We start from the raw sequence: 113,888 nt of genomic DNA, 5'->3' as shown, positions 1-113,888 counted from the left end.
CCCGATGTCGGGCGCGACACGGGACCCGCCGGCGAGGCCGGCGCTGGTGGCATCCCGCCACAGCGCGATCTGGGAGGCGCGTGCGGCGCGGGCGTGGAGCCACAGGGCAGGACGGGACGTGCCGCGGATGCCTCGCGGCGGGCGTACGACGACCCCGCCCTTGAGGCGCACGATGATCGTCTCGGCGAGGAAGACGAGCTCACGCAGACCGTTCCCCGGCCCGAGCGGAACCTCACCGGCCTCGAACACGAGCACCGGGCGGCGGGGGGAGCTCGCGATCAGCCACAGCCACTTCGTGACGCTGCGCTTTCCGCGCAGCACGCGGGTGCCGGTGGGGATGCCGAGCTGACGCAGCCAGACATCCGGTGCGTCGCCGGTGTAGGCGATGAGTTCGTCGGAGGTGCCCCGCGCCCACCGCAGCGTCTCGCGGCGGATGAGCGCATCGCCGATGTTGCCCGCCGGGCCGGTGAGGGAGACGAACGTGCGGGTGGGGCGGCGGCCCACAGGTGCTGTTGCCGGGCGCCGCATCCCCTTAACTTACCGGCAGGAAGTCGCTTCTCGAGGTGAACGGACACAGACGGAGATCGGAAGCGCGGTGGGGGCGATCAGGCGTGCAAGAGCTGTGCAATAGCATGGGCTTGTCTTCCTCCCCATGGTCCCCCGGCGGCCGCCGAACTCGTGCGAGCGTGAGTGTCGATCCGCCTGGCCATGTCGGAGCCGAACATGCGGTCCCCCTGCGCATTCTTCGATGCGCGCGGCGCGCCCTTGAAGAGAGTGGGCAGTATGAAAGCTCGACGACGGTTGACCTTGGGGTTGGCGGCAGCGGCGGCGGGGCTCGGCCTGGGAGTGATCACTCTCCTCTGGCCGATCGGGGCCCTCGTATCGATCGGACTGCTTCAGGTGCTGATCGTGGTCCTCGTCATCGACACCCGCCAGACGCTCAGCGCGCGACTGAACGCCACCGTTCGGAACTTCGAGAATCGATTGAACGGGCGCCTGGCGCGGTACCGCGGCGGTGGGTCTGCCCACGCCGCAGGCGCCCAGCGGCGTCGCGCAGCGCCCTCAGCGGTGCGAGACACGCCGACGCTTGACCTCGCGGGGGGGATCCCGCAAAAGCCCGCGCGGGGAGTCCCGGCGGAGGGAGCCCCGACTGACCCATCGCTGATCACTCACACCAGCACGCCGTGGGCGGGCGGGATCGCCGACCCGCAGAACAAGGCGATCGAGGGGTGGGTGCGCAGGGACGGCTCGACCGATCCGATCGCCGCCGACCTCTACCTGGACGATCAGCTCGTCACCGCCGGCGTCGTCTGCGACAGCCCGCTGCCGACGTGGGTCGACGGGGAGTCCGCCGCGGGTGGGTTCGGATTCAGGGTTCCGGTCGAGGCGATAAGCCGAACGCTCGACGTCGTGACGGTTTCGCTGCGTGATCCTGCGAGCGGAGCGACGATCATCTCGCGGGAGGTTGCGGCCGCCCCCCTCAAGGACTCCTACCGGGGTCGTGTCGAAGTCACCGACGCCGTCGCGATGCGCGGGTGGGCAGTGAACGAGAACGCGCCCGCGGAGACCTTCGAGGTCGAGGTCCTCCTCGACGGTCACCCCTACACCACGGCGAAGACCGACGTCCCGCGTCGCGATCTGGTCAAGGCCGGCTTGTCGACGGGGCGCGGAGGTCTCACGTTCACGAATCCGCTGCTCGAATGGCTTCTCGACGGTGACACGCACACGCTGGCGCTTCGGTTCCCCGACAAGACGATGAGCGATGAGGTCAAGGTCGTTGCTTCCCCCCTCCGCACGCGCGGAGGCTCGTCGATCGTGCACACGGTGCCCACACGGCCGGTTGCGATCATCGTCCCGATCTACAACGCTGCGGACGATGTCGAGGTGTGCATCGAACGTCTGCTGGCGTACACGCCTTCGCACGCGACGATCATCCTCATCGATGATTGCTCCTCCGACCCGAGGGTGCGCGAGATCCTGGGGCGGTACGAGGGCTCTCCTCAGCTGCGAATCCTCCGGAACGACGAGAATCTGGGGTTCACCCGCACCGTGAACCGCGGTATAGCCGCGGCCGATCGCGACGATGTCATCCTCCTCAACTCGGACGCCAGAGTGACTCCGGGATGGCTCCAGGGCATCCTCACCGCGTCGACGAGCTCAGCACGGATCGCAACGGTGACGGCGATGTCTGATCGTGCTGGTGCATTCTCGGCGCCGAACATCGGGAACGACAATCCTCTTCCCGCCGGGGTCGATGAGATCACCTATGCCCGCGCCTTCCGTCGACGATCGCTCGGACTCTATCCACGGGTGCCTACTGGAAACGGCTTCTGCATGTGGATCAGCCGGCTGTGCATCGACGAGCTCGGCGCGCTCGACGAGGTCGCCTTCCCGCGCGGGTACGGCGAAGAGAACGACTTCTGCATGCGAGCGGGACGCGCGGGCTGGATCCATGTGATCGATGACCGTACCTACGTGTTCCACGACCGTTCGAAGAGCTTCGGCGAGAGCAAGGGCGATCTTCTGGCCTCCGGCCGCGCGGTGATCGATGCTCGTTACCCGGAGTACTCGCACGTCATTCGCACGTTCCGGGAGAGTCCTCGGATCGCGCTTGCGCGCAATCGCGCCCGATTGGCGCTCTCGGATGCGCAGAGCGGGACCGCGGACTCGCCCCGGGTGCTGTTCGTGATCTCGACGAATACCGGGGGCACTCCGCAGACGAATGCTGATCTGATGAACGCGCTCGAAGACGCGATCGACCCGTGGATCCTGCGATGCGACTCGAGAGAGGTCACGTTGAGCAGGGTCGTCGATGGCGACATCGAGGAGGTGCGCTCCCACGTTCTGCGAGACGCGGTCGAACCGATCAGGCACATATCGCCGGAGTACGACGCGGTCGTCGCTTCATGGCTCGATCACTTCGGATTCGACGTCGTCCACATTCGTCACCTGCTCTGGCATTCGCTGTCGTTGCCGCGCATCGCCAAAGAGCTGGGCATGGAGGTCGTGCTGTCGTTCCACGACTTCTACGCGCTGTCACCCAACCTCAAACTCATCGACGATGAGGGCGTCTATCTGGGCGATGCCTACACTCCGTCGGCGTCGGAGTACCGCGACACCGGGTGGCGTGGGAGCCAGTTCCCCACACCCTCCGGCTCATGGCTCCACTGGTGGCAACGCCGTTTCTGGTCGGCGATCGAGGTGTGCGATGCGTACGTCACGACGTCGGATAGCGCACGAGATCTGATCGCGTCCCGCTTCCCGGAGTTGGACGTATCGCGGTTCCACGTCATCGAGCACGGCCGAGATTTCGATCGGTTCCGTTCGGTGGCGGCTACGCCAGCCCACGGTGAGCCCTTGAGGATCCTCGTCCCCGGAGGAATCTCCGCTGCGAAAGGTCGAGAGGTTCTTCGCGCCATCGCCGCTGCAGATACTTCGCGTGACATCGAGTGGCATGTCCTGGGAACGATGAAAGCCTCGTTCGGGCCGGACGGATCGCGGATCGTTCAGCACGGTTCCTACGATCGCAGCGAATTCGGTCGCCTGGTGGAGAAGATCGCGCCCCACGCAGGTGTCGTTCTCTCGATATGGGACGAGACGTACTGCCACACGCTCACCGAGATGTGGAGCGTCGGCCTTCCCGTCTTCGTTCTCGACTTCCCGAACGTCGCTCAGCGGGTACGGCGCTTCGGCGCGGGCTGGGTCCTCGCGGGGATGGAGGGGCCTTCGTTGCTGAACCAGATCACGTCCGCGCTCTTCGACCGCAAGAACCGGGTGGCGGCCCTGGACGGGGTGCGAGAGTGGCAGCATGGCTGGGGTATGGCATGGACGACGACCCAGATGAGCCTGCGTTATCTCGACATCTACCGGCAGCTTCTGAGTGACGATCGGGCAAGCAGCGTGGTTCGGGTCGGCGTATTGGCGCCCTCCTCTCGCGACTTCGCGCAGGCCCCGGAGTCCACGCACATCCGGGTGTGGGAGCGAACCCGCAATAGCGCAGCTCGCCGTGTGGATTACGTGCGAGTGAATACCGAGAGCGCTGTCGCGTCCATACAGCAGGATCTCCTGGATGGTCTTCTCGTGCAGCCCACCGCGGTTCCCGGGACGGCAGGCGCTGGACTCTCGAACGCGCTCGACGCCTCGCGTGTGCCGTTGATCGCAGAGCTGGATGACGATCTCAACTCGACCCAGCCAGCACGGGAGCGCCATTCGGAGCCCGCCGGCAACGCGTCGACCTCCCGTGCCTTGCTGGACCGTGCTGCTTCGCTCTCAGTCTCGAATGAGCTTCTGAGGGACCGGCTCTCGCGCGGGGGCGTGGGCACTTCGGTGTTTCCTGCAGCCCTCAGCGATCGGCTGTGGCGCGTACCGCCGCGGGCCCGGTCTGCGGACGGAAAAATGCGCGCGCTCTGCCTCGGCAACAGGGCACTCGAGGGAGATCTGGAATCGATTCTTCCCGCGCTCGACGTGTTCGCCGCCGCGAACCCAGACTTTCGGCTGCTCGTCGTAGGTCCCCTGTCGGGGGTGCAGATGGATGAGTTGCGGCGGGACCGAGACTGGATGTCGAGCGTGGAGGTGCCCGAATCTGCCCGCCAGTATCCGAAGCTCGTGGAGTGGTTGCGAGATCTGTCCGCTCGCGTCGACTTCGCCATCGCCCCGCTCGAAGACGCTGAGCGGAACACCCACAGGTCCGATCTGGAGCTGCTCGAGTACCTCGGGCTCGGCCTGCGGACGGTCGCAAGCGCAGTAGGACCGTACCGAGACGCATCAGTGCCCGGCGTGGAGGTCGTCCCGAATACGATCACCGATTGGATCGACGCTCTCAGCAGCGTCGTGGCGGAGGTCCGCTCCGATGGGGCGAGGATCGACGGCCTCCCCTGGTTGGTGGAGCATCGGATGCTGTCGGGACAGCAGAAGCGCTTCGACGAGTTCATCGAATCCACCGTGCGGCAGAGTGCCGCGGTGGATCATGCCCTGCGGACGGCTTGACCCCGGATGGAGTCGGCCAGGGTGGCATCGGGGCGCTCTCGCATCGTGGGTGTGGGTGCGTTCGAACGCGATAATTTCGGCGACCTGCTGTATGCAGAGCTCGCGAGAGCGGTCGCCCGAGAACGCTTCGATCTCGTTCTGGCGACCCCTGTTGCCGCAGATATGCGGCACGACCTCGGCGTCGAGCTCCTCGCGGCAGGGGCGACGCTACGCGACACGGGCGCCACAGGGATCTGGGTGGTGGGCGGCGAGGTCGGCGCCACGTCGCAGGAGTATGTGTACAAGACGCGCTTCGGCGAGGCGGCGCTAGCCGCCCTGCTGCGGATGCCTCCCGAACGCGCACACGAGCGGATGGCCGAGGCGATGGGCGGCGTTCTGTACGCGGCTCCCTACATTCCCCGCCCCAGCGCCCTGACGAGCACGGAGAACGCGTCGCTTGCACTCACCTCGGTGGGCCTGGCCGGAGTTCGCACGATCTCGGACGAGCGCATGCGGGAGGTGGCGGACACTCTCCGCGAAGCGAGCTACATCGGCGTGCGAGATCCTCGATCGAGCGGCGTGCTGGACGCACTGGACATCGAGCATGAGCTTGCGCCCGACTTCGCGCACACGATCAGCCAGCGGTATACGCCGGCACCTGCGAGCGATGAGTACATCCTCGTCCATCTCCCTCAGGCCGCCATCGAGGCTCATGGAGCGGAGGCCTGGCGTCGTGCGATCGTCGACCTCGCCGGTGCCGCTCGCACCGAGGTCCGCCTGTTCCTGGCGGGCACCGCGCCGGGACATGACAGCGTCGACGGCGTCACGGCGTTGGCTGCGGACTGTCGGCAGCGGGGTGCGCACGTGACGGTCTCGTCTGCACGGGGTGTCTACCCGCGGATCGACGAGATCGCGGGAGCTCGGCTGTGGGTCGGAGGTTCTCTCCATGGCCGGATCGTCGCCGAGTCCTACGGTGTGCCGCGGGTCAGCCTGCGCAAATCGAAGGTGGACGCGTATGCGGAGTACTGGGATCCGATGATGCCTTACGGATTGGATCCTGCGGGTGTCGCCGACGCGGCGAGAGAAGCGCTACGTTCATCCTCGGGCCGAGACCGGCCCGGGGTGCACGGGGTCGCAGCGTCGGAGAGTATCGAGAGGGCCGTGGAGGCGCTCCAGGCCCCCGTAGTGCGGAGACTCGGTGGCCGCCGGAATCCGGAGAAGACCCGAAGGAAAGGGCGCGTAGGCGTGAGCGAAGAGATCCCCGGAGTACCCGCGGAGCGGTCCGCCGCCCTCCGGCGGTACGGGCTGGACGCGCACCCGGGGTCCATGGGGTCGCTCGGGGTCGCGCACGAGTTCCGCTGGGAGGGGCCGACGCGGACCAACCGTGCCGCTTTCGCGGGTGCGTGCAGGTTCGGCGCGTTCTCGTATGCGGCGGACGGAGGGTTCTGGGCGACCGACGTCGGCCGCTATTGTTCGATCGAAGCGAGTGCGCACGTCGGTCATTTCAATCATCCGATGTCGTGGTTGTCGACCAACCCCTTCCAGTACCAGCGGAGCTTCCGGATTGCGACATCACCGGAGTTCGCCTTCCACGAGGAATACACCCAGTATTCGCCGACGGCTCGCAACAACCAGCTCGCCAGCGACGTGACGCGCGCGCGCACCGCTATCGGCAACGATGTCTGGATGGGATTCGGTGTCCAGGTGATGCCGGGCGTGACCATCGGCGACGGCGCCGTGCTGGCGGCGGGTGCTGTTGTCACCAAGGATGTGGAGCCCTACACCATTGTGGGAGGCGTGCCCGCGAAGGTCATCGGGCGACGATTCGCGGACGACATCGTGGCCGAGCTGCTGGATCTCGCCTGGTGGAAGTTCGCGCCCTGGCAACTCGAGGGCGTCGAGTTCTCGGACATTCGCGCAGCGATCTCGGGCGTTCGAGCGTTGCGCGACAGGGGAGAGCAAGAATACGCGCCGCAGGAGTTCTCGTTGAAGGGCTCTACGGTCACACCGGTGTAGCGCGCGCCGATCGGACGGCGGCGATGAGGTGCCCTGCGCGCGCATCGAACGAGTGCTCGGTGCGTATTCTCGAGGCGATGTGCGCCATGTTCTCGCTCGAAGGAATCCAGCTGCGGTCGTTGACGAGCTCCCGCATGCGCTCGACGGAGTCCGCGGTCTCCACAGCTCCTTCGAAGAGCTCGAGCCCCTCGATGGCGTCACTGATCACCGGCGTGCCGCACGCGACGGCATCGAACATGCGGTTGTTGATGAACGCCCACCCGGCCATGTCCGGGTAGTGGTCATTGAGGACGATGTTCGCCGCCCGATACGCGCGGGGTAGGTCATCGAAGTCGAGGTATCCGTCGCGCACCGCGTGCGGGGGAGCGAGCTTGCCCCAGCCCGGGCCCCAGAGGCCCACGGGGGCGTCGGCTTCCAACGCGAGACCGACGATTGCGCGACCGAACTCGTGGCCGTGGCTTCCGCCGACGAAGATGATGTCGTCTGGGCGGTCTACGGGTACGACATCCGCGTGGAATCGCTCGGGTGCCGTCGCCTGGAGGAGGGGCTCCACTGTCCGCCCCGACCGCTCAGTCATCCACCTCGACCACTTCTGAGATGCCGCGAAGACGAGATCGTACGACCTGACCTCCTCCACCGTCACGAGATCAGGCCTGCTGATCACCCACAGGATGTTCAGTGCGCCCGGCTGCGGGGGGATGGGGTGTCTTCCGCGCAGAGTGAGAACGACGTCGTCCAGGTAGGACGTTGCGCGGTCCCAGGCTTCGTACCTGTCGACGACGGCATCGTGCCCCCGTCCGCGGAGCGCCCGGGCGAGATCGTCGGCGAACGCCACGTCGCCCCAGTGATCCCCCCCTCGCGTGCAGGGCGCTCCCGTCTTGATCGCCCAGCGCAGGGAAGCAGCAGTGAGGTCCCGGTGGGCATCGACCGCACGGGCGAGGACGGGAATCGCCGTCGGGTGTCGGCCGTCGAGAACGGATGCGAACCCCGTGACGGTCATCGAGATCGAAAGGTATCGGCGGCGGTCGTCTCGATGGCTCTGATCCCCCCAGCGCTCCGCGAATCTGCGACTGGCGACGCGGCGTGGCTTCTGAGAGCCGGCCGCTGACGGCTCACGAACGACGAGCGCGCGAGGAACGCAGGCGAATCGTACGTGGGGGATGTCGCGCCTCCCGCGCAGGCACAGATCGACGTCCTCCATCCCGTCCGCGTAGAGCGGATCGAATCCGGAGAGCTTCGCGAAGAAGTCGGCGTCGAAGAGACCTCCCACCGCGCTCACTGCTGTCAGATCGTCGGTATCGGCGGCCAACGCATCGTCGATCGTGAGGCCGGTGAGCAACGCGCTCGGAAGGGGCACCCCCTCGTAGAAGGCATATCCGGCGTGTCGGACCGTGTAGTCCGCGTTCACGATCAGGGCTTGCGCCGCACGCGCGCCCGTGTTGCGAAGTTCCTGACACAGTTCGTCCAACCAGCCATCCCTGGGGTCCGAATCGCTGTCGAGAAACGCGACGCGCGCGCCGGTCGCGTGCCAGAATCCGTAGTTCGCTGCGCTGGCGAAACCCGTGGATGTCGGCAGGCGGAGGTACTGCACGCGGCTTTCGCCGATGTACCGGAGAAGCAACCGCCGGCCGACGGCGGCGGAGGAGTCGGTATCGACCAGGACGATGTCGAGGTCACCGGTGAACGTGTGGAGGGCTCGATCGACCGAGCGCGCTGCATGTCCGATCGAACCGTCGACGACGACGACGAGGCTGGTGCGGTCTGGAACACGAGGACGGGGCGCGTCGCGCTCAGGCGATGCCTCGCTCAGATGCGGCCTCTCCATGATGCTCCGCCAGCGCGCCGACTCATCCGGCGAGACGTGCGGGCCGGCGGCGCTGACGTCCTCGTCAGCGCCGATGAAGGGCAGGTATTCCAGTTCCCCGGCTTTCGCCAGGTGGGACACCAGCTCCCTGTCGGACCAGGACTCGCGGTCGGCATGGCCCGCGATCTGCCTCAGCGGCGCCGACCGAGCGAGGAGGACGGTCAGGTCGACGGGGTTTGCGAACTCGAGTTCGGCCAGCTGGACCTTCCCGCCCTGATACTCGATCTCGCCTTCGTCGTTGCGGCGACGGACGGCGGCATGGGAGGCGACAGCCTCAGGCGCCCGCTCGAGTGCTCCGAGGGAGAGTTCGAGAAAGCGCCGTGACCAGGTGTGGTCACCGTCGAGGAACGTCACGAAATCGCCTGCTGATTCTCGGAGGCCGACCCGTCGTGCCTCGCCGCGGTCCCCGCGACTTCCGTCCACCCGCCGCACGCGCGCGTCGCGTCGTGCATGGTCATCGATGATCTCGCGGGTGTGATCGGCGGACGTCACGTCGACCACGATCAACTCGAAGCGTGCATAGGTTTGCGCGAGGAACGATTCGATCGCTTCCCCCACGGACTCTTCGCTCGTGCTCACGACCATGATCGCGGAGACGAGTGAATCCCCTCTGGTGGCGGGCGAGGGCATGCGCGACACCCATTGCTGAGTCGCTTCGCGGTCCCATCTGCGACGACGCCACGCCAACCGGGCGGCGCGCTGATCGCGGAACGTCGCCTCGAATCGGAGGAGCGCGTCGCGTGCCTGGGAAAGGGTAGGAGCGGCTCCCGAGAAATCGACCGGCACCGGCAGTTTCTCATGCGGGTGAAGTCCCGCGAGGGCGTCCACCGGGTCTTCTGCGAGTACGCGCGGGTCGAACAGGGGCCCCCACGCGTGCGCGCGCGCCTCGTCTGTGCGCAAGTACTCGAGCACGTCCGTGACCGCGTCCGGTTGACGCCGAGCATCGCGAACAGCCGGAGGAAGGAAGCTGATCTCGATGAGCGGATGGGGGGCGTACCCCGCCTCGAGCCCATGAGCGACATAGTGTGCGGCGAGTTCGCGAGGTGTCCGGTCCTCCTGGCTCATGACCTCGCCATAGAACGAGTGGTCGAAGATGCCACTGTCGAGCAGCGCCGCCGCGGCACCCGCATCATCCGATCGGGAACCCGCCGGGGAAGGGACAGGCGCGGGGGGCGCCGGCGTCGACTTCTTGAAGCGCGAAAGCACTCCGCGCCCCTTATCTCCCGGCCGACCTCGCATCAGCTGATGCTATTCCATGGCTTCGCAGCGGCGACCTGCGCCGGACGCGAGCCTTCGCGACGGTGCGGGGCATTCTCACTCGTCATCAGGTGGCCGTGGGTCACCGCCGCAGCAACGCGTGCTTGACGCGCGCAGCGGTCGGTCGCAGCCACGGCGCAACGTCCAGGATGCTGTGCGCGAAGGGAGTGACCCGCGCCACGAGATCTGCAGCCCCGCCGCGCTTCTCCTGAGGGGGCTTCGACGTGGTGTCGGCGCGGGCAGCCACGAGTGCGCGCTGGCGACGCGCGTTGTCCTCTGCGAAGTGGATCACCAGGTCGAGAAGCGACTCCGCGTCGCCGACGGATGGCTCTGGCGAGAACATCCGCGGAAGACGGTCCTCGAAGAGCTGAGCATAGAGAGCGGCATAATCACGTCCGCGTTCTCGATCGGCCGCCGCCAGAGAACCGCGAGACAACGACGCATAGCGCTCCGGGGTCGTGGCGATCGCGGCGATCTCCGCCGCGAGCGCCGCCGCGTCACCCTGCTCGACCGAGACGATGCCCTCGTTGTCGTCCAGGACCGCGAGCCAAGGCAGGTCGTACATCGCGACGGGAAGTCCGCGCGACTGCGCCTCGGGGATCGTCAGCGGATAGCCCTCGATGATGCTCGTGCAGACGAGAACATCGGAGGAGTCGATCACGCGCACCAGTTCGGCACCCTTCAGCGGGCCCGTCGCCTGAACCCGATCCGCGAGACCCATCTCGGCAGCCTGCGCGTTGACGGTCTGGGGTGCGAGATCCCGCCAGCCCGGCCCGACGATGCGCATCCGGAAGTCGACACCGCGCGCGTCGAGGTCTGCGGCGACGCGGAGAAGCTCGCTGACCCGCTTCGTGCGTTCGTCGAGCCGGCCGAACCAGACCAGCTCGAGGCGACGATCGGTTGGCGCCTCCTTGGCGCGCATTCTCGCAGGGGTGTCGAGGAGCAGCGGCGATGGCGGGTTGGGGAGGTAGCTGACCCGCTGCATCCCCTGCAGCTTCCAGAATGCGACGTCCAGGGGCGAGAGGACCACGAGATGTGCCAGGGAGTGAACGTGGCGAAGGTGGAATCGCAGATTGTCGATGCCCAGCAGCACCGCCCGACCTGCGAAGTTGTGCGCCCACGCGATCGTCGGGACCCCGTTCGCATGGGCGGCGAGTGCGAACGCCGGCCATGTCTTCGAATAGAGGAAGTGGTGATCGACGGCCACATCGATGCGGTGGGAGCGGCAGAGGTCGCTCCACTGCTCCAGATGGTCGGCGAGCTTTGCGCCGCTGAACTCGACGAATCGCGCGCCAGTAGGCAGCAGTGATGTGTCGCTGCCGGGCTCGCGCGCCACGATCGTGACGCCGACGCCCGCCTCGAGCAGGGTCCGGGCTTGCGAGAGGATCACGCCGGAGACCCCGCCCGTCCTCAACGCGTTGGTCGACAGTGCGACGCGTTGGATCTCGCGCGTGCCCAGCTCGGTGCGCCCGGAGTGGGCGGCAAGCGTCTCGAGCGCGTCCGGCCAATGCCGCGCCGTCGCGTGAACCACCTCTGCGGGGTCCACGAGCGTGTACAGGTGTGCGAAGACCTCGTCGCGGAGCGCGTCGAGGGTGTGGTCGGCGAGGTAATGCGTCGTGTACCCGATGAGCGATGACCTGACCGACTCGTACGTGTCGCGGATGAGCTGAGCATGTGCGCTCCCCGATGCCACCGTCTCGACCGCCGCTGCGATCGAATCGATGGACGAGATGGCGCCTGCGTAGAACCGCGCGGAATCGAGGTCCTTGACGCGTTGCCCGCTGCCGCCACGACCGAAGTAATAGCGATAGAGGTGGTTCGGCAGGGAAGAGTGGGACTGCGCGAGGGCTGCTGCGAGAAAGGCGATCGGAAGATCGTTCACCCGCGGCAGAACGAGGTCGGCCGGCGCGGCCGCGTAGGCATCGACGAGCAGGCGGGTGGAGTACAGGAAGCGCCACAGCTGACCCTGGGCGAGTTCGCCGATGGGGAAGAGTCCGCGCAGGACGTCCGCGCCACGGGCGTCGCGCAGTCGAGGCTGCAGCCTGTTCTCGAACCTTCCCCCGGTGGTTCCGTCCGGGCGGACGACGTCGATTCCGAACTGCACGAGCTCCGCTCCGGTCTCCCGTGCGTGCCCAAGCGCGACCGCGGCGGCGTCGTCGACGAGTTCATCGTCGCCGTCGAGGAACATGAGGTGCGCAGCAGTCGCCGCACGGACACCGTCACGCCGGCTCTGGAACGCGGACCGGTTGGCTTCGTGCGTGATCAGTCGGATCCGGCCGTCTGCGGCGGCGCGCTCCCGCACGATGGCGACGGTGTCATCGGTGGACGCATCGTCGACGACGATGATCTCGATCTCCGACAGCGTCTGCCGGGTACAGCTGTCCAGAGCGTTCGCGATCACCGCCGCGTCGTTGAAGACGGGGATGACGATGGAGACGAGTGGCGACCGGTCCGTACCCGTCGAGGTGCGAATCGGGGTGGCGGGGGGTTCAGTCATGATTCACCGTTTCGCACTGGAGGCCGCAGGTCATCGGCGGAGGAGGGCGTTCTTGACCCTCCGCGCGGCGGGACGCGCCCACGGAAAGACCGTCACGAGATCATGCCCCAGGGGAGTGAGTCGACTCTCGAGGCGTGCGGCCCAGGACGTACCGCGTCCGTTCGCTCTTCCGGTGGCTCGCCGGCCACCTCGACGGGAGGGCACACGCGCCGGGACGAATGTCGCGTTCTCTGCGAAGAACAGGAGGAGTCGGAGGAGGCGCTCGGCATCCTCCCTGGTGGGAGCGGGGGAGAAGGATTCCGGGAGCGCACCACGGACGAGCTGAGCGTACAGGGTGGCGAAATCGTGGCTGACGGCTCTCTGCGCCGCAGCGATCGAAGCGCGCGATGCCGCCTCGTACGCGTTCGGGTCGGAAGCGAGATCGGCGATCGCTGCGGCCAGCGCGTCGGCGTCTCCCTGGGGGACGGTCAGCACCCCGTCGTTGGCCTCCAGCAGCGCGAGCCACGGGAGGTCGTACATCGCCACGGGCAGCCCGCGGGCCTGCGCTTCCGACAGGGTCAGCGGATACCCCTCGATGATGCTCGTATTGACGAAGAGGTCGGATGAGTCGACGGCATCGAGAAGCTCCTGCCCGTGCAGGGGGCCTGTGATCTCGACCATCCCGTCCAGTGACCTCTTCGAAACGAGATCCCGAAGCGTGGACGCCGACATGTCCGTCCAGTCCGGTCCCACGATGCGAAGTCGGAAATCCACGCCCGAGCGCTTCAGGGATGAGGCGACATCGACCAGTGCCGTCACCTTCTTCGTGTGTTCCTCCAGCCGTCCCCACCACACCAGCTCCAGGCGCCTGCCCGCCGGAGCGAGTCTCGGCCGTCCGGATCCGGCGGAGGAGAGCAGGAGAGGCGAGGGGGGATTCGGCAGGTAGGACGTGCGGTCGATGCCCCGCAGCTTCCAGAATGCGACATCCAAGGGGGAGAGGACGATCAGCCGCGCCAGTACGGGAAGGTACGCCGCGAGCAGCGTATGGAGGTCGTTGCCGTTGTATGTGGGTCGTGCGGCGAAATTGTGGATCCAGCCGATGGTGGGGATCCCAGCGCCCGTCGAGACGAGGGCGTATTCGTGCCAGTCCCGGGAGTAGAGCACCCGATGGTCGATGACGAGATCGATCTCATGGCGACGGCAGACCTCCATCCACTTCCGCATCCGCTCCGCTTTGGTGGCACCGGTGATCTGCTCGAAGGCTGCTCCCGGCGGGAGCGCCGACTCGTCGCTGCCTGCGCGATGCGCGACGACGGTGACCCGATGGCCGGCATCGATGAGGAATCGAGCCTGCGTCAGGAGAACCCCCGACACCCCTCCTGTCGTGACGATGTTCGTGGTGAGGAGGACGCTGCGCACCGGTCTGCTCCCGAGCGGGACAGGCGCGGTACGTGAGGCGACGAATGCGAGGACGCGAGCTGACCGTGCTGCGGCGGCCACGATGTCCGCCTCGCTCACGATCATCCGCAGGTCGTCCAGTGCCTTCGCGCCCTGCGGTTCGGGAAGACCGGCGGCACCTTCGAGGGCATCCCCGATCGCCCGCTCGCGGATGCCCTCGTAACCGAGGAGCAGAGGTTCGGGATTGGGTGAGTGACGCGCGCTCTCGCTGACGACCGGCTCGATCGCGACGGCGGCGGAGACAGCGCGGGTGGCATTCCGAACGGCGTCGGGGTGCGCCGCCCCCGCCGCGGATTCCCCCCGGCGTTCGAACGCCGCCGCAGCCGAGGGCGCCAGGACGAACGATGCGCCGGCTGCTGCGGCCAGGAGCATCACGACGGTGTCCTCGAAAGCGTCGATGTCGCCCAGCCGGCGGTCGATGTCGCGCAGGATGCTGCTGCGGAGAAGGAGGCGGCTGCGGACGTGCGGCCCATCGACATCCGATGCGAACGTGCCGAGGATGGCATCGGGCGACCGGCGGACCGCGCGCGGCGAGCGGCGCGCCGAGGCAGAGGTCTTCTCGTTTCGTGCGGGTCGGTCGAACACGACGACATCCGCGGCAGGGCCGTCGGGTGACGGAGTGACGCTTGCGCGGGCGCGAGCGAGCGCCGTCGGGTCGCTGAGAAGGTCGCCGGCCACGAGGAAGGCGATATACGCGCCGGATGTCGCCCGCAGTCCCCGTCGTCGGGAGTGAGATCTGGTGGCGTCGGCGTCTGTCGTGACGACACGCACGTGCACATCGTCGGGCATCCGTGACGCGATCGCCGCGTGGGGATCGGATGCGGCCACGACGCAGATGATCTCTGTGCTCGGCAGCCGCGCCGCAGCGACCGATTCGAGCGTTGCCAGAAGAGACTCGGCGGCGGCGCCGTCGGCGGTGATGACGATCGAAAGGGTTCCGACCGGCGTGGTCATGCGCGCTCCGATTTCGCGGGGCGTCGACGACGCGTGTGGCCGAGAGCAGCCGCCTCGACGAAAGCCGCCTGGTAGCTCGCCGCCACCTGGTTGGGGTCCATCGCCGTGAGGACGGGCGATCCGGACGGCGGGTCGGCCCGCAGATCTGCGATGGCGTTCTCCAGCTTCACGGCCGTGAGCAGTCCTTCGTGCGTGCGCACCCACCCGGGCCCCACCGCGGTCGCAAGGGATCTCGACATCGCCGTCTGCTGAACCAGCACGGGGCGATCGAGCGAGAGCGCGAGCATCATCGTTTCGATCGAGTCAGCGGCGCCCGGCGCCGAGATGATGACGAGCTCAGCCTGCGTGATCTCCTCGATCCGTGCGGCATCGGACAGCATTCCTGCGCGCAGGACGATGCGGCCCGGATGCGCCGCTGCGCTGCGATCGAACGAGGCGACCAGGCGCCCGGGGACCTGTCCCACAACGTGAAGAGTCCACTCTTCCAGTCGTGCGATCCCGAAGACTTTCAGAGTGGCTTCGTAAGCGGCGTCGAGATACTCGCTTGCGGCGATCACCAGGCGTCCGGCCACCATCTCGCGCCGAGGGTAGCCGGCGAAGCGGTTTCGCAGGTGGCTGAGGGGGATGCGCACGACGCGAGCATCATCCCCGTCGTCGCCCGGGAAGTCGACGCGGACGTAGGTGGTGGTGGCATGGTCGAGTGTCTGCATCGCCCGTGACACGTCCCGCGGATGATGGGGGCGGTGGCTGTCCCGGAGTGAGACGAGAGCGATCCCGCGGCGCCGCAACGTGCGGACGAATCGACGAGCGTGACGCTCCTGTTCGCGGGCGGGAGTCCGTCCGCCGCCGAGCACAGCGTCGGGATGCGGCAAGAAGACGACATCGGCAGCGTCCGAACGACGGAGAGTCGGGGTGAAGCTGTACTCCACCTCCCGCGGCGCGGCACCCGCGGAGTCGTCTCCGACGAGCTGATCGACGTAGCGGACCTTGTGCTGCGGGGGACGGCTCAGGACCGTCACTCGTGGGGCGCCATCCGACGAGGAGAAGGACGCGGCGCTCATTCGACCAAGAATAGGGTGGGGGGTGGTGACCACAAAAATGACACAGCACGTCTTCGCGCAGCTGGCGGGGCAGGACGACAACCTCGGTGACTCCGCGTTGAGGATCGCCTACCTCCGCGCCCTCCGGGGCCCCGGAAGGCACGTGCACGTGTTCCTCGGCGCGCCGACGACGGATTACGTCTCGGCATTCGATGAGGGACCCGACGTCACGATCTACGCGGAGCGCGGGGCGTGGGCGGCAGCGGAGCGTGATGCATCACGGCCCGTCCATGCGTTCAACGCCGGCGAGACGAACCCGCGGGCGGGAGTCTTCCCCGGCCCGCGGAGAGCGGCGGAGCTGGCTCGGGTCGTCTCCGCAGGAGGCGCAGCCATCGTCGCCGGGATCGGATTGAAGAGCGTGAACACCCTTGCAGGTGTGACGTTCGACCCCGCCTTCCGCGAAGCAGCGGTGATGTCGTGGCGCGATCAGGGGTCTCGGGATGCCGCAGGGTTCGGAGATTTCGCCCCCGATTGGGCGTACGCGCTCGGTCGAAGCACCGATTCATGGGTGCCCGCCGCGTCGCGCGACGTCCTCGCGGTCACCATGCGGTTCGACCGGGCCTGGCCGGGAGAGGAGTGGATTGCCGCCGTCCGCGCGTTCGCGGCGGGTCTCGGAGTCCGCGTGGTCACGCTCGCGCAGGTTGCACGCGATGCGCCTCGTGCCGTCAAGCTCGCCGAAGCGCTCGGTGGGGAGTACGCCATGCCGCGGTCGATGAGGCACGCGGATCTCGACGAGCAGACGCGTGCGATCTATGGCCGTTCGGTCGCCGTCATCAGCGACCGCGCGCACGGTCTGATCATCGGAGCGACCGAGGGCGGATATCCGATCGGCTCCGGCAGCGACCCGCAGAAGATCGCTCGGCTTCTGAGCGCGGCGGGCCTCGGCGCTCTCGTGGGGCGTTACGACGAGTTCGGCGAGTTCGCCGCGCGCTTCGAGGCGCACCTTCCGGGGCTTGCTCCGGCCGTGGACGCCGCGCGGGCAGACATCGCCGACCTGACCTCGCGAATCCACGCGGTGATGGCGCGCGTCGCCTGAACAGAGCGTCGCGATATGCTCGATCGGAGTGTGCCCATGCCCGGGTGATGAGATCTGAGGTCGAAGGAGAGGGGGAACCGGATGGAGTTGCGTCTGGAGCCCTCGCTCGACGGCCTGTACGAGGTGGGTCGTCGTCCTCCGCTCGGCGACTATCTCGCGGAGGCCTGGCGTCGCCGTACCTTCGCCTTCACGCTTGCGAGCTATCGACTGGTCGGCAGTCTCCTGCGCAACAGGCTCGGCATGCTGTGGATCGTCCTCAAGCCCACGATGACGGCCATCATATACGGCACCATCTTCGGCGCGGTCCTCTCCAGCGACGCCCGCCCCAATGATTGGGTTCCGTATCTGATCACCGGGGTGTTCGTCTTCGAATTCTTCACAGGATGCTTCGGCGCAGGCTCGCGCGCGATCACCGGCAACGCCAAGCTCGTTCAAAGCCTCGGCTTCCCGCGCATCCTGCTCCCCGTCTCGGTCGTGCTCGAGCAGGCGATGCGGACCATCCCGATCATGGTTCTGCTCGGCGTCCTGCTTCTCATCTTCGGGGTCCCCGTGTCGTGGACGTGGGTGCTGGTGATTCCGATCATGGCGATGATGGCGGTGTTCAACCTCGGCGTTGCGCTGATCGTTGCGCGCATGTCCGTGTGGGCTCGAGACGTCCAGCAGGTCATCCCGATCATCAACCGCGTCCTCTTCTACGCGAGCTCGATCTTCTTCCAGGTCGACAAGGTGTTCGCCGACAACCCGGTGGTCCTCACGATCGCCCACCTGATCCCCACCTACGACTTCATCGCCCTCGTGCGTGGTGCGATGCTGCCGTCGCATCCCGCCCCCGAGCTGGCTGTGTGGGCGGCGCCGATCTGGGCGGCCGTCGCGGTCGTGGTCGGCGTCGTCTACTTCTGGCGTGCGGAAGCGAGGTACGGGCTCAGTGACTGACCTCCTCCTTCCGCACACCGACACCGCAGCGGATGCATCTGCACCCCGCCCGATGATGGTGGTGGACGACGCACACGTGGACTACCGCGTCTACGCGTCGGGCAAGCCGATGAGTGCGCGCGAGAGCCTGTTCAACCGCAACGCCGCTCGCGGCGGGCGGGGGCTGAAGACCGTGCACGCGCTCAGGGGCGTGACCTTCACGGCGCGCGAGGGTGAGACGGTCGGCGTCATCGGTCACAACGGATCGGGCAAGTCCACCCTGTTCCGCGCGATGAGTGGTCTCATCCCGACGGTCCACGGGACGATTCGCGCGGCCGACCGGCCGGTCCTCCTCGGAGTGAACGCGGCTCTCATGCCGGACATGTCGGGCGAGAACAACATCAAGCTCGGGCTCCTCGCCATGGGGTTCACCCCCGAGGAGGCTGCGGCGCAGGTCGACGAGATCGCCGACTTCGCCGAGCTGAACGAATTCCTCTACCACCCCATGCGGACGTACTCGTCGGGGATGGGCGCCCGGCTCCGCTTCGCCATCGCGTCGGCGCGGGCGCACTCGATCCTCCTGATCGATGAGGCGCTCTCCGTGGGAGACCGCCGGTTCAAGGTCAAGAGCGAGCAGCGCATCCGCGAACTTCAGCAGAGCGCTGGGCTGGTGATGATCGTCAGTCATTCCGCGAGTTCTCTGCGCGATACGTGTGAGCGCGTGCTGTGGATCCACAAGGGGGAGCTGCGGGCCGACGGGCCCTCGAAAGAAGTCATCAACGACTACGTCCGCTGGACGAAGCAGCCGGGCGGCGGCGCCGTCGGCGCAGCGGCCACGGGCAAGGTCCCGACGGCGTCGGCCCCCGAAGCCGCCGCCACGCAGTTCGCCCGTGACAAGACGCGCGTTCCCGAGCCTGCGGTCTCTCCGTTGGAGAAGCTCCTCGCCGATGCGGCCCTGGACGCGAAGGAGATCATCGCCCCGACCGAAGGTCTGCGGACGGTCGCGCGGCGCGAACGGTATCGGCAGGAGGCATCGGAGCGCGTGCGCCGGCGCGTGATGATCGGGCTCATCACCGGCGCGGCGATCCTCGTGGCCGCGGCCGCGGGGGCCGCGGTCGCGGCTGTCGGCAGCATGTCGCGTGCGGGCGACGACGCCACGACGCCGCGAGCGCTCGCCGCCGCGCCGACCATCGGCGGGTTCTCGGCATCCGCCCCGACGGCGGCGTGCGCGGCTCCGACCGGAACGGCTGACATCTCGCTCAGCTGGGCGTCGGACGATGCCGTATGGGTCGCGCTCGCGCAGGGCGCCGCCACGGTGGACGCGATCGACCAGCCGCTCGTGAGCGGACTCACCGAAACGGCGGAGGCGTACACCGTCGCATTCCCCTGCACCGAGGAGAGCCGCGTGTACACCCTCACCGTCGCGGGCGGTGAGGGCAGTCGGGTCAGTTCGACCGTCACCGTCGCCCGTGTGCTCCCCCCCGAGCCGACGGCCACCCCGGTGCCTGATGATGAGGTGGAGACGGACACGTACACGGATGATTCCGAGGTTGACAACTCGACCGGCGACTCCGGAACCTCGAACGGGTCCGAGGTAATTACCGAGGAGACATCGCCGACACAGGATCCGGAACCGTCACCCACGGCTCAGCCGACAGATCCGGCTCCTTCCCCGCAGCCCGAAGAGACGCAGCCGGTCGTCCCGAGCCCGCCCGCAGAAGAGGTTCCGGCGGGCTGAGGCGAGCGGGGTCAGCGCGCGCCCAGCCATCCCTTCGCGCGGTGCGCGAGCGGACGAAGCCCCGGGATGCGTCGCAGTGTCGCGCGACCGACCGGCGCCGCCGCCGCCCACACCCGCGCCCCCGGCGAGAGCGAGGAGTCGGCCGCGCTGCGTCCCCGCCGGTGCGACCGCTCTGCGAAGAAGACGAAGAGCCCGAGGAGTTGCCGTGCGTCATCCGGGGTCGGCGCCGGAGAGTACTCCTCGCTCACCGTGCCCGTGACGATCTCGCGGTACAGACGGGGGATGTCGTGATCGGTCGCATGAGCTGCCGCCGCTCGGGAAGCGGTCGACAGCCGCGCGTACTCGTTGGGGTCACCGGTCGCGTCGGCGATGCGCGCGGCGAGTGCGTGGGCGTCCCCCTGCGGAACGGCGACGACCCCCGCGTTGTGCTGCACGAGGGTCAGCCAGGGCAGTTCGTACATGAAGACCGGGAGTCCGCGCGCCTGCGCCTCGGCGATCGTGAGCTGGTATCCCTCGATGATGCTCGTCGACACGAACGCGTCCGCCCGGTCGATCGCGCGGACGAGCTCGCGCCCGTGCCGGGGGCCGACGGCCCGCACGTGAGCACCCACTCCCCGCCGGCGCGCCGCGGCGTTGAACGCTCGGGCGGTCAGGTCGGTCCAGTCGGGGCCGATGACGGTGAGTCGGAAGTCGACTGCCATCCGACTCAGGTGGACGCCGACCTCGATGAGCTGACGCACCTGCTTCGTCCGCTCCTCCAGCCGCCCCCACCACACGAGCTCCACTCGCCCGGTCGGAGGCCGCTTCGCCGGCGGATGCGCGACACTCTCGCTCAGGAGGGGCGATGGCGGGTTCGGCGCCCACGAGACATGCGAGATGCCGCGCAGACGGAAGTAGGCGACATCCAGAGGGGAGAGCGTCACGATGTGCGTGAGTGTGCCCGCGCACTCCTCGATGAGGGTCAGTCGATCGGTGCCGTCGTAGATGGGGCGTCCGACGAAGTTGTGCAGCCAGCCGATGGTCGCAGCGCCCTCGGCGCGTGCCATGAGTGCGAACTCGGGCCAGTGCGGCGTGTAGAGGATCTGATGGTCGAGGACGACGTCGACCTCGTGATCACGGCAGATCCGGCCCCACTCCTCGAGCTGTGCAGGCAGGGCGCGCGCCGTCATCTCGACGAATGCCACGCCGGCGGGCACCGCGTGCGCCTCGCTGCCGCCGCTGCGCGCGACGATCGTCACGCGGTATCCCTCTTCCTGCAGATAGCGCGCCTGCGTGCGGATGACGGCGGAGACACCGCCGGTGCGCAGCGTCGAGGTCGCGAGCAGGATGCTGCGCACCGGCCGATCGGTCTGCGGCTGCCAGGGGGTGTGGCGGCGCAGGGTGCTCAGCGTGCGCGGGTAGAACGTCGCGGCAGCGTGCACGATGTCGTGGGCGGAAGCCATCGTGTGCAGGTGCGCGAGCGCCGCATCCAGGACCGGTCCGTCGGCCTTCTCCGTCAGCTGGAACGCGACGTAGCCGATGATGGACGAGCGCATCGAGGCGTAGGAGCGGCGCAGGGCCTGCGCGTCGGGCCTCGCGGCGGCGATGGTCTCGACGGCCGCGGCGATCGCGTCGACGGAGGAGATCGCGGACGCGTAGAACTCGGCGCGCTCGATCGAATCGACCCGGTGACCGCTCCCTCCGCGACCGAAGTGGTAGCGGTAGAGGCGTTCGGGGGTGGAGACGTAGCAGCGCGCGAGTGCGGCCGCGAGGAACAGCAGCGGAAGATCGTTGACACGTGGCAGGGCGAGGTCGTCCGGAAGGAGGGCGTACGCCTCGCGGAGGAGGTCGGTGCGGAACAGGTGCCGCCACAGCTGGCCCTGCGCGGGGCGGCCGGCCGGGAAGAGCTCCGAGAGGACGGCCTCCCCCTCGAGCCGCCGGTGCACCGGTTGCAGGCGCCGCTCGTACGTCCCGCCCGACCAACCGTCGGCCTCGATGACCGTCACCCCGAATCCGACGAGGTCCGCTCCGGACGCGTGCGCCTGCGCGAGGGCGACCTCCGCTGCCCGCGGGGCGAGTTCGTCGTCCCCGTCGAGGAACATCACGTGCTCCGCGCGCGCCGCGAGGATGCCGGTGCGGCGGGCCTGGAAGGCCGTGCGATTGCGGTCGTGACGGATGAGGCGCACGCGGCTGTCGCGCTGCGCGAACCCGTCCACGATGGCCGCCGTAGCGTCCGTCGAGGCGTCGTCGACACAGATGATCTCCACGTCCATCAGCGTCTGCGCCACGGCGCTGTCGAGGGCGGCTCGGAGCGTCGACGCGTCGTCGAAGACCGGCAGGACGATGGAGACAAGAGGGACCGACGGCATCGCGGTCGACTTTATCCGGTCGGGGGGGTCCTGCCCGGCCCGATACGCTGGGACGGTGAAGATCGCGATCGCCGGGACTGGATATGTCGGACTTTCCAACGCCGTGATCCTCGCTCAGCACCACGATGTGGTCGCCGTGGACATCGACGAGGAGAAGGTCGCGATGCTCGCCCGTCGCGAGTCGCCGATCGCGGATGCCGAGCTCGAGGACTATCTCGCGACCCGGGAGCTGCGCCTGACCGCCACCCTCGACGCGGCATCCGCCTACCGCGATGCCGAGTACGTCGTCATCGCGACGCCGACGAACTACGACGAGACGAGCAACTTCTTCGACACCTCGTCGGTGGAGTCGGTGATCGACGCCGTGGCGACCCTCAACCCGGCCGCCGTGATCGTCGTCAAGTCCACCGTGCCGGTCGGATTCACGGATCGCATGCGTGCCGAGCGTCCGGGCGTCACGGTCATCTTCTCGCCGGAGTTCCTCCGTGAGGGCCGCGCGCTCTACGACAACCTGCACCCCTCCCGCATCGTCGTCGGCGATCGCGGCCCTGCCGGAGCGCGCTTCGCGGACCTCATGCTCGAGGGGGCGATCGACTCCGACGTGCCGGTTCTGCTCACCGACTCCACCGAGGCCGAGGCGATCAAGCTCTTCGCCAACACCTACCTGGCCCTGAGGGTCGCCTACTTCAACGAGCTGGACACCTATGCGGCCGTCCACGGTCTCGACACGAAGCAGATCATCGAGGGGGTGGGCCTCGACCCCCGCATCGGCTCGCACTACAACAACCCCTCCTTCGGGTACGGCGGGTACTGCCTGCCGAAGGACACCAAGCAGCTCCTCGCCAACTACTCGCAGGTGCCGCAGAACCTCATCGCCGCGATCGTCGATGCCAATCGCACGCGGAAGGACTTCGTCGCCGCCGACATCCTCGGCCGGAACCCCCGCACCGTGGGCGTCTACCGCCTCATCATGAAGTCCGGCTCCGACAACTTCCGCGCCTCATCGATCCAGGGGATCATGAAGCGCATCAAGGCGAAGGGCGTCGAGGTGCTCGTGTACGAACCCACCCTCGACGGGGACGAGTTCTTCCACTCCGAGGTCGTCCGCGATCTCGACGACTTCCTGACACGGAGCGATGTCATCATCGCGAACCGGACCGCCGACGCCCTCGCGCACGTCGCGGACAAGGTCTACACCCGCGACATCTACGGCAGCGACTGAGCCGCCCACCTCCTCGGACGTCCGCTCCTGCGGGCGCCGCACCACGAAGGGAACCCCTCCGCGCATGCGACGTCGCACCCTCATCCTCACCGGCCTCGGCGCCCTCCTCGTCCTCGGGGGGATCGGCGTGACGGCCGCCATCGTGCTCGGATCATCGACGTCGCCGACCGCCTCGCCGGCGGTCAGCGCCTCACCGTCGCCCACGCCGACGATCGTGCCGCTGCCCCACGTCGCAGCGGTCGAGGGGACGATCGCCGACTGGCAGCTCGCTCCGCGGACCGCCGTCGCGGAGGTCGGGCCGGAGGTCGGCGGAGCCGCCGACGGGAAGGTCGCGCTCGCCATCGAGGCCCCGACCGTCGACGCCCCGCTCCGGGTCGCTCAGATCACCGTCCCGGTCGTCGACGGCGCCGAGTATCGGTTCTCCGCACGCGCCCGGCTCCTGTCGCCCGAGCGCACGCGTGTGCCGGCCGCGTTCGAGGTCGGATCCACCGAGATCGCGGTGCCGGCGCTGGATGCCTCGTGGACCGAGATCACCGGGACGGTGACGGCGGCGGGTGCCTCCGAGCTCGCCATCGCGCTCCGCGTCGATGCCCCCGTGACCGGTCTGGCGATCGATGACATCGTCCTCACCGAGACGCCGGCGACATCCGGCACGCCCGCCGCGTCAGGGAAGGCCACGGACAAGGCCACGGACAAGGGCGAGAAGACCGCCAACGTCGTCCCGAACCCGTCTTTCGAGGACGTCGCCTTCGCGCACCGCCTCGTCAATACCTCGCTGATGCTCCGGACGGAGACGGCCGCGCTCGCCGTCGTGCTCACGCCCGGTGCGGCGACGTGGACGGTCACGCGCGGCGACGGCACCTCGCCCGACGATCCGGTCGTCGACGACGGCTCGCTCTCCTCCGACGGCTCGGTCGCGAGCATCCCCGTCTCCTCCCTCGGCCAGGGCTACTACATCCTGCATCTCACGGATGCCGCGGGGACGGTCACCACCGCGCCCTTCGCGATCGTGGACGGGGAGGTCTCCACCGCCGATGACCGCTTCGGTGTCAGCGTCCACGTCGAGAACGCCCTGTACGACAAGGCGGCGCGCTACACCCGCTCGGTGGGCGGTGCCGAGATCCGCAACGACGTGCTGTGGCGGCGCAACGAGACCGTGGCCGGCCAGTACGACTGGGACCCGGTCTACGCCGACGGATTCGACAAGATGCACCAGAACGGCATCAAGGTCCTCGGCATCGTCAACTACGGCAACAAGCTGTACAGCCGCAACGACAAGGTCCCCGACAACCCGGAGGCGCTCGCCGCCTACGGCCGTTACGCGGCGGCGATCGTCCAGCGGTTCGACCTCGTCGGTGTCGAGGTCTACAACGAGTTCAACCACGCGCGGTTCAACACCTCCGCCTGCGGGACGGAGCCGGCCTGCTACGTGCCCCTCCTGGAAGCGGTCCACACGAGCGTGAAGGCCGTCGACCCGGCCATGCCCGTCGTCGCCGGTGCGACCGCGCTCTATGACGCGCCCTGGTTCGACGGGCTCTGGCAGGCCGGGGGGATGGCCTACACCGACGTCATCAGCTACCACCCCTACCTTCTGAACGAGCAGCAGCTCGGCGAGGCGGTCGATCAGTCCGTCGAGAGCATGCGGACGAACGCGGGCGACGTCCGCCCGGTGTGGATCTCCGAACTGGGCAACCCGTCGGTCCCCGGATGGAACACGATCGCCGTCCAGGCATCCTCCGTCCTGAAGATGTACGCCGTGACGCTCGGCCACGGCGTCCAGAAGATGTTCTGGTACGACCTCGTCAACGACAGCGACGATCCGGCGAAGGCGATGGAGAGCAACGCCGGACTCTTCTACTTCCCGACCGAGGGGGTCGCGGCGCTGACCCCGAAGCCGTCCGGATTCGTCTACGCGATGATGACGCACGCCCTGGCGGGCCGCGCCGCCCAGCCCCTCGCCGATCCGATCGCCGAGGGGACGATGTCCTACGCCTTCGGCACCGGTGCACAGAAGACGACCGTCGCGTTCTCCACCACCGGTGGTCCCGTCCAGGCGACGATCGCTTCGAAGGGTCCACTCGACGTGCTCACGCTCGACGGCAAGGTCACGACGGCACCGTCCGTGAAGGGCGAGGTCTCGGTGACGATCCCGGGCGACGGCGTGATCATCTCCGAGCACGTGTCGACGGACGCGGGCTGACCGGGTTCGCTCAGGTGGCCGTCGGTAGAATCGAATGATGCAACACGAGACCCGACGCGCGGCGCGCGAGTCAGCCGCACGCGATCTTGGAGCAGCAGAGGCGGGCGGCGGCCAGCGGCCCGCAGCCGCAGGCCGACGCAGCCGGAAGCGGACGGCGTGGATCGTCGTGGCGTGCGCGATGGTGGTGATCCTCGGCGCAGCCGCATGGATCGGATTCCGCGCCCTCACGGTCAAGGCCGAGCTCGAATCCGCCCAGCGGCTGCTGTCCTCGTCGGACTCGGAGCTGACGACGCAGGAGCGCATGACCCGCATGGGCGGTCATGCGCAGGCCGCGGCATCGGCATCCAACGACCCGATCTGGCGCGTCGCCGAGTTCATCCCGGTGGCCGGCGACAACCTCCGGGCCGTGCGGGTCGCCAGTGAGGCGCTCGACCTCGTCGCGAACGAGCTCGGCGTCCCGGCGCTCGCCGCGATCGACGGCGGTGGCGAGGGCTCGCCCTTCACTCGCGTGCTCCCCGTGCTCGCCGCCGCGACCCCCGATGTCAGCGCGATGGCCGCGTCCGTCGCGGACGCGGCATCCTCGCCCTTCCTCATCGGACCGGTGCGGTCGGGGATCGATCAGGTCGACGCGGTCGTCGGTTCCGCCGCACCGGCGCTGGAGCTGGTGCCCTCCCTCCTCGGTTCGGACGGTCCCAAGCGATACCTGCTCGCCTTCCAGAACAACGCGGAGCTGCTCGCGCTCGGCGGGAGCGCGGCCTCGCAGACGCTGATCGCGGTCGACGGGGGGGACATCCGGATCGAGGGTCAGGCGAGCAGCGCCGACTTCGGCCAGGACGTCGCCGTCGACGTGCCCGTCGATCAGAGCGCGATCGATCTGTACTCGCGATACCTCGTCGACCATGTCAACACGACGATGAGCCGGCCCGACTTCCCCACCGCAGCCAGCCTGCTCAAGGCGTTCTGGGAGCGCGACATCAGTCCCGGACCGATCGACGGCGTGATCGCGATCGATCCGATCGCCCTCGGCCGCATCCTGGAGGCCACCGGGCCGATCACGGTCGGCGACGTGGAGATCACGTCGAAGAACGCCGTCTCGGTGCTCCTGAAGGACGTCTACACCTGGTGGGACCCGTACGCGAGCAAGGCGGAGGCGCGCGCGTCCGACGCGTTCTTCGCCGCCGTCGCGGCGACCGTCTTCGATCGGGTCGCGTCGGGGACCTTCGACCTCAAGGACATGCTGTGGGCCGTCAACGAGAGCATCGGCCAGGGCGACATCCTGATGTGGATGCAGGATCCGCAGGCCGCGGCGCTTCTCGACGGTCAGAAGGTCGCCGGCGTGCTCCCGACCGACAACGCCGACGCCACCACGATGGGCGTGTTCTTCCGCGACGCGTCCGCCGGAAAGATCGACTACTACATGAAGTCCGCCGTCGACCTGAGCCGCACGTGCTCCGGATCGGAGAGCACGTTCGCGGCGACGACGAGCCTGCATCTGGACATCTCGCAGGAAGACGCGGACGCGCTGCCCCGCTACGTCAAGAGCGCCGTGTGGGGATCGAAGCAGTTCCGGACGGAGGTGTTCGTCTACGGTCCTCCCGGGACGACGTTCACGGGGTTCTCCGCGGACGGTCGCGACATCGTCCCCCTGCGGACGGACATCACCGATCTCGGCCGCCCCGTCGCGGCGCTCCAGCTGACGCTGCGCCCGGGGGAGACCGGCACGGTGACGGCGACGTTCACCGGGTCCGGTGCCTTCGGACCGCTCGCACTCCGCGCGACGCCGATGATCCACGCGACCGACGTCGCGATCGCCGATACCTGCGGCTGATACCTGCGGCAGGCGCCGCCTGGTTTCGACGAGTCTGTGAACCTGCCCTAAACTGGCGCGGGCGGACGACGCCGCTCATCGGATCTTGTGGGGAGCACAGCCGACGTGATGTTGCGTAGAGCCGGTGGGGGTGCGCGCACGTCGCCTGCTTTCGTCGCCGCTCGTCGTTCATCCCGGAACTGGCCGATGCGCTACGGGCGCTGGCTCGCCTACAGCGACCTGGTCGTCCTCGTCGTCATCTTCGCGGTCTTCTGGATCCTGGCTCGCACTCTGGAGTTCGAGCGGATCTCCTGGCCCGACGGACCCGACCTCCCGTATTGGGTGGTGATCCTCGCGATCGAAGGGCTCTGGTTCGTCGCCCTCGGCGTGTTCGACACGCGTGAGCGCCACATCGTCGGCAACGGTCCGCTCGAGTACGCCCGGATCGCGAACGCCGGCGTCGCCCTGTTTGCCCTCCTCGTCTCGCTCGCCTTCTTCCTGCGGCTGGAGGTGTCCCGGGCGCTTCTGCTCGTCGTCATCCCACTCGGGACGATCGTCCTGATCCTCTCCCGATGGTTCTGGCGGCAGTGGCTCCGGGCGCAGCAGCGCGCGCGCAAGTACGTCTACCGCGCCGTCGTCCTCGGCGAGCCGCGAAAGGTCGCGCACATCATCAGCGCGATCCGTCGCACCTCCGGGACGGGCTTCGACATCGTCGGCGCCGTCACGAGCGGCACCGAGGCCGCCTCCATCGAGGGCGTGCCCGTCGTCGGAGGCTTCGCGACGGCGGCAGAGGCCCTGGATGCCGTGGATGCCGACACCCTCATCGTCGCAGGATCCGACGAAGTCGATCCGGGCATCATGCGGCGTCTGGGGTGGGCGATCGCCGATCGTGACGCGAACCTCGTGGTGGCGCCGCAGCTCACCGATGTCGCGGGCCCCCGCATCCACTCGCGCCCGGCCGCCGGTCTTCCGCTCGTCCACGTCGAGTACCCGAGCCTCGAGGGGTACCGCGGGTTCATCAAGCGCACCTTCGACGTCGTCGCCTCCAGCCTGCTCATCGTCATCACCTCGCCGGTGATGCTCGCCGCGGCGATCGCGATCCGCAGCGAAGGTGCGGGTCCGATCATGTATCGACAGACGCGGGTCGGTCGCCGCGGCACCTCGTTCGGAATGCTCAAGTTCCGCTCAATGATCCCGGGAGCCGATGACGAGCTGGCCAGCCTTCTGGACGCACAGGGCTCATCCGATCGACCCCTCCACAAGGTCATCGACGACCCGCGCATCACCCGCGTCGGCCGGTTCCTCCGGAAGCACTCCATCGACGAGCTGCCGCAGCTGTTCAACGTCCTCGTGGGGACCATGAGTCTCGTCGGGCCACGCCCGCAGCGCGCGGCCGAGGTGGCCTTCTACGACGATGCCGCGGAGCGCCGCCTGCTGGTCAAGCCCGGGATGAGCGGGCTGTGGCAGGTGAGCGGACGGTCGCGCCTCGCGTGGGAGGACGCGCTGCGGCTCGATCTCTACTACGTCGAGAACTGGTCGTTCATGCAGGACCTGCAGATCCTCTTCCGGACGGTGCGCGCGGTCGTCTCTCCCGGAGACAGCGCGCGCTGAACGGCCGCCGCCGGAGCGGTCGGCGACGCGGTCAAGATCGGTGCAGGACTTGCTCAAGTCCTCTGACCGGCAAACCTGCATGCATGAGAATCGTCTCATCTGGGGAGATGGGGGCCGCCGTCGTGGTGCGCCCTGTCCTGCTCTCCAGCGAATCCCCCCCGGATTCGTCACGCGAAAGAGAGACATATGAACAAGTTCGTGAAGGGGTCCGTCGCGGCCGGCGTCGCGACACTCCTCCTGCTCGGCGGCGGCGGTTCGCTGGCCTACTGGAACGACCAGGCCGGGCTCACCGGTGCTCAGATCGAGGCCGGCACGCTCTCGTTGACGACGAGCGCCGGCGCATGGACCCACGACATCGCGCGGTGGGTTCCCGGTGACACCGACACCTACACCGCGAACCTCGATCTCACCGCCACGGGCGATCACATGAAGGGGCAGGTGACGGTCGATAAGAGCTCGATCGCGTTCGCGCCCGCAAGCGTCGCGAACCAGTTCACGATCACGGTGTCTCCGGCCGGCGCACTCCCTGCCGGAGTGACGTTCTCGAACGGTGCTTTCGCCTTCGCCGGTCCTGTCACCGCATCGATCCCCGTCAAGGTGATGGTGGCGTTCGCCTACGACGCCGCGGCCCCGCAGAACGACTCGCAGGCAGCGACGGTCGCGCTCGCCGACATCGCGTTCGAAGCGAAGCAGCTCGCGCCGTAAGCCGCTCACGGCGGCGATGGGGTCCGACGCGGACGCCCTCGCCGCCGTTCGCGCACCCGATCGACATCCCCCCTGCCCGGAGACCCCCATGCCCTCCCGAGAGACGCCTTCACGCGCGCGCCGCTGGCGAGCGCGCCACGCGCTCGTGTGCGCGGCCGGCGCGGCCGGTCTGCTCGCCGTCGCCCTCTCCGGCGTCGGCGGCAGCTACGCGATGTGGAACGATGCGGCTTCGGTGGATGCCGGAACCATCACGGCGGGCACCGCCGGCATCGCCGCCTCGTGGAGCGGCGGGCAGCCCGACGCCGCCGGGGGCGATCTGCTTCCGGGGGAGTCGGTGCGCCGCGCCGCGACCGTGAGCAACACCGGGGCGACGTCCCTGATGATCTCGGCGGCGGCCGTCGGCTCTGCGGGCTTCGAGGTCCGCGTGGGCGCAGGCGGGTGCCCCGCAGGCCCGCTCGGAGGCCCCGCGGGGGACGGTCGGTCGCAGGCGACGGGGGTCACCCTCGCCCCGGGCGCCGCGACGGTCGTCTGCGTCGAGGTTCGCGCGACGGCGGCGGCGATCCCCGCGCAGTCCGTCGCGTTCACGGTCCGGTTCGACGGGATGCAGGTGGCCCGCTGATGCGCCGGCGTCGACGGACGCTCCAGCCGTTGGTGCGACGGGGGAGTCTGGGAGTGGCACTCGCCGCGCTCATCGTCCTGGTCGGCGCGAGCGGTGCGCTCGGCTACTGGAGCGCGCAGGCGAACGTGCAGGCAGCGGCCGCCACGGCACGCACGGGTGTGATCCAATCCGCATCCCCTGCAGGTCTCGTGAACACCTACAGCGCGACGGCGCAGCGGTTCGCCGGCTCGATCACTCTGCAGAACACCGGGAGTCGAACGGCGTCCTATGCCGTCGCGCTCGTCGCGACATCCGCGACTCAGGCGACGTTGCCCGCGGCGATCGGCGTCGCCGCGGCTCCTGTCGCATCCGCTGCCGCGTGCACCGCGACCGCGCCGCTCAGCGGTGCGCAGACCGGCGCTGCATCCTCCTTCACCGCGACGGGGGTGCTGGCCGCCGGCGCGAGCGTCATCCTGTGCCTGCAGACCTCGATGACGGCGTCCGCAACCTCGACCTACGCCGGCTCCTCCGCGTCCCTCGTCCTCCGCGGCCGCCTCGAGTACGCACCGTCGGACACCTGGCGCGTGGCAGGAGCGGACATCGCGCTCACGCAGGGCGTCGCAGCGGCGCCTCCCGCGCCGACGATGGCCTGCACGGACAACAACGGGTGGGGCATCGATCTGCGGTTCACCGAAAGCGCGACCGCCGGCGACATCCACTATCGCCTCTTCCTCGCGCGCGAGAGTTCGCCCGGCGCGCGGGTCCCGTTCACGGCGGCCTCCGCCCCGAATCCGTGGTGGCCGGTCGTCCAGATCTCGCCGGGATCGAGCAGTCTGCAGACCTACCTCGCCGCACCGAACGGCGGGAAGGGCAACACCTGGCTCTTCGTCGAGAGGTCGGCGACCGGCGCGTCCGGGCCGTGGACGCAGGTGGCGAGCGGCCGGTTCCGCACCGAAGACTCCGCGCAGGGCCTGCGGACGTGGTGCGGATGGAAGTGACCATCGCCCCGGCGCCGACGCGCGAGCCCAGGGGCGCTGCCCGACGACGCCGGCGCGTCGGCGCACGCAGCCTGCTCGACGCGATCATCCTGGGACTGAGCTCCGGGATGCTGCTGCTCGTCGTGGCGATCGGCGTCCTCGTCATCGCGCTTCCGGCCGCGGTGGGCGGGATGCCGCTCACGATCCTGACCGGCTCGATGTCGCCGTCCCTGCCGCCCGGCACCCTGGTGGTCGTCCGACCGACGCCGATCTCGGACATCGGGCCCGGCGATGTCCTCACCTTCCAGTACGCGTCGGGGCAGCCGACGCTCGTCACCCACCGGGTCGTGGCGCGCGCGGTCGACACGCACTCCGACGCGGTCACCTTCGTCACGCAAGGCGACGCCAACCCGCGGCCGGACGACGGCGAGGTGCTTCCGGTGCAGGTCCGAGGCACCGTCTGGTTCGCCGTCCCCCTGCTCGGCTGGGTCAACCAGGCGATGAGCGGCGCCCGCGGCTGGCTGGTTCCCGCGATCGCCGCCGCGCTCCTCTGCTACGCGGTGTGGATGATGGTCTCCGGGCTGCGCGACCGTCGCCGCCCGCGACGTCCCGCGAGGTCGGTCGATGCGGACGATCCCGCGGTGCGGACCGACTCTTCCGTCTGAGAGGGCCGCGCGCCATGATGGAAGCCTCAACCCACCCGCAGGAGGAGTACGCATGGGAATCGACGATCTCGTAGGCAAGGGCAAGGAATTCCTCGAGCAGAACAAGGAGAAGATCGACGAGACGCTGCATTCCGATCAGGCGGAGCAGGTCAGCGACTCCGTTCTGGACGCCGCCGCCGACTTCGTGAAGAAGATCGCGCCGGATTCGGTCGATGAGAAGGTCGACGGCATCCGCGACTCGATCGATTCCAGCGTCGGCAAAGAGTAACGAGTACCGGAGAAGGGGGCGGATGCAAGGGCATCCGCCCCCTTCCGCGTTCTCACGGGAAGCTCCCGGCGAGCGCGACACGCCCGGGTTTGCGACACGCCCGGGCGGCACGTAGACTAGACCAGTTCCACATTCCTGCGTGCGCGCCAGCGCTGCGGGATCACTGCCAGGGCAGTGCATAGGTCGGCCGGGACCCGCGAGGGTTCGGCGAGAGCCTAGGCCGCGGGTAGCAGAACATCACAATCCGATCCTCCCCAACCGGGAACCCGTGCGCGTGCGCGCGGGGATCGGGCCTGACATCAGAACAGTGGTGCGCCTCGAAAGAGTAGTGCCCGGCACAGCCAGCTGTGCCCTGTGCGTCCAATGCCCCCGAGGTACGACGCGAGAAAGAGAGTGAGCAGACAATGGCGGGACAGAAGATCCGCATTCGCCTGAAGTCGTATGACCACGAGGTCATCGACACGTCGGCGCGCAAGATCGTCGACACGGTGACCCGCGCAGGCGCCACCGTCGTGGGCCCCGTGCCCCTTCCGACCGAGAAGAACGTCGTGTGCGTCATCCGGTCGCCCCACAAGTACAAGGACAGCCGCGAGCACTTCGAGATGCGCACCCACAAGCGCCTCATCGACATCATCGACCCGACGCCCAAGGCCGTCGACTCGCTGATGCGTCTCGACCTCCCGGCCGATGTCAACATCGAGATCAAGCTCTGAGGTCGCGGTCATGGCACACATCAACGAAAAGGTTTCCAAGGGCCTGCTCGGCACCAAGCTGGGTATGACCCAGGTCTGGGATGAGAACGGCAAGCTCGTTCCCGTCACCGTCATCGAGGTCTCGCCCAACGTCGTGACCCAGGTGCGCACGCCCGAGCGCGACGGCTACAACGCCGTCCAGATCGCCTACGGCCAGATCGACCCCCGCAAGGTCAACCAGCCCCTGACGGCCCACTTCGAGGCCGCAGGCGTGACCCCTCGCCGCCACCTCACCGAGGTGCGCACCGCGGATGCCGCTGACTACTCGCTCGGTCAGGAGCTCACGGTCGACGGCACCTTCGAGGCCGGCCAGCTGGTCGACGTCGTCGGCACCAGCAAGGGCAAGGGCACCGCGGGTGTCATGAAGCGTCACAACTTCAAGGGTGTCTCCGCGTCGCACGGTTCGCACCGCAACCACCGCAAGCCCGGTTCGATCGGCGCCTCGTCGACCCCGAGCCGCGTCTTCAAGGGCATGCGCATGGCCGGCCGTATGGGTGGCGAGCGCGTGACCGTCCTCAACCTCACGGTGCACGCCGTCGACGCCGAGAAGGGTCTGCTGCTCGTCAAGGGCGCCGTCCCCGGCGCGCGCGGCCGCATCGTCTACGTCCGCAACGCAGTGAAGGGTGCCTGATCATGGCTGACTCGACTCTCGCGCTCGACGTCCTGAAGGCCGACGGCAAGAAGGCCGGCTCCGTGGAGCTGCCCGCCGCGATCTTCGACGTCAAGACGAACATCCCCCTCATCCACCAGGTCGTCGTCGCGCAGCTCGCGGCGGCTCGCCAGGGCACCCACTCGACCAAGCGTCGCGGTGAGGTCTCCGGTGCCGGCCGCAAGCCCTTCAAGCAGAAGGGCACGGGTAACGCCCGTCAGGGCTCGATCCGCGCGCCGCACATGACCGGTGGTGGCATCGTCCACGGCCCGAAGCCGCGCGACTACTCGCAGCGCACCCCCAAGAAGATGATCGCCGCGGCCCTGCTGGGCGCGCTCAGCGACCGCGCTCGGGGTGGCCGTCTGCACGTCGTCGACTCCTTCGGCATCGACGGGGCGCCTTCCACGAAGGCCGCCGCATCGGTCCTGTCCACGCTGAACGCGACCAAGAACGTCCTGGTGGTCATCGACCGCGACGACGAGCTCACGGTCAAGAGCGTGCGCAACCTCGGCTACGTCCACGTCCTGGACTTCGGCCAGCTGAACGCCTACGACGTGCTCGTCTCCGACGACATCGTCTTCACCAAGGCCGCCTACGACGCCTTCGTCTCCGCGAAGTCGGACGCCACGGCCGCCGCCACCGAGGAGGTCTCGGCATGACCGCGAACGTCTCTCTGAACAAGGACCCGCGCGACATCATCCTGAAGCCGGTCGTCTCGGAGAAGAGCTACGGGCTCATCGACGAGGGCAAGTACACGTTCCTCGTGGACCCCCGCGCCTCGAAGACCGAGATCAAGCTCGCCATCGAGAAGATCTTCGGTGTGAAGGTCGCGTCGGTTAACACGCTCAACCGCACGGGCAAGGCCCGCCGCACCCGCTTCGGCGCCGGCAAGCGCAAGGACACCAAGCGCGCCATCGTCACGCTGAAGTCGGGCACCATCGACATCTTCACGGCCGTCGGCTGACCGCTGGGATAGAGGACTAGAGAACATGGCTATTCGCAAGTACAAGCCCACGACCCCCGGTCGTCGCGGTTCGTCGGTGGCCGACTTCGCCGAGATCACCCGATCGACGCCCGAGAAGTCGCTGCTGCGCCCGCTGTCGAAGACCGGTGGCCGCAACAACCAGGGCCGCATCACGACGCGTCACATCGGTGGCGGTCACAAGCGTCAGTACCGCGTCATCGACTTCCGTCGCAATGACAAGGACGGCGTCAACGCCAAGGTCGCGCACATCGAGTACGACCCCAACCGCACTGCGCGCATCGCGCTCCTGCACTACTTCGACGGCGAGAAGCGCTACATCCTGGCGCCGAACAAGCTCAACCAGGGCGACATCGTCGAGTCGGGTGCGTCGGCGGACATCAAGCCGGGCAACAACCTGCCGCTGAAGAACATCCCCACCGGTACCGTCATCCACGCGATCGAGCTCCGCCCCGGCGGCGGCGCGAAGATGGCGCGTTCGGCGGGAGCCTCGGTGCGTCTCGTCGCCAAGGACGGCCCCTACGCGCAGCTGCGTCTGCCCTCGGGCGAGATCCGCAACGTCGACGCGCGCTGCCGCGCCACGATCGGCGAGGTCGGCAACGCCGAGCAGTCGAACATCAACTGGGGCAAGGCCGGCCGCAAGCGCTGGAAGGGCGTCCGCCCGACCGTCCGCGGTGTCGCGATGAACCCCGTCGACCACCCGCACGGTGGTGGCGAGGGCAAGACGTCCGGTGGTCGTCACCCCGTCACTCCTTGGGGCCAGGCTGAGGGTCGCACCCGCCACGCCAACAAGGAAAGCGACAAGTACATCGTCCGTCGTCGCAACGCCGGCAAGAAGCGCAAGTAGGAGTAGAGGAAGATGCCTCGCAGCCTTAAGAAGGGCCCCTTCGTCGACGAGCACCTGCTCCGCAAGGTCGTCGTCCAGAACGAAGCCGGTACCAAGAACGTCATCAAGACCTGGTCGCGCCGTTCGATGATCATCCCCGCAATGCTGGGACACACCATCGCCGTGCACGACGGACGCAAGCACATCCCCGTGTTCGTGTCCGAGACCATGGTCGGCCACAAGCTGGGCGAGTTCGCGCCCACCCGCACCTTCCGCGGCCACGTGAAGGACGACAAGAAGGGTCGCCGCCGCTGACGCGGGGGCGTACCCAGAGAGGACAGAGGAGGAGAGACATGGTGGATTCCATCGCACGCGTGAAGCACATTCGCGTGACCCCTCAGAAGGCTCGTCGTGTCGTCGCGCTCATCAAGGGCAAGCAGGCTCAGGAGGCTCTCGCCATCCTGAAGTTCGCCCCGCAGAGTGCAAGCGAGCCGATCTACAAGCTCGTCGAGTCCGCGATCGCCAACGCACGCGTGAAGGCTGACCGCGACGGCGAGTACCTGGACGAGCAGGACCTGTACGTGTCGAACGCGTACGTGGACGAGGGATCGACGCTCAAGCGTTTCCGCCCCCGTGCGCAGGGCCGCGCGTTCCAGATCAAGAAGCGCACGAGCCACATCACCGTCGTGCTCGCGACCCCCGAGGTCGCCGAGACGGCCGGTGCCACGACCAAGAAGGCGAGCAAGTAATGGGACAGAAGGTCAACCCGTACGGCTTCCGCCTCGGCATCACCACGGACCACGTGTCGCGTTGGTTCTCGGACTCCACCAAGCCCGGCCAGCGTTACGCCGACTACGTGGCCGAGGACATCAAGATCCGCAAGCTCCTGCAGACGCAGCTCGACCGTGCCGGCGTGTCCGGCATCGAGATCGAGCGCACCCGTGACCGCGTCCGCGTCGACATCCACACCGCCCGCCCGGGCATCGTGATCGGTCGCCGCGGCGCCGAGGCCGAGCGCATCCGCGCCGACCTCGAGAAGCTCACCGGCAAGCAGATCCAGCTGAACATCCTCGAGGTCAAGAACCCCGAGGCCGACGCGCAGCTGGTCGCGCAGGGCATCGCCGAGCAGCTCTCCGCACGTGTGGCGTTCCGCCGCGCGATGCGCAAGGGTCTGCAGGGCGCGCAGCGCGCGGGAGCCAAGGGCATCCGCATCCAGGTCTCCGGCCGTCTCGGCGGCGCCGAGATGAGCCGGTCGGAGTTCTACCGCGACGGTCGTGTGCCCCTGCACACCCTGCGCGCGAACATCGACTACGGCTTCTACGAGGCCAAGACCACCTTCGGCCGCATCGGTGTGAAGGTCTGGATCTACAAGGGCGACCTGACGGCCAAGGAGCTCGCTCGCGAGCAGGCCAACGCCCCCAAGGCGCCCCGTGGTCGCGATGACCGTGGCGGCGACCGTCGTCGCGGCCCCCGCAACGAGGCCCCCGTCGCAGAAGGAGCGTCTGCCTGATGCTTATCCCCCGCAAGGTCAAGTACCGCAAGCAGCACCACCCGGGTCGCTCGGGCGCTGCCACCGGTGGCACCAAGGTGTCGTTCGGTGAGTTCGGCATCCAGGCCCTCACGCCCGCGTACGTGACGAACCGTCAGATCGAGTCCGCTCGTATCGCCATGACGCGTCACATCAAGCGTGGCGGAAAGGTGTGGATCAACATCTACCCCGACCGTCCGCTCACGAAGAAGCCGGCCGAAACCCGCATGGGTTCCGGTAAGGGTTCGCCGGAGTGGTGGGTCGCCAACGTCAAGCCCGGCCGGGTCCTCTTCGAGGTCGCCGGTGTCAACGAGGAGCTCGCTCGCGAGGCCCTCACCCGGGCAATCCACAAGCTGCCGCTGAAGGCACGCATCATCAAGCGCGAGGAGGGCGACGCGTAATGGCCGTCGGAACCAAGACGCTCGCACCGAGCGAGCTCGACACGTTCGAGGACCAGCGCCTCGTCGAGGAGCTGCGTAAGGCCAAGGAGGAGCTGTTCAACCTGCGCTTCCAGTCGGCCACTGGGCAGCTCGACAGCCACGGCCGCATCCGTGCGGTCAAGCGCGACATCGCGCGGCTCTACACCGTGATCCGGGAGCGCGAGCTCGGCATCCGTGCCACGCCCGCACCTGCCGAGGTCGCGCCCAAGGCGAAGAAGAAGGCGACGAAGAAGGCGGATGCCTCCGCTGACGCCGCCGCGAAGGAAGAGGCTGAGTGATGGCCACCAAGAAGACTGAAGAAGCAGTCGTCTCCGGTCACGAGCACGCTGCGCACGATGTGCGCGACGCGGATGCCCGTGGATACCGCAAGACGCGCCGCGGCTACGTCGTCAGCGACAAGATGGACAAGACCATCGTCGTCGAGGTCGAAGACCGTGTGAAGCACCCGCTCTACGGCAAGATCATCCGCCGCACGTCGAAGGTCAAGGCTCACGACGAGCTGAACACCGCCGGCATCGGCGACCTCGTGATCATCAACGAGACCCGTCCGCTCAGCGCCACCAAGCGCTGGCGCCTGGTCGAGATCCTCGAGAAGGCGAAGTAAGAAATGATCCAGACCGAGTCTCGCCTCAAGGTCGCCGACAACACGGGCGCCAAGGAGCTGCTCACGATCCGCGTCCTCGGTGGTTCCAACCGCCGCTACGCGGGTGTGGGCGACATCATCGTGGCGACCGTCAAGGACGCGATCCCCGGCGGCAACGTCAAGAAGGGCGACGTCGTCAAGGCCGTCATCGTCCGCACCGTCAAGCAGACCCGTCGTCCCGACGGTTCCTACATCAAGTTCGACGAGAACGCCGCCGTCATCCTGAAGAGCGACGGGGAGCCCCGCGGCACCCGCATCTTCGGACCGGTCGGTCGTGAGCTTCGCGACAAGAAGTTCATGAAGATCGTCTCGCTCGCACCGGAGGTGATCTGACCCTCATGGCCAAGATCAAGAAGGGTGACCTCGTCCAGGTCATCACTGGCAAGAAGCAGGACAAGGGCGGCGACCGCGGCAAGCAGGGCAAGGTTCTCGACGTTCTCGTCGAGCAGAACCGTGTCATCGTCGAGGGCGTCAACTACGTCACCAAGCACACCCGCGTGGGCCAGTCCCAGCGCGGAACCAAGACGGGCGGCATCGAAACGATGGAAGCCCCGATCCACATCTCGAACGTCGCCGTCGTCGACCCCTCGACCAAGAAGCCGACCAAGGTCGGTCACCGTGTCGAGGAGCAGACGAAGGACGGCGTGAAGCGCACCGTCCGCGTGCGCTACGCGAAGAAGAGCGGTAAGGACCTCTGATGAGCACCACCACTGCCACGGAGACTGGCAAAATCCAGCCCCGTCTGAAGCAGAAGTACCAGAGCGAGATCAAGAAGGCGCTGCAGGACGAGTTCGGCTACGCCAACGTCATGCAGATCCCCGGTCTCGTGAAGGTCGTCGTGAACACCGGTGTCGGCGAGGCCGCCCGTGACTCCAAGGTGATCGATGGTGCGGTCGATGACCTCACCAAGATCACCGGCCAGAAGCCGATCGTCACGAAGGCCCGCAAGTCCATCGCGCAGTTCAAGCTGCGTGAGGGCCAGCCCATCGGCGCGCACGTCACCCTCCGTGGTGACCGCGCCTGGGAGTTCGTGGACCGCCTCGTGAACCTCGCGCTGCCCCGCATCCGCGACTTCCGCGGTCTGTCGCCGAAGCAGTTCGACGGCAACGGCAACTACACGTTCGGTCTCCAGGAGCAGTCCGTGTTCCACGAGATCAACCAGGACAAGATCGACCGCGTCCGCGGTTTCGACATCACGATCGTCACGACGGCGAAGACGGATGACGAGGGTCGCTCGCTGCTGAAGCAGCTCGGCTTCCCGTTCCAGTCCGAAGAGAACGCTCAGTAAGACCCCATCAAGAAGGTCGGCTGTCGTGTAACGGCATCCGAAACCGCTGAACAAAGGAAACCAAGAAATGACGATGACAGACCCGGTCGCAGACATGCTGACCCGTCTGCGCAACGCGAACTCGGCGCACCACGACTCCGTGTCGCTGCCGAGCTCCAAGCTCAAGACCAACATCGCCGAGATCCTCCAGCAGGAGGGCTACATCTCCTCCTGGGAGGTCTCGGACGCCCGCGTCGGCCAGACGCTGACGCTGACGCTGAAGTACGGCCCGAACCGCGAGCGGTCGATCGCCGGCATCAAGCGCGTCTCCAAGCCCGGCCTGCGCGTGTACGCACGCTCGACCGAGATCCCCACCGTCCTCGGTGGCCTCGGCGTCGCGATCCTGTCCACCTCCTCCGGTCTTCTCACGGACCGTCAGGCCGAGCAGAAGGGCGTGGGTGGGGAAGTCCTCGCCTACGTGTGGTGATCTGACATGTCGCGTATCGGACGTCTCCCCATCACCATCCCCGCCGGCGTGACCGTCTCGGTCGACGGCCAGGATGTCGCCGTGAAGGGCCCCAAGGGCGAGCTCGCGCTCACCGTCGCCAAGCCCATCGAGGTCAGCGTCGAAGAGGGCCAGGTCCTCGTCTCGCGTCCCGATGACGAGCGCGAGTCGCGCTCGCTGCACGGGCTCACGCGCACGCTCATCAACAACGACATCATCGGAGTCACCGAGGGCTACACCAAGGGCCTCGAGGTCGTCGGCACGGGTTACCGCGTGGCGCAGAAGGGCGCGGCCGTCGAGTTCGCGCTCGGCTTCTCGCACCCGGTGCTCATCGAGCCCCCGGCCGGCATCACGCTGACCGTCGAGGGCAACAACAAGGTCACGGTCAGCGGCATCTCGAAGCAGGCCGTCGGCGAGGCTGCGGCCAACATCCGCAAGATCCGCAAGCCCGAGCCCTACAAGGGCAAGGGTGTGCGGTACGCGGGCGAGGTCGTCCGCCGCAAGGCCGGAAAGAGTGGTAAGTAATCATGGCTGTCACGTCAAAGTCCGACGCACGTTCGCGTCGTCACCTGCGTCTTCGCAAGAAGATCGTGGGCACCGAGGCGCGTCCGCGCCTGGTCGTCACCCGCTCGGCCCGCCACGTCTTCGTCCAGCTGGTCGACGACAGCAAGGGTCACACGCTCGCCTCCGCCTCGACGCTCGAGAACGACCTGCGCGCGTTCGAGGGTGACAAGACCGCCAAGGCCCGCAAGGTCGGCGAGCTCGTCGCCGAGCGCGCGAAGGCCGCCGGCGTCACCGACGTCGTTTTCGACCGCGGTGGCAACCGCTACGCGGGACGAGTCGCAGCGATCGCCGATGGCGCCCGCGAGGGAGGTCTGAACCTGTGAGCGATGCAACTACTCAGAATGTGGAGAACGAAGTGACTGCAGAGAACGCAGCCGCCGAGGCTCCCGCTGCCGCCGGCACCACCGGTGGCGCCGGGCAGCAGGAGCGCGAGCGCGAGCCGCGCCGCGGTGGACGCGAGCGCAGCCAGACCCGCGGTGACCGTGGGTCGCGCGACGCAGACAAGAGCCAGTTCCTCGAGCGCGTGGTCACGATCAACCGCGTGTCGAAGGTCGTCAAGGGCGGTCGTCGCTTCAGCTTCACGGCGCTCGTCGTCGTGGGCGATGGCAACGGTCTGGTCGGCGTCGGCTACGGCAAGGCGCGTGAGGTCCCCCTCGCCATCTCCAAGGGTGTCGAAGAGGCCAAGCGCAACTTCTTCCGCGTTCCGCGCTCCGGCTCGACGATCCCCCACCCGGTCCAGGGTGAGGCCGCTGCCGGTGTGGTGCTCATGCGCCCCGCCGCGGCAGGTACCGGTGTCATCGCCGGTGGTCCCGTTCGCGCCGTGCTCGAGTGCGCCGGCATCCACGATGTGCTCTCCAAGTCGCTCGGCTCGTCGAACACGATCAACATCGTGCACGCGACGGTCGCGGCGCTGAAGAGCCTCGAGGAGCCGCGCGCCGTCGCCGCCCGTCGTGGTCTCGACTTCGACCAGGTGGCTCCCGCCCGTCTGATCCGTGCCGAGGCCGAGGCTGCCAAGGCGCAGAAGGTTGGTTCCTGATGGCTGCCCGTCTGAAGGTGACGCAGGTCAAGTCCAAGGTGAGCGAGAAGCAGAACCAGCGTGACACGCTGCGTTCGCTCGGTCTGAAGCGGATCAACGACTCCGTCGTTCGTCCGGATGACGCGCAGACGCGCGGTTACATCAAGACCGTCGCGCACCTCGTGAAGGTTGAGGAGATCGACTGATGGCTGAAAAGGCTGAGAAGGCGACCGACACGGTCGTCGAGAAGAAGAGCACGGCTGCGAAGGGGTCCGCGAAGGCTACGGCCGAGAAGCCCGCTGCGAAGAAGGCGCCCGCCAAGAAGGATGCCGAGACCACGCGTCCCGGCGTTCTGAAGGTGCACCACCTGCGTCCGGTCCCCGGCGCCAACACCGCGAAGACCCGTGTCGGTCGCGGTGAGGGCTCCAAGGGTAAGACGTCGGGTCGCGGTACCAAGGGCACGAAGGCGCGTTACCAGGTCAAGGTGGGCTTCGAGGGTGGGCAGATGCCCCTCCACATGCGTACGCCGAAGCTGCGCGGGTTCAAGAACCCGTTCCGCGTCGAGTACCAGGTGGTCAACCTCGACAAGCTCGCCGAGCTGTACCCGTCCGGTGGCGACGTCACCGTGAGCGACCTCGTCGCCAAGGGCGCCGTCCGCAAGAATGAGAAGGTCAAGGTGCTCGGCACCGGCGACATCTCGGTCAAGCTGACCGTGTCGGTCGACAAGGTCTCGGGTTCGGCCGAGCAGAAGATCGTCGCCGCCGGCGGCTCGATCAAGTAAGACCACGGCAGGGGCCGGAGGGTCTCTCGACTCGCTCGAGAACCGTACTCCGGCCCCTGTTGCCGTACTGTGGTAGGCGGTGTCCCCGTCCCGAGAGACCGGACGCCGTCAGACCTCTGGAGGATAATCCTTGTTCAGCGCCATCGCGCGGGTCTTCCGCACTCCGGATCTCCGGCGGAAGATCGCCTTCACTCTGGGCATCATCGCCATCTATCGCCTCGGTGCGCACGTCCCGACGCCGTTCGTGAGCTATCCGAACGTCCAGGACTGCCTCCAGCAGACCGGGTCGGCCAGCGAGGGCCTGCTCTCGCTCGTGAACCTCTTCTCCGGCGGCGCTCTGCTGCAGCTGTCGATCTTCGCGCTGGGTGTCATGCCCTACATCACCGCGACGATCATCGTGCAGCTGCTGCGCGTCGTCATCCCGCACTTCGAGGCGCTGTACAAGGAAGGGCAGTCCGGCCAGGCGCGGCTCACTCAGTACACGCGCTACCTCACGATCGCGCTGGCGCTGCTGCAGTCGACCACCCTCGTGACGGTCGCGCGTTCGGGCCAGCTGTTCGGGTCGACCTCGATCGCGTCCTGCAACAGCCTCCTCACCAATGACGCGTGGTGGGCGCAGCTGCTCATGATCATCACGCTGACCGCCGGTACGGGCCTCATCATGTGGTTCGCGGAGCTCGTCACCGAGCGCGGCGTCGGCAACGGCATGTCGATCCTCATCTTCACGTCGATCGCCGCGACCTTCCCGGCGGCCATGTGGTCGATCGCGCAGGCACGCAGCTTCGAGGTCTTCCTCCTGGTCCTCGCCGTCTCCATCGTCGTCGTGGCACTCGTCGTGTTCGTCGAGCAGTCGCAGCGGCGCATCCCGGTGCAGTACGCCAAGCGGATGGTCGGCCGTCGCACCCTCGGCGGCACCAACACGTACATCCCGATCAAGGTCAACATGGCCGGTGTCGTGCCTGTCATCTTCGCCTCGTCGCTGCTGTACATCCCGGCTCTCATCGCGCAGTTCAACCAGACGCCGGACGCGAACGGGAACATCCCCGGCTGGGTGACGTGGATCCAGTCGTACCTCACCAAGGGCGACCACCCGCTCTACATGCTGCTGTACTTCCTGCTCATCGTCGGGTTCACCTACTTCTACGTCGCGATCACCTTCAACCCGGTCGAGGTCGCCGACAACATGAAGAAGTACGGCGGGTTCATCCCCGGCATCCGTGCCGGTCGCCCGACCGCCGAGTACCTCGACTACGTCCTCACGCGCATCACGCTCCCGGGCTCGATCTACCTGGGCCTCATCGCGCTCCTGCCGCTGATCGCGCTGGCCACGGTGAGCGCGAACGCGAACTTCCCCTTCGGCGGGGCATCGATCCTGATCATCGTCGGCGTCGGTCTCGAGACGGTGAAGCAGATCGACGCGCAGCTCCAGCAGCGTCACTACGAAGGGCTCCTGCGATGACGGAACCGCGCCTTCTCATCATCGGCCCGCAGGGCTCGGGCAAGGGCACGCAGGGTCAGCGGATCGCGGATGCCTTCCGCGTTCCGGCCGTCTCGACGGGCGACGTGTTCCGCGCGAACGTGAAGAACGGCACGCCGCTCGGGCTCGAGGTCAAGGCCATCATCGACGCGGGCGATCTCGTGCCCGATGAGCTGACCGGCGCGATCGTGCGCGACCGTCTCGCACAGGATGACGCCGCGGGCGGCTTCCTGCTGGACGGCTATCCGCGCAACCTCGGACAGGTGTCCGACCTCGACGCCTTCCTCGATGAGCGCGACGAGCCGCTGAACGCGGTCATCGAGCTGAGCGTGCCCCGCGACGAGTCGATTCGCCGGATCGCGCTGCGCGCTCACGAGCAGGGCCGCGCCGATGACAACGACGAGTCCATCGCGAAGCGTCTGTCGATCTACGAGAGCGAGACCGCGCCGATCCTCGACGTCTACCGTGAGCGGGGCATCGTCGACGCCGTCGACGGGGTGGGCAGCCTCGACGAGGTGTTCGAGCGCATCGTCGTCGCCCTCACCGCGCGCGGCATCGTCGTCTGACCGTGGCCTTCCGTCGCTCCCTGTACAAGTCGCCCGCCCAGCTGCGGGCGATGGTCGAGCCCGGACGGATCACGGCCCTCGCCCTCGACGCGGTCCGTGATCTGATCGCTCCCGGCGTCACGACGGGAGAGTTGGATGCCGCGGCATCCGCCGTCATCGTCGCGCACGGCGCCGAGTCGAACTTCCAGCTCGTGCGCGGCTACCGGCACACGACCTGCGTCTCGGTGAACGACCAGGTCGTGCACGGGATCCCCGGGCTTCGCGTCCTCGAGGCCGGCGACATCGTCTCGATCGACGCCGGCGCCCAGTTCCAGGGATGGAACGGCGACTCGGCCATCACCGTCGTGGTCCCCGGCGCGGACGAGGTCCCCGCCGTCGCGCGACGCGCGCGACTGTCGGAGGTGACCCGCGGGTCGCTGTGGGCCGGTATCGCCGCGCTCGCCTCCGCGAGCCGAGTGGGCGAGATCGGCGATGCCGTACAGGGCTACATCGAGCGGGCCGCCGCTGCGGACGGAGCGGAGTACGGCATCCTGCGCGACTACGTCGGCCACGGCATCGGGCGGAAGATGCACGAGGGGCCGACGGTGTTCAACTACCGCGTCGCCGACCTCGGTGCCGAGGTGAAGCCGGGCCTCTGCCTCGCGATCGAGCCGATGGTGACATCCGGGTCGGACGAGACCTTCGTGGAGGACGACGACTGGACCGTCACGACGGTCGACGGCAGCGACGGCGCCCACTGGGAGCACTCGATCGCCGTGCACGAGAACGGCATCTGGGTCCTCACCGCGCATGACGGCGGTGCCGCCGACCTGGCGCCCTACGGCGTGACCCCCGTCCCCCTCGCCTGAGCCCTCGCGCGCCTCATCCGCACGCTCCACCCACGACGGGACGCGGCGGGGGAGGGGCTCACGGGGAATGCATAGGGGCGGGTGGGGGAAGATAGTAGGGCGCGGGATGCCGCGACGAGGAGAGGCGAGCAATGGCACAGGCAGCAGCGGGCAAGACGAACTGGTTCGCGATCTGGGTGAGCGTGGCGGTCGTCGCCGTCGTGGCGCTCGTGATCGCCCTCGTCGTGTGGATGAACAACGCGGCCACCGACCCCGGGACCCCGCCGAGCGGCTCGGGGGTCAACCAGGAGACCGGCGCCGTGGTCGTCGGCAGCGGCGAGCAGACCCTCGACACCTACATCGACTTCATGTGCCCCATCTGCCACACGTTCGAGGACACGTACGGCGGGGAGATCCTGGATCTCGTGAATGACGGCACCATCACCCTCAACATCCACCCGATCGCGATCCTGGACCGCTACTCGCAGGGCACGGAGTTCTCGACCCGCGCCGCGAACGCGATGTACTGCGTCGCCGAGGCCGACCCGGATGCCGCCGTGCCGTTCATGCAGGCGATGTTCAAGGCTCAGCCCGATGAGAACTCCACGGGTCTCACCGATGCGCAGATCCTCGACATCGCGAAGGGCGTGGGGGTCACCGGTGTCGACTCCTGCGTGACCGACGGCACGTACAAGAAGTTCGTCGCCTCGATGACCCAGAAGACCCCGGTCGCGCCCGGCGCCAGCGGTATCGGGACCCCGACGATCGCCGTGAACGGCGAGACGATCGCGAACAGCACGATCCCGGCGAAGGGCCAGTTCGCGACGCTGTTCAAGTGACCCTCCTCGCGTGAACGCGGGGCGGTGGCACGGATACTCCCGGGTCACCCCCCTGCGGCCTCACCCCTCGGTGGGCCAGAATGGGGGCGAGGTTCGCCGCCCGCCGCGGTGAGTCGACGTCATGCGGGATCACCCGCAATCGATGAGCCCGGGAGATCCACCTGTGAAGTCACGTCCGTCCCTGTTCCGACGACTGGCCGCGGTGATCGCGGCTCCCGCCCTCGTGGGATCGGGTCTCGCCGTCGTCGCCGTGGCGGCTCCCGCCGCGGCTCCGACCGCCTCCGCCGTCATCGGCCAGTGCCCGCCGGGATTCCTCCCCGGCCCCGGCAACACGAACCCGCCGTGGACCGATGACAACGTCTCGGTCTACGCGGGCGGAGACTTCACCTTGAGTGACGCCGCGGCGGAGGTGGAGGGCCTCCTCGTCGTCGAGGGGGATGCGACCTTCGACAAATCCCCGGGCGGTCTGGTGAACCTGGGATGGGTGGGCGTGGGGAGCGCGCTCGCCCCGACTCCGGGCGGCGTCATGCTCGCTGTCGGCGGGGACCTCACCGTCGGCGCGTCGACGCGGATCGAGGTGGGCGCAGGCGCGCGCGATGCCGACGGCGTCCTCCGCGGGGGACAGGTCAACGTCGGCGGGAGCGCCGACCCGGTGTATCCCTCCGTGCAGTACGAACTCAACAACGGTGGACTCGAAGTCGGGATGGGAGCTTCTGCGATCTCACCCTGGTCGGATTTCGGCACCCGCATCGCGACGAGCTCGGCGGAGTGGGTCGCCACGCCCACGACGGGCACCGCCTCGGCCACCAGCACCGATCTGAACTTCGCCGGCGACGGGTCCTCGGCGCTTCAGGTCTTCACCATCTCGGCGGCGGAGCTGACCGGTCGCAGCACCGTCAACTTCACCGGCATCCCGTTCACCGATGACGCCGCCGTCGTCATCAACGTCGTCGGCGCCCAGGACATCACCTTCAACCCGAACTACTTCTCCGATGAGGGCGTCCGCGCCGACGATCTGACGGGCACGCTCTTCGGCCGGGTGGCGCAGCGCACGATGTGGAACTTCGTCGATGCGACGTCGGTGGACTTCGGCGGAGCGAGCCAGTTCCTCGGATCGGTTCTCTCGCCGACGGCGCCGTTCGACATCACGGCCAGCATGAACGGCCGCGTGTACTCGGGCGACGACATCCTCTTCCACGGCGGCGGGAACGAGGTGCACAACTACCCCTGGAACGGACCGGGAGGGTACGACTGCATTCCCGTCCCCACGCCCGAGCCCGACACCGGGTCGCTGACCCTGACGAAGATCCTCGCGACCGAGGGCGTCGTGGCGACGGACCGGGAGTTCGCCGGCTGGCTCGAGTGCGTCGACGGGCGCGTCCAAGACGTCTTCTACAAGGAGGGCAGCGTCCGAGCGGGGACGACGGTCACCGTACGCGGCGTGCCGCTCGGCTCCACCTGCACGGTGGAGGAGGATCCCGACCTGGCGCTCCCCGGTCAGGACCCGGTGCCGCCCGGCTTCGTCTGGGCACAGCCGGTCTGGACGGTGAACGGCGAGGTCGTCGCCCAGCCGCAGTTCGAGGTGCAGGACGCCGAGACGGCCATCGCGATCACGGCGACGAACACGCTCCTCGGCTCCTTCTCCGTGACCAAGCAGGTCACCGGCCCCGCCGGTGGCTACATCGGCGACCGGGCGTTCGACGTGGACTATACGTGCACCGCAGGCGCCTACGGAGACGACGGGCTGCCCCTGGACGCGTCCTCCGCGTCCGGCACCCTCGCCGTCGCCGCGGGTCAGACGGCGGTCTCGCCGCTCTTCCCCGTGGGCACCGCCTGCGACATCTCGGAAGCCACCCCCACCACATCGCCGGACGACTTCTCGCCGTCCGACGGCTTCCAATGGCAGGAGCCGGACATCACACCGGCGCAGGTGACGATCGGTCAGGGGGATGCCTCACCCGCGGCGGTGACGGTGACCAACACCTACACGGCCGTCACGGGGTCTTTCGTCATCGAGAAGTCTCTCGAGCCGGCCGGCATCGACGTCGACGGGGCGTTCACGATCGCCTACGCCTGCGGGCCGGACGGCCCCTCGGGCGTCGTCGACGTCGTGGCGGGGCAGACGAGCGCGCCCATCTCCGCTCCCGTCGGTTCCGTCTGCACGGTCACCGAGCCGGAACTGCCCACGGCGCCCGACGGCTGGCAGTGGGGCGAACCGACCATCTCCGGCTCACCCGTGTCGATCACTGCGGCCTCGGCCGAGGACCCGCTCACGGTGTCCGTGACGAACCGTCTCACCTCGGTCGTCACGGGGACCGGGTCGTTCACGATCCGCAAGGAGGTCGTGAACAGCGGTGGCCTCGCGTACGCCGACTCGTTCTCCGGCAGCGTCGTCTGCACCTCCGGGGGCGCGACGACCACCTATCCGTGGACCGTGCGCGCCGGAGCGACGACGACGGCGACCGAGGTGCCGGTCGGGAGCGCGTGCACGGTGTCCGAGGACGCACCCGCCGCCGCCGCGGGCGGCAGCTGGGAGGCCGCGGTCATCACCCCGGCATCCTTCACCGTGGACGCCGCGGGCGCGACGATCGCGGTCACCGTCTCGAACACCCTCCGCCCCTCGCTGCCGGCGTCCGGCGGCACCGTGCCGTGGTGGGCGATCGCCGTGGGAGGAGGCCTCGTCCTCGTGGGGGCGATCGCCTTGGTGCTGACGGCCCGCCGCCGGCGCGGCGGTGACTGAGGGTTCTCCCGGGCGGTTTGCCGGGGGCCGACATATCACGTACACTGAATCTTTGGTGCGTTGCGCCTTCATTGGCGTGTCATCGACACCACAATCCCACCCACCGCAGACCGGCCGGTCTGCCGAGCGTTAGCGAGCGTATGGCGAAGAAAGACGGAGTCATCGAGATCGAGGGCGTGATCTCCGAGGCGCTGCCCAACGCGATGTTCCGTGTTGAGCTCACCAACGGGCACAAGGTCCTCGCGACGATCTCCGGAAAGATGCGGCAGAACTACATCCGCATCATCCCCGAGGACCGCGTCGTCGTGGAGCTTTCGCCCTACGACCTCACCCGCGGTCGTATCGTCTACCGCTACCGCTAGACCGGTCGAGAAGTAACACCCCTCCGCGCCTGCGCGGAGCCCGGTGAAGACAGCGAGAAGAGAAGTCATGAAGGTCAACCCGTCGGTCAAGCCCATCTGCGACCACTGCAAGGTGATCCGTCGCCACGGTCGCGTCATGGTGATCTGCAAGTCGAACCCGCGTCACAAGCAGCGCCAGGGCTGACGCCCGCGTCCCACAACTGAATACACACAGGCAGGATCAGAACCCCGCAAGGGGGGACACCCCGGGTGGAGGCCCGGGCACCGATCCTGCTCCACACCTCCACTACTCCTAGGAGAACCCGCATGGCACGTCTTGCCGGCGTCGACATCCCGCGTGACAAGCGCGTGGTGATCGCCCTCACGTACATCTACGGCATCGGCCGTACCCGCTCGGTCGAGATCCTCACGGCCACCGGGATCGACGAGTCGATCCGCGTCAAGGATCTCACCGACGACCAGCTGATCGCCCTGCGCGATCACATCGAAGGCACCTACAAGGTGGAGGGTGACCTGCGCCGCGAGGTCGCCGCAGACATCCGCCGCAAGGTGGAGATCGGCTCCTACGAGGGCATCCGTCACCGTCGTGGCCTGCCCGTCCGTGGCCAGCGCACGAAGACCAACGCGCGTACGCGCAAGGGTCCCAAGCGCACCGTCGCCGGCAAGAAGAAGGCGCGCTAAGGCGCGGCCCAGGATTTAGGAGAACCTGAACATGGCACAGGCCAAGACCGCCGCGCGCAAGCCGCGCCGCAAGGAGAAGAAGAACATCGCGCTGGGCCACGCCCACATCAAGTCGACGTTCAACAACACGATCGTCTCGATCACCGACCCGTCGGGCGCCGTCATCAGCTGGGCGTCCTCGGGTGGCGTCGGCTTCAAGGGCTCGCGCAAGTCGACCCCGTACGCCGCAGGCATGGCCGCCGAGTCGGCTGCCCGCCAGGCCGCCGAGCACGGCGTCAAGAAGGTCGACGTCTTCGTCAAGGGTCCCGGCTCCGGCCGCGAGACCGCGATCCGCTCGCTGCAGGCCGCCGGCCTCGAGGTCGGCTCCATCAACGACGTGACGCCCCAGGCCCACAACGGCTGCCGTCCGCCGAAGCGCCGCCGCGTCTGATCATCCGTCGGTCTCCGAGCCCGTCGATGGGTCACTCTCTCGACGCGCTCGGGGACCGCACCGTCTTTTCACAACTCAACACCTCTTGCAATCGCACGTGTCATATAGCGGGCACGTGATGGAAAGGAACACATAGTGCTTATTGCACAGCGTCCCACTCTGACCGAGGAGAAGATCGGCGAGTTCCGCAGCCGGTTCGTGATCGAGCCGCTCGAGCCCGGCTTCGGTTACACCATCGGCAACGCGCTGCGTCGCAGCCTGCTCTCCTCGATCCCCGGCGCCGCCGTCACCAGCATCCGGATCGACGGCGTGCTGCACGAGTTCAGCACCATCCCGGGCGTGAAGGAGGATGTCACCGAGATCATCCTCAACATCAAGCAGCTCGTCGTCTCCTCCGAGCGCGACGAGCCCATCACGGCGTACCTGCGCAAGACGGGCGCGGGCGAGGTCACCGCTGCCGACATCTCGGCTCCGGCCGGTGTCGAGGTGCACAACCCCGAGCTGGTCATCGCGACGCTCAACGACTCGGCGCGCTTCGAGCTCGAGCTCACGATCGAGCGTGGCCGCGGCTATGTCTCGGCGACGCAGAACCGCAACGAGTACGCCGAGGCCGGTCAGATCCCGATCGACTCGATCTACTCGCCCGTGCTCAAGGTCTCGTACCGCGTCGACGCGACGCGTGCCGGTGAGCGCACCGACTTCGACAAGCTCGTGCTCGACGTGGAGGCCAAGGCCTCCATCTCGCCCCGCGACGCCGTCGCATCGGCCGGTCGCACCCTCACCGAGCTGTTCGGTCTCGCTCGTGAGCTGAACGTCGAGGCCGAGGGCATCGAGATCGGCCCGGCGCCGGTCGCCGAGGTCGTCTCCGGCGAGCTCTCGATGCCGATCGAGGACCTGGACCTGTCGGTCCGCTCGTACAACTGCCTCAAGCGCGAGGGCATCAACACGGTGTCGGAGCTGGTCGCCCTCTCCGAGACGCAGCTGATGAACATCCGCAACTTCGGTCAGAAGTCGGTCGACGAGGTGCGCGACAAGCTCGTCTCGCTCGGCCTGTCGCTGAAGGACTCGGTCCCCGGGTTCGACGGCGCGCACTTCTACGGCGGCTACGACGACGAGACCATCTGATCCGGCTCGCGCTGCGATCTGTGACACTTTCCACCTGGAGAAACTGATATGCCCAAGCCCACGAAGGGTCCCCGCCTCGGAGGCGGCCCCGCCCACGAGCGTCTGCTGCTTGCCAACCTCGCGGCATCCCTCTACACCCACGGCGCCATCACGACGACGGAGACCAAGGCCAAGCGCCTGCGTCCCCTCGCCGAGCGTCTGATCACCTTCGCGAAGCGCGGCGACCTGCACGCGCGTCGTCGGGTGCTCTCGGTCATCGGTGACAAGGAAGTCGTGCACGTCCTGTTCGCCGAGATCGCGCCGCAGGTGGCCGAGCGTGAGGGTGGCTACACCCGCATCACGAAGATCGGCAACCGCAAGGGCGACAACGCTCCCATGGCGCGCATCGAGCTCGTGCTCGAGCCCGTGACGCCGAAGAAGAAGGCCGCGAAGAAGGCGGCCCCGGCCGCTGCCGCCGCGCCGGCTGCCGACGAGGCGCCGGTCGCCGACGAGGCTCCCGTCACGGACGAGGCTCCCACCGCTGAGGCGGGCGCCGAGTCGCAGGCCGAGGGCGAGGCGGCCGAGGCCGCCGCGGCCGACGCCGTCGAGACCCCCGCGGAGGAGAAGGCCGAGTAAGCCCTCTCCCCGCACGCACGAAGCCCGCACCCGGACCACCGGGGGCGGGCTTCGTGCATCGGGCCCCGCTCGGAGGGCGGGTGCACGACCGGTAGGGTGGCCGGGTGGACGGAACGGTTGCTGAGCTGACGACGAGGGTGACGACGCTGCGCGAGGATGCCGGAGCGTCCGCCCCGGAGCACCCCGACATCGCCCGGTGGCGCACCGCGACGGACGCGGACAACGATGCCATCCATGCGGTGGTCGCTGCCGCGGACGCCGTCGACCACCCGACCTGGATCACGCCCCGCGAGGACATCGCGGACACGTTCGACGTGCCGCACATCGACCACACCCGCGACACGATCCTCGCCCTGGATGCCGCCGGCACGGTCGTCGCGTTCGGGTCGGCCTTCCTGCATCCGTCCCGGGCGGGCGCCTTGACCTCCCACCTCGGTGGTGCCGTGCACCCCGATCTGCGGCGGAGGGGGATCGGCTCGGTGGTCATGGCCTGGCAGCGCGCGCGAGGGCTCGAGCAGATCGCGGAGGCGCTCGCCTCGCTGGACGCCGGAGACGATGCGGGCGTCGCCGGCGAGGCTGAGCGGTGGACTGCCGACCTGAAGGCATACGCGGAGGAGTCCCAGCCCGGCCAGCAGGCGATCGCCGTGGGCGCCGGACTCACGCCCGAGCGCTGGTTCACGACGATGGAGCGCGACATGGGGGTCGCCGTGCCCGCGGTTTCCGTGGCGGGTCAGATCGCCCTCGTCCCGTACACGCACGATCGCGACGACGACGCGCGGCTGGCCCGCAACGACGCGTTCCGCGATCACTGGGGGAGCCTGCCCTCGCAGCCGGAGACCTGGGGCAAGTTCGTCGGGGGAGCGTTCTTCCGTCCCGACCTCTCCCGTCTCGCTGTGGCACCGGACGGGGCTGTCGTCGGATTCTGTCTGGCGTCGGTGAACGAGGACGACTGGGTCGCCCTCGGCGCGTCGAGCGCCTACATCGACCTCATCGGCGTGGTCCGCTCCCACCGCCGCCGCGGCATCGCTCCGGCCGTCATCGCGGCGACCCTCGACGCGATCGCGGCCGCCGGGCTGGAGCGCGCGATGCTCGACGTCGACACGGCGAGTCCCACCGGGGCGAACGCGCTGTACGAGAACCTCGGATTCCGCGCCACCGATCGCCAGATCGCCTTCGTCCTGCACCTCTGACAGGCGGGCGCGCCCGGGGTCACTCGGGAGCCGTGGTGAACGCGCGGTCAGAGGCCCAACGCACCAGCGCGACCTGGTGGGCGACCTGCGCCCGCTGGTTCTCGACGGCATCCACCGCCGATGCGAGCGTGCCGGCGTAGATGCCGCCGCCCGTCGGCCCCGGGTGGATCTCGTCACCGGCGAGATCGTCCAGGTGCGGCCCGATCGCCTGTGCCCAGTCGGCGACGACGACGCGCGGATGCGACGCCGCGAAGGCGGCGAGGTCGGCGTTGACCCCCGCGATCCAGTCGCGCGGGGCGTATGCGTTCACGAGGACGAGGGTGCGGCGCGGACCGAGATCGTCGTAGATCGCCTGAAGCGCATCGGCGTCGACGGGTCCGTTCGTCCCGAGCCCCACTGCGACATAGTCGCGCAGCGCGCCCTGCGCGGCGAGGGTGTCGACGATCTCGCGACCGGCACCCATCGAGCGCGACACCTCGGCGTCGATCTGGATGCCGGGGAGGCGGTCGAGCAGGCCCTGCGCCGAGGCCAGCATGACCGAGTCTCCGACCGCCGTGATCCGCGCTCCCGCGACGGTCGCCGCAGGGGGCGGCAGCGGCGCACCGTCCGGGCCGGTTCGGGGCGTCGCCGAGGGCGCGGGCGATGCGGGCGCCTCCGGCGGCGCGGCATCCGAGGGAGCGGGCGTCGAGATGTGGGCGGGTGCGCGCTCCGCCGTCGTGCCGGCCGCGTCGGCGAGGGCCTTCGCGCCGGCGGCGACGGCAGCCTCGCTCGAGGACACGGGGGGTGCGGCCGCGACGGCGGCGGTCGTGCCGCCCACGACGATCGCTCCGGCGGCGAGCACCGTGAGGGCGCTGAAGCGTCGCGCGGGTGCGCCGCCGAGTCCGGCGCCGAGTGTTCGCAGGGCGCCGCGGAACCCGAGGCGACGGATCGGCTGCTCGACGAGACGGTAGGAGAGAGCCGATGCGACGACGGTGACCACGAGGGCCGCGACCCCGACGCCGGCGGGGATGGAGGCATCCGTGAACCGTCCCGTCGCCGCCTGCCCGAGCAGGACGACGACGGGCCAGTGCCACAGGTAGATGCCGTAGGAGCGTTCGCCGATCCAGCGGAATGGCGCGACGTCGAGCGCCGGACCCAGCGGCGACCCCGGACGGACGGCGACCGCGATGACGATCGCGGTGAGAACGGATGCCGCGAACGGAATGGCCGGGAAGAGCGCCGCGCCGCCCGGCCACGCCGCGACGAGGACGAGGGCGATCAGGGCGGCCGCTCCCGCGGCCGTCACGGCGCGCCCGGGGGATCCCGACGCACGTCCGGGGGAGGTCGCTCCGCTCGCGCGGCCGCGGCGATCGAGTGCGAAGGCGAGGGCGACGCCGATGAGGAGGCCGAAGGCGTGCGTGTCGGTGCCGTAGTACGCGCGGGTGAGGGAGCCGCCGCCGGCCTGGACGGCGACGGCTCCTCCCGCCGACAGTGCGGCCAGAGCGAGGGCGACCGCGATGCGGGGTGCGCGGGGGAGGAGGAGCGCGAGAGGAAGGAGCAGCGGCCAGAGCACGTAGAACTGCTCCTCGACGGCGAGCGACCAGAGGTTCCGCAGGAGCTCGGGGTGCGCGGCCGAGAAGTACGACCCGCCGCCGGACAGCGCCAGCCAGTTCGAGGAGAAGGTCACCGCCCCGAGCACCTGGCGGCCGAGGCCGAGGAGCACGTCGCCGCCGACGAGCCAGGCGGCGCTCGCGCTCGCCGTGACCACGAGGGCGAGGGCCGGCAGCAGCCGTCGCGCGCGCCGCGCCCAGAACGCGCCGAGCGCGATGCGCCCCGACGACTCCCGTTCGCGCAGGAGCAGGGACGTGATGAGGAACCCCGAGATGACGAAGAAGACGTCGACCCCGACGAACCCGGAGTGCAGGAATCCGGCCGGGAAGAGGTGGGACAGCACCACGAGCAGGACCGCGACGGCGCGCAGACCGTCGAGTCCGGCGTAGCGGGACGACAGGGATGAGGGCATGACGAACGAACGGAAATCGTGGGGGTGGAAGGCATCCCCAGTGTACGCGGCGGGAGCGATGCCGCCCGGCGGCTCGGCGATGCGGGCGGGTAGGCTGGCGGGGTGCGTCTGCGCCTCGATCTCGCCTACGACGGCACCGCCTTCCGCGGATGGGCGCGCCAGCCGGGCCTGCGCACCGTCCAGGGCACGCTGGAGGCCGCGATCGCCCGTGTGCTGGGCGGAGATCCCCAGCTCGTCGTGGCCGGGCGGACGGATGCCGGGGTCCACGCCTCCGGCCAGGTGGCCCATCTCGACCTGACAGAGGGTCAGCTGGCGCGGCTGAGGAAGGGGCGCACCCCGACCCCGGAGGCGCTCGCCGCGCGCCTGACCGGTGTCCTCGGTGCCTATCCCGACGTCGCCGTGCACCGCACCGCGGAGGCAGCCCCGGGGTTCGATGCCCGGTTCTCCGCCGTGTGGCGCCGCTACCGGTATCGCATCGCCGACCTCCGCACCGCCTACGATCCGCTCGAGCGGGGTCGGACGACGACCGTGAAGGCGCACCTCGACGTCGCGGCGATGGACACCGCGGCGCGCTCCTTCCGGGGGCTCCACGACTTCGCGGCCTACTGCAAATGGCGGGAAGGCGCGACGACGATCCGCACGCTGCTCGATTTCGGATGGCGACGCGATGAGCACGGCATCCTCGTCGCGGAGGTCAAGGCGGACGCCTTCTGCCACAGCATGGTGCGTGCGCTGGTCGGCGCCTGTGTCGCAGTCGGTGAGGGGCGGCTGGAGGTCGCGGATGTCGAGCGCATCCGCGACGAGGGCGTCCGCACCGCGGAGGTGAAGGTCCTCGCCGCCCGGGGGCTGACCCTCACGGAGGTCGGATACCCCGCCGACGATCTGCTTGCGGCGCGCGCCGATCAGACCCGCGCCCGCCGCTCCCTCGACGCGGACTGAACACGGGCGGAACGCTCGTGCAATGCTCTGCCCGGACAGGGCGATTCCCCGGGTTGCGGGCATAGGCTGGCGGCACGATGAAGGTGATCTCGTACAACCTCAACAAGCACAAGGCCATCGATGAGCTCGACGAGCTCGTCGAGTCGACCGGCGCCGACATCCTGTGTCTCCAGGAGGCCGTCACGAGTGCGCTCCCGGGGGAGATCTCCGGCCTGCAGCTGGTGGATGCCACCGCGCGCAACCGCCTCGGGCTCGCGGTCTACCTCCGGCGCAACACCTTCACCGCGCTGGAGGTGCGGTCCCTGGCGCTCAAGAAATCGCTCCATGACCGTGTCCTGAAGCCGGCCGAAGAGCGCATGCTCGCGGTGCGGGTCCACGACATCGACCACGGGCGCGAGCTGATCGTCGCGAGCTTCCACGCGGCGCCGCTCACCGCCCTGAACTCCCTGCGCCGCAAGCAGATCGCGGCCGCGCTCGAGGAGCTCGCGGGTCTCGGCGATCGGCTGCCGATCCTCATGGTCGGGGATTACAACTACCCGGTCTTCAAGGAGAACCTCGGTCAGAAAGTGCGGGAGGCGGGGTACGAGCTCACCCTCAGCGATGCCCGCACCTACACCCGCTACAAGTTCTTCCGGGGTCACTACGACTTCGCGACGAGCGTCGGGTTCGAGATCCAGGAGGTCACCACCCTGCCGCAGGGCCGCAGCGACCACCTCCCGATCCTCGTGACGGCGTCGCCGAAGACGGTGCCTTCCGCCTGAGCGCGTGACCCGGCCGCAGCCGAGCGAGCCGCGCGTCGATCAGGGCAGGAGTGCTCGGTAGCCGACGGCGCGAACGGTCTCGATGAAGCGGGGTTCCGCCGCGCTGTCGCCGAGCTTGCGGCGGAGATTCGTCATGTGCGTCTCGACCGTCCTCTCGTCGGAATCGGCGATGTGCGCCGATGTGGCCGCGGGGGGCCGGAGAAGCGCCACGAGCTCGACCTTGCTGCGCACCTCCGGGGCAGCCTGGAGGAGGATCGCGAGCAGCTCGAACTCGGTGCGGGTGAGGGCCACGACGGTGTCGTCGATCGTGACGGAATGGGTCGCTCGGTTCACGAGGAGGCCGGCGGCGCCGCGGAGCACGGTCACGGGATGTCGTCCCGGCTCTCCGGCGGGCGCGGGCCGGCTGTCGCCGGCGGGGGCGGCCCCGACGGACTCGGCCTCGTCGGATGGCCCGCCGTCATCGCCCTGCGGGCGCCGACGCTGTGCGGCGAGCACTCGTGCGCGCAGCTCCCGGGCACGGAAGGGCTTCGTGACGACGTCATCGGCACCGACGCTGAAACCGAGAACGGCATCGGCCTCGTCCGTGAGGGCCGTGATGAGCATGATGTAGGTGTTGCTGTACTCACGGATGCGGCGCGCCGTCTCGAACCCGTCGATCCCGGGCATGTTGACGTCGAGCGTCGTCAGAGCCGGGTCGTGCGCGCGCACGGCCTCGACGCCCTCGTAGCCGTTCTCCGCAGCGATGACGACGAACCCCGCGCTGGAGAGCACCTGGACCAGGAGGTCGCGGACATCCGGGTCGTCGTCGATGACGACCGCGGTGGGACCGTCGCTGGTCTCACTCATCGGCGACTCCTCATCGGCGACATGGGCAGGGGATGGTCTGATTGTGCCAGATCGACTGATGCGCTCGGGTGCGATCGGCACAGCGTCGGCTCAAGGTGCACTCCACATCGTCACAAGCTCGTCGTGCGCGCCCTAGACTGACGCGGAGCCGACCGCGCTCGGTCGAGCCATGCGCCGAGCCGCACGACGAGCCGCCTGCCGAGCCGAAGGGGCACCCATGAGCACACCGACGCCGACCCGCCGAGCGGGGTTGCGGGCAGGGACGCGGCTTTCCGCCACCGTGGCGACGATCGGCGTGGCATTCGCGCTCACGGCCTGCGGGACACCCCCGTGGGCGGGCGGGGGCGGGGCGACGGACGGCCCCACGCCGTCCTCGTCCACGTCGATCGTGCCCACGCCGGTGCCGAACGATCTGTCCACCGGATCGACCCAGCGCTCGCTGACCGCCGGAGCAGTGGCGGCGACGGTGAACTACTGGTCCGATCTGTCGATGGACAAGTGGACGGCCTCGGCGCTGAAGCCCGTCAAGCTCTCGCTCGTGACCACGGTGAGCCCCTCCGACGGGCAGAAGGTGTACCTGCAGCGGGCGACCATGACAGCCGTCCCCGGCACCTCCGCCGGGTCACTCGACCCTCTCGCACCGCAGGTCGACCAGGCGACGACCGCGCCGGGATACCTCGTCCTCGATCCGTACAGCTATTCGCAGCAGTTCACCGTCGGCGCAGTACCGGCGGAGGCGACGTTCGTCACGCTCGAGTTCACCTACGACTTCCTCGTGCAGGCGACGCCCACATCCTCCGAATACGCCAAGCAGACCGCCACCGACACGGTCGTCGTCGCCATCGCGCGGTGAGCACGCGCGCGGGCTGAGGACGCGCGCGGAGCGCGGCCGTCACGACAGCGCGCGCTCCCACCGGTCTCCGCCTGCCGCGGCGGCTCTGTCGGCCGCGGTGCGGGCTGCGGCGAGCATCGCATCGAACTCGTAGCCGTTCTCCGCGACCGTCGCCCACCCGATGGACGCGGACGCGCTCGTCTGCGCCGCCAGGACCGGGGTGGCGACGGCGCGGAGCAGCGTGCGCACGCGCTCCCTGACGACCGTGGCGGGCTGTGCCACGAGCACGGCGAAGCACGCGGCGTCGAGACGCCCGATATCGGCCTCGGTGGGGAAGATCTCGACGATGTCGGCGTGAAGACGGTCGGCGATCGCCGCGAATCCGGCGTCGCCGGCGACGGTGCGGAGGTCGTCCGCGTCGTCGAGCCGGATGACGATGAGGGACCAGGATCGCTCGCCGGAGGCCTGAGCGCGCAGGAGGCGATCGGATGCGACCGCGTGAAAGGCCGTCCGGAGGGAGGGCAGGCTGTCGCCGCGCGTAAGGAAGAGGAGGGTGACGAGCGCGCAGACCGTATAGGCGAGCAGGCCGAGTGCGTTGAGCGTGCTGAGCAGATCGGCGGGGCCGTCCGACTCGGGGAGCGCCGAGAACCCGATCGCGAGACTGACGACGGTCACCCCGCTGACGATCACGGAGAAGGCCGCGAGGGGCACGGAGGCGCCGTTCGCGTGCGTCGCACCGCCGCCGCGGAAGGTCTCGACCACGGTGAGGGCGGCGTACAGGCCCATGAGTCCGAACAACACGCGGAAGGTCCAGGGGTACGCCGGGCCGCCGAGGGTCAAGGGCAGGATGACCGCGCCGGCGATGGCCGTGGCCGAGGGGATGGCGACGAGGCTCGGGGCGCCGCGGTACGCCCGCAGACCCGACCAGACGAACGCCGTCGTCGACAGGAGCACTCCCGTGGATCCTGCGCGCAGGAGATCGATGCCGCGAGCGACGGCGACGCTCTCCGCGGACGAGCCGATGAGCACGACGACGAAGGCGATCGACCAGATCGCGCTGGCGCGACTCGGCCGGTAGAGGAACCCGAGCCCGATCATGCAGAACGTGGCGATCGTCGCGACGAGCACCTGTGCGCTTCCGAGCACCGGCACGCTAGACCTCCTCGGAGGCTGACAGGGGCAGGCGGAGGCTGATCGTCGTCCCCGCACCAGGTCTGCTGCGGATCGTCAGGGATCCGGCGTGCTCTTCGACGATCGCGCGCGAGATGCCCATGCCGAGGCCGGTTCCGGGAATGCCCGAATCCCGCGCCGTCTCGGCACGGAAGTAGTCCTCGAAGACGAGGGGGAGATCTCTCGCGCTGATCCCGATGCCGGTGTCGGTGACCGTGATCACCGCGTCCGTCCCGTCGCGGTCGGCGGTGACGGTCACCGAGCCCGCGCGCGGGGTGTACTTCACCGCGTTGCTCACGACGTTGTCGAGCACTTGGCGCAGTCGGAAGGCATCCGCCGTGATCGGCACGGGGGGTCCCGGCAGGAGCGTGAGGAGGACATCTCCGGCGCTCGCGGCGGGCAGGAAGGATTCCACCGTCGCCTCCAGAAGCGTGCGTGCGTCGACCCGGCGCCGCGGGTCGCTCGCCGCAGAGCGCCCTCCTGCGCGCAGGACCTCCGCGATCAGCCGCTCCATCCGGGAGCCGGCCGCCTCGATGAGCTCGAGCCGTTCGTGCGCAGCAGGAGGCAGGTCGCTCTCCAGCAGCAGGTCCGTGTACCCGACGATCGCCGTCAACGGGTTCGCGAGTTCGTGCGTGACGGTCGTCGCAAGGGTGCGGCGCGCGTTCTCCGCCTCGACGGCCTCGGTGACATCGCTGATCACGAGCAGGGTCGTCTCGGGCTCGGCGGGTCCGCTCACGAGGGAGCGGGTGGATGCCGAGACGATGTGCCAGCGACCGTCGGCGTCGAAGAGCCACAGCCGCTCACCGGAGAAGATCTCGCCTCGCGCCGCGCGAGCGGCTGGGCGCTCCGTCGCCGCGAGCGCAGTGCCGCCGCGTTCGTCGTACTCGACCGACGTCGGGGGGCGGGAGGCATCGCGGGGGTCGATGCCGTACAGCGCGACATAGGCGTCGTTGACACCGAGCAGCCGCCCCTCCCGATCGACCCGGGCGATGGCCGCGTCGAGACCGTTGAGCATCTGGATGACGCGCCGTTCCTGGGACCGCACGCGCTCGAGGGTCGACTCGAGGCGTGCGCTCTGACGCCGGACGAGGCGGGTGAACGCGCGGGTCCGTCCGGCGGAAGCGGTGATGGTGATGGCGAGGAACGTCATCGACAGAAGGACGACGAGGAAGCGCAGCGATGAGAAGGCGCTCGGAGGCTGGGTGAGTGCATCCGCGAGGATCATCGCGGCGACCAGGCCGAGGGACCCGACCACCCAGAGAGGGCTGTAGTGCGTCGCGATCCAGGCGAGCGGGAACACCCACAGGAATCCGAAGAACAGCTCGCCGCCGTAGGCGAGGAGGCCGATGGCGACGATGTCGGCCAGCGGGATGAGGGAGATGGCAGGGCGGGAGGCGCGTTCCCACGGGAGGATCAGGGTCGCGATCGTCAGCGTCAGGACGAGGGCGATGCCGGCGGCCATCGTCGTGCGCACGAGCATCGCGGGCGAGAGGAGCACGATCGCGAGGGTGAGGACGATCACGACCGCCCCGAGGGAGAGCTGCCACAGCCACACCGAGCGCGTCCGCGCGCTCGGCCTCGGAGTGACGCGACTCGTGGGAATCGTGTCCGTCATGGCCATGATCTGAGCCTACCGGGGGAGATCTTGCGGAAACCTTGCGGTTCGCTCGCGTCGCACCGGAGGGTTCCTTGCGGACGGGCGGGCACAGTTGCATCCATGACCGACACGCACAACGCTTCCGCCGAGCTCGTCCTCGCCTCGGAGCACCACTTCCCCGAGGACTTCGCGTCCGTGCTGGACGTGTCGTCGACGCAGCGCTCCACGATCGGATGCGTGATCCCCGCCTACAACGAGGAGGAGTCGATCGCCGCGGTCATCGAGGGCCTCCTCGGACAGACGCGGGTGCCCGATGTCATCCACGTCGTCGTGAACAACACGACGGATGCCACCGTCAAGATCGCGTCCCGCTTCGCGGGGGCGCACGAACTGGAGTCGGACCTCGGCCCGCAGTTCACCGAGGTGTTCGTCCACGACATCGGGAAGAACCCGGACAAGAAGGTCGGCGCGCTCAACTACGGGTACTCGCTCGTCGAGGGCTACGAGTACCTCCTGGGTGTGGACGGCGACACGGTCGCCGACGCCCGCGCCGTCGAGTACCTCGAGTCCGAGGCGGTCTCCGACACCCGCATCGGCGGGATCTCGGCGGTCTACACGATCGACGACAAGCCCATCCGCGGCACGGTCGCCAAATTCCTCATCGCGGGCCAGCGGTCCCAGTTCGCGGCCTTCAACATGCAGAACCTCCTGCGCGGACGCAACATGGCCGTCCTCGGCGGGCAGCTCTCCATCTTCTCCACGAAGGCCCTCCGCGAGGTCATGCGCGACAACCACCAGTCCACGCCCTGGGTCAAGGACAGCGAAGTCGAGGACTCCCTCCTGTCGCTGCAGATCAAGAGCGCCGGCTACCTCACCAAGATCAACCCGCTCGCTCGCGGCCACGTGGGTGGCATGACGACGCTGCGGGGTCTCGACGCACAGCAGGTCAAGTGGACCTACGGTGCGATCGAACTGATGTGGCCCGGCCAGCGGGGCGACACGAAGGGACAGCCGTTCCACCCGAACCTGCGGCTGCGGTGGCTCGAGAATCTGTCGATGCTCGTCAACTTCTTCGTGCGCATCGCCTTCCTGACCCTGCTGGCCGGGTCGCTGTCGATCGGCGCGTTCGTCTTCTCGCCGTGGTGGCTGCTGCCCCCGGTGGTGGCGATGGCGCTGAACCTGCGCATCGCGATGACGATGAAGGAGCGCGACGCGCGCGATGTCCTCTTCGCCGTGCTGCTGTTCCCCGCCGAGATCTACATGTGGGTGCGGATCAGCCACTTCCTGCGGTCGTGGACGCGGTTCCTCTCCCGCAAGAAGGTCGACAACTGGGCGCTGCAGGCGAAGGCCGAGCGCGGCGGTGGCCAGGGCCACTGGGTGCCGCTGATCGTCGTCGTCGCCGTGGCTGTCGCGATCGCGGCCATGTGGTGGATGCTGCCCGTCATGGTGCAGTCGACGATCCTGTGGATCGGGTGGCCTGTCGTCGGTGTGATCACCGTCCTGCAGACGCTGTCCATGTTCTTGAAGCTCGTGCGCCGCCAGCACGGCTTCAAGGTCTGACGCCCGCTGGGGGAGCGTCAGACCCGCGGATGTCTCGAGTTCGGGGGGACTCGAGACATCCGCGTATTCTCGTGGGTCCCGTTGGCTCCGGGGGAGCGGAAGACGTCAGAGCTCGGAGGTCAGGCGATAGCCCACGCCGCGGACCGTTTCGATGAACCGTGGGTTGGTGGGGTCGTCGCCGAGCTTGCGGCGCAGGTTGGTCATGTGTGCTTCGATGGCGCGCTTGTCGGCCTCTCCGACGAAGTACGTCGTGACGTAGGACTCGCCCCGCAGGACCAGGGCGAGATCCGCCTTGCTGCGCACGCGTCGCTTCGATTCGAGGAGCGCGGCGAGCAGGTCGAACTCGGTGCGGGTGAGCTCGAGTTCGCGGGTGCCGATCCGGGCGATGCGGGTCTCGGGCTCGAGTTGCAGATCCCGATGCGTCAGCCACGACTCCGGATGGGCCGACCCGCGCAGCGGCGCGTCGATCACGACGAGTTCGTCCGGATCGCCGGATGTCGCGGTCGCCGACATCATCTGCGACGCGGCGGCGGCCAGCGCGTTCACCGAAGCCACCTCGGGGGAGACGGTGCGTGTGGGGAAGGAAGGGCCCACGGCCTCCTGCCGGGGGGGCGTAGGCGTCGGTGCACCGGTGCGCGGGCGCCTCATCATCGCCTCGATGCGGGCGCGCAGCTCGCGGGGCCGGAACGGCTTGGAGAGGAAGTCGTCGGCGCCGGCGGCGAGCCCCATCACGACATCGGTCTCCTCGGTCTGACCGGTGAGCATGACGATGTAGGTGTCGCTGCGGGCGCGGATGCGGCGAGCCGCCTCGAACCCGTCGATGCCGGGGAGGTTGACGTCGAGTGTCGTGACGACGGGCTGATACGTCTCGACCGCGCGGACGCCGTCGAGACCGTTTCCGACCGAGATCACCGAGAACCCGGCCGCTTCCAGCACATCGGCGAGCATGTGGCGGACATCCGGGTCGTCCTCGACAACGACCGCCGTGTCGTTGGTCTCGCGCTGCATCATGCGTCCCCTTCTCGGTCAGTACTCGCCATGCTACCGACGCGCCACACGGGTGAGTTCCTCTGCCGCCGCAGGCCACCAGCGGCCTGCGGCGGGGCCGCCGTTGCAGGGGCCGTCGCTTTCGCCGGGAGGCTTGATCCACACGTTGGTGTCGACGACGTCGTCGCCGAGCGCGCCGGCCAGGTCGCCGACGAGCCGGCCGGGCGGATTGCACCACTGGCCGTTCGAGCCCGCTCCGTTGCGGGACGTGTCGATGAGGGCGTGGGCGTCTCCGCCGAGGTCGGCGGCGACGGCGTGGGCATAGGCGATCTCGGCATCCGTCGCATTGAAGTTCGACACGTTGAGACTGAACCCGCGCACACCGTCTCCGCCGACGGCACGGAGCAGGCGTGCCTGCTCCGCAGCGGGATGCCAGTTCGAGTGGCCGCCGTCGAGGTAGATCCACGAGCCCGGTCGTTGGAGTGCGGCGATCGCGGGGCGGAGCTCGGCGACCCGCTCGGTCAGGTTTCCGCACTCCTCCGCGAGCGCGAGGCTGTCGGGCTCGAGGACGATCACCGCCGGGACGTCGGATTCCGCGCGCAGAGCCGCTCCGATCTCCTCGATCCAGACGGGGTAGTCGGCCGCGGACAGGCCCCCCGCGGAGTGGTTGCCGCAGTCGCGCCCGGGAAGGCCGTAGATCACCAGGGCGAGCACCGCCTGCTGGGCACGCGCCTCGCCGGCGAGGAGCCGGAGGCGCCCGCCGGCTGCCCCGATCGGGTCGCGCTCGGGGGTGAACCAGTACGCGGTCGGCTCGGCGGCGAGGTAGGTCGCGGCGTCCCGCGCTGCGCCGCTGTCGGTGGTGGATGCCTCGGCGGCGGAGGACTCGGCGAGAACGGCGAAGCGCGTCCCCGGAGCGGGGGTGTGGGCGCCGGCGCCGCCGAAGAGTGCGGGCAGGCCTCCGACGAGCGCGGCGATCCCGACGGCGATCGCGGTGGCGCCGGCGAGCGCGGCGACGATCCAGCCCGCGCGGCGGGGGCGACGGCGCTCGTCGGCACGGGGGGTGCTCACGGAGCGACTCTAGCCCGGTCGACGGACCGGCACGCCCCGCCCACTCAGGGCGCCACCGCTACCGCGCGAGCCCACTCGCCCGCCCCGACAGCTCCTCGACGAGGGCGACCGCCGCCGGCCAGTACCGCGCGTAGTGGTCGGGGTCCCGGTTGATCTGCGCGCGGTGTGCGACGAGCGTCGGTGCGAGCGAGTCGCGGTCGGGGACGCGGTCGACCATGGCCCGGTAGAACAGGAGGGAGGCGGTGGCCGGGTCGAGGCGCTCATCGCGCGACCCCCAGGCATCCTGCTGCTGGAAGAGTCCGATCGAGGTGGTCGGAGTGCCGTCGGGGTTGGTCACCCCGCTGGTCTGCGCATCGCCGTAGTCGATGTTGCGGAGCGACGACTCGCCCATCGCCGTCATGACGGCGATGGCCTGGTCGCGTACGGAGAGCCCCAGATCACTCCCGGCGCTCATGATCGACACCGCGTTCTCCCGCTGCTCCGGGTCGTACGGGGAGACGGCGCGTGGGCTCGGCGGTGGGAGAAGGTCTCGAGGTGGGGAGAGCGCGACCGCGCCCGCGGCGAGGACGAGCGCGACCGCGAGGACGGGGAGGATGCCGACCACCACGGTCGACCACACGGTGCGCCGCCGCCGATCCCTGGCGCGGCGCCGGGCGTTCGGCGTGGCCGTGCGGGTGGCCTTGCGCGCCGGTCCGGGACGCCGACGCGGCGCCGTCGCGCGAGGCCGGGGGTGAGCCCGGCGACGGGGCCGGCGGCGGGGAGCGGGACGCGCCATCGATCGAGTGTGTCACACCTCGCCGGGCGGGTGGCCCTGGCGCGTCCAGACCCCTCTCTCGCGCGCGTCTCTATGGCCCGCGCCGCATATATCCGCGCACCGCGGCCCAACCCGCTGCCCGGCGCGTCGCGTTGGCGCGGCGGGCGGACGACCGGGTAGTGTTCGAGGCGTCGCGACGCCCCCCGGCGCGACGGTCGATCGGAACCCGCACCTCTGATCGTCGATGACCCCCGGTCGTGTCCCCAACGCGATCGGCCGGTGGCTGCCGACCCCCCGCGTGCAGTCACCCCGAGGGGGTCGAGTCGATCTCGGCCCCCTCGCCTCTCTCCTATCCTTCGACCCGGTCCGCTACATTGAGGATCAACTGGGAGCGGGTGATGACGTACCGAGATGCGCTGAACCCCGCAGCGGTGGCGGCCACGTACTGGAGCGCCGCGACCGGCGGAAGGTTCTTCACGAGGTGGAGCGGGGCGCTCTCCTTCGTCGTCGCCGGTTTCGTCCTCGTGCCGCTCGTCGGCGGTGGAGGCGCCTACCGCCATGCGGTGGTGGCATCCATCCTCGTGTGGTGCCTCCTCGCCGTCGTCGTGGGCTTCGCGGCCCTGGCGGAACGAAACCTGACGCGCCCGCGCAGCCGCGGCGTCCTCGTCACGGCGACGCTCGTCGTGGTCGCCGCGGTGCGTCCGGCACTGAACGAAGCGATGCTCGACGCGCTCTACGGGCAGCGCTCCGGCGAACCGGCCGTGTCGCGCGTCCTCACGAACCTCCTCGTGGCGTTCACGCTCTTCTCGGCGGTGGCGATCATCACGGCCTCCCGCCGCCGTCGTCGCGCTGCCACCGCCCGCCTCGCCGACGCACTCGGTCGGCTGGACGGTGCCTCGGCGCGGATCGGTGAGCGCACGGTCGATGTGCAGGCGCTTCTGGGCCTCGCCGTCGACGAGCTGCGCGCGTCGCGCGAGACGATGCTGGCGCGCCCGGTGGATTTCGACGCGGTCCGCGACTACTCCGAGCTGGTGCGACGCGCGAGCCACCGATTCGAAGAACTCGCGGCGGAACCGGATCGCCTGCCCGACACCTGGACGGCGCGCCACGCGCCGATCTCGGAGGACCGCCGCGGTCGGCTCGCGCCGCCCCCTCTTCTGTGGGTCGGACTGCTCTACGCGCTGTTGTGCACCCCGTTCATCCTCACGGCCGCTCCGAGCCTCGGCGTCGTGGCGCTCGCGATCGTCGCCGTCGTCGGCATCGACCTCGTCGCGGGCGCCGCGTTGCGCCTGGGGAGGCGATTCACTCGATCGGGCGGCTCCTCCGCGGCGCTGTTCCTCATCGTCTGGCTCCTGGCCGGGGTCGTCGCCTCCGGCGTCGCGCGACTCCTCCTCCCCGGAGCCGGTGCGGCGCTGCTCGTACCGCTCTTCGCCCTCCCCGCGATCGCGGTCGTGCTCGCGGTCGCGATCGACGCGGTGTCGCGCGCCCGCATGCAGGAGGAGAACTCCACCCGGGAACTCGCGCGCGACCGCCGCCTTCGCCGCGGAGTCGGATCGGCTGCGCGGCGCGCTGCGCCGGGCGGGCTCGATCCTGCACGGTCGCGTCCAGGGGCGATGCGTGATCTTCGCCGCCCTCGCCGACGAGGAGCCCCCGACGCCGGAGCAGACGGAGCGGTTCCGCGTGCAGACCGATGCGGCGCTGGACGAGGTGCGGGACGTCTTCGTGCCGACATCCGGCGCCAGGGCGGACACGTCGCGCGAGGTGCGGGGAGAGCGGATGGACGCGTTCACCCGTATGCTCGCCGGCTGGCGCCCCGTCCTGAGTATCGAGACCCGGATCGCGGACGCCGCCGTCGAGGTCATCCAGGGATCGGGAGAGTGCTCGGTGATCACCGAGGTGGTCAACGAGGCGCTTGTCAACGCCGTGAAGCACTCCGGCGCGCACGAAGCGCGGATCGACGTCTCGGAGTCAGGCGACGAGGTGTTCGTCCGGGTGGCTTCGCCGGGCCGTCTTCCCCGCCCCGTCGTCGCGACGCGCCCCTTCGCCGGGTCCACTCTGCTCTACCAGGACGGCGTCGACGTCGTCCTCGAAGCCACGATTCCCGCAGCCGTGGTCACCGCCGGCGGCTGAGAAGACGGGTTTGGCCGTGGCATCCGCATGGCGTAGACTCGATCTTTGGTGTCCGCCCCCGGGTGCACTCGCGGACCGGATGCCATCACGAACGTGAGCCCTCCACTGGCGTCTTCACCGCTCGAACCCCGACAAGCTCGGGGACCGGCAGGCGAAGCACCCCGGAGCGGGATTCACGAACCTCTCCGTTCGAATCAAGAAAGCAGCACTACTGTGACGCGCACCTACACCCCCAAGGCCGGTGAAGTGACCCGCGAGTGGGTCGTCATCGACGCGACCGACGTCGTCCTCGGACGCCTCGCCTCGCACGCCGCCCGCATCCTTCGCGGCAAGAACAAGCCCACCTTCGCGAACCACATCGACACCGGTGACTTCGTGATCGTCATCAACGCCGAGAAGGTCGCGCTGACGGGTCAGAAGCTCCAGAAGAAGATGGCGTACCGCCACTCGGGCTACCCGGGCGGCCTCACGGCGACGTCCTACGCCGAGCTCCTCGAGAAGCACCCGACGCGCGCCGTCGAGAAGGCGATCCGCGGCATGCTCCCCAAGAACAGCCTGGGTCGCCAGCAGCTGTCGAAGCTGAAGGTCTACGTCGGGTCCGAGCACCCGCACGCTGCCCAGCAGCCCACCCCGTACACCTTCGACCAGGTCGCCCAGTAAGCGCCGCCAAAACCAAGGAAACGAATATGGCGAACATCGCTGACTCCATCGAAGACGCTCCCGAGAGCTACACCACCGAGAGCGAGGCCACTCCGGCCGCCGCGGCACCGCGCCCCGTGCTCTCCGTCCCCGGCGCCGCCGTGGGCCGCCGCAAGCAGGCCATCGCCCGCGTGCGCCTCATCCCGGGCTCCGGCACCATCACGGTCAACGGTCGTGAGTTCGAGGACTACTTCCCGAACAAGCTGCACCAGCAGCTCATCACCGACCCGTTCACGCTGCTCGACCTGACCGGCGCGTACGACGTGATCGTCCGCATCTCCGGCGGTGGCCCCTCGGGCCAGGCCGGCGCGCTGCGTCTCGGCATCGCCCGTGCGCTGAACGAGATCGACACCGAGAACAACCGCCCGGCGCTGAAGAAGGCCGGCTTCCTCTCGCGCGACGCCCGCGTCATCGAGCGCAAGAAGGCCGGTCTCAAGAAGGCCCGCAAGGCTCCGCAGTACTCGAAGCGCTGATCGGCATCCCACCGATGGCACTGTTCGGAACGGACGGTGTGCGGGGCCTCGCAAACGGCTCCCTCACCGCCGATCTGGCGCTCACCCTGGCCCAGGCGACTGCTGTCGTCCTGGGCCAGGGCCGTATCGCGTCGGCGCGCAAGGCGGCCGGCAAGCGCCTCACCGCGGTCGTCGCGCGCGATCCGCGCATCTCCGGGGAGTTCCTCTCCGCGGCCGTCGAGGCGGGGCTCGCCTCCTCCGGCGTGGACGTCCTCGAGGCGGGCACTCTGCCGACGCCCGCCGCGGCATTCCTCATCGGCGACATCGACGCCGACTTCGGCGTGATGATCTCGGCGTCGCACAATCCGGCGCCCGACAACGGCATCAAGATCTTCGCGCGCGGAGGCGTCAAGCTCCCCGACGTCGTCGAGCAGCGGATCGAAGAGGCCATGACGGGTCCGAAGCTCCAGCCGACCGGAGCCGCCGTCGGTCGCGTGACCCGGTTCTCGGATGCCGAGGACCGCTACGTCATCCACCTGCTCGCCTCCCTCCCGCACCGCCTCGACGGGCTGCACGTCGTCGTCGACTGCGCCCACGGCGCGGCATCCGGCGTCTCTCCCGAGACGTTCCGCAACGCCGGCGCGAAGGTCACCGTCATCGGCGCGGACCCCGACGGGCTCAACATCAACGACGGGGTGGGCTCCACCCACCTCGACAAGCTGGCCGCCGAGGTCATCCGCGTCGGCGCCGACGTCGGCATCGCCCACGACGGCGACGCCGATCGCTGCCTCGCGGTCGACGCGGACGGCCGGGTCGTCGACGGCGACCAGATCATGGCGATCCTCGCGGTCTCGATGAAGGAGCGGCGCGTCCTGCGCGACGACACCCTCGTCACCACCGTCATGAGCAACCTCGGGCTGCACCGCGCGATGGCCGCGCACGGCATCGCCGTCGAGACGACGGGCGTCGGGGACAGATATGTCCTGGAGCGTATGAACGAGGGCAAGTTCAGCCTCGGCGGTGAGCAGAGCGGCCACGTGATCATGAGCCGGTACGCCACGACCGGCGACGGCGTGCTCACGGGGCTCCACGTCTGCGCCGAGATGGCCCGCACCGGCAAGACGCTGGCGGAACTGGCATCCGTCATGACCGTCTTCCCGCAGGTGCTCATCAACGTGCGCGGCGTCGAGCGCTCGCGCGCGACGGATGCCGACGTCGCCGCCGCGGTCGAGCTCGCCCAGGCGGCGCTCGGTGACAGCGGACGCGTGCTCCTGCGACCGTCCGGCACCGAGCCGATGGTCCGGGTCATGGTCGAGGCCGCCTCGCAGGCGGATGCGCAGCGGGTCGCCGAGGACCTCGCCGCCATCGTCCGCGCCTGACCGTCTCTCCCGTCCGCGAGGGCTGGGGGGACGCGGGTCAGGTGGGTTCGGACCAGCCGAGGGACTCGATGTAGCGCAGCAGCACGCCTTCGCGCAGGGCCCACGGGCTGACTTCGAGCTCGTCGACCCCGAGCGCCGACATCGCAGTGTGCAGGACCACCGCGCCCGCCACGATCTGGAACGTGCGATCGGCGGTGATGCCGGGGAGCTCCTGCCGGGCGCTCGCGGGCAGGCGCGACAGGCGGGGGATCCACGATCCCAGCGAAGCCAGCGGCAGACGCCAGCGCTCCTGTCCCGACCATCCGGGCGCCGGATAGCCGGCGAGCTTCGCGAGCGAGCGGATGGCCTTCGACGACCCCACGACGTGATCGGGCCGGGGCTGGTCGGCCATGAGGTCGACCACGGGCTGCAGGACCCCGCGCGCGTGGGCGCGCAGCGCGGCCACGGCATCCGCACCGGGCGGGTCCTCGGGCAGGAACTCGATCGTCATGCGCCCGGCGCCGAGCGGAACGGATGCCGCGACGTCGGGCAGCTCGTCGGACCCGGCCGCGAGCTCGAGCGAGCCGCCGCCGATGTCGAACAGGAGGATCTGCCCCGCCGACCAGCCGAACCAGCGGCGCACCGCGAGGAAGGTGAAACGCGCCTCCGACTCGCCGCCCAGGACCTGCAGCTCCTGGCCGAGCGCCTCCTCGATGCGCGCGATCACCGCGGCGCCGTTGGTCGCCTCGCGGACGGCGCTCGTCGCGGTCGCCAGCAACTCCACCACGTTCTCGCGCTCGGCGACCTGACGTGCCTCGGTCACGGCCGCGACGAGGGCGTCGACGCCGTCGTCGCTGATCGAGCCGTCCTCCTGGAGGTAGCGCATGAGGCGCAGCACGGTGCGCTTGCTCGTCGTCGCGAGCGGGCGGCCGCCGGGGCGGACGTCGGCGACGAGCAGGTGGACGGTGTTGGAACCGATGTCGAGGACTCCGAGGCGCACGAGTCGACAGTAGCGTGCACGGTCGCCCTCGCCGGCGCGGACCGCGACGCCGCCGGAGCGGGTGCGCCGGTAGAGTGGGCGCGATGTCCACCGAGGAGCTTCCCGCATACGGCGATGCGGCCGCCCAGATCGGCGACGGCCAGACTGGTCAGCCGGGCGCGCTCGACCCGCTGCTGTACCGCGAGATCGATCGCGCCGAGTGGGCTGAGCTCGCCCCCGGCATCCCGTCACCGCTGACGGAGACCGAGGTAGTCCAGCTGCGCGGCATCGGCGATCGGCTCGATGTCACCGAGGTGCGCGAGGTGTACCTGCCCCTCAGCCGGCTGCTGTCGACCTACGCCGAGAACACGAAGCGGCTCGGCGCCGAGACATCCGCGTTCCTCGGCGAGAGCGACACCACGACCCCGTTCGTCGTCGCGGTCGCCGGGTCCGTCGCGGTCGGCAAGTCGACGATCGCGCGTCTGCTGCGCGAGCTGATGAGCCGCTGGCCGGGAACCCCGCGCGTCGAGCTCGTCACGACCGACGGGTTCCTCTACTCCAACGCCGAGCTGGAGCGGCGCGGACTCATGGCGCGCAAGGGATTCCCGGAGTCGTACGACCGCCGCGCCCTCGTCCGGTTCCTCACCGACGTGAAGTCGGGAGCCCCCGAGGCGCGGGCACCCTTCTACTCCCACGTGCGCTACGACATCGTCCCCGACGCGCATGTCACGGTGCGTCGCCCCGACGTCGTCATCGTCGAGGGCCTCAACGTGCTCTCTCCTGCGCCCTCACCGCACGACGTCGCCGTGAGCGACCTGTTCGACTTCTCCATCTATGTGGATGCCGACGACACGGACATCGCGCAGTGGTACGTCGATCGCTTCCTCGCGCTCCGCCAGGGGGCGTTCAGCAACCCGAGCTCGTTCTTCAACGTGTTCGCCGGCCTCTCCGACGCCGAGGCCGTCGAGCGGGCGATGGGGTTCTGGAACGACATCAACCTGCCGAACCTCCGCGAGAACGTCGAGCCGACCAAGCATCGCGCGACCCTCGTCCTGAAGAAGGCGGCCGACCACGCCGTCGAGACGGTGCTCCTGCGCAAGCTCTGAGAGCCCGGCGTGGGCGCGCCCCCGGCGGCATCCCCGCCCGGCTCCGCGGCCCCGTCCCGGCGGCCTGTTCAGCCACGGCGGTTTGCGAGGACCCCGCGCAAAAACCCGGGATTACCCTGTAATCCATGTGTGGAATCGTCGGATACGTGGGCCCTCGCGACAGCCAGGCCATCCTGATCTCGGGTTTGGCGCGACTCGAGTACCGCGGATACGACTCCGCCGGCATCGCCGTGATCGACGCCGCCGGCGACCTCGACATGCGCAAGCGCGCGGGCAAGCTGCAGGTCCTGCGCGACGACCTCGCCGCTCACCCGATGCCGGACGGGACGACCGGCATCGGACACACGCGCTGGGCGACGCACGGGGGTCCGACGGATGCCAATGCGCACCCGCACCTCGCCGACGACGACAAGCTGGCCGTGATCCACAACGGCATCATCGAGAACTTCTCCGAGCTCAAGGCCGAGCTCCTGAGCCTCGGCTACACGTTCCGCTCGGAGACCGACACAGAGGTCGCCGCGGTCCTCCTCGGTCACGAGTACCAGGCATCCGGCGACCTCGTCGCGGCGTTCCGCGCGGTCGCGAAGCGCCTCGAGGGCGCGTTCACCCTGCTCGCGATGCACCAGGACCAGCCCGGCCTCGTCGTCGGCGCGCGCCGCAACTCCCCCCTCGTGATCGGGCTGGGGGAGGGGGAGAACTTCCTCGGCTCGGACGTCGCGGCGTTCGTCGAGCACACGCGGAGCGCCCTCGCGATCGGTCAGGACGAGATCGTCGCGATCACCCCCGAGGGCGTCACGGTCACGGACTTCGCCGGCGAAGAGGTCTCCGTCGAGCCCTTCGAGGTCGTCTGGGATGCCTCGGCCGCCGAGAAGGGCGGATGGTCCTCGTTCATGGCGAAGGAGGTCTCGGAGGAGCCCGACGCCGTCGCGAACACCATCCGCGGACGCGTCCACGACGGACAGGTCGTCATCCCGGAGCTCGAAGGCCTCGACGACCTGTTCACCGGCATCCGCCGCGTCATCATCGTCGCGTGCGGGACGGCCGCCTACGCGGCGCAGACCGGCGCCTACGCGATCGAGCAGTGGACCCGCGTCCCGGTGAGCGTCGAGCTGGCGCACGAGTTCCGCTACCGCGACCCGGTCATCGGCGACGACACGCTCGTCGTCTCGATCAGCCAGTCCGGCGAGACGATGGACACCCTCATGGCCGTCAAGTACGCGCGCGAGCGCGGCGCGCGGACGCTCTCGATCTGCAACACCCAGGGCGCGACGATCCCGCGTGAGTCCGATGCCGTGATCTACACGCACGCGGGGCCGGAGGTGGCGGTGGCATCCACGAAGGCGTTCGTCGCCCAGATCACGGCGCTCTACCTCTTCGCCCTGCACGTCGCACGCCTGCGCGGCTCGCTGCCCGCTGTGGAGGCCGCGGACCACGTGCGCGAGCTCGAAGCGGTGCCGGCGAAGATCCAGCGGGTGCTCGATGAGGAGCAGGCGCACATCGAGCAGTTCTCGCGCTGGATGGCCGACACGCAGTCCGTGCTCTTCCTCGGGCGCCACGTCGGGTACCCGATCGCTCTCGAGGGGGCGCTCAAGCTGAAGGAGATCAGCTACATCCACGCCGAGGGCTTCGCCGCAGGTGAGCTCAAGCACGGCCCCATCGCGCTGATCGAGCCGGGGCAGCCGGTGTTCGTCCTGGTCCCCTCGCCCCGCGAGTCGGCCGAGCTGCACAAGAAGGTGGTCTCCAACATCCAGGAGATCCGCGCGCGCGGTGCCCGCGTCATCGCCGTCGCCGAAGAAGGGGATGCCGCCGTGCTCCCGTTCGCCGACGAGGTGCTGCGCATCCCGCTGGCCGGACCGTTCTTCGAGCCGCTGCTCGCGGTCGTGCCGCTGCACATCTTCGCGATGGGCCTGGCGACGGCCAAGGGACTCGACGTCGACCAGCCGCGCAACCTCGCCAAGTCCGTCACGGTCGAGTAGACGCGGGATCCGCGACCCCCGCCCCGCCCCGCTCGCCTCGCCTCGCCCCGCCTCGCCCCGCCCCGCCTCTGGCCGCGAGACACCCCCGGCGCACCGAGACTCCACGCGTGCACCGGTGTCTCGGCGCGCAGACGGTGTCTCGCGGGCAGGTCGGGGGCGCGGGGCGGACGCGGGGCGGGCGGGGGTGGTGGGTAGGGTGGATGCCGTGATCGTCGGTATCGGCGTCGACCTCGTCGACATCCCGCGCTTCGAGCGTTCGCTGACGCGCACGCCGCGCCTGCTCGAGCGGCTGTTCGCCCCCGCGGAGCGCACGCTGAAGCCGCACTCGCTCGCCGCGCGCTACGCCGCCAAGGAAGCGCTCATCAAGGCGCTCGGCGGCTCCGACGGCGTCCACTGGACCGACATCGAGGTCGCGTCCGAACCGAGCGGTCGGCCGGTCTTCGCCCTGTCGGGGGAGACGGATGCCACCGTCGCCGCACGCGGCATCACCGCCCTGCACCTCTCCCTCAGCCACGACGCCGGCCTCGCGACCGCGTACGTCGTCGCCGAGGCATCCGGCGCGGCATCCGGCGCGGGGGCTCTCTCGTGAGCCGCCTTCCCGCCGGAACGATGCGCGAAGCGGTCATCGACACGATGGCCATCACCGAGAATGTGCGGCACCTGCGCCGCCTGACCGATGCCGAGGTCATCGCCGTCGTCAAGGCGGACGGCTACGGGCACGGCGCCGTCCGCTCCGCGCTCGCGGCGCTCGCCGGCGGCGCCACGCGCCTCGGGGTCGCGGACATCGGCGAGGCCCTGGCCCTGCGCCGCGCTGGGATCGACGCCCCCGTCCTCGCCTGGCTGCACGCGCCCGGCGTCTCCTTCGCCGAGGCGGCCGTCGCAGGGATCGAACTCGGCATCTCGAGCTTCGAACAGCTCCTCGCCGCCTCCGACGCGGCATCCGGAGGTCGCCCCGTCACGGTGCAGCTGAAACTCGAGACCGGACTCGGGCGCAACGGACTCGCTCCCGCCGACCTGCCGCGGGTGTTCGCCGAGGCCGCGCGTCTGGAGCGGATCGGCCGACTCCGCGTGATCGGGATCTTCAGCCACCTCTCCAATACGAGCGCCGACGAGGACCGCGCCGCGCTCGCGCGCTTCCAGGACGCGCTCGCGCTCGCCGCACGACACGGACTCACGCCCTCGCTGCGACACATCGCCGCCTCCCACGCGGCCATCGATCTGCCCGAGGCGCGGCTGGGCTGCGTCCGCATCGGGATCGCGATGTACGGGCTGTCCCCGTTCCCGGACCGCACCTCCGCCAGCCTGGGACTCCGCCCCGCGATGTCCCTGCGCGCCGCCGTCGCGGCCGTCCGGCGGGTGCCCGCGGATCAGGGTGTGTCCTACGGGTACACGCACCGCACGGACACCGAGACGACACTCGCCCTCGTCCCGCTCGGGTATGCCGATGGCGTGCCGCGCGCCGCCTCCGGAGGAGCCGCCGTCCGCATCGGCGGCGCCACGTTCCCGGTCGCGGGCCGTATCGCGATGGACCAGTTCGTCGTCGACGTCGGAGATCATCCCGTCGCGGTCGGCGACGAGGCGATGCTCTTCGGCGACCCCACCCTCGGCGCCCCGCCGGTGGAGGCGTGGGCGGATGCCGCCGGCACCATCAACTACGAGATCGTCACCCGCATCGGGCCCCGCGTGCCGCGCACCGCCGGCGGATCCTCGGGAAATGAATCGGCCGCCCGCGGCGTTCGGACCGAGTGATGAACACGGTGATCGCATGAGCGGGTTGGACGCCTTCGTGGGCGAGCGGGAGGTCTCCTCTCCCGAGGAGATGGAGGACCTCGGCCGCAGGCTCGGGGCGGCGCTTCGCCCGGGCGACCTCGTCGTTCTGACGGGTCCGCTCGGCGCGGGCAAGACGACCCTCACCCGCGGCATCGCGGCGTCCCTCGACGTCCGCGGACGCATCCAGAGCCCCACGTTCGTCATCGCCCGCACCCACCCGGCTCTCGGCGACGGGCCCGCGCTCGTGCACGTGGATGCCTATCGCCTCGGCACCGACGGTGAGCTCGACGACCTGGACATCGACTTCGCGCACTCGGTCGTCGTCGCCGAATGGGCCGCCCCGTTCGCCGCGGCCGTCGCGGACACGTGGTGGGAGGTCGAGATCGACCGGGGCTGGAGCGGCACCGGCGTCGACAACGCCTGCGGCACCGCCGGTCCGCACGCGGCGGCCATGGAGGATGCCGCGCCCCGCCAGGTTCGCATCTCCCGCCGTCCCTGACGCGGCCCCACCTGCCCCCTCCGCATGCCAGGCTGGAGGCATGACGACGGTTCCGCTCCTCACCCTCAACGACGGCCACACCATCCCGCAGCTCGGTTACGGGGTCTTCAAGGTCGACCCCGGCGAGACCGAGCGTCTCGTCAGCACGGCCCTCGAGGTCGGCTACCGGCACATCGACACGGCCGCCGTCTATGGGAACGAGGAGGGTGTCGGGCGCGCGATCGCGGCGAGCGGCATCCCGCGCGACGAGCTGTTCATCACGACGAAGCTGTGGAACAGCGAGCAGGGGTCCGAGCGCGCTCGCGGCGCGATCGAGGCGAGCCTCGAGCGTCTCGGTCTCGACCACGTCGACCTGTACCTCATCCACTGGCCGCGCCCCGACCTCGATCTCTACGTCCAGACGTGGCAGCAGCTCGAGTCCTTCCGCGGTGAGGGGCTCACCCGCTCGATCGGCGTCTCGAACTTCCACCGCCCGCACCTCGAGCGTCTGCTCGCCGAGACCGATACGGTCCCGGCGGTCGACCAGATCGAGCTGCACCCCGCGTTCGCGCAGCGCGACCTCCGCGCCTTCGCCGGGGACCGCGACATCCGCATCGAAGCGTGGGGACCCCTCGGGCAGGGCAAGTACGACCTCTTCGGCGAGGACGCGGTCGCTGCGGCCGCCGCGGCGCACGGCGTCACGCCGGCCCAGGTCGTCCTCCGCTGGCACCTCGACCACGGCATCATCGTGTTCCCGAAGTCGTCCACGCCGGAGCGGATCGCGCAGAACTTCGACGTGTTCGGCTTCGACCTCACGGCGGACGAGGTGGCGGCCATCGATGCCATCGACCGGGGCCAGCGCGTCGGCGCCGATCCCGACGCCGCGACCTTCTGAGGCGGGGGGCGGCCGGCGTGAGGACCTGCCGGCAGAGCTCGCCCGCCGCGGCCCCGGTACCCTGGATGACGTGATCCTCGGCATCGACACCTCCCTCGGCACGTCGGTCGCCGTCACCGACTCCGACGGCGTCGTCCGGGCCGAGTCATCCAGTGACAACCCGCTGGGACACGCCGAGGCGATCGGCTCGCTGCTCACGACCGCTCTGACGGATGCCGCGCGCGGCCCGATCGGGCAGACCGGGGCGGGCGAGCCCGTCGTCCTCACGCACGTCGCGGCCGGGATGGGACCCGGCCCCTTCACGGGCCTGCGGGTCGGCATCGCCGCTGCGCGCGCGTTCGCGCTCGGACGCGGCCTCCCCGTGATCGCCGTGCCGAGCCATGACGCCGCGGCGCTCGCCGTCTTCCTCGGGCGCGCTCTGGCCGACCCTTTCGGCGACGTGCCGCGCTTCGCGGTCGTGACCGATGCGCGGCGCCGCGAGTTCGCGTTCTCGGTCTACGACGGCATCGACGACGACGGCATCCCGGTGCGCGTCGAGGGACCGCTCCTCACCCCGCGTGACCGCATCGATGACGAGCTCGCGGCGCTCGATGCCGAGCGGCGCGACGTGACGTCGATCCCCGCGTCGATGATCGCCACCCTCGCCGCGCGGGCGGCGGCCGCCGGTCGCACCCTGGCCGGACCCGAGCCGCTCTACCTGCGCGCCCCGGATGTCACGCTGCCGGCGGCCCGGAAGCGGGTGGGCGTATGAGCGACCTGCGCGCCGCGACACCCGCCGACCTCGACGCGATCATGGCGATCGAGCACGCCGCCTTCCCCTCCGACGCGTGGAGTTCCGCGATGATGGGCGCCGAGCTCGCATCGCCGCACAGTCACTACGTGGTCGCCGAGCGGGCCGGACGCGTCGAGGGATACGCCGGGCTGCGCGCGCCCCGCGGGGCGCACGACGCCGACATCCAGACGATCGCCCTCGCCGAGCCCGCCCGGGGTCGCGGCACGGGGCGCGCGCTCCTCGTCGCGCTGCTGGACCAGGCGTCCCTGCGGGGAGTGCGCCACGTCTTCCTGGACGTCCGGGCCGACAACCCCGTCGCGCAGAACCTGTACGCGTCGGAGGGCTTCCAGGTGATCGGCACGCGCGTGGGCTACTACGCCGCCGACGGGGTGGATGCCATCGTCATGCAGCTCGACGTGGTGGCGTGGGCCGCCGCGCGGGCCCCCCAGTCCAGCGAGGCGGGAGCCTGCACGTGAGCCGCGTCTCGTCAGCAGGCCCGAACGGCACCCGCCGCGCCCGAGGAGGCGCCGCGGCCCGATCGCCCCTGCTTCCGGAACGGAGTCTCTGAGCCATGGCTGCCACCGAACCCCTCGTCCTCGGGATCGAGACGAGCTGCGACGAGACCGGCATCGGGATCGTCCGCGGCAGGACTCTCCTCAGCAATACGATCGCCAGCTCGATGGACGAGCACGCGCGCTACGGGGGTGTCGTCCCCGAGGTCGCGGCGCGCGCGCATCTGGAGGCCCTGCAGCCGGCGATCGAGGCCGCCGTCGCGGAGGCGGGCATCGGGCTCGACGACCTCGACGCGGTCGCGGTCACGAGCGGTCCCGGTCTCGCCGGCGCGCTCATGGTCGGCGTCGGCGCGGCGAAGGCGCTCGCGGTCAGCCTCGACAAGCCGCTCTACGCCGTGAACCACCTCGTCGGGCACATCGCCGCCGACATCCTGGCGGGGGACGAGGTCGAGTACCCGACGGTCGCCCTTCTCGTCAGCGGCGGCCACACGTCGCTGCTGCTCGTCCGCGACCTCGTCTCCGACGTCGAACTCCTCGGCGAGACCGTCGATGACGCGGCCGGTGAGGCCTTCGACAAGATCGCGCGCATCCTGGGACTGCCCTACCCCGGCGGCCCCGAGATCGACCGCGCGGCGGCGACCGGCGATCCCACGGCGATCCGCTTCCCGCGCGGGCTGTCGCGCGCGTCCGACATGGCCGAGCATCGATACGACTTCTCGTTCTCGGGGCTGAAGACCGCCGTCGCGCGGTGGATCGAGCAGGCCGAGGCCGCCGGCACCCCGATCGACACGGCGGATGTCGCGGCCTCCTTCCGCGAGGCCGTCGTCGACGTGCTCGTGACCAAGGCGCTGGATGCCTGCGACCGCTTCGGCGTGCCGCGTCTCCTCCTCGGGGGAGGCGTCATCGCGAATCGGCGCCTGCGGGAGGTCGCGCTCGCACGGGCGGCGGAGGCGGGGGTGGCGGTCCGCATCCCTCCGCTGAGCCTGTGCACCGACAACGGCGCCATGATCGCCGCGCTCGCCGCCCAGCTCATGGCGACGGGGCACGCGCCGTCGACCCTCGCGTTCGGCGCGGATTCGACTCTTCCCGTCACCGAGATCCAGGTCGCGGGGGTGACCGCATGAGCGACGGCGATCAGCGGCGCGACGGTCGGCCGGAGGAGCGCGCGGCCCGTGCGGGCGAGCCGCCTCCCGCGCTCCCCGATGACCTTGCGCCGGCTGCATCGGCGGCGCTGCCGGGCGAGCACCGCGGCGGATTCCAGCGCGAGTTCACCGAGCCCGTGCCGATCACCGAGTCCGTCCACACCGACGCCGCGCACACCGGCCCGGACGTGCGGTGGGCACCCGTGCCGCCGTCGATGCCGCGGAGCGCCGCCTGGGCGCTCGCGTTCTCCGTCGCGGCAGTCCTCGTCTCGCTGCTGGTCGGCTGGGGCTTCCTCATCGGCGTCCTCGGCGGGGGGCTGGCGATCGCCGCGCTCCGCCGTCCGTGGGAGTCGCGCCCCGTGGCGGTGTGGGCGCTGTGCCTGAGCCTCCTCTCCCTTCTCTACAGCGCCGGATGGCTGTGGTGGGCGTCGACTCAGGGTCCGCTCTTCGGCTAGACCCGGTCGGCGAGGAGGGTGACGCGGCGGTCGCCGATGCGGGTCACGATCAGGGTCGCCGCCGCCGCGCCCTTCAGCTTGAGCCGGGCACGGAGCGTCGCTGGATCGACATCGACCGCGCGCTTCTTGATCTCCAGCGTCCCGATCCCGCGTTCGCGCAGAGCGCGGGAGAGGGCCTTCACGTCGTTCGGCAGGGTCTCGCGTATGCGGAAGCTCTGGACGAACGGGCTGGATGCCTCCGTGTCGGATGTCAGGTAGGCGACTTTCGGGTCGAGCATGCCCGCATCGATCGCCCTCGCCACCTCGCCGATGAGCCGCGCGCGGATGACCGCGCCCTCCGGCTCGTGGAGGTACGCGCCGAGCGGGCGGACCTCGGCATCCGGAGCATCCGCGGCCGCCGTGAGCTCCGCGGCGCGGCCGCCGCGGATGACGAGCGCCGCGCGGCGCACACCGGGGCGCGCGAGGGAGCCGGTCCAGACGACGAGCTCGATCGTCGAGCCGTCGACGGAGATCCACTGCGCCTCGGCGTCCTGCGGGATCTGCGTGCGATCGAAGCCGGGGCCGAGCTTGATCCCCGCCGGACGCCGGGATGCCACCTCCCACACCCACTCGAGAGCCGGTGACCACTCCGCCGCACCGACCCGCGTCGTCTCGCCGTGCCCTGCGGTGCGGCGAGCGGGGTCGAGCCACACGGCATCCGCGTCCGCGAGCTCGACCTCCTCGGCGCGGGCGTGCAGCACCGTCGCCGCGTCGCCGAAGGGAGCGAGGTTGTAGGCGGCCAGCGCGGCGGTCACCTCGTCGACGTCGACGGCGAGGACGTCGAGCCCGATGCCGGCGAAGGCGAGCGAGTCGCCGCCGATCCCGCAGCCGAGGTCGGCGACGCGCTCCACCTCGGCGCTTCGGAACCGCCCCGCATGGCGTGCGCCGATCTCGAGGCGCGTCGCCTGCTCGAGGCCCGCGCGGGTGAAGAGCATCCGGTCCGCGAATGCGCCGAACTTCGTTCGAGCCCGCGTTCTCAGACGCGCCTGGCCGACCACCGCGGAGACGAGGTCGGGCGAGAGGCCGGCCGCGCGCAGTCGTGACACGGTGGCGGCCGCCTCATCGGTGCTGTCGATGCCGCCGACCTCGTCGAGGAGCCGCAACCCCTCTGGAGTCAGCAGCGCGGTGAGCTCGGCGAAGTCCATCGCTCCAGCCTAGGGTTCCGCCCCGGGGCGGGCCCGCGCCGCCGCGGCACGGGCCCACCGGGATCTGCGGGAGGTGTCAGCAGCCGCCCACCTTCTTCCACACCGATGCCGATGTCTGCTGGAGACTCACCACCGTCGCGTCGCCCTGACCGAGGTAGTCGAGGCTCCCGAGTGCGTAGTACGGGTTGTACGGGTTGACGCCATAGCTCGTCGCGCGCCCCGCCGCCTTGTGCGCGGCGTTCGTCGCCGTCACGCAGCCCGTCGGGGTCGGCGTCGCGGTCGGGGTGGGCGTCGCGGTCGGGGTGGGAGTGGGCGTGGGGGTCGCGGTCGGGGTGGACGTCGGAGTCGGAGTGGGGCTGCCGCTGCGATCGACGCGGCGGTTGTTGTCGAAGAAGAAGCCCGTGACGTAGGCCGGGTAGTCGATGCTGTTCGTCGACACGTACGAGCCGCCGGGGCCGCCGCCCGCCGGCCAGTTGTGGCCGAGGCCGGTGTTCTGGATGAGCGAGACCCGCGGGCCGGCGGCATCCGCGTACAGCGTGCCGGATCCGGCGGTGTTGCTGCCCGCCAGCGTGCTGAGGCTGAACGACGACGTCGTGCCCGCGCCGTAGATCGACGCCATGATCTGCGCATTCAGCGTGTTGTAGCCGGGGGCGACAGTCGTGTCGTTCGATCCGTAGACGACGGAGGTCAGCTGGGAGGCGAAGGCTCCGGATGCCGAGCCGGCGAACCCCGTGCAGGTGTTCCGGCCCTGGGTCTGCGAGACGGCGACGCTCGAGATCTGGCCCGACGTGGTGCCGACCGTCGGGCCGGCATTGATGCCGATCCCGGCGAAGACGTCCGGGGCGAGGCATCCCATCACCATCGTCTCGCCGCCGCCCGACGACAGCCCGGAGAGGTAGACCTGGTCATCGTCGATGCCGAGACCGGCGCGTCCGGTCAGCGCCGTCACGAGGCCGAGCAGGTTGTCGTCGTGTCGGGCGGGTGCGGTGCGCGAGTGGTTCGCGTCGTAGTAGTCCCAGCAGCCCAGCACGACGCCGCCGTTCGGCGCGTCGGGGAGGGCCACCACCATTCCGTACTTCTCGGCCGTCGCGGCCCAGTTTCCGGCGCTCTGGAGCACCGACGCGGTCTGCACGCAGCCGTGGAGGCTCACCATGAGGGCGCGGCCGGCGGGAAGGGCGGGGGCGCTGGCCGGGGTGTAGAGCCGAACGCTCATGCCGGCGATCGTCTCGGTGGTCCAGCTGCCGGTGGCCGCGGACGCCGGTGCGGCGAGGGGCCCGGCGACGGCGCCGACCACGAGCGCGGCGGCGGCGGCCACCGCGGCGAGTGCGCGTTTCCGGAACGAGGGGATTCGAGGGGATGTCATCGTCGACCTCCAAGGGAATGCCTCCGACATCGTCCGCGCGTCGTTGCCCGGAGATCCCGAACGGAGGCCTGACGTCGATGTTAGATGAGACACGATTCAGGCACCAGGTACCCTCCTCGCGACATACGGCTGGCACTCGCGTTGCACGAGTGCCAGCCAGACTCTAGACTTGCCATTAGCACTCCGACCCATCGGGTGCTAATCAGTCTTTTCCGTGACAGCGGCCATGCGCCGCACCAGAAAGAGGTGAACCGTGTCGGTTTCCATCAAGCCGCTCGAGGATCGCATCGTCATCACGCAGGTCGAGGCCGAGCAGGTCACGTCCAGCGGTCTCGTCATCCCCGACACCGCCAAGGAGAAGCCCCAGGAGGGCGAGGTCGTGGCGGTCGGACCGGGTCGCATCGACGACAACGGCAACCGCGTGCCGCTCGACGTCGCCGTCGGCGACCGCGTCATCTACTCGAAGTACGGCGGCACCGAGGTCAAGTTCGGCGCGGACGAGTACCTCGTCCTCTCGGCCCGCGACGTGCTCGCGGTCGTCGTTCGCTGACACGCCGCTCCACAGTCGGTACGAGGGGCCCGGATGCCATGGCATCCGGGCCCCTCGCCGTGCCACCATGCGGCGCGTGCGCGCTCGGATGGCGGTGATCCGCCGGGTTCTGTCCGCCGAGCCGCGCCGCCGCCGGTCACGACCGTTCTAGGCTGGCACTCATGACAGATGAGGCTCCCCGCGGTCGCGCCGGCGGGCGGGCGCCGCGGTCGGAAGAGGCGGTCGGAGGCATCTATGCCTTCGCCGCGTACTTCCTCTGGGGGTTCATGCCCCTGTACTTCCTCCTCCTGGCCCCGATCGGGCCCTGGGAGATCGTCGTCTGGCGCATCCTCTTCTCGCTCGTCTTCTGCGCGATCCTGCTCACCGTCACGCGCACCTGGGCAAAACTCGTCGCGATCCTCCGCAACCGGCGGCTCGTCTTCTGGACGATCGTCGCCGGCCTTCTCATCTACGTGAACTGGCAGGTCTTCCTCCTCGGCATCCTCACCGGCCACGTCATCGAGGGGAGCCTGGGCTACTTCATCAATCCGATCGTCACCGTGCTGCTCGGCGTGCTGGTTCTCGGCGAGAAGCTCCGCACCGCGCAGTGGGTCGCGATCGCATTCGCCGCCCTCGCCGTGATCGTCATCATCGTCGCCTACGGCTCCTTCCCCTGGATCGCGCTGACGCTCGCCGCGTCGTTCGGGACCTACGGCCTGGTCAAGAAGCAGATCGGACCGAGCGTGGATGCCATCAGCGGGCTCACCCTCGAATCGCTCTGGCTCACGCCGATCGCCCTCGTCCAGCTCGTCGTGGTCGCCTCCACGACCGGCCTGGTCTTCGGGACCCAGGGCCCCGGGCACACGACGCTCGTCGCCCTCGCCGGAGTCGTGACCGCCGTTCCTCTGCTGCTGTTCGCCGCGGGGGCCCGCCGCGCTCCGCTCACCGTCATCGGACTCCTCCAGTTCGTCGCGCCGATCATGCAGTTCCTCACGGGCTGGTGGATCCTCGGCGAGCCCATGCCGATCGAACGCTGGGTCGGCTTCGGACTGGTCTGGGTCGCGCTCGTCCTTCTCAGCGTCGATTCGGTGCGCCACGCCCGCCGCTCCCGCGTCGCCGTCGCCACCGACCTCATCTGACCCGCCGGAGCTCGCGGGAGCGGGGTCGTTATCGCACCGTGATCGCCCCGTGACACACCGTTAACGCATTGCAACATTGCGGAGACGTCGGCCCGATTAGGTTTGAGCCACTGGCGCGGCACCCCGAGTCCACGCCGTGTTTCATTCACAGCAAGGAGCAACATGAGCGTCTTCACACGTTCGGGTGCAGGCAAGGTCGTCGGCGCCATCGCCGTCGGCGCTGTCAGTGCCGTCCTTCTCGCCGGCTGCGCCGGCGGCGGAGGGTCGACCACGCCCAGCGAGAGCCAGGGCCCGATGAAGGACCTGACCCTCAAGATCGGCAGCGTCCTGCCCCAGACCGGAAGCCTCGCCTTCCTCGGCCCGCCGGAGCAGGCCGGTGTCCAGCTCGCCGTCGACGAGGTCAACGAGGCGAAGAAGGGCATCACCGTCGACTTCACCCCGGGCGACTCGGGCGATGCCGACAACAAGGCCTTCGAGACGACCGTCCCCAAGCTGCAGAGCGAGGGAGTCTCGGCGATGATCGGTGCCGCGGCATCCGGCGTCACCAAGCTCTTCCTCGACTCCAACGTCGACGCGGGCATCATCACCTTCTCGCCCGCCAACACGTCGCCGGACTTCACGACGTGGGACGACAAGGGCCTCTACTGGCGCACGGCTCCCAGCGACCTGCTCCAGGGCGAGGTGCTCGGCAACCTCGTGGCCGAGGACGGCCACAAGAACATCGGCATCATCTACCAGAACGATGCCTACGGCACCGGTCTGTACGGCGTCGTCAAGGAGGTCTTCGAAGGGACCGGCGGCAAGGTCGTCTCCGAGGCGTCCTACAACGACGGCGACAGCTCGTTCGATGCGCAGGTCGCGACGATCATGGCCGCCAAGCCGGACGCGATCGTCCTGATCACCTTCGACCAGTTCAAGACGATCGCTCCGCTGCTGGTGAACGCCGGCGCCGAGGCGAAGAACTTCTACCTGGTGGACGGCAACCTCTCGAACTACGGCAGCGCGGTCTCGGTGTCCCTCGAGGGTGCCAAGGGCACGCTCCCCGGCCCGGAGCTGACGGATGACTTCGAGAAGCGCCTGAACGAGTCGTGGACCGCCGCGGGCAACCCGGCCCTCGAGGACTACTCCTACTCGGCGGAGTCGTACGACGCCGTCGTGCTGCTCGCCCTGTCCGCGCTGGCCTCCGGTGGCACCAGCGGCGCCGACATGTCGTCGAAGCTGCAGGAGGTCTCGGGCGGCTCGGGAGACGGGACGAAGTGCACGTCGTTCGCGGAGTGCGCCGACATCATCAACGGCGGCGGTGTCGCGGACTACGACGGCTACTCGGGACCGGTCACCTTCAACGAGGCCGGCGACCCGACGGAGGCGTCGATCGGCATCTTCCAGTACGGCGCCGACAACATGTACACCCGCGTCGAGACCCGCTGAGCGTCTCGCGCACACAGAGAGGGCCCCGGAGCGATCCGGGGCCCTCTCCGCGCGTCCGGCGGCTCCGCAAGGGGCATGGGCGTGATGCCCGCGGTCACACGCTCCGGCCAGGCACGCGAGAGGGGCCGGATGACGTGCATCCGGCCCCTCTCGCGTGCGTGAAGCCTGTCAGTGGGCCTCGTCGCCGAGCGTGCCGAGGTACAGGCCGATCACCTGCGGGTCGTTCAGCAGCTCTCGCCCCGTGCCCTGGTGCGCGTCGCGCCCCTGGTCCAGGACGTAGCCGCGGTCGCAGATCTGCAGACAGCGGCGGGCGTTCTGCTCGACCATGATCGTCGTGACACCCGCCTTGTTGATATCCGAGACACGGATGAACGCATCGTCCTGTCGGACCGGTGACAGCCCCGCCGACGGCTCGTCGAGCAGCAGCACCGACGGATTCATCATCAGCGCGCGACTCATCGCGACCATCTGCCGTTCGCCACCCGAGAGCGAGCCCGCGCGCTGCTTGAGCCGCTTGCCGAGCTCGGCGAAGATGCCGGTGACGAACTCGAGGCGTTCGGCGTAGGCCTTCGGGTTCTGGAAGAGCCCCATCTGCAGATTCTCTTCGATCGACAGCGAGGGGAAGACGTTGTTGTTCTGCGGGACGAACGCGACGCCGCGGTGCACGAGCTTGTCGGCCTTGAGGCCGACGATCGACTCGCCGTTCAGCGTGATGTCACCCCCGCGCACCTTCACCAGACCGAAGATCGATTTGAGGAGCGTCGACTTGCCGGCGCCGTTCGGGCCGATGATGCCGATGAGCTCGCCCTTGCGGGCGACGAGGTTGGCGCTGTTGATGATGTTGATCCCGGGCAGATAGCCCGCCGTCATATCCTTCACCTCGACGACGATCTCGTCCGAGGAGGTCGGCGACGGCGCGGCCGCGGGGGCGGGGCTCGAAACGGTCACTTCTGCTCCTCCTCGGCCTCGGCCAGGGCCGCGGCCTCGTCTTCTTTGATCTCCTCGAGAAGCTCCTGCGCAGACGCGTCGAGTTCGCCCGAGACCCTCCCGGTGACGACACCGAGATCCACGTCCTGGTGGCTGCCGAGGTACGCGTCGATGACGGCCTGGTCGGCCATGACCGTGTCGGGCGGCCCCTCGGCCACGACCTTGCCCTCCGCCATCACGACGACCCAGTCGGCGATGTGACGCACCATGTGCATGTCGTGCTCGACGAACAGCACGGTCACGCCCAGGTCCTTGAGGTCGAGGATGTGGTCGAGGAGCGACTGGGTGAGCGCCGGGTTGACACCGGCCATGGGCTCGTCGAGCATGACGAGGTTCGGGTCGCTCATGAGGGCGCGCGCCATCTCGAGGAGCTTGCGCTGGCCGCCCGAGAGCGACGCGGCGAAGTCCGCCTCCTTCGCATCCAGCTTGAATCGCTGGAGGAGGCCGCGCGCCTTCTCCTCGTTCGCGTCCTCCTGACCTCGCCAGACCACCGGGAAGAAGGCCTGCCAGAACTTCTCGCCGCGCTGCTTGGGCGCTCCGAGCTTCATGTTCTCGAGAACGGTCAGCAGCGAGAGGGCCTTGGTGAGCTGGAAGGTGCGCACCTGGCCCATGCGGGCGACCTTGAACGCCGGGATGCCGGCCAGGCTCTTCCCGTCGTAGGACCACGTGCCCGTATTGGGCTTGTCGAACCCGCAGAGCAGGTTGAACAGTGTGGTCTTCCCGGCCCCGTTGGGCCCGATCAGGGCGGTGATGGCGCCCCGGGGGATCTCCAGGTGCTCCACATCGACGGCCGTGAGACCGCCGAAGCGGCGGGTGACCTTGTCGACCACCATGATGGGGTCGTTCTTGGCGACCCCGGGTACACCGGGACCCTTCGCGAGTCCGGTCGCCTTCGGCCGGGGGATGCTCCCCGTCGGCGTCGCCGCGGGCGCTGTGCCCGCGGGGTTCTGATCACTTGACAAAGGTCATCTCCCTCTTGTCGCCGAGGATTCCCTGCGGCCTGAAGATCACGAGGAGCATGAGCGAGACGCCCACGAGGATGTAGCGGAGCGTTCCCGCCTGGATGTCGGTCATCGGGAGCCATCCGGCCTTGGCCATCTCGGGAAGGAGGTTGCCGAGGAGGGCCATGACCATCCAGAACAGCACGGCTCCGAGGGACGGCCCGAAGATCGTCGACGCGCCGCCGAGAAGGAGGATCGTCCAGAGGAAGAACGTCAGCGCCGTCGTGTAGCTGGACGGGATGACGGCGGAGGGCAGCACGTACACGATCCCGCCGAGCGCGCCGATGACGCCACCGACGACGAGCGCCTGCATCTTGTAGGCGAAGACGTTCTTCCCGAGCGAGCGCACGGCGTCCTCGTCCTCGCGGATGCCCTTCAGGACACGACCCCAGGGGCTGCGCATGAGCGCCCAGACCACGAAGATCGACAGGGCGAGCAGGATCAGGCCGAAGACCACGACCCACAGCTGAGCGGCGGTGAACTGCCACGGGCCCCATCCGTACTTCGCTCCGCTGGGCAGCGACGGGAAGGGATTGGAGTCCTGGAAGCTGCCGTTGTAGTTGCCGAGGCCGTCGGCCGAGTTGGTCCAGTCGTCGAAGATCTGCGTCGTGAACAGGAGGCGGATGATCTCCGCCGCGGCGATCGTCACGATCGCCAGATAGTCGGCGCGCAGCCGCAGGGTCGGGATGCCGAGGATGAACGCGAACAGGGCGGCGAGGACGAGCCCCACCATCATGGCGAGCCACCACGGGAAGCCGAAGGTCAGGATCGAGATGGCGTAGCCGTAGGCGCCGAGCGCCATGAAGCCGGCCATGCCGAAGTTGAGCAGACCCGCATAGCCGAAGTGCACGGCGAGTCCCGTCGCCGCGAGCGCGTACGCGATCGTGACGGGGCTCAGCAGGTAGCTGAGCGTGTTGAAGAGGATGGAACCCCAATCCATCGTGGTCACCCGAGCCTTTCTTTACGACCGAGCAGGCCCTGTGGTCGCACCAGTAGGATGAGGATCAGCACGACCAGCGCGCCGGCGTACTTGAGGTCGGACGGGATCCACAGCGTGGAGACCTCGACCACGAGACCCACGATGAGAGATCCCAGGAGTGCGCCGAAGGCGGTGCCGAGGCCGCCGAGCGTGATCGCCGCGAAGATGAGCAGCAGCATCTGCGTCCCCATGTTCCAGCTGACGCCGGGGCGGAAGTACGCCCACAGCACGCCCGAGATCGCGGCGAGCGCTCCCGCGAGCACCCAGACGATCCGGATGACGCGGTCGACGTTGATCCCCGAGGCCGACGCGAGCTGAGGGTTGTCCGAGATGGCCCGCGTCGCCTTTCCCATGCGCGTGCGGAGCAGGAAGTACGCGACGCCGAGGATGACGACGATGCTCACCCCCATGCTGATGAGGTCGATGTACGACAGCGAGATGGGGCCCCATTCGAACGGCGCCGGGCTCGAGCCGGCCAGCTGGTAGGTCGAGCCGCCGATGAAGTACTGGTAGATGTACCGCAGGGTCAGCGACAGGCCGATGCTCACGATCATGAGCTGAACGACGCCGAGCCCTCGCCGTCTCAGCGGGCGCCACAGCCCGGCATCCATCGCGAGGCCGAGGGCCGCGCCGCCGAGGACGGCAGCCGTGATCCCGAGCCACAGCGGCAGCTGCCAGAACGTGCTGAAGACGAGGGCGACCAGCGCGCCCCAGGTGACCATCTCACCGTGCGCGAAGTTCGACAGGCCGGTCGTCCCGTAGATCAGGGCAGCGCCCATCGAGGCGAGCGCGAGGAGCAGCCCGAAGTTGAGGCCGTTGACGAGGCGTACCGACAGCTGGTCGACGAAGGACTGCGTCACCCGCTCGCCCGCGCCGAGGAACAGGTTCACGATCTTCGTGTTCGTGAGGCCGAACTCGACCTCGAACTCTCCGGTGGTGCCCTGTTTGGGCTGCAGGCCCTCCGGGAGCTGGGTCGGGTCGACGATGACGCCCGCAGGGAGGGAGCCCTCGTCGATCACGAGGGTGTACGCATCCTTCTCCGGCACGTACAGGCGCCACTTGCCCTCGGCGTCGGTCACCGTCTCGGCCTCGAATCCGTTCCCGTTCACGCTCACCGTGACGTCGGGGACGGGCTGTTCGGCATTCGTGATGACGCCACCGAAGTAGTACGGCGTCTTCTCCTGATCACCGCCGGGAGTGTCGGGTGCGGCGGCCAGTGCCGCGCCCGCGCCGCTCAGCAGCAGGGCGGCCGCAGCGGCGAACGCCACCAGGGCGAGCACGAACCACCTCAGTGGGTTCCGCGCGGTGAGGGTCGTGGGTCTCAAGAGATCCTCCAGTCCAGCGCACCAGTCGGGTGATGCGGTCGCATCGACATTGATGAGACGGTACGAGCGTAATGTGTCGGATTTGTTTCCGCCTCCCCGTGGGATGTTTCGGTGGGTGTTCGTGACCTTCCCCGCGGCCTCCCCAGCGGTCCCTGGCGCCCCCCTGCCGCGCCCCGAGGGAATGAACGTACGCGCGCGCGACTTAGACTTGTGCACACGCACACCGGTGCCCGGCCCGCAGGGAGAACACGTGGAGTACAACGACCCGTTCGGTTTCGTCGGACTGACCTACGACGACGTCCTGCTCCTTCCGGGGCATACCGACGTCATCCCGTCCGAAGCCGACACGTCCTCGCGGGTCACCCGCCGGATCACGGTCGCGACACCGCTCCTCTCGGCGGCGATGGACACGGTCAGCGAGACGCGCATGGCGATCGCCATGGCGCGCGAAGGCGGCCTCGGCATCCTGCACCGCAACCTCTCCATCGCCGATCAGGCCGCCATGGTCGACCGGGTCAAGCGCAGCGAGTCGGGGATGATCACCGACCCGATCACGACGCACCCCGACGCGACGATCGAGGAGGTCGACGCGCTCTGCGGGCAGTACCGGATCTCCGGCCTTCCCGTCGTGGATGACGACGGACGCCTCCTCGGCATCATCACCAACCGCGACATGCGGTTCGTGTCGGGCTTCGAGCGCCAGAGCACCAAGGTGCGCGACGTCATGACCAGCGACGGACTCGTGACCGGGCGCGTGGGGATCGGCGCGAACGAGGTCATCGCCCTGTTCGCGCAGCACCGCGTCGAGAAGCTGCCGCTCATCGACGGCGATGGCCGCCTCGCCGGCCTCATCACGATCAAGGACTTCGACAAGAGCGAGAAGTATCCCCTCGCCACGAAGGACGACCAGGGCCGCCTCCGCGTCGGCGCCGCGATCGGCTTCTTCGGGGATGCCTGGGAGCGAGCCGAGGCGCTTCGCGACGCGGGCGTCGATGTCATCGTGGTCGACACCGCCAACGGCCAGTCGCAGGGTGTCATCGACATGGTGCGCCGGCTGAAGGCCGACGAGTCGTTCGCCCACATCGATGTGATCGGCGGCAACGTCGCCACCCGCGAGGGCGCGCAGGCGCTCGTCGAGGCGGGCGTGGACGCCGTCAAGGTCGGCGTCGGGCCGGGTTCGATCTGCACCACCCGCATCGTCGCCGGAGTCGGCGTCCCGCAGGTGACCGCGATCTGGGAGGCCTTCCAGGCGGCGCGCGAGGCCGGCATCCCGGTCATCGCCGACGGTGGACTGCAGTACTCCGGCGACATCGCCAAGGCCCTCGTCGCGGGCGCGGACACGGTGATGCTCGGATCGCTCCTCGCGGGCACCGACGAGTCGCCGGGCGAGATCGTCTTCCAGGGCGGCAAGCAGTTCAAGCTCTACCGCGGGATGGGCTCGCTCGGGGCCATGCAGACCCGCGGCAAGAAGACCTCGTACTCGAAGGACCGCTACTTCCAGGCGGACATCCCGAGCGACGACAAGCTGATCCCCGAGGGCATCGAGGGCCAGGTCGCGTACCGCGGCCCCGTCTCGGCAGTGGCCTACCAGCTCGTCGGAGGACTGCGGCAGTCGATGTTCTACGTCGGCGCGCGCACGATCGAGGAGCTCAAGGCCCGCGGCAAGTTCGTGCGCATCACCGCGGCGGGGCTCAAGGAGAGCCACCCTCACGACGTCCAGATCGTCGTCGAGGCCCCCAACTACAAGAAGTAGCCCCGGAGGGTCCGGCGCGCCCGCGCGGCATCCGTGCGTCCGCGGCATCCGGGCCGCACGAACTCCGCGGCATCCCGCGCGCACCAACTCCGCAGGATGTCGCGTCCTCCGCACCCATCCGGGCGTTCGCGTGCGGAGCACGTGAGAACGTGCGGAGTTCGTGCTCCGCCGCGCGAGCGGATATCCTGGACGGCTCTGCGCCCGCGCCGCGGCGGGGGGCGGAAGGACCCGCTGTGGGCTACATCGACATCGCCGCCGTCTCGTTCGTGCTGCCGGACGGCCGCCCCCTCCTCGACGAGGTGACGTTCCGCGTCGCGGACGGGAAGACGACCGCCCTGATCGGCCAGAACGGCGCGGGCAAGACGACGCTGCTGCGGCTCGTCCGCGGCGAGCTCGGGCCCCGCGCGGGCGTCGTGACGATCGACGGCGGTCTGGGTGTCATGGATCAGTTCGTCGGGCACGGTGACGCCGGCCAGACCATCCACGATCTGCTCGTCTCGGTCGCTCCGGAGCGAGTCGGCGCCGCAGCCCGCGAGCTCGAGGATGCCGAGGCCGCCATCATCGAGCGAGATGACCTCGACACGCAGATGCGGTACGCCGCGGCGCTCGCCGACTACGCCGAGGCCGGCGGCTACGAATACGAGACGGTGTGGGACACGTGCACGACCGCGGCCCTCGGGGTGCCCTTCGCGCGCGCCCGGTTCCGTGAGCTGACGACGCTCTCCGGTGGCGAGCAGAAGCGCCTCGCCCTGGAGGCGCTGCTGCGCGGACCCGACCAGGTCCTTCTGCTCGACGAGCCCGACAACTATCTCGACGTGCCCGGCAAGCGCTGGCTCGAGGAGCGCCTCCGCGAGACGTCGAAGACGATCCTGCTGGTCTCGCACGACCGTGAGCTCCTGGCGCGTGCGGCGGATCGGATCGTCACGCTCGAGGCGGGCGGTGCCGGGAGCACCGCCTGGGTGCACGGGGGCGGGTTCGACGGCTACCACGCGGCACGCGAGGAGCGGATGGCGCGTCTGGACGAGCTCCGGCGCCGGTGGGATGAGCAGCACCTGAAGCTGCAGCGGTTCGTCGCCGACATGAAGGTCAAGGCATCGGCGAGCGACGAGTTCGCCTCGCGCTATCGCGCTGCCCAGACACGGCTTCGGCGGTTCGAGGAGGCGGGACCTCCCGAGGAGCGCCCACCGGCGCAGAGCCTCGACGTGCGCCTGCGAGGAGCGCGGACGGGCAAGCGCGCGGTCGTCGCCGAGCGGCTGGAGCTCACCGGCCTGATGGAACCGTTCGATCTGGAGGTCTGGTTCGGCGATCGCATCGCCGTGCTCGGATCGAACGGATCGGGCAAGTCGCACTTCCTGCGCCTGCTCGCCCGCGGCGGCACGGACCCCGACGCGCTTCTCGGACACATCACCGAGGTCGGAGCCGCGCTCGAGCCGGTCGCGCACACCGGGCGCGCCGTGCTCGGAGCCCGCGTCGCACCCGGCTGGTTCGCGCAGACCCACCGGCATCCCGAGTACGCGGGGCGCTCACTCCTGGACATCCTGCACCGCGGCGACGACCGCCGCCCCGGGATGCCGCGCGACGCCGCGAGCTCCGCGCTCGACCGCTACGGCCTCGTCCGTCAGGCCGAGCAGTCGTTCGGCAGCCTCTCGGGCGGCCAGCAGGCGCGGTTCCAGGTGCTGCTGCTGGAGCTGTCCGGCGCGACGCTGCTGCTCCTGGACGAACCCACCGACAACCTCGACCTCGTCTCGGCGGAAGCCCTCGAAGACGCGCTGCGACTCTTCGAGGGGACGGTGCTCGCCGTCACCCATGACCGGTGGTTCGCGCGATCGTTCGACCGGTTCCTCGTGTTCGGCGCGGACGGTCGCGTCATCGAATCCGGCGACCCGGTCTGGGACGAGGCGCGGGTGGCCCGCGTGCGCTGACGCGCGCGGCCGCGGCATCTCGCCCGCGGCGCAGCGGCTCGCGAGCGGAGGGGGAGACCCCGAGTAGGCTGAGGGGGTGAGCATGGAGATCGAGCTCGGCCGCGCCAAGCGCGCCCGCCGCGCGTACGCGTTCGACGACATCGCGGTGGTGCCCTCCCGGCGCACGCGCAATCCGGAAGACGTCTCGACGGCCTGGTCGATCGATGCCTTCGGCTTCGACATCCCGGTCCTGGGCGCTCCGATGGACTCCGTCATGAGTCCGTCGACGGCGATCATGCTCGGCCAGCTGGGCGGTCTCGGTGTGCTCGACCTCGAGGGTGTCTGGACGCGGTACGACGACCCCGAACCGCTCCTCGCGGAGATCGCAGGGCTGCCCGCGGCGGATGCGACGCGGCGGATGCAGGAGATGTACGCCGAGCCGATCAAGCCCGAGCTCGTCCGCGACCGCCTCGCCGAGATCCGCGCGGGCGGGGTCACCGTCGCCGGCTCCCTCACCCCCCAGCGCACTCAGGAGCTGTACGAGACGGTCGTCGCCGCCGGGGTCGACCTCTTCGTCATCCGGGGGACCACCGTCTCCGCCGAGCACGTCTCGAGCGACGCCGAGCCGCTGAACCTCAAGAAGTTCATCTACGACCTCGATGTGCCCGTGATCGTGGGCGGCGCCTCCACGTACACCGCGGCGCTGCACCTCATGCGCACCGGCGCGGCCGGCGTCCTCGTCGGCTTCGGCGGGGGAGCGGCGTCCACGACGCGTGTGACCCTCGGCATCCACGCGCCGCTCGCCACGGCGGTCGCCGACGTCGCCGGGGCGCGTCGCGACTACCTCGACGAGTCCGGCGGGCGCTACGTGCACGTCATCGCCGATGGAGGTGTCGGCACCTCGGGCGACATCGTCAAGGCGCTCGCGATGGGCGCTGACGCGGTCATGCTTGGCGTGGCACTCGCGCGCGCGACCGATGCGCCCGGCCGTGGGTTCCACTGGGGGCCTGAGGCGCACCACGCGAAGCTGCCGCGCGGCAAGCGGGTCGAGGTCGGCCAGGTCGGACCCCTCGAGCAGGTGCTCTACGGCCCGGCGCCGGTCGCCGACGGCACCGCGAACCTCATCGGCGCGCTGCGGAAGTCGATGGCGACCACCGGATACTCGGACCTCAAGGAGTTCCAGCGCGTCGAGGTCGTCGTCGCGCCGTACTCGACGTCCTGATGAGCGCGCACGGACTCCACCCCCGCACGGAGGGGACCCAGGTCTTCCCGCCGACGCTGCGGGAGGTGATGCTGCGTCCGTGGTGGATCGGCATGCTCGTGTTCGCCCTCGCGGTCGCGGCGGTGTTCGCCTGGCTCGGCCAGTGGCAGCTCGGGCGGGCGATCGACACCGATCCGCCCCCGCCCGGGGCGACCGAGCAGGTGCGACCGATCACCGATGTCGTGGCGCCGGGCGCGTATCTGCCCGAACCCCTCGTGGGCCAGCAGGTCTCGGTGGCGGGACACTTCGTCCGGGGTGACTTCCTCGTGGTGTCCTCGCGGTTCAACGACGGTCAGGAGGGGTACTGGGTCACCGGTCAGCTCCGCGTGGACCCGTCCGCCACGGTTCCCGAGCCCACGTCGCTCGCCGTCGCGCTGGGCTGGTCGGCGGATCGTGCGGCGGCGGATGCCGCGGCGGTCGCGCTCGACGCCCGCGCCGGCGACCCGGTGCAGCTGACCGGGAGGCTGATCTCCGATGAAGGACCCGTGCGGCCGCCGGTGGGCGCGCCGGCGACCGAGATGACGCGCATGTCGCCCGCCGCGCTCCTCGGGTGGTGGCACGACGCGGGCGGGCTCAACGTCTACCGGCCCTACCTCGTCGCGGGCGGCGGAGCCGGGGCCGATACCGGCGCCGACCTCCCGCACGGGCTCGTCGCGATCGATTCGCCCGCCCCCGCGGAGGGCTCGAACGTGAACTGGCTGAACATCTTCTACGCCGTGGAATGGGCGATCTTCGCCGGCTTCGCCTTCTACATGTGGTACCGCCTGGCGCGGGATGCCTGGGAGAAGGAAGTCGAAGCCCTCGAAGAGGCCGCCGCCGCCCGCTGACGGGCTCATCCCGGGCCGGGGCCGCACCTGCCGACGGCTAGAATGGACGCCATGCCCCAGCCCAAGCTCGCCACTTTTCCGGCGATCCGCGGTGCATTGCGCTTCTACCAGATCGCCTCGGTGATCACGGGTGTCATGCTGCTGCTCCTGTGCACCGAGATGGTCATCAAGTACGCGCTCGGCCATGAGCTGTTCCTCGGCGGTTCGGGAGGCTTCCTCTGGTTCGCGCCGGTGATCGAGACGGCGGCCGGCCAGGAGTCGACGGGCGACGGGGTCAACCTGTCCCTCGGCATCCTGATCGCGCACGGCTGGTTCTACGTCGTCTACCTCTTCGCGTGCTTCCGCGTCTGGAGCCTCATGCGGTGGGGCTTCGGCCGCTTCATCATGCTGGCCCTCGGCGGCATCGTCCCCCTCCTGTCGTTCTTCATGGAGGCGCGCGTCGGCCGCGAGGTGCGCGCGTACCTCGCCGAGCGCGAGGCCTCCGAGGCCGCCGCCCCGACTCCCACACCCGCCACGGAAGGCACCCGGTGACCGCTCAGACCGAGACCGCCCAGCGTCCCGTCCTCGTCGTCGACTTCGGCGCCCAGTACGCCCAGCTCATCGCCCGCCGCGTCCGTGAGGCGGGGGTGTACAGCGAGATCGTGCCGCACACGGCCACGGCGGCCGAGGTGGCCGCGAAGGAGCCGGTCGCCCTCATCCTCTCCGGTGGTCCCTCGTCGGTGTACGAGAAGGATGCGCCGTCCCTCGATCCCGGCATCCTGCAGCTCGGAGTGCCCACCCTCGGCATCTGCTACGGCTTCCAGGTGATGGCGCAGCAGCTCGGCGGCACGGTCGCGAACACCGGCCTTCGCGAGTACGGGGCGACGGATGCCTCGCTCACCGGCGACGGCGGCGTGCTCCTCGGCGGCCAGCCCGCCGACCAGAACGTGTGGATGAGCCACGGCGACCAGGTGTCGGCGGCGCCCGAGGGCTTCGAGGTCCTCGCGTCGACGACGGCGACCCCCGTGGCTGCGTTCGGGAACGCGGAGAAGTGCTTCTACGGTGTGCAGTGGCATCCCGAGGTGAAGCACTCCGACTACGGCCAGGACGTGATCGTCAACTTCCTGCACAAGGCGGCGGGGCTGCCCGCCGACTGGAACAGCGGCAACGTCATCGCGGAACAGGTCGCTCGCATCCGCGCGCAGGTCGGTTCGGGCCGGGTGCTCTCGGCCCTGTCCGGCGGGGTCGACTCGGCGGTGTCCACCGCCCTCGTGCACGAGGCGGTCGGCGACCAGCTCGTCGCCGTGTTCATCGACCATGGCCTCCTCCGCAAGGGCGAGCGCGAGCAGGTCGAGAACGACTACGTGGCATCCACGGGCGTGCGCCTCATCACGGTCGACGCGCGGGAGACGTTCCTCGAGGCGCTCGCCGGCGTGAGCGACCCGGAGCAGAAGCGCAAGATCATCGGCCGCGAGTTCATCCGCGCGTTCGAGAAGGTGCAGTCCGAGCTCATCGCCGAGGCCGCGGCGGAGGGCGACCCCATGCGCTTCCTCGTGCAGGGCACGCTCTACCCCGACGTCGTCGAGTCCGGCGGCGGCACGGGCACCGCCAACATCAAGAGCCACCACAACGTCGGCGGCCTCCCCGAGGACCTGCAGTTCGAGCTCGTCGAGCCGTTGCGCACCCTGTTCAAGGACGAGGTGCGCGCGATCGGTCGCGAGCTGGGGCTCCCGGAGGCGATCGTCGGTCGCCAGCCGTTTCCGGGGCCCGGCCTCGGCATCCGGATCGTGGGTGAGGTCACCGCTGACCGCCTCGAGATCCTGCGTGACGCCGACGCCATCGCCCGCGAGGAGCTGACGAAGGCGGGCCTCGACGGCGAGATCTGGCAGTGCCCGGTGGTGCTGCTCGCCGATGTGCGCTCGGTCGGCGTCCAGGGCGACGGCCGCACCTACGGGCATCCGATCGTCCTGCGTCCGGTGTCGTCGGAGGATGCCATGACCGCCGACTGGACCCGCCTGCCGTACGACGTGCTGTCGAAGATCTCGAACCGCATCACCAACGAGGTGCGCGAGGTCAACCGGGTCGTGCTCGACGTGACGTCGAAGCCCCCGGGGACCATCGAGTGGGAGTGAACGGACCGGATGCCGGGGCGCGAGCGCCTCGGCATCCGTCGTTCATGCGGGCCTGCGCGCCCCTGTGCGGCGACCGCGAGTCCCGCTGAAACGCACGAACCCCGCATCCGATCGGGAGAAAGGATGCGGAGTTCGCGTCAGTCTGCGGAGTTCGTGCCCCCGCTGCAGGTCAGTTGTTGCCGCGCAGGATGGCGATGATGCGCAGGATCTCGACGTAGAGCCACACGACCGTGACCATGATGCCGAAGGCGCCGAGCCACCCGTACTGGCGGGGAGCGCCGTTGCGGACGCCCTGCTGGATCGAGTCGAAGTCGAGCACGAGCGAGTAGGCGGCCATCAGCACGACGAAGACACCGATGATGACGCCCCACGGGATGCCGAGGATGAAGCTGGGCTGGCTGTACATGCCGAACGGGCCGGCGCTGTCGGGGCCGCTGAACGCGCCGAACATCATCATGACGACGTTGACCAGCGAGAAGACCAGGTAGCCGACCATCGCGATGAGGAAGACCTTCGTGGCCTTCGCCGACGCGCGGACCTTGCCGCTGGCGAACAGGGCGAGGGTCACGCCGACCACGGACAGGGTCGCGAGGGTCGCCTGGATGACGATGCCTGGCCACATGAACTCGAAGAACGCCGAGATGCCGCCGATGAACAGGCCCTCGAAGGCTGCGTAGCCGAAGATCAGCGCCGGACGGATCTTCTTGCGTGAGGTGAAGATCACGGCCATCGACAGCACGAAGCCACCGAGTGCGCCGATGATCCAGGGCAGGATCGTGACGTTCGACGGATTCGCCGGCGTCACGCCCGCCATGGTCCAGATCCAGCCGACGACAGCCGTCACCAGGAGGATGCCGAACAGGGAGAGCGTCTTGATGACGGTGTCCTCGACCGTCATCCGACCGGTCTGCAGCGCGCCGGCGGCGGGGGCCGCGAACGCGCCCTCCATCTGCGACTGCGCGGCGAGGTCGACGGTCTGCGCCGACGCGGCGCCGAACGAGGTCTGGGCAGCGGGCGGGGTCAGCCCGGGCCGCTGCTCCTGGAAGGCGGGGTTGCTGAAAGCGGGGTTGCTGCTCGAGGCCATGGTGGTCTCTCCAATGCGAAAGGTGCCGCAGCGGGAATCCTGCGGATTTCCAGCGTATCGGACGGCGTCGGACGGAGGTACGTTCCGCGCTGTGAGGCCGCTATGAACGCGCTCCGCTGCGCAGGTTCCGGACCCCCCGATGGCTAGCCTGGGGGGATGCCGCGCCGTCGTCCCCTCGTGATCGGCCACCGCGGTGCGCCGGGCTATCGCCCCGAGCACACCCGCTCGTCGTACGACCTCGCGCTTGCCCTCGGAGTCGATGCCGTCGAGCCGGATGTCGTGTTCTCCTCGGACGGCGTCCTCGTGGTGCGTCACGAGAACGAGATCGGGTCGACGACGGATGTCGCGTCCCGCCCCGAGTTCGCTGCCCGCCGGACCACCCGCGCGGTCGACGGTGTGGAGCTGACCGGCTGGTTCACCGAGGACTTCACGTGGGCCGAGCTGTCGACCCTCCGCTGCCGGGAGCGCCTTCCGGCGCTCCGCCCGGGCAGCGCGAGTTTCGACGGCGCGCAGCCGCCGCTCCGCCTCGTCGATGTGCTCGACATCGTCCGCGCAGCATCCCTCGAGCGCGGGCGTGAGATCGGCGTCGTCGTGGAGATCAAGCACGCGACGTACTTCGAGAGCCGGGGGTTCGATGTCGCCGGCGCGGTCGCCGCGCAACTGACCGCCGCGGGCTGGGGTGCGGGGGAACTGCCGCTGTACCTGGAGTCCTTCGAGTCCACCGTTCTCCGCCGGGTGCGAGACCTCGGCATCCGCGGGTCGTACGTCTATCTCCTCGAATCGTCCGGCAGCGCTTACGACCTCGTCGCGGCGCACGGCCGGCACGCGCCGACGTACGCCGAACAGGCGGCGCCGGGCGGGCTCGACGTGCTCGCCGGGATCGTGGACGGCATCAGCGTCGACAAGCGCATGATCCTGGCGCCGGACCGCCTGGGCAGGGCGTCGGGGCCCTCGCGTGTCGTGGGCGATGCGCACGCGCGCGGGCTGCGCGTGTTCACCTGGACCTGCCGGCCCGAGAACGCCTTCCTCACCCCCCAGTTCCGCAGCGGGCGGGGAAAGGCGGCGTTCGGCGACTACGAGGCCGAGTGGCGGATCATCGCCGCGGCGGGCGTGGACGGCGTCTTCGCAGACCATCCCGACCTCGCCGTCGGCTTCTTCCACTGACGTGCCGCCGGGCTCATGACACCTACCGGTCGGCGGAGCCGCCGGACCACGTGAGCATCGGCATCCGCTGAATGAGGATCCTCTCATCCAGCGGCGCCCGCCCTTCCGCCGACATGCAGCGGATGCATAGCCTCCTTTCAGCCACTCCATACCCCCGGGGTGAGCTCCCCCCTGCACGAAAGGCGGAACCCCTTGCAACGACGCATCTACGCGCTGATCGGAGCAACCCTGCTCACCCTCCCCGCGTCCGCAGCATTCGCCGCGACACCGGACGACGATCCGGGGTCGCGCTTCTCGACGTCGAGCTCCCGCGGCGCGATCGACTCGACCTTCACGGCGGGCGCGATCGGACCGGACGGGCATGTGACCGTCGTCATCGAGATGGAGGGCGACCCCGTCGCCGTCGTCGAGGCCGAGAGCGGGCGCGAGCTGAGCGAGGGCGAGCGCGAAGACGTCAAGTCGACGCTCACGGACGCGCAGAGCGAGGTCGTCGCAACTGTCGAGAGCACGGGCGGTGAGGTGCAGGCGCAGATGGCGTCCGCGTACAACGGCGTCCAGGCATCCGTCCCCGCAGCCGAGCTGGATGCCGTCGCCGACCTTCCCGGCGTGGTCGCGATCCACCCGGTCCGCCGCTACTCGATCGACAACGCCGTCTCGGTGCCCTTCCTCGGGGTGCCCGACGTGTGGCAGAACACCGGCTATACCGGGCAGAACGTCAAGGTCGGGATCATCGACACCGGTATCGACTACACGCACGCCACGTTCGGCGGCCCCGGGACGACCGCGGCCTACGAAGCCGCCCACGCCGTGAGCACCCAGCCTGCGGACCCCGCACTGTACGGCCCCGATGCTCCCCGCGTGAAGGGCGGCGTCGACCTCGTCGGCGACGATTACAACGCCGACCCGTCGAGCGCGAGCTACCAGCCCGTCCCCAAGCCCGACGACAACCCGCTCGACTGCGAAGGCCACGGCTCCCACGTCGCGGGAACCGCCGGCGGATCGGGGGTGCTCGCCGACGGCACCGGGTACACCGGCCCGTACGACACCACGACGCCCGCGAACGACTTCCGCGTCGGTCCCGGTGTCGCGCCGCAGGCCGACCTCTACGCGATCCGCGTGTTCGGCTGCGCCGGCTCCACCGACGTCGTCGTCCCTGCGCTGGACTGGGCCGTGGACAACGGCATGGATGTCGTCAACCTCTCGCTCGGCTCGTCCTTCGGCCGCGGCGACGACCCGGATGCCGTGGCCGCCGCCAACGCGGTCGGCGCGGGCGTCGTCGTCGTCGCCTCCGCCGGAAACTCCGGCCACAACCCGTACCTGACGGGGTCACCGGGCTCCGGCGACGGCGTGATCGCCGTCTCGGCGGTCGACAGCGCCGAGGGCTTCCCTGGAGCGACCGTCACGGTCGGCGGTCAGCAGGTGGACGCGATCAACGCGAACGGGGCCTCCCTCGACGGGATCGGCGACCTGACGGTCGTCCGCCTCGTCGATGACCCGGCGACCCCGGAGAACGAGGCGATCGGCTGCTCGGCTGCGGCGTACACCAAGGCGGGCGTCACGGCGGGCGGCGGGCAGCTGGCCGTCTCCACCCGCGGCTCGTGCGCCCGTGTCGCGAAGGCGATCTACGCGCAGCAGGCCGGCGCCGCCGCGGCGCTCATGGTCAACTCGACCGATGACCTGCCGCCCTACGAGGGCCAGATCACGCAGAACGCCGACACGGGCGAGCCGTACCTCGTCACGATCCCGTTCCTCGGCGTCCGCTCCTCCAGCGGCCCGCTGTTCACGACGGGGGCGACCGTGTCGCTGCAGCCGGCGCAGATCGCGAACCCCGGCTTCCGGGCGTACGCGTCGTTCACGTCGTCGGGGCCGCGCTCCGGTGACAGCGCGATCAGCCCCGATGTCGCGGCTCCGGGTGTGTCGATCTCGTCGGCCGCCGTCGGGTCGGGCAACGGTGCGGCGATCCTCTCCGGCACCTCGATGGCGGCCCCGCACGTCGCGGGCGTCGCCGCGCTGTCCGCGCAGGCCCACCCGCAGTGGAGCGCCCCGCAGATCGCGGCATCGGTGGTCTCCACCGCTGACCCGGACAAGGTCGTCGGCGAGAGCATCGTCATCGGCGGGCTCGGGCTCGTGGACGCCGCGCAGGCGGTCGGCACGACGGTGACCGCGACCGGCGACGCCTTCCGCACGGAGAGCGGCTGGGCGCGAGAGTCGGCGCTCAGCTTCGGCTTCCAGGAATCCCCGTTCGGCTTCGGCGGGATCAAGACCGTGACGGTCCGCAACGACGGTCCGACGCCGGTGACCTATGACGTCGCCACGACGCCGTCGGCGCAGTCGCTCAAGGCGCGGGTGTTCCTCTCGTCCTCCTCGATCACGGTCGCTCCCGGCAGCTCGGCGAAGATCCTGCTCACCGTCGGTGCCGCGGCGCGGGACGTGCCGGGCTCGGTGGGCGACGACCAGTTCGCCTTCCACGAGATCTCCGGGGACATCACCCTGACCTCGGTGGACTCGACGCTGCGCGTGCCCTACCTGCTGGTCCCGCGCTCGACGAGCACGGTGTCCACGCCCACGTCGGCCCTGTTCACGAAGAAGCAGAAGGTCGCGAACGCCACGAAGAAGATCTCGCTGTGGAACCTGTTCGGCGCACAGCCCAGCGCGGGAGCCGACGTGTACACCTGGGGTCTGTCCGACGAGAAGGATGCCCCGGCATCCCTCGCCGACACGGGGTACGACCTGCGTGCCGCAGGCGTCCAGTCGCTCGGGGCCGGGGATGACGCGCTCGCCGTCTTCGCGCTGAACATGCACAAGCGGTGGTCGAACGCGGCGAGCAACGAGTACGACGTCCTCATCGACGCCGACCGCGATGGCGCAGCCGACTGGATCGTCCTGTCGGCCGACTCGGGCGCGGTCCGGTCGGGCTCCTCCGACGGGCAGGCCGAGGTGTTCATCGTGAACGCCGAGACCGGTGCTCTGGCGGCGAGCGGCTTCCTCACGCAGTCGCCGACCGATTCGAGCACGCTGCTCCTGCCGGTGTACCTGAGCGACCTCGGCATCACCGGGGCCTTCGACTACAGCGTGCAGACCTTCGGTGTGAACGGGGGGACGGATGCCGCGTCGGAGTGGGCGACGTACGACCCCTCCGCTCCGGCGATCAGCAACGGGCAGTACGTGGACGTGCCCCAGCGCCGCACGGCGTCGGTGAGCGTTGCGGTCGACGCGGGCCAGGTCGCGGCTCAGAAGCCGCTCGGCGCGATGGTCGTCGTCCTCGACAACCCGTCGGGCACGAGCGAGGCGCTCCTCGTGAAGCTGAAGTAGTCAGCGCGGGGTCCCCGACGCCCTCGTGCTCCGGATCCGCTCAGCGGGTGCAGAGCACGGGGGCGTCGCCCGTTCCGAACCGGTAGTCCCAGCTCTTCCCGTCGGCGGAGACGACGACGCGCATGCCGTCGACCAGTGCCTGCGTGTAGGACTGCCCGGGGGTCGCGCAGCCGAGGGAGGAGTCGGAGAAGGTGACCGCCTCCGCCGAAATGAGCTCCGGCGTACCGGCCACCCCCCGCGCGGCGAGGTCCCGGGCGATGGCGTCCCACCTGCTCTGCGGCACGTCGACCGGGGTGCCGGTGGGCGCGCCGGAGACCGGACCGGGCGTCGCGGTCTGGAAGGGCGGGCGGGTGCTCGGAGTCGAATCGCTCATGGCTCCTCCAGAGGGGGTCGAGGTGGCGGGGGCGCAGCCGGCGAGGCCGGCCGTCGACACGGCGAAGGCGCACGTGATGAGAGCTGCGGTGATCATGCGCCTGTGCATGGCGACCTCCTGGCGTGGTGGGCCCGATGCTAGGCGCGCGACCTGCGAAACGCCGGAGAATGCGCCACAGTGGTACACCGGGCCGGACGGGGAGGAGGGATGATGTCGAGCGTGATCATCGCGGTCGTGTGCGTCGTGCTGCTGAATATCAACGCCGCGACGCTCATCGTCCTCCGCTCCCGGGTCTATGGCGTGGGCCTCTATCGGCCGATGCTCTTGAACGTCGTGCTCTCGTTCATCCCCGTGCTGATCGCGATCGTCGGGGTGGCGGGGCTCATGCTCCTCGTCCCGGTTCTCGCGAGCGCAGGCTCGACCGCCCCGGTGGTGCTGTGGATCTATGTCGTCTTCGCAACCCTCGCGTGGCTCCTCTTCTTCCCGAATTCGGTCTACCTCATCACCGAGTTGAACCTCAGCCACCGCGAGGACGGGGAGACGCCCGTCCCACTGTGGTACGACATCGTGCAGACCCTGACGCTCACGGTGTCGGGCATCGCGAACGCCGTCCTGAGCCTCGCGATCGTGCAGACCGTGCTGATCGTCGTCTTCATCGACCCCACCCGTCCGGTCGTGCCCGCCTCGAGCTGGGCTTTCGCCGTCGGCGCCATCGTCCTCGGGGCGGTCGGCGTGTACCTCGGGCGCTACCTGCGGGTGAACAGCTGGGACGTCCGGCATCCGATCGGCTTGCTCCGTAAGCTCGGGGCGCACTTCCGCGCGCGCGGCAAAGCCCTCGAGGCGTTCGCGTTCGTGGTCACCCACGCGCTGTTGATCGCGCTCATCTACGTCCCGGTGTACGCGCTCGCCGCGGCCGTGCTGTTCCCCGCGGCCTGAACGGCGTCAGTCCCAGTCGAGGTAGTCCTCGATGAACCAGGACGTCTCGCCGGGGTGCGTCGCCGGGAAGAGGTGGCCGGCGCCCTCGACGAGTTTGAGGCTCGCGATCGCGGGGGCGGATGCCACGAGCCGCTCGCTCTCGGAACGGGGCGTCTGCTCATCGTCGGTGCCGTGGATGACGAGCACCGGGATGTCCTCGACGAGGGCGCCCTCGATCGGCTCGGGGGCGAGGAGCAGGACCCCGTCCACCCGCTCGTGGTGCGCGTGCGAGACGGCCCGGGCGACGGTGCCGCCGAATCCGTGGCCGCCGATCCAGGCGTGGGGAAGGCTCACGGCATCCATGAGGTCGGCCACCGTCTGCACGTGGCTCTCGACGTCCGTTTCCGGGGCCAGGGGCGCCAGGCGGACGACGCGGAAGTCCTCCTCGACGAGGATCGAGGCGAGCGTTCCGAGCGAGGCGATGTCCTGCCCGGTCTCGGGGATCAGGACGAGCGCGGGCCCCGCGCCCTCGTCGATGTAGGCGATGGCGCGGCCATCGGGCTCGAACGTCGAGATCGTCGCGGTCGTCATGGCATCCAGTCTCCCATGCGGGCCGTCGGCGCTTTGCGGCGGACGCGTGCCAATCGGGTTCAGCCGCGCGCGGCGCCCGTTCCCTCGCGGGGGACGGAGATGAGAACGCCGGCGACGACGCAGAGCGCGGAGGCGACGATGTGCGCGACGAGCCACGGCGCACCGGTGAACGCGAAGGGGAAGACCGGGTTCCACAGCACCGCGATCGCGACCATGACGACCGTCCACCACCACTGGCGGGCCTGCGCGGCGAGCCAGGCGATGATGAGCGCCAGGATCGCGACGATGAAGCAGATCGTGATCGCGAACTCGGTGCCGATCAGCGGGATGCCGGCGATGAGCACGGTCGCGGCGATGACGCCGGGGATGAGCGCGTTGCGCTGGCGGAGGGGCGGAGTGGGCGTGGCCATGGTGGTCTCATTCTCGCGCGAGATGCCTCCGCATCCTCCCGACAGGTCGCCGGTCGGGGATGTCCGACCGGCGTCGCGGTCGACGAGCCCCCCGCGCGGGGGCAGGATGGACGGCATGGCCGCACCCCATCGCCCCGGCCTGCGGATCGCAGGAGGGGTGACGATCCCCAAGGCGGAGCTCTCGTGGCGGTTCTCACGAGCCCCCGCCCCGGGAGGCCAAGGGGTCAACACCGCCGATTCCCGGGTCGAGCTGGTGTGGGATGCCGCCGGCTCCGCAGCGCTCTCCCCGCTGCAGCGCGAACGTCTGCTCACGCGGCTAAATGGTCGCCTCGTCGACGGGGTGCTCACGGTCGCGGCATCCGAGCACCGAGCGCAGCTGCGCAATCGCGACGCGGCGCGGGCGCGGCTCGCCGAGCTCGTGGCGGACGCACTGCGGCCCCCACCGCCGAAACGGCGGGCGACGCAGCCGAGCCGCGGGGCACGCGAGCGTCGGCTGAAGCAGAAGCAGCGGCGCACCGACATCAAGCAGATGCGGCGGCGTCCGAGCGACTGAGAGGGTCATCGCCGAGGTGGACGCGACGGCGGGAGTCGAAACTTCGGTTGCGCTGATTTCGGCGCTGCCGGAGAAGCGCGGAATCACGCGGGTTGGGCGGTCGTGCCGCGGAAATTCAAGGGGGCGCGGGCTGTGATCGAGTCTCGTCTCGTTCGGTTCTGATCAGCGGGACTGGTCTGAATCTGCGCGGCTTGTGTCCATATGGTGTCCACGCAGCGTAGCCCCGCGCTACCGACGTTGCTCATCGTTCCGGGCCAGGTGATGCGCTCAGCTACCGCGCGGCTGTACGCCGTGGGGTTTAGCATGTTTGCATGCAAACGCTCGTGGAGGATCGTGCGTACACAACGCCGATCTATGGCCAAGGTGAGGCGGCGCGCATCATCCAGGCGCCGCCGACGTCGTTTGCGCGCTGGGCTCACGGACATCGTTTCGCGCAGCGCACGGCCGGCGAGTTCGGGTGGAGCCCTCCGCTGCTGACTGGCGTGACCGAGGGGCGGGGTTACACCGTGCCGTTCAACGCGCTCGCGGAGGGCTTCATCATCGAGTCGTTCCGCCGGGTCGGACTGCCGATGGCGCGCATCCGGCCGGCGATCGAGGTGCTTCGCGAGGAGATCGGCCTTGAAAACGCGCTGCTCAGTGAGCGACTGCGAACCGACGGCGCGGAGATCCTCTACCAGAACGGTCAGGGCGAGCTCGTCGTCGTCCGCAACCACCAGGGCGTCTTCAACGAGGTCGTCGCCGAGTTCCTCCAAAGCATCAGCTACCGGGAAGGATTCGCACAGTACTTGCGGTTGCCCGTTTTTGAGGCTGTCGATGTCGTCGTGGACCCGCACCGCAACTCGGGTCAGCCCACAGTGGACCGGATCGGCGTGCGTGTCGAGGACATCGTGAGCCGTGTGCGCGCGGGGGAGCCCCTGGGTGACGTTGCAGACGACTTCGGACTTGAGCGCCCTGAGATGCGCTCGCTCATCCTCCAGGCTGCTTGAACCGTGCTCCCGGTTCGGTTCCTCCTCGACCGGTCGCTTGGCCAGCGGGTGCTCGCGACGCGGCTCCGCGATGCCGGATGGGATGTGCGAACACTCGCCGATGAGTACGGCGACGAGCGCGCGCAACGCATGCGTGACGAGGAGTGGATCGGTGCCGGAGCAACCGCCGGCTACTTCCTCGTCGCGAAAGACCACCGCATCGCCACGCGACCCCTCGAAGCCCACGCGATCTACGCCCACGACGCGAAAGTGCTCGTCTTCGCCCGCGGCGACCTCACTGCGGCGCAGATGGGTGACCTCTGCCTCGAGTACTCGGACAAGATCCACCGGCTCGCCGCTGCGCGCGGTCCGTTCGTGTACTCGCTGGCTACTCATGGCCTCGCACGCAAACGACTCGCGGCGCCTTAACTGTCGAGCCGCGACGATCACCATCTCGGTTTGGGTGGCCCCCATCTCGTGACAATCGACGACCGTCGCCTTGGATACGCTTTCTCAGAAATGGGAGAGCGACAGTGAGTTCGGTGGCTGAGCCTCGGCGGCTGTCGAACTACGGTGAGGGCGCTGACCTTCTCGTCGCGCTCAACGCAGCCGTTGCCAGCGCACGCACGCGACTCTGGGTGAAGGTGCCGTGGTGGGATGTCTCGCCGCTCGCGCGGAAGCTTCTCGACGGCGTTCTCGCTGCACAGCGACGCGGCGTCGAGGTTCGCGTGCTGTGTCGACCCGAGGCATCCAACGACGCCGTGGTGCGCTCGCTTCGACACGCCGGGGTGTCGGTCACCGCGGTCCGGTACATCCACGAGAAGGAGATCATCGCCGACGAGGTCGCGATCACGCACTCGATGAACTTCACCTCGGCCGAGATCTCGCGCAACCAGAACTCCGGATTCGTGCACACCGATCCCGCGATGGTGGAGGCCGTCGAGCTCGGGTTCCTGTCGCTGCTCGAGAACGCGTCCGCGGTCACCGAGGGCGACGAATCCTGGACACCCGCGTCGGCTCTGATTCCCGACGCGCACGGAAGTACCTCGACAGGTTCGACCGACTCAACCCGCTGCAATCGAAGGCCGTGCCTGTCGTCCTCTCGACGGCGGGTCACGTGATGGTCGTCGCGCCGACCAGCTCAGGCAAGACCCTCATCGGTGAGGTTGCCGCACTCAGGTCCATCGTCACCGACGGCAAGCCGGCGGTGTGGCTCCTGCCTGCGCGGGCACTCGCCGCGGAGGTGGCCGAGATCGCACGGCGGTGGAATGCTCACGGCATTCGAACGATCGAGCTCACCGGCGAGACCGCACGCGGCCCGACCAAGTGCGCTGATCACCTACGACCCGAATATCCGCCCCGCACTGCTGGTCGAGCCCCGCGCGCATCGTGACCGGGTGGAGCGGCTCGTGGCCCTCGCCGACGTCGTGAAGGCGAGCGACGAGGACCTCGACTGGCTCTACCCAGGGGTGGATCCCCTCGATGTCGCCCGCGGATGGCGGCGCAGGGGAGCGGCGCTCGTCGTCGTCACCCGCGGCGGAGCCGGAGCGGACGCGGCGACCTCTGAGGGTGTCGTCCACGTCGAGCCGCCCTCGGTCGTCGTTGCGGACACGATCGGAGCGGGCGACACGTTCATGGGCACGCTCATCTCGGAGCTGGTGACGCGGGGATATGCGCAGCACGGCCGCGCCGCCCTGCGGGGCGTCGACGGCGGTGTTGTGCGGTCGATGCTCGAGGCCAGTGCGCGGGCAGCAGCGGTGACCGTGTCACGGCCCGGCGCCGATCCGCCGTGGGGCGAAGGGGTCCGGCCGCTGACGCGGATCACCTGACCGGTCGGTGAGCGCGGCCACCCGGGCGCTGGGTCGCCTCACGCAGACGCAGGTCTGCGCTCTGCCGATGAGTGCTCGACGCTGGCATCGCCGCGGCCGAGGACGAACCGGCGGATGCCCAGGACTGCTGCTCCTCGGCACCACTCCTCGTTCGTTCCGGGCACCAACTCGATGCGGACTTCGGATGCGCGGGCGTCGCGATGTTCTGCCAGGCCGCGATGGATGTCGGCGCGCGCCACCTCGGCGAGCTCCACCCCCTCGCCGCCGATGACCACGAACTCGGGTGCCGTCAGGTTCGCCACCGCCGCGATGAGCTGTCCCAGCGCTCGGCCGGACCGGGACAGAAGCCGGGTGAGGGTCTCATCTCCTCGTCGAGCCCGAGAGATGATCTCATGCCACGGCAGGTCCTCGCCGGTGGCGAAGTGCACAGCGCGCTCGATGGACGGGATCGTCAGCATCGCCTCCGCGCAACCCTGGTGGCCCTGTCGACACAGGGGGCCGAGCGGATCGAGCGGCCAGTGCCCCACGAGGCCGACCCCCGAATCGGGGCCCGTCAGCGCCCGACCATTCGCGATGCACCCGTAGCCCACGCCGATGCCCAGAGTGAGGGCGGCGAAGTTCGAGTGACCCGAGCCGACGCCGAACCAGTGCAGCGCGTCGACGAAGGCCTCGAGATCGTTCGCGCAGGCGGTCGGACGCCCCACCGCGTCCGCCGTCGCCGCCGCCAGCGGGACGTCGGTCCAGCCGAGGAACGGCGCGGAGGCGATCGTCCCGTCCGCGTCGACGACCCCGCCGACGGCGATGCCGACGGCGTCGATCGGATGCCGCGACTCGGCATCGTCGACGAGTGCGCCGATGATGCCGACCACGTCCTCGGGGGCTCCGGAATGCCGTCGTTCCCCGAGAGTGCGCACGACGTTCGCGCGCAGATCTGTGACCACGGCGAACAGGGACTCGCCGGCGAGCTTGACCCCCAGGAAGTGATGCGCTGCCGAGACGACGTCCAGGGGAGTGGTCGGTCGCCCGCGCCCCTCTATGACCTGGGAAGTCTCTGTCACGATCCCCGAGCGGATGAGCTCGGAGCTGATGCGCGTGAGAGTCGCGGGAGCAAGATCGAGTCGTCGAGCCAACTCTGCGCGACCCAACGGGCCGTGCAGCAGCACCTCGAGTGCGACGTCCTGCGTGAGCTGATCGCTCGGTTGCCACCCCATCGTGATTTACCTCCGTAGCCGAATATATCGCGCATCGAAGTCAGTGAGAAGTTGGATCTTGCGCAGGCTTTACTTCGTGTGCTCAAATAAATCATCGGCAACGACTGCCGCATCGGAGGAAGATACCCCCCTCCGAGTACCACCTGATACTGGGAGATCTGCAATGAGGCATTTTCGTTCTGCGACGACGGTCGTCGCTCTGGTGACGGCGGGTGCTCTGCTCGCCGGCTGCAGCGGTGGCGGCTCGCCGTCCGCGTCGGACGACGCGGTTACCCTCACCTTCTGGGGCACATACGGCAACGGCGGAAACAGCGCCCAGACCGACGAACTGGAGAACGAATTGATCCCCGCGTTCGAGAAGGAGAACCCGGGCATCACCGTCGAGTACGTAGACATGCCGTACGACGGTTTGAAGCAGAAGCTCACGACCTCCGCGGCCGGCGGTGAACTGCCTGACCTCATCCGATCGGACATCGGCTGGGTCGCGCAGTTCGCCAAGCTCGGGGTCTTCAAGCAGCTCGACGGCACGATGCCCGGTTTCGAGGACCTCGCCGACGCCGTCTACCCCGGCACTCTGGAGACGACCTCGTGGAACGGTCATTACTACGGCATCCCGCTGAACACCAACACCCGCGTGCTCGTGACCGACGCCGCCACGCTGCAGAAGGCAGGCCTCTCGGCGCCGCCGGCCACCTTCGACGATCTCGAGAAGCTGGCGGCAGGTCTGGACGGGTCGGGAACGTTCGCCTTCGCCGACAGTGGGCTGAGCGCCTGGAACGTCATGCCGTGGATCTGGTCGGCCGGCGGTGACATCGCCGATGCCGACCTGACCACGTCCACGGGCTACCTCGACAGCCCGGAGAGCGTCGCGGGCGTCCAGCTGCTGGTCGACCTGTATCAGGAGGGGCAGATCCCCAACCTCATCACCGGGAACACCGGCGCCACGGGCACGAGCGACGGGCTGCCGGGCGGACAGTACGCGTCGATTCTCGACGGCCCGTGGATGCAGGACATCTGGGCCGGTCAGTACCCGGACTTCGCACCCGTATATTCGCCGATGCCCTCCGGTGACGGCGGGTCGATCAGCGTCGTCGGTGGTGAGAGCCTCGTCGTGACCGAATCCACCGCGCACGCCGACGCCGCGTACAAGTTCCTGGAGTTCAGCCAGAGCGAGACCTTCCAGCTCGGCATGGCAAAGGCCGGCCAGATGTCCGTCAAGCCGGAGCTCGCGCAGAAGCAGGCTGACCTCGTGCCCTACTTCGCGACGTTCTCCGATCAGCTGGAGACCGCCCGCGCGCGCCTGCCCATTCCGCAGGCCGGCGAGGTGGACACCATCCTGAACGACGAGCTCGTGCCCGCCTTCGAGGGCAAGGTCACTGTGGCGGATGCGCTCACCGCTGCCGCCAAGAAGATCGACGCGCTCCTGGCCGACAACGGCTGATGACCCTCACCGCCGGCTCGCGCGGGGCAGCCACCGCTGCCTCGCGCCAGCCCTTCCCCCCGCGCCGTCGGCGCAAGCCGAACCTCACACCCTGGCTATTCATCGCGCCCGGGGCCAGCCTGTTCGGGCTGTTCATCCTGTACCCGATCGTTCAGGCGCTGCAGATGAGCGTGTACGACTGGAACATCCTGCGCGGTGCGGCGAGCGAGTTCGTCGGACTCGACAACTACACCCGCGCCGTGCAGGACGACCGCTTCTGGCTGAGTCTGTCCAACAGCGGCATCTACATGCTGTTCACCGTCCCACCGCAGATCATCCTCGGGCTCGCGGTGGCCATGCTGCTGCGCTCCAAGGCGCCGGCGCAGCCGCTGTTCCGCGTGCTCTTCTATCTTCCGGTGGTCACCAGCTGGGTCGTCGTCTCCCTGCTGTTCAAGTATCTGTTCGCCGATCAGGGCCTCGTGAACTGGGCACTCGGCGACATCGTGCCGCTCACCGACGGCAGCACCTCCTGGCTGTCGGGGCGGTGGACGGCGCTCGTCGCGATCTGCGCGCTCGGAGTGTGGAAGGGCGTGGGCTGGTCCATGATGATCTTCCTCGCTGCGCTGCAAGGCGTCCCGCAATCCCTCGAAGAGGCGGCCGCGCTGGACGGCGCGAACTGGTGGCAGCGGTTCCGTGCCGTCACGATTCCGGCGATCTGGCCGGCGATGCTGTTCGTCGTGGTCATGCTGGTCATCGGCGGCTTCAACGTGTTCACGTCGGTTCTGCTGATGACGGCCGGCGGACCGGGCGGTCAGACCGAGGTGGTCTTGACGTTCATGTACCAGCAGGCGTTCTCCAACCTCGACTTCGGGTACGGGGCCGCCATCGCCGTGCTGCTGACAATCGTGGTGTTCATCTTCTCGGTCGTGCAGCTCCGCGTGTTCCGCGACCGTTCCGACGAGGAGGCGTGATGAAGCGCTCGAGCGTACAGCGCCGCGCCCTGACCGGGATGCGGCTGGTCGCCCTGAGCGTCGGCGCGATCGTCATGATCACGCCGTTCCTGTACATGGTGTCGACGTCTTTCAAGCCGCAGGCCTACGTGCTGACGACGCCCCCGCAGTTCATCCCCGACCCGTTCACGTGGGCCAACTACGTGCAGGCGTGGACGAGCCAGGACTTCTCCCGCTACGCGTTGAATTCGGTGGTCGTCGCCGTGGTCTCCACCGCGCTGTCGGTGCTGATCAGCTCGATGATGGCCTATGGCTTCGCCCGGTTCGAGTTCCGCGGCCGCGAAGTGATCTTCCGCATCATGCTGATCGGCCTGATGGTGCCGGCGATGATGCTGATCATCCCGCAGTTCGTGCTCGCGAAGTACTTCGGCCTCTTGGATTCGCTCGCAGGACTCATCGTGTTCTACGTGGCCGGCTCGCTGGCACTGAACGTGTTCCTGCTGCGCGGGTTCTTCGCGGCGATCCCGGGTGAGCTCGATCAGGCGATGCAGGTCGACGGCGCGAACGCGTGGATCCGATACTGGCGGCTGGCCATTCCGCTCGCCAGACCGGCGCTCGCCACTGCCACGATCTTCACCTTCCTCGCCAGCTGGGACGAGTTCGCGTGGGCCCTGACCATCATCAACAGCTCCGAGAATCGCACCCTGCCAATCGCGATCCAACTCTTCCAAGGACAGAACGCGACGCAGTGGGGTCTCGTCTTCGCGGCGTCCGTCATCGCGGTGATCCCGGTCATCGTCGTGTACCTCATCTTCCAACGCCACTTCGTACAAGGCCTCACCTCCGGGGCAGTCAAAGGATGACCGTGACCGACCTGACACTCCTGCCCGCCCGCGCCAGCTTCGCGCCGGGCGAGAATCTGCACGTGGAGATCCGCGGAGCGGCGCCGGTGGACGGCAGCCTCTCTGTGTGGCGGCTCGGCGAACTCGTGCATCGCCAGCCGGTCCGCCCCGGCGCTCTCCAGACGCTTCCCGACCTGACGCCCGGATGCTACGGCGTCGACCTCGAGCATGCGGGCGGCGTCGTCCGCACGGCGATCGAG

General features: G+C 69.4%; 110 protein-coding genes and 1 pseudogene (2 of these 111 cut by a window edge). 86 read left to right on the top strand and 25 right to left on the bottom strand.

Translation table 11 applies throughout. The features are described from left to right. Nucleotides 1-528, bottom strand: the start of a protein-coding gene (locus J0P97_RS05925) for a hypothetical protein (RefSeq protein WP_215486848.1). 573 nt of this gene lie to the left of the window's left edge; only the first 528 of its 1,101 coding nucleotides appear in the window; its start codon is at nt 526-528; its stop codon lies off the left edge, out of view. 1,014 nt (nt 529-1,542) lie between these two features. Here J0P97_RS05925 and J0P97_RS05920 point away from each other — a divergent pair. Continuing rightward, nucleotides 1,543-4,986, top strand: a complete 3,444-nt coding sequence (locus J0P97_RS05920) for a glycosyltransferase (RefSeq protein WP_215486847.1) — start codon at nt 1,543-1,545, stop codon at nt 4,984-4,986. Nucleotides 4,987-5,037: 51 nt separating this feature from the next. After that, nucleotides 5,038-6,981 carry a polysaccharide pyruvyl transferase family protein gene (locus J0P97_RS15750; RefSeq protein ID WP_215486846.1) on the top strand — a complete coding sequence of 648 codons (1,944 nt, stop codon included), beginning with the start codon at nt 5,038-5,040 and terminating at the stop codon, nt 6,979-6,981. Here J0P97_RS15750 and J0P97_RS05910 read toward each other — a convergent pair. From J0P97_RS05910 to J0P97_RS05895, 4 genes are all read right to left on the bottom strand, one after another. Continuing rightward, the gene (locus tag J0P97_RS05910; protein ID WP_215486845.1) at nt 6,968-9,475 is read right to left on the bottom strand and encodes a glycosyltransferase; all 2,508 of its coding nucleotides are present in this window, start codon (nt 9,473-9,475) and stop codon (nt 6,968-6,970) included. The genes J0P97_RS15750 and J0P97_RS05910 overlap by 14 nt on opposite strands. A 709-nt stretch (nt 9,476-10,184) precedes the next feature. After that, a complete protein-coding gene (locus J0P97_RS05905; RefSeq protein ID WP_215486844.1) occupies nt 10,185-12,599 on the bottom strand; it encodes a glycosyltransferase in 2,415 nt (804 codons plus the stop codon). Between the two features lie 30 nt (nt 12,600-12,629). Then, nucleotides 12,630-14,990, bottom strand: a complete 2,361-nt coding sequence (locus tag J0P97_RS05900) for a glycosyltransferase (protein ID WP_215486843.1) — start codon at nt 14,988-14,990, stop codon at nt 12,630-12,632. Further along, a complete protein-coding gene (locus J0P97_RS05895; RefSeq protein ID WP_215486842.1) occupies nt 14,987-16,051 on the bottom strand; it encodes a hypothetical protein in 1,065 nt (354 codons plus the stop codon). Before J0P97_RS05895 ends, J0P97_RS05900 begins: the two co-directional genes overlap by 4 nt. A 25-nt stretch (nt 16,052-16,076) precedes the next feature. Between J0P97_RS05895 and J0P97_RS05890 the strand changes: the two genes are divergently transcribed. The 3 genes from J0P97_RS05890 to J0P97_RS05880 all read left to right on the top strand — a co-directional run bounded on the left by J0P97_RS05890 (nt 16,077) and on the right by J0P97_RS05880 (nt 19,776). Next, entirely contained in the window at nt 16,077-17,126 is a 1,050-nt protein-coding gene (locus tag J0P97_RS05890) for a hypothetical protein (protein ID WP_308163454.1), read from the top strand. A gap of 81 nt (nt 17,127-17,207) precedes the next feature. Beyond that, a complete protein-coding gene (locus J0P97_RS05885) occupies nt 17,208-18,059 on the top strand; it encodes an ABC transporter permease (RefSeq protein ID WP_215486841.1) in 852 nt (283 codons plus the stop codon). Beyond that, nucleotides 18,052-19,776: an ABC transporter ATP-binding protein gene (locus J0P97_RS05880; protein WP_308163453.1), complete on the top strand. Its 1,725-nt coding sequence runs from the start codon at nt 18,052-18,054 to the stop codon at nt 19,774-19,776. The genes J0P97_RS05885 and J0P97_RS05880 overlap by 8 nt, the downstream gene beginning before the upstream one ends. A gap of 11 nt (nt 19,777-19,787) precedes the next feature. On the opposite strand, the gene J0P97_RS05875 is transcribed toward J0P97_RS05880, so the two are convergent. Then, nucleotides 19,788-22,124: a glycosyltransferase gene (locus J0P97_RS05875; protein WP_215486840.1), complete on the bottom strand. Its 2,337-nt coding sequence runs from the start codon at nt 22,122-22,124 to the stop codon at nt 19,788-19,790. A gap of 55 nt (nt 22,125-22,179) precedes the next feature. On the opposite strand from J0P97_RS05875, the gene J0P97_RS05870 reads away from it, so the two are divergent. From J0P97_RS05870 to J0P97_RS05670, 41 genes are all read left to right on the top strand, one after another. Then, complete coding sequence (locus J0P97_RS05870; protein WP_215486839.1) at nt 22,180-23,346, top strand: nucleotide sugar dehydrogenase; 1,167 nt, start codon at nt 22,180-22,182, stop codon at nt 23,344-23,346. A gap of 64 nt (nt 23,347-23,410) precedes the next feature. Then, the gene (locus tag J0P97_RS05865) at nt 23,411-25,546 is read left to right on the top strand and encodes a hypothetical protein (protein ID WP_215486838.1); all 2,136 of its coding nucleotides are present in this window, start codon (nt 23,411-23,413) and stop codon (nt 25,544-25,546) included. 37 nt (nt 25,547-25,583) lie between these two features. Continuing rightward, nucleotides 25,584-27,374: a DUF4012 domain-containing protein gene (locus J0P97_RS05860; RefSeq protein ID WP_215486837.1), complete on the top strand. Its 1,791-nt coding sequence runs from the start codon at nt 25,584-25,586 to the stop codon at nt 27,372-27,374. Nucleotides 27,375-27,560: 186 nt separating this feature from the next. Continuing rightward, nucleotides 27,561-28,964 carry a sugar transferase gene (locus tag J0P97_RS05855; protein WP_246539844.1) on the top strand — a complete coding sequence of 468 codons (1,404 nt, stop codon included), beginning with the start codon at nt 27,561-27,563 and terminating at the stop codon, nt 28,962-28,964. Nucleotides 28,965-29,150: 186 nt separating this feature from the next. Next, complete coding sequence (locus J0P97_RS05850) at nt 29,151-29,669, top strand: alternate-type signal peptide domain-containing protein (RefSeq protein ID WP_215486836.1); 519 nt, start codon at nt 29,151-29,153, stop codon at nt 29,667-29,669. A gap of 88 nt (nt 29,670-29,757) precedes the next feature. After that, nucleotides 29,758-30,288, top strand: a complete 531-nt coding sequence (locus J0P97_RS05845; protein ID WP_215486835.1) for a hypothetical protein — start codon at nt 29,758-29,760, stop codon at nt 30,286-30,288. Nucleotides 30,289-30,341: 53 nt separating this feature from the next. Beyond that, entirely contained in the window at nt 30,342-31,265 is a 924-nt protein-coding gene (locus J0P97_RS05840; protein WP_215486834.1) for a hypothetical protein, read from the top strand. Further along, nucleotides 31,262-31,909 (top strand): signal peptidase I, encoded by a 648-nt coding sequence (locus J0P97_RS05835; protein WP_215486833.1) that lies wholly within the window; start codon nt 31,262-31,264, stop codon nt 31,907-31,909. Before J0P97_RS05840 ends, J0P97_RS05835 begins: the two co-directional genes overlap by 4 nt. Nucleotides 31,910-31,961: 52 nt before the next feature. Next, complete coding sequence (locus J0P97_RS05830; protein ID WP_215486832.1) at nt 31,962-32,177, top strand: hypothetical protein; 216 nt, start codon at nt 31,962-31,964, stop codon at nt 32,175-32,177. A 404-nt stretch (nt 32,178-32,581) separates the two neighbouring features. After that, the gene (rpsJ, locus tag J0P97_RS05825; RefSeq protein WP_005050520.1) at nt 32,582-32,890 is read left to right on the top strand and encodes a 30S ribosomal protein S10; all 309 of its coding nucleotides are present in this window, start codon (nt 32,582-32,584) and stop codon (nt 32,888-32,890) included. A gap of 10 nt (nt 32,891-32,900) precedes the next feature. Further along, the gene (gene rplC / locus J0P97_RS05820; protein WP_215486831.1) at nt 32,901-33,560 is read left to right on the top strand and encodes a 50S ribosomal protein L3; all 660 of its coding nucleotides are present in this window, start codon (nt 32,901-32,903) and stop codon (nt 33,558-33,560) included. Between the two features lie 2 nt (nt 33,561-33,562). After that, entirely contained in the window at nt 33,563-34,237 is a 675-nt protein-coding gene (rplD, locus tag J0P97_RS05815; RefSeq protein WP_215486830.1) for a 50S ribosomal protein L4, read from the top strand. Then, on the top strand, nt 34,234-34,542 hold the full coding sequence (gene rplW / locus J0P97_RS05810) for a 50S ribosomal protein L23 (RefSeq protein WP_215486829.1): 309 nt from the start codon (nt 34,234-34,236) through the stop codon (nt 34,540-34,542). Before rplD ends, rplW begins: the two co-directional genes overlap by 4 nt. Nucleotides 34,543-34,567: 25 nt before the next feature. Next, nucleotides 34,568-35,407, top strand: coding sequence for a 50S ribosomal protein L2 (gene rplB, locus J0P97_RS05805; RefSeq protein WP_215486828.1), 840 nt, complete (start codon nt 34,568-34,570; stop codon nt 35,405-35,407). Nucleotides 35,408-35,419: 12 nt separating this feature from the next. Continuing rightward, a complete protein-coding gene (gene rpsS, locus J0P97_RS05800) occupies nt 35,420-35,701 on the top strand; it encodes a 30S ribosomal protein S19 (RefSeq protein ID WP_045275479.1) in 282 nt (93 codons plus the stop codon). A gap of 38 nt (nt 35,702-35,739) precedes the next feature. Continuing rightward, on the top strand, nt 35,740-36,135 hold the full coding sequence (gene rplV, locus J0P97_RS05795) for a 50S ribosomal protein L22 (protein WP_215486827.1): 396 nt from the start codon (nt 35,740-35,742) through the stop codon (nt 36,133-36,135). Continuing rightward, nucleotides 36,135-36,896 (top strand): 30S ribosomal protein S3, encoded by a 762-nt coding sequence (gene rpsC, locus J0P97_RS05790; protein ID WP_215486826.1) that lies wholly within the window; start codon nt 36,135-36,137, stop codon nt 36,894-36,896. Before rplV ends, rpsC begins: the two co-directional genes overlap by 1 nt. Next, a complete protein-coding gene (gene rplP / locus J0P97_RS05785) occupies nt 36,896-37,315 on the top strand; it encodes a 50S ribosomal protein L16 (RefSeq protein WP_215486825.1) in 420 nt (139 codons plus the stop codon). Before rpsC ends, rplP begins: the two co-directional genes overlap by 1 nt. Beyond that, complete coding sequence (gene rpmC / locus J0P97_RS05780) at nt 37,315-37,632, top strand: 50S ribosomal protein L29 (RefSeq protein ID WP_215486824.1); 318 nt, start codon at nt 37,315-37,317, stop codon at nt 37,630-37,632. The genes rplP and rpmC overlap by 1 nt, the downstream gene beginning before the upstream one ends. Then, on the top strand, nt 37,632-37,958 hold the full coding sequence (gene rpsQ, locus J0P97_RS15515; RefSeq protein ID WP_246539843.1) for a 30S ribosomal protein S17: 327 nt from the start codon (nt 37,632-37,634) through the stop codon (nt 37,956-37,958). Before rpmC ends, rpsQ begins: the two co-directional genes overlap by 1 nt. A 3-nt stretch (nt 37,959-37,961) precedes the next feature. Continuing rightward, on the top strand, nt 37,962-38,330 hold the full coding sequence (rplN, locus tag J0P97_RS05770) for a 50S ribosomal protein L14 (RefSeq protein WP_215486823.1): 369 nt from the start codon (nt 37,962-37,964) through the stop codon (nt 38,328-38,330). Between the two features lie 5 nt (nt 38,331-38,335). Then, complete coding sequence (gene rplX, locus J0P97_RS05765; protein WP_215486822.1) at nt 38,336-38,695, top strand: 50S ribosomal protein L24; 360 nt, start codon at nt 38,336-38,338, stop codon at nt 38,693-38,695. Further along, the gene (gene rplE, locus J0P97_RS05760) at nt 38,695-39,285 is read left to right on the top strand and encodes a 50S ribosomal protein L5 (protein WP_215486821.1); all 591 of its coding nucleotides are present in this window, start codon (nt 38,695-38,697) and stop codon (nt 39,283-39,285) included. The genes rplX and rplE overlap by 1 nt, the downstream gene beginning before the upstream one ends. A gap of 67 nt (nt 39,286-39,352) precedes the next feature. After that, nucleotides 39,353-39,751, top strand: coding sequence for a 30S ribosomal protein S8 (gene rpsH, locus J0P97_RS05755; protein ID WP_215486820.1), 399 nt, complete (start codon nt 39,353-39,355; stop codon nt 39,749-39,751). A 6-nt stretch (nt 39,752-39,757) separates the two neighbouring features. Further along, nucleotides 39,758-40,294: a 50S ribosomal protein L6 gene (gene rplF / locus J0P97_RS05750; RefSeq protein WP_215486819.1), complete on the top strand. Its 537-nt coding sequence runs from the start codon at nt 39,758-39,760 to the stop codon at nt 40,292-40,294. A gap of 2 nt (nt 40,295-40,296) precedes the next feature. After that, a complete protein-coding gene (rplR, locus tag J0P97_RS05745; protein ID WP_215486818.1) occupies nt 40,297-40,656 on the top strand; it encodes a 50S ribosomal protein L18 in 360 nt (119 codons plus the stop codon). Next, nucleotides 40,653-41,369, top strand: coding sequence for a 30S ribosomal protein S5 (gene rpsE / locus J0P97_RS15745; RefSeq protein WP_215486817.1), 717 nt, complete (start codon nt 40,653-40,655; stop codon nt 41,367-41,369). The genes rplR and rpsE overlap by 4 nt, the downstream gene beginning before the upstream one ends. Continuing rightward, nucleotides 41,369-41,554, top strand: a complete 186-nt coding sequence (rpmD, locus tag J0P97_RS05735; protein WP_020098644.1) for a 50S ribosomal protein L30 — start codon at nt 41,369-41,371, stop codon at nt 41,552-41,554. Before rpsE ends, rpmD begins: the two co-directional genes overlap by 1 nt. After that, nucleotides 41,554-42,129 carry a 50S ribosomal protein L15 gene (gene rplO, locus J0P97_RS05730; RefSeq protein WP_215486816.1) on the top strand — a complete coding sequence of 192 codons (576 nt, stop codon included), beginning with the start codon at nt 41,554-41,556 and terminating at the stop codon, nt 42,127-42,129. The genes rpmD and rplO overlap by 1 nt, the downstream gene beginning before the upstream one ends. Nucleotides 42,130-42,259: 130 nt before the next feature. Further along, nucleotides 42,260-43,588 carry a preprotein translocase subunit SecY gene (gene secY / locus J0P97_RS05725; protein WP_215486815.1) on the top strand — a complete coding sequence of 443 codons (1,329 nt, stop codon included), beginning with the start codon at nt 42,260-42,262 and terminating at the stop codon, nt 43,586-43,588. After that, nucleotides 43,585-44,172: an adenylate kinase gene (locus J0P97_RS05720; RefSeq protein WP_215486814.1), complete on the top strand. Its 588-nt coding sequence runs from the start codon at nt 43,585-43,587 to the stop codon at nt 44,170-44,172. Before secY ends, J0P97_RS05720 begins: the two co-directional genes overlap by 4 nt. 2 nt (nt 44,173-44,174) lie before the next feature. Then, a complete protein-coding gene (map, locus tag J0P97_RS05715; protein WP_215486813.1) occupies nt 44,175-45,020 on the top strand; it encodes a type I methionyl aminopeptidase in 846 nt (281 codons plus the stop codon). 131 nt (nt 45,021-45,151) lie between these two features. Beyond that, entirely contained in the window at nt 45,152-45,838 is a 687-nt protein-coding gene (locus J0P97_RS05710) for a DsbA family protein (RefSeq protein WP_215486812.1), read from the top strand. A gap of 163 nt (nt 45,839-46,001) precedes the next feature. Continuing rightward, complete coding sequence (locus tag J0P97_RS05705) at nt 46,002-48,578, top strand: DUF5979 domain-containing protein (protein ID WP_215486811.1); 2,577 nt, start codon at nt 46,002-46,004, stop codon at nt 48,576-48,578. Between the two features lie 140 nt (nt 48,579-48,718). Next, nucleotides 48,719-48,940: a translation initiation factor IF-1 gene (gene infA / locus J0P97_RS05700; protein WP_028496510.1), complete on the top strand. Its 222-nt coding sequence runs from the start codon at nt 48,719-48,721 to the stop codon at nt 48,938-48,940. Nucleotides 48,941-49,007: 67 nt separating this feature from the next. Continuing rightward, nucleotides 49,008-49,124 carry a 50S ribosomal protein L36 gene (rpmJ, locus tag J0P97_RS05695; protein ID WP_005050492.1) on the top strand — a complete coding sequence of 39 codons (117 nt, stop codon included), beginning with the start codon at nt 49,008-49,010 and terminating at the stop codon, nt 49,122-49,124. Nucleotides 49,125-49,246: 122 nt separating this feature from the next. Further along, nucleotides 49,247-49,621 carry a 30S ribosomal protein S13 gene (gene rpsM, locus J0P97_RS05690; protein WP_215486810.1) on the top strand — a complete coding sequence of 125 codons (375 nt, stop codon included), beginning with the start codon at nt 49,247-49,249 and terminating at the stop codon, nt 49,619-49,621. 31 nt (nt 49,622-49,652) lie between these two features. Beyond that, nucleotides 49,653-50,051, top strand: a complete 399-nt coding sequence (rpsK, locus tag J0P97_RS05685; protein WP_215486809.1) for a 30S ribosomal protein S11 — start codon at nt 49,653-49,655, stop codon at nt 50,049-50,051. Between the two features lie 135 nt (nt 50,052-50,186). Further along, entirely contained in the window at nt 50,187-51,176 is a 990-nt protein-coding gene (locus J0P97_RS05680) for a DNA-directed RNA polymerase subunit alpha (RefSeq protein ID WP_215486808.1), read from the top strand. A gap of 48 nt (nt 51,177-51,224) precedes the next feature. After that, entirely contained in the window at nt 51,225-51,791 is a 567-nt protein-coding gene (gene rplQ, locus J0P97_RS05675) for a 50S ribosomal protein L17 (protein ID WP_215486807.1), read from the top strand. 104 nt (nt 51,792-51,895) lie between these two features. After that, nucleotides 51,896-52,981: a GNAT family N-acetyltransferase gene (locus J0P97_RS05670; protein ID WP_215486806.1), complete on the top strand. Its 1,086-nt coding sequence runs from the start codon at nt 51,896-51,898 to the stop codon at nt 52,979-52,981. A 19-nt stretch (nt 52,982-53,000) separates the two neighbouring features. Here J0P97_RS05670 and J0P97_RS05665 read toward each other — a convergent pair whose 3' ends face one another. Continuing rightward, the gene (locus J0P97_RS05665) at nt 53,001-54,983 is read right to left on the bottom strand and encodes an acyltransferase family protein (RefSeq protein ID WP_215486805.1); all 1,983 of its coding nucleotides are present in this window, start codon (nt 54,981-54,983) and stop codon (nt 53,001-53,003) included. A 102-nt stretch (nt 54,984-55,085) separates the two neighbouring features. Here J0P97_RS05665 and truA point away from each other — a divergent pair, with 102 nt between their 5' ends. Further along, the gene (gene truA, locus J0P97_RS05660; protein ID WP_215486804.1) at nt 55,086-55,922 is read left to right on the top strand and encodes a tRNA pseudouridine(38-40) synthase TruA; all 837 of its coding nucleotides are present in this window, start codon (nt 55,086-55,088) and stop codon (nt 55,920-55,922) included. 77 nt (nt 55,923-55,999) lie between these two features. Beyond that, nucleotides 56,000-56,683, top strand: a complete 684-nt coding sequence (locus J0P97_RS05655) for an endonuclease/exonuclease/phosphatase family protein (protein WP_215486803.1) — start codon at nt 56,000-56,002, stop codon at nt 56,681-56,683. A gap of 39 nt (nt 56,684-56,722) precedes the next feature. Here the strand turns inward: J0P97_RS05655 and J0P97_RS05650 are convergent, their stop codons facing one another. Beyond that, a complete protein-coding gene (locus tag J0P97_RS05650; protein ID WP_215486802.1) occupies nt 56,723-57,529 on the bottom strand; it encodes a response regulator transcription factor in 807 nt (268 codons plus the stop codon). Between the two features lie 217 nt (nt 57,530-57,746). On the opposite strand from J0P97_RS05650, the gene J0P97_RS05645 reads away from it, so the two are divergent. Beyond that, the gene (locus J0P97_RS05645; RefSeq protein ID WP_215486801.1) at nt 57,747-58,382 is read left to right on the top strand and encodes a hypothetical protein; all 636 of its coding nucleotides are present in this window, start codon (nt 57,747-57,749) and stop codon (nt 58,380-58,382) included. A 39-nt stretch (nt 58,383-58,421) separates the two neighbouring features. Here J0P97_RS05645 and J0P97_RS05640 read toward each other — a convergent pair whose 3' ends face one another. Together J0P97_RS05640 and J0P97_RS05635 are read right to left on the bottom strand one after the other, a co-directional pair. Then, the gene (locus J0P97_RS05640; protein WP_215486800.1) at nt 58,422-59,513 is read right to left on the bottom strand and encodes a hypothetical protein; all 1,092 of its coding nucleotides are present in this window, start codon (nt 59,511-59,513) and stop codon (nt 58,422-58,424) included. A gap of 1 nt (nt 59,514) precedes the next feature. Further along, nucleotides 59,515-61,152: a sensor histidine kinase gene (locus J0P97_RS05635; protein WP_215486799.1), complete on the bottom strand. Its 1,638-nt coding sequence runs from the start codon at nt 61,150-61,152 to the stop codon at nt 59,515-59,517. 96 nt (nt 61,153-61,248) lie between these two features. Here J0P97_RS05635 and J0P97_RS05630 point away from each other — a divergent pair, with 96 nt between their 5' ends. Further along, on the top strand, nt 61,249-62,688 hold the full coding sequence (locus tag J0P97_RS05630) for a glycosyltransferase family 2 protein (protein ID WP_215486798.1): 1,440 nt from the start codon (nt 61,249-61,251) through the stop codon (nt 62,686-62,688). Between the two features lie 105 nt (nt 62,689-62,793). Here the strand turns inward: J0P97_RS05630 and J0P97_RS05625 are convergent, their stop codons facing one another. From J0P97_RS05625 to J0P97_RS05615, 3 genes are read right to left on the bottom strand one after another with little or no spacing between them, the layout of a single operon-like run. Continuing rightward, on the bottom strand, nt 62,794-63,699 hold the full coding sequence (locus J0P97_RS05625) for a response regulator transcription factor (protein ID WP_246539841.1): 906 nt from the start codon (nt 63,697-63,699) through the stop codon (nt 62,794-62,796). Between the two features lie 30 nt (nt 63,700-63,729). Continuing rightward, a complete protein-coding gene (locus J0P97_RS05620; protein ID WP_282836952.1) occupies nt 63,730-64,743 on the bottom strand; it encodes a glycoside hydrolase family 6 protein in 1,014 nt (337 codons plus the stop codon). Between the two features lie 58 nt (nt 64,744-64,801). Then, complete coding sequence (locus J0P97_RS05615) at nt 64,802-65,362, bottom strand: peptidase M23 (RefSeq protein ID WP_246539840.1); 561 nt, start codon at nt 65,360-65,362, stop codon at nt 64,802-64,804. 1,752 nt (nt 65,363-67,114) lie between these two features. Here J0P97_RS05615 and J0P97_RS05610 point away from each other — a divergent pair. The 4 genes from J0P97_RS05610 (at nt 67,115) to glmM (ending at nt 70,157) form a co-directional block, all read left to right on the top strand. After that, entirely contained in the window at nt 67,115-67,627 is a 513-nt protein-coding gene (locus J0P97_RS05610; protein ID WP_215486797.1) for a hypothetical protein, read from the top strand. Nucleotides 67,628-67,840: 213 nt separating this feature from the next. After that, on the top strand, nt 67,841-68,287 hold the full coding sequence (gene rplM, locus J0P97_RS05605) for a 50S ribosomal protein L13 (RefSeq protein ID WP_215486796.1): 447 nt from the start codon (nt 67,841-67,843) through the stop codon (nt 68,285-68,287). A gap of 26 nt (nt 68,288-68,313) precedes the next feature. Continuing rightward, nucleotides 68,314-68,799 carry a 30S ribosomal protein S9 gene (gene rpsI / locus J0P97_RS05600; RefSeq protein WP_215486795.1) on the top strand — a complete coding sequence of 162 codons (486 nt, stop codon included), beginning with the start codon at nt 68,314-68,316 and terminating at the stop codon, nt 68,797-68,799. A 14-nt stretch (nt 68,800-68,813) separates the two neighbouring features. Further along, on the top strand, nt 68,814-70,157 hold the full coding sequence (glmM, locus tag J0P97_RS05595) for a phosphoglucosamine mutase (protein WP_215486794.1): 1,344 nt from the start codon (nt 68,814-68,816) through the stop codon (nt 70,155-70,157). A gap of 37 nt (nt 70,158-70,194) precedes the next feature. On the opposite strand, the gene J0P97_RS05590 is transcribed toward glmM, so the two are convergent. After that, the gene (locus J0P97_RS05590) at nt 70,195-71,136 is read right to left on the bottom strand and encodes a Ppx/GppA phosphatase family protein (RefSeq protein ID WP_215486793.1); all 942 of its coding nucleotides are present in this window, start codon (nt 71,134-71,136) and stop codon (nt 70,195-70,197) included. 83 nt (nt 71,137-71,219) lie between these two features. Between J0P97_RS05590 and coaA the strand changes: the two genes are divergently transcribed. The 10 genes from coaA (at nt 71,220) to J0P97_RS05540 (ending at nt 80,221) form a co-directional block, all read left to right on the top strand. Beyond that, nucleotides 71,220-72,221 (top strand): type I pantothenate kinase, encoded by a 1,002-nt coding sequence (gene coaA, locus J0P97_RS05585; protein WP_215486792.1) that lies wholly within the window; start codon nt 71,220-71,222, stop codon nt 72,219-72,221. A 125-nt stretch (nt 72,222-72,346) separates the two neighbouring features. Then, nucleotides 72,347-74,197 (top strand): glutamine--fructose-6-phosphate transaminase (isomerizing), encoded by a 1,851-nt coding sequence (gene glmS / locus J0P97_RS05580; RefSeq protein WP_215486791.1) that lies wholly within the window; start codon nt 72,347-72,349, stop codon nt 74,195-74,197. Nucleotides 74,198-74,402: 205 nt separating this feature from the next. Continuing rightward, nucleotides 74,403-74,786: a holo-ACP synthase gene (locus tag J0P97_RS05575; RefSeq protein ID WP_215486790.1), complete on the top strand. Its 384-nt coding sequence runs from the start codon at nt 74,403-74,405 to the stop codon at nt 74,784-74,786. After that, on the top strand, nt 74,783-75,946 hold the full coding sequence (gene alr / locus J0P97_RS05570) for an alanine racemase (protein ID WP_308163445.1): 1,164 nt from the start codon (nt 74,783-74,785) through the stop codon (nt 75,944-75,946). Before J0P97_RS05575 ends, alr begins: the two co-directional genes overlap by 4 nt. A gap of 16 nt (nt 75,947-75,962) precedes the next feature. Continuing rightward, on the top strand, nt 75,963-76,466 hold the full coding sequence (locus J0P97_RS05565) for a tRNA (adenosine(37)-N6)-threonylcarbamoyltransferase complex ATPase subunit type 1 TsaE (protein ID WP_215486789.1): 504 nt from the start codon (nt 75,963-75,965) through the stop codon (nt 76,464-76,466). A 40-nt stretch (nt 76,467-76,506) separates the two neighbouring features. Then, the gene (locus J0P97_RS05560) at nt 76,507-77,340 is read left to right on the top strand and encodes an aldo/keto reductase (protein ID WP_215486788.1); all 834 of its coding nucleotides are present in this window, start codon (nt 76,507-76,509) and stop codon (nt 77,338-77,340) included. A gap of 70 nt (nt 77,341-77,410) precedes the next feature. Continuing rightward, nucleotides 77,411-78,091: a tRNA (adenosine(37)-N6)-threonylcarbamoyltransferase complex dimerization subunit type 1 TsaB gene (tsaB, locus tag J0P97_RS05555; protein WP_215486787.1), complete on the top strand. Its 681-nt coding sequence runs from the start codon at nt 77,411-77,413 to the stop codon at nt 78,089-78,091. Continuing rightward, nucleotides 78,088-78,588, top strand: coding sequence for a ribosomal protein S18-alanine N-acetyltransferase (gene rimI / locus J0P97_RS05550; RefSeq protein ID WP_215486786.1), 501 nt, complete (start codon nt 78,088-78,090; stop codon nt 78,586-78,588). The genes tsaB and rimI overlap by 4 nt, the downstream gene beginning before the upstream one ends. A gap of 95 nt (nt 78,589-78,683) precedes the next feature. Beyond that, nucleotides 78,684-79,748 carry a tRNA (adenosine(37)-N6)-threonylcarbamoyltransferase complex transferase subunit TsaD gene (gene tsaD / locus J0P97_RS05545; RefSeq protein WP_215486785.1) on the top strand — a complete coding sequence of 355 codons (1,065 nt, stop codon included), beginning with the start codon at nt 78,684-78,686 and terminating at the stop codon, nt 79,746-79,748. Then, nucleotides 79,745-80,221 carry a hypothetical protein gene (locus tag J0P97_RS05540; RefSeq protein ID WP_246539839.1) on the top strand — a complete coding sequence of 159 codons (477 nt, stop codon included), beginning with the start codon at nt 79,745-79,747 and terminating at the stop codon, nt 80,219-80,221. Before tsaD ends, J0P97_RS05540 begins: the two co-directional genes overlap by 4 nt. Here J0P97_RS05540 and J0P97_RS05535 read toward each other — a convergent pair. Beyond that, nucleotides 80,218-81,405, bottom strand: coding sequence for a class I SAM-dependent methyltransferase (locus tag J0P97_RS05535; RefSeq protein WP_215486784.1), 1,188 nt, complete (start codon nt 81,403-81,405; stop codon nt 80,218-80,220). The two genes, J0P97_RS05540 and J0P97_RS05535, sit on opposite strands and share 4 nt — an antisense overlap. Before the next feature lie 76 nt (nt 81,406-81,481). Beyond that, entirely contained in the window at nt 81,482-82,768 is a 1,287-nt protein-coding gene (locus J0P97_RS05530; protein WP_246539838.1) for an extracellular catalytic domain type 1 short-chain-length polyhydroxyalkanoate depolymerase, read from the bottom strand. Nucleotides 82,769-83,021: 253 nt separating this feature from the next. On the opposite strand from J0P97_RS05530, the gene groES reads away from it, so the two are divergent. The 3 genes from groES to J0P97_RS05515 all read left to right on the top strand — a co-directional run bounded on the left by groES (nt 83,022) and on the right by J0P97_RS05515 (nt 85,864). After that, nucleotides 83,022-83,318: a co-chaperone GroES gene (groES, locus tag J0P97_RS05525; RefSeq protein ID WP_215486782.1), complete on the top strand. Its 297-nt coding sequence runs from the start codon at nt 83,022-83,024 to the stop codon at nt 83,316-83,318. A gap of 161 nt (nt 83,319-83,479) precedes the next feature. Then, nucleotides 83,480-84,436 carry an EamA family transporter RarD gene (rarD, locus tag J0P97_RS05520; protein ID WP_215486781.1) on the top strand — a complete coding sequence of 319 codons (957 nt, stop codon included), beginning with the start codon at nt 83,480-83,482 and terminating at the stop codon, nt 84,434-84,436. A 162-nt stretch (nt 84,437-84,598) separates the two neighbouring features. Beyond that, the gene (locus J0P97_RS05515; protein WP_215486780.1) at nt 84,599-85,864 is read left to right on the top strand and encodes an ABC transporter substrate-binding protein; all 1,266 of its coding nucleotides are present in this window, start codon (nt 84,599-84,601) and stop codon (nt 85,862-85,864) included. A 168-nt stretch (nt 85,865-86,032) separates the two neighbouring features. On the opposite strand, the gene J0P97_RS05510 is transcribed toward J0P97_RS05515, so the two are convergent. The 4 genes from J0P97_RS05510 to J0P97_RS05495 form a co-directional block, all read right to left on the bottom strand. Beyond that, nucleotides 86,033-86,734, bottom strand: a complete 702-nt coding sequence (locus tag J0P97_RS05510) for an ABC transporter ATP-binding protein (RefSeq protein ID WP_215486920.1) — start codon at nt 86,732-86,734, stop codon at nt 86,033-86,035. Between the two features lie 74 nt (nt 86,735-86,808). Then, a complete protein-coding gene (locus tag J0P97_RS05505) occupies nt 86,809-87,684 on the bottom strand; it encodes an ABC transporter ATP-binding protein (protein ID WP_215486919.1) in 876 nt (291 codons plus the stop codon). A gap of 118 nt (nt 87,685-87,802) precedes the next feature. Continuing rightward, nucleotides 87,803-88,792, bottom strand: coding sequence for a branched-chain amino acid ABC transporter permease (locus J0P97_RS05500; protein ID WP_215486918.1), 990 nt, complete (start codon nt 88,790-88,792; stop codon nt 87,803-87,805). A gap of 5 nt (nt 88,793-88,797) precedes the next feature. Further along, a complete protein-coding gene (locus J0P97_RS05495; RefSeq protein WP_246539837.1) occupies nt 88,798-90,156 on the bottom strand; it encodes a branched-chain amino acid ABC transporter permease in 1,359 nt (452 codons plus the stop codon). A 250-nt stretch (nt 90,157-90,406) separates the two neighbouring features. Between J0P97_RS05495 and guaB the strand changes: the two genes are divergently transcribed. From guaB to guaA, 6 genes are all read left to right on the top strand, one after another. Continuing rightward, nucleotides 90,407-91,909: an IMP dehydrogenase gene (guaB, locus tag J0P97_RS05490; RefSeq protein ID WP_215486779.1), complete on the top strand. Its 1,503-nt coding sequence runs from the start codon at nt 90,407-90,409 to the stop codon at nt 91,907-91,909. A gap of 233 nt (nt 91,910-92,142) precedes the next feature. Continuing rightward, the gene (locus tag J0P97_RS05485; protein WP_215486778.1) at nt 92,143-93,831 is read left to right on the top strand and encodes an ABC-F family ATP-binding cassette domain-containing protein; all 1,689 of its coding nucleotides are present in this window, start codon (nt 92,143-92,145) and stop codon (nt 93,829-93,831) included. Nucleotides 93,832-93,913: 82 nt separating this feature from the next. Next, nucleotides 93,914-95,032, top strand: coding sequence for a GuaB3 family IMP dehydrogenase-related protein (locus J0P97_RS05480; RefSeq protein ID WP_215486916.1), 1,119 nt, complete (start codon nt 93,914-93,916; stop codon nt 95,030-95,032). After that, nucleotides 95,032-95,898, top strand: coding sequence for an SURF1 family cytochrome oxidase biogenesis protein (locus J0P97_RS05475; protein WP_372449675.1), 867 nt, complete (start codon nt 95,032-95,034; stop codon nt 95,896-95,898). The genes J0P97_RS05480 and J0P97_RS05475 overlap by 1 nt, the downstream gene beginning before the upstream one ends. A gap of 51 nt (nt 95,899-95,949) precedes the next feature. Further along, nucleotides 95,950-96,429: a DUF3817 domain-containing protein gene (locus J0P97_RS05470; protein WP_215486777.1), complete on the top strand. Its 480-nt coding sequence runs from the start codon at nt 95,950-95,952 to the stop codon at nt 96,427-96,429. Next, nucleotides 96,426-98,009 (top strand): glutamine-hydrolyzing GMP synthase, encoded by a 1,584-nt coding sequence (guaA, locus tag J0P97_RS05465; RefSeq protein WP_215486776.1) that lies wholly within the window; start codon nt 96,426-96,428, stop codon nt 98,007-98,009. The genes J0P97_RS05470 and guaA overlap by 4 nt, the downstream gene beginning before the upstream one ends. 169 nt (nt 98,010-98,178) lie before the next feature. On the opposite strand, the gene J0P97_RS05460 is transcribed toward guaA, so the two are convergent. After that, nucleotides 98,179-99,093 (bottom strand): Bax inhibitor-1/YccA family protein, encoded by a 915-nt coding sequence (locus J0P97_RS05460; RefSeq protein WP_215486775.1) that lies wholly within the window; start codon nt 99,091-99,093, stop codon nt 98,179-98,181. Nucleotides 99,094-99,249: 156 nt separating this feature from the next. Here J0P97_RS05460 and J0P97_RS05455 point away from each other — a divergent pair, with 156 nt between their 5' ends. Together J0P97_RS05455 and J0P97_RS05450 are read left to right on the top strand one after the other, a co-directional pair. Then, nucleotides 99,250-100,257: a glycerophosphodiester phosphodiesterase family protein gene (locus tag J0P97_RS05455; protein ID WP_215486774.1), complete on the top strand. Its 1,008-nt coding sequence runs from the start codon at nt 99,250-99,252 to the stop codon at nt 100,255-100,257. A 192-nt stretch (nt 100,258-100,449) separates the two neighbouring features. Next, nucleotides 100,450-103,569 (top strand): S8 family peptidase, encoded by a 3,120-nt coding sequence (locus J0P97_RS05450; protein WP_215486773.1) that lies wholly within the window; start codon nt 100,450-100,452, stop codon nt 103,567-103,569. A 40-nt stretch (nt 103,570-103,609) separates the two neighbouring features. Here the strand turns inward: J0P97_RS05450 and J0P97_RS05445 are convergent, their stop codons facing one another. Then, a complete protein-coding gene (locus J0P97_RS05445) occupies nt 103,610-104,050 on the bottom strand; it encodes a DUF8738 domain-containing protein (RefSeq protein WP_246539836.1) in 441 nt (146 codons plus the stop codon). A gap of 102 nt (nt 104,051-104,152) precedes the next feature. On the opposite strand from J0P97_RS05445, the gene J0P97_RS05440 reads away from it, so the two are divergent. Next, nucleotides 104,153-104,878, top strand: a complete 726-nt coding sequence (locus tag J0P97_RS05440; protein ID WP_215486772.1) for a DUF1361 domain-containing protein — start codon at nt 104,153-104,155, stop codon at nt 104,876-104,878. Between the two features lie 6 nt (nt 104,879-104,884). On the opposite strand, the gene J0P97_RS05435 is transcribed toward J0P97_RS05440, so the two are convergent. Both J0P97_RS05435 and J0P97_RS05430 read right to left on the bottom strand, forming a co-directional pair. Next, nucleotides 104,885-105,448, bottom strand: coding sequence for an alpha/beta fold hydrolase (locus tag J0P97_RS05435; protein WP_215486771.1), 564 nt, complete (start codon nt 105,446-105,448; stop codon nt 104,885-104,887). 59 nt (nt 105,449-105,507) lie between these two features. Further along, nucleotides 105,508-105,858, bottom strand: coding sequence for a DUF6804 family protein (locus J0P97_RS05430; RefSeq protein WP_215486770.1), 351 nt, complete (start codon nt 105,856-105,858; stop codon nt 105,508-105,510). 115 nt (nt 105,859-105,973) lie between these two features. Here J0P97_RS05430 and arfB point away from each other — a divergent pair, with 115 nt between their 5' ends. The 6 genes and pseudogenes from arfB to J0P97_RS05405 all read left to right on the top strand — a co-directional run bounded on the left by arfB (nt 105,974) and on the right by J0P97_RS05405 (nt 109,205). Beyond that, nucleotides 105,974-106,411: an alternative ribosome rescue aminoacyl-tRNA hydrolase ArfB gene (arfB, locus tag J0P97_RS05425; protein ID WP_215486769.1), complete on the top strand. Its 438-nt coding sequence runs from the start codon at nt 105,974-105,976 to the stop codon at nt 106,409-106,411. Between the two features lie 311 nt (nt 106,412-106,722). Beyond that, nucleotides 106,723-107,397 (top strand): DUF433 domain-containing protein, encoded by a 675-nt coding sequence (locus tag J0P97_RS05420; RefSeq protein WP_215486768.1) that lies wholly within the window; start codon nt 106,723-106,725, stop codon nt 107,395-107,397. Between the two features lie 3 nt (nt 107,398-107,400). After that, nucleotides 107,401-107,805, top strand: coding sequence for a PIN-like domain-containing protein (locus J0P97_RS05415; protein WP_215486767.1), 405 nt, complete (start codon nt 107,401-107,403; stop codon nt 107,803-107,805). A 113-nt stretch (nt 107,806-107,918) separates the two neighbouring features. Next, nucleotides 107,919-108,497 carry a phospholipase D-like domain-containing protein gene (locus tag J0P97_RS05410; RefSeq protein ID WP_215486766.1) on the top strand — a complete coding sequence of 193 codons (579 nt, stop codon included), beginning with the start codon at nt 107,919-107,921 and terminating at the stop codon, nt 108,495-108,497. Beyond that, nucleotides 108,497-108,625 (top strand): annotated as a pseudogene (locus J0P97_RS16000) (DEAD/DEAH box helicase); the annotation flags it as partial. The gene J0P97_RS05410 and the pseudogene J0P97_RS16000, both read left to right, overlap by 1 nt. Before the next feature lie 19 nt (nt 108,626-108,644). Further along, entirely contained in the window at nt 108,645-109,205 is a 561-nt protein-coding gene (locus J0P97_RS05405; protein ID WP_215486765.1) for a PfkB family carbohydrate kinase, read from the top strand. 38 nt (nt 109,206-109,243) lie between these two features. Here J0P97_RS05405 and J0P97_RS05400 read toward each other — a convergent pair whose 3' ends face one another. After that, nucleotides 109,244-110,416, bottom strand: a complete 1,173-nt coding sequence (locus J0P97_RS05400; RefSeq protein ID WP_215486764.1) for an ROK family protein — start codon at nt 110,414-110,416, stop codon at nt 109,244-109,246. Between the two features lie 163 nt (nt 110,417-110,579). On the opposite strand from J0P97_RS05400, the gene J0P97_RS05395 reads away from it, so the two are divergent. The 4 genes in view from J0P97_RS05395 to J0P97_RS05380 are tightly spaced (at most 2 nt apart) and all read left to right on the top strand, a layout consistent with a single transcriptional unit that may run on beyond the window. Then, complete coding sequence (locus J0P97_RS05395) at nt 110,580-111,857, top strand: extracellular solute-binding protein (protein ID WP_215486763.1); 1,278 nt, start codon at nt 110,580-110,582, stop codon at nt 111,855-111,857. After that, nucleotides 111,857-112,807, top strand: coding sequence for a carbohydrate ABC transporter permease (locus J0P97_RS05390; protein ID WP_215486762.1), 951 nt, complete (start codon nt 111,857-111,859; stop codon nt 112,805-112,807). The genes J0P97_RS05395 and J0P97_RS05390 overlap by 1 nt, the downstream gene beginning before the upstream one ends. Continuing rightward, the gene (locus J0P97_RS05385; protein WP_215486761.1) at nt 112,807-113,649 is read left to right on the top strand and encodes a carbohydrate ABC transporter permease; all 843 of its coding nucleotides are present in this window, start codon (nt 112,807-112,809) and stop codon (nt 113,647-113,649) included. The genes J0P97_RS05390 and J0P97_RS05385 overlap by 1 nt, the downstream gene beginning before the upstream one ends. 2 nt (nt 113,650-113,651) lie before the next feature. After that, on the top strand, nt 113,652-113,888 hold the beginning of the coding sequence (locus tag J0P97_RS05380) for a glycoside hydrolase family 66 protein (RefSeq protein ID WP_215486760.1). The gene runs 1,356 nt beyond the window's last position; the window shows 237 of its 1,593 coding nt (coding positions 1-237); the start codon lies at nt 113,652-113,654; the stop codon falls past the right edge of the window.

Source organism: Microbacterium flavum, assembly GCF_018717645.1.
Lineage (GTDB): Bacteria > Actinomycetota > Actinomycetes > Actinomycetales > Microbacteriaceae > Microbacterium > Microbacterium flavum.
The sequence above is the reverse complement of the archived record's forward strand: the minus strand, read 5'-3'. Positions and strand labels throughout refer to the sequence as shown.

Excerpts from the sequence above, each read along its gene's own strand:
- J0P97_RS05910 (WP_215486845.1), bottom strand. The coding sequence starts at position 9,475 with ATGCCCTCGCCCGCCACCAGAGGGGATTCACTCGTCTCCGCGATCATG.
- J0P97_RS05905 (WP_215486844.1), bottom strand. The coding sequence starts at position 12,599 with ATGACTGAACCCCCCGCCACCCCGATTCGCACCTCGACGGGTACGGAC.
- J0P97_RS05900 (WP_215486843.1), bottom strand. The coding sequence starts at position 14,990 with ATGACCACGCCGGTCGGAACCCTTTCGATCGTCATCACCGCCGACGGC.
- J0P97_RS05895 (WP_215486842.1), bottom strand. The coding sequence starts at position 16,051 with ATGAGCGCCGCGTCCTTCTCCTCGTCGGATGGCGCCCCACGAGTGACG.
- J0P97_RS05885 (WP_215486841.1), top strand. The coding sequence starts at position 17,208 with ATGGAGTTGCGTCTGGAGCCCTCGCTCGACGGCCTGTACGAGGTGGGT.
- J0P97_RS05875 (WP_215486840.1), bottom strand. The coding sequence starts at position 22,124 with ATGCCGTCGGTCCCTCTTGTCTCCATCGTCCTGCCGGTCTTCGACGAC.
- J0P97_RS05865 (WP_215486838.1), top strand. The coding sequence starts at position 23,411 with ATGCGACGTCGCACCCTCATCCTCACCGGCCTCGGCGCCCTCCTCGTC.
- J0P97_RS05860 (WP_215486837.1), top strand. The coding sequence starts at position 25,584 with ATGCAACACGAGACCCGACGCGCGGCGCGCGAGTCAGCCGCACGCGAT.
- J0P97_RS05855 (WP_246539844.1), top strand. The coding sequence starts at position 27,561 with ATGCGCTACGGGCGCTGGCTCGCCTACAGCGACCTGGTCGTCCTCGTC.
- J0P97_RS05850 (WP_215486836.1), top strand. The coding sequence starts at position 29,151 with ATGAACAAGTTCGTGAAGGGGTCCGTCGCGGCCGGCGTCGCGACACTC.
- J0P97_RS05845 (WP_215486835.1), top strand. The coding sequence starts at position 29,758 with ATGCCCTCCCGAGAGACGCCTTCACGCGCGCGCCGCTGGCGAGCGCGC.
- J0P97_RS05830 (WP_215486832.1), top strand. The coding sequence starts at position 31,962 with ATGGGAATCGACGATCTCGTAGGCAAGGGCAAGGAATTCCTCGAGCAG.
- rpsJ (WP_005050520.1), top strand. The coding sequence starts at position 32,582 with ATGGCGGGACAGAAGATCCGCATTCGCCTGAAGTCGTATGACCACGAG.
- rplC (WP_215486831.1), top strand. The coding sequence starts at position 32,901 with ATGGCACACATCAACGAAAAGGTTTCCAAGGGCCTGCTCGGCACCAAG.
- rplD (WP_215486830.1), top strand. The coding sequence starts at position 33,563 with ATGGCTGACTCGACTCTCGCGCTCGACGTCCTGAAGGCCGACGGCAAG.
- rplW (WP_215486829.1), top strand. The coding sequence starts at position 34,234 with ATGACCGCGAACGTCTCTCTGAACAAGGACCCGCGCGACATCATCCTG.
- rplB (WP_215486828.1), top strand. The coding sequence starts at position 34,568 with ATGGCTATTCGCAAGTACAAGCCCACGACCCCCGGTCGTCGCGGTTCG.
- rpsS (WP_045275479.1), top strand. The coding sequence starts at position 35,420 with ATGCCTCGCAGCCTTAAGAAGGGCCCCTTCGTCGACGAGCACCTGCTC.
- rplV (WP_215486827.1), top strand. The coding sequence starts at position 35,740 with ATGGTGGATTCCATCGCACGCGTGAAGCACATTCGCGTGACCCCTCAG.
- rpsC (WP_215486826.1), top strand. The coding sequence starts at position 36,135 with ATGGGACAGAAGGTCAACCCGTACGGCTTCCGCCTCGGCATCACCACG.
- rplP (WP_215486825.1), top strand. The coding sequence starts at position 36,896 with ATGCTTATCCCCCGCAAGGTCAAGTACCGCAAGCAGCACCACCCGGGT.
- rpmC (WP_215486824.1), top strand. The coding sequence starts at position 37,315 with ATGGCCGTCGGAACCAAGACGCTCGCACCGAGCGAGCTCGACACGTTC.
- rpsQ (WP_246539843.1), top strand. The coding sequence starts at position 37,632 with ATGGCCACCAAGAAGACTGAAGAAGCAGTCGTCTCCGGTCACGAGCAC.
- rplN (WP_215486823.1), top strand. The coding sequence starts at position 37,962 with ATGATCCAGACCGAGTCTCGCCTCAAGGTCGCCGACAACACGGGCGCC.
- rplX (WP_215486822.1), top strand. The coding sequence starts at position 38,336 with ATGGCCAAGATCAAGAAGGGTGACCTCGTCCAGGTCATCACTGGCAAG.
- rplE (WP_215486821.1), top strand. The coding sequence starts at position 38,695 with ATGAGCACCACCACTGCCACGGAGACTGGCAAAATCCAGCCCCGTCTG.
- rpsH (WP_215486820.1), top strand. The coding sequence starts at position 39,353 with ATGACGATGACAGACCCGGTCGCAGACATGCTGACCCGTCTGCGCAAC.
- rplF (WP_215486819.1), top strand. The coding sequence starts at position 39,758 with ATGTCGCGTATCGGACGTCTCCCCATCACCATCCCCGCCGGCGTGACC.
- rplR (WP_215486818.1), top strand. The coding sequence starts at position 40,297 with ATGGCTGTCACGTCAAAGTCCGACGCACGTTCGCGTCGTCACCTGCGT.
- rpmD (WP_020098644.1), top strand. The coding sequence starts at position 41,369 with ATGGCTGCCCGTCTGAAGGTGACGCAGGTCAAGTCCAAGGTGAGCGAG.
- rplO (WP_215486816.1), top strand. The coding sequence starts at position 41,554 with ATGGCTGAAAAGGCTGAGAAGGCGACCGACACGGTCGTCGAGAAGAAG.
- J0P97_RS05720 (WP_215486814.1), top strand. The coding sequence starts at position 43,585 with ATGACGGAACCGCGCCTTCTCATCATCGGCCCGCAGGGCTCGGGCAAG.
- J0P97_RS05710 (WP_215486812.1), top strand. The coding sequence starts at position 45,152 with ATGGCACAGGCAGCAGCGGGCAAGACGAACTGGTTCGCGATCTGGGTG.
- infA (WP_028496510.1), top strand. The coding sequence starts at position 48,719 with ATGGCGAAGAAAGACGGAGTCATCGAGATCGAGGGCGTGATCTCCGAG.
- rpmJ (WP_005050492.1), top strand. The coding sequence starts at position 49,008 with ATGAAGGTCAACCCGTCGGTCAAGCCCATCTGCGACCACTGCAAGGTG.
- rpsM (WP_215486810.1), top strand. The coding sequence starts at position 49,247 with ATGGCACGTCTTGCCGGCGTCGACATCCCGCGTGACAAGCGCGTGGTG.
- rpsK (WP_215486809.1), top strand. The coding sequence starts at position 49,653 with ATGGCACAGGCCAAGACCGCCGCGCGCAAGCCGCGCCGCAAGGAGAAG.
- rplQ (WP_215486807.1), top strand. The coding sequence starts at position 51,225 with ATGCCCAAGCCCACGAAGGGTCCCCGCCTCGGAGGCGGCCCCGCCCAC.
- J0P97_RS05665 (WP_215486805.1), bottom strand. The coding sequence starts at position 54,983 with ATGCCCTCATCCCTGTCGTCCCGCTACGCCGGACTCGACGGTCTGCGC.
- J0P97_RS05655 (WP_215486803.1), top strand. The coding sequence starts at position 56,000 with ATGAAGGTGATCTCGTACAACCTCAACAAGCACAAGGCCATCGATGAG.
- J0P97_RS05650 (WP_215486802.1), bottom strand. The coding sequence starts at position 57,529 with ATGAGTGAGACCAGCGACGGTCCCACCGCGGTCGTCATCGACGACGAC.
- J0P97_RS05645 (WP_215486801.1), top strand. The coding sequence starts at position 57,747 with ATGAGCACACCGACGCCGACCCGCCGAGCGGGGTTGCGGGCAGGGACG.
- J0P97_RS05635 (WP_215486799.1), bottom strand. The coding sequence starts at position 61,152 with ATGGCCATGACGGACACGATTCCCACGAGTCGCGTCACTCCGAGGCCG.
- J0P97_RS05630 (WP_215486798.1), top strand. The coding sequence starts at position 61,249 with ATGACCGACACGCACAACGCTTCCGCCGAGCTCGTCCTCGCCTCGGAG.
- J0P97_RS05625 (WP_246539841.1), bottom strand. The coding sequence starts at position 63,699 with ATGATGCAGCGCGAGACCAACGACACGGCGGTCGTTGTCGAGGACGAC.
- rpsI (WP_215486795.1), top strand. The coding sequence starts at position 68,314 with ATGGCGAACATCGCTGACTCCATCGAAGACGCTCCCGAGAGCTACACC.
- glmM (WP_215486794.1), top strand. The coding sequence starts at position 68,814 with ATGGCACTGTTCGGAACGGACGGTGTGCGGGGCCTCGCAAACGGCTCC.
- coaA (WP_215486792.1), top strand. The coding sequence starts at position 71,220 with ATGTCCACCGAGGAGCTTCCCGCATACGGCGATGCGGCCGCCCAGATC.
- glmS (WP_215486791.1), top strand. The coding sequence starts at position 72,347 with ATGTGTGGAATCGTCGGATACGTGGGCCCTCGCGACAGCCAGGCCATC.
- J0P97_RS05565 (WP_215486789.1), top strand. The coding sequence starts at position 75,963 with ATGAGCGGGTTGGACGCCTTCGTGGGCGAGCGGGAGGTCTCCTCTCCC.
- J0P97_RS05560 (WP_215486788.1), top strand. The coding sequence starts at position 76,507 with ATGACGACGGTTCCGCTCCTCACCCTCAACGACGGCCACACCATCCCG.
- rimI (WP_215486786.1), top strand. The coding sequence starts at position 78,088 with ATGAGCGACCTGCGCGCCGCGACACCCGCCGACCTCGACGCGATCATG.
- tsaD (WP_215486785.1), top strand. The coding sequence starts at position 78,684 with ATGGCTGCCACCGAACCCCTCGTCCTCGGGATCGAGACGAGCTGCGAC.
- J0P97_RS05540 (WP_246539839.1), top strand. The coding sequence starts at position 79,745 with ATGAGCGACGGCGATCAGCGGCGCGACGGTCGGCCGGAGGAGCGCGCG.
- J0P97_RS05535 (WP_215486784.1), bottom strand. The coding sequence starts at position 81,405 with ATGGACTTCGCCGAGCTCACCGCGCTGCTGACTCCAGAGGGGTTGCGG.
- J0P97_RS05530 (WP_246539838.1), bottom strand. The coding sequence starts at position 82,768 with ATGACATCCCCTCGAATCCCCTCGTTCCGGAAACGCGCACTCGCCGCG.
- rarD (WP_215486781.1), top strand. The coding sequence starts at position 83,480 with ATGACAGATGAGGCTCCCCGCGGTCGCGCCGGCGGGCGGGCGCCGCGG.
- J0P97_RS05515 (WP_215486780.1), top strand. The coding sequence starts at position 84,599 with ATGAGCGTCTTCACACGTTCGGGTGCAGGCAAGGTCGTCGGCGCCATC.
- J0P97_RS05510 (WP_215486920.1), bottom strand. The coding sequence starts at position 86,734 with ATGACGGCGGGCTATCTGCCCGGGATCAACATCATCAACAGCGCCAAC.
- J0P97_RS05505 (WP_215486919.1), bottom strand. The coding sequence starts at position 87,684 with ATGGTGGTCGACAAGGTCACCCGCCGCTTCGGCGGTCTCACGGCCGTC.
- J0P97_RS05500 (WP_215486918.1), bottom strand. The coding sequence starts at position 88,792 with ATGGATTGGGGTTCCATCCTCTTCAACACGCTCAGCTACCTGCTGAGC.
- J0P97_RS05480 (WP_215486916.1), top strand. The coding sequence starts at position 93,914 with ATGGAGATCGAGCTCGGCCGCGCCAAGCGCGCCCGCCGCGCGTACGCG.
- J0P97_RS05475 (WP_372449675.1), top strand. The coding sequence starts at position 95,032 with ATGAGCGCGCACGGACTCCACCCCCGCACGGAGGGGACCCAGGTCTTC.
- J0P97_RS05470 (WP_215486777.1), top strand. The coding sequence starts at position 95,950 with ATGCCCCAGCCCAAGCTCGCCACTTTTCCGGCGATCCGCGGTGCATTG.
- J0P97_RS05460 (WP_215486775.1), bottom strand. The coding sequence starts at position 99,093 with ATGGCCTCGAGCAGCAACCCCGCTTTCAGCAACCCCGCCTTCCAGGAG.
- J0P97_RS05455 (WP_215486774.1), top strand. The coding sequence starts at position 99,250 with ATGCCGCGCCGTCGTCCCCTCGTGATCGGCCACCGCGGTGCGCCGGGC.
- J0P97_RS05445 (WP_246539836.1), bottom strand. The coding sequence starts at position 104,050 with ATGCACAGGCGCATGATCACCGCAGCTCTCATCACGTGCGCCTTCGCC.
- J0P97_RS05440 (WP_215486772.1), top strand. The coding sequence starts at position 104,153 with ATGTCGAGCGTGATCATCGCGGTCGTGTGCGTCGTGCTGCTGAATATC.
- J0P97_RS05435 (WP_215486771.1), bottom strand. The coding sequence starts at position 105,448 with ATGACGACCGCGACGATCTCGACGTTCGAGCCCGATGGCCGCGCCATC.
- J0P97_RS05430 (WP_215486770.1), bottom strand. The coding sequence starts at position 105,858 with ATGGCCACGCCCACTCCGCCCCTCCGCCAGCGCAACGCGCTCATCCCC.
- arfB (WP_215486769.1), top strand. The coding sequence starts at position 105,974 with ATGGCCGCACCCCATCGCCCCGGCCTGCGGATCGCAGGAGGGGTGACG.
- J0P97_RS05420 (WP_215486768.1), top strand. The coding sequence starts at position 106,723 with ATGCAAACGCTCGTGGAGGATCGTGCGTACACAACGCCGATCTATGGC.
- J0P97_RS05405 (WP_215486765.1), top strand. The coding sequence starts at position 108,645 with ATGCTCACGGCATTCGAACGATCGAGCTCACCGGCGAGACCGCACGCG.
- J0P97_RS05400 (WP_215486764.1), bottom strand. The coding sequence starts at position 110,416 with ATGGGGTGGCAACCGAGCGATCAGCTCACGCAGGACGTCGCACTCGAG.
- J0P97_RS05395 (WP_215486763.1), top strand. The coding sequence starts at position 110,580 with ATGAGGCATTTTCGTTCTGCGACGACGGTCGTCGCTCTGGTGACGGCG.
- J0P97_RS05390 (WP_215486762.1), top strand. The coding sequence starts at position 111,857 with ATGACCCTCACCGCCGGCTCGCGCGGGGCAGCCACCGCTGCCTCGCGC.
- J0P97_RS05385 (WP_215486761.1), top strand. The coding sequence starts at position 112,807 with ATGAAGCGCTCGAGCGTACAGCGCCGCGCCCTGACCGGGATGCGGCTG.